This window comes from Pseudoclavibacter sp. RFBB5, from assembly GCF_002931555.1.
Classification (GTDB): domain Bacteria; phylum Actinomycetota; class Actinomycetes; order Actinomycetales; family Microbacteriaceae; genus Pseudoclavibacter.
The window spans coordinates 113113-228455 of the sequence record NZ_PSTZ01000006.1 but is presented as its reverse complement, the minus strand read 5'-3'; the positions used below and the strand labels follow the sequence as shown (position 1 = coordinate 228455).

General features: G+C 69.7%; 91 protein-coding genes, 3 tRNA genes and 1 pseudogene (2 of these 95 only partly in view). 42 read left to right on the top strand and 53 right to left on the bottom strand.

All coding sequences use genetic code 11. From position 1 onward, the window contains the following. Positions 1 to 360 carry the beginning of a rhomboid family intramembrane serine protease gene (locus C5B97_RS07550; protein WP_104311481.1) on the bottom strand. 2409 nt of this gene lie to the left of the window's left edge, so 360 of the gene's 2769 nt are visible here — the first part of the coding sequence; it begins with the start codon at positions 358 to 360; the stop codon falls past the left edge of the window. Between the two features lie 119 nt (positions 361 to 479). Between C5B97_RS07550 and C5B97_RS07545 the strand changes: the two genes are divergently transcribed. From C5B97_RS07545 to C5B97_RS07515, 7 genes are all read left to right on the top strand, one after another. Continuing rightward, complete coding sequence (locus C5B97_RS07545) at positions 480 to 707, top strand: hypothetical protein (protein ID WP_104311480.1); 228 nt, start codon at positions 480 to 482, stop codon at positions 705 to 707. A gap of 104 nt (positions 708 to 811) precedes the next feature. Further along, positions 812 to 11290, top strand: a complete 10479-nt coding sequence (locus tag C5B97_RS07540) for a non-ribosomal peptide synthetase (protein WP_104311479.1) — start codon at positions 812 to 814, stop codon at positions 11288 to 11290. A gap of 80 nt (positions 11291 to 11370) precedes the next feature. Continuing rightward, the gene (locus C5B97_RS07535; protein ID WP_218855261.1) at positions 11371 to 11580 is read left to right on the top strand and encodes an MbtH family protein; all 210 of its coding nucleotides are present in this window, start codon (positions 11371 to 11373) and stop codon (positions 11578 to 11580) included. Further along, positions 11577 to 12560 carry an ATP-binding cassette domain-containing protein gene (locus tag C5B97_RS07530; protein ID WP_104311478.1) on the top strand — a complete coding sequence of 328 codons (984 nt, stop codon included), beginning with the start codon at positions 11577 to 11579 and terminating at the stop codon, positions 12558 to 12560. Before C5B97_RS07535 ends, C5B97_RS07530 begins: the two co-directional genes overlap by 4 nt. After that, entirely contained in the window at positions 12557 to 13357 is an 801-nt protein-coding gene (locus tag C5B97_RS07525) for an ABC transporter permease (RefSeq protein ID WP_104311477.1), read from the top strand. Before C5B97_RS07530 ends, C5B97_RS07525 begins: the two co-directional genes overlap by 4 nt. Beyond that, positions 13354 to 14157 carry a 4'-phosphopantetheinyl transferase superfamily protein gene (locus tag C5B97_RS07520; RefSeq protein ID WP_181026944.1) on the top strand — a complete coding sequence of 268 codons (804 nt, stop codon included), beginning with the start codon at positions 13354 to 13356 and terminating at the stop codon, positions 14155 to 14157. The genes C5B97_RS07525 and C5B97_RS07520 overlap by 4 nt, the downstream gene beginning before the upstream one ends. A gap of 158 nt (positions 14158 to 14315) precedes the next feature. Then, entirely contained in the window at positions 14316 to 14585 is a 270-nt protein-coding gene (locus tag C5B97_RS07515; protein WP_218855260.1) for an acylphosphatase, read from the top strand. A gap of 6 nt (positions 14586 to 14591) precedes the next feature. Here the strand turns inward: C5B97_RS07515 and C5B97_RS07510 are convergent, their stop codons facing one another. Further along, complete coding sequence (locus C5B97_RS07510) at positions 14592 to 15245, bottom strand: TetR/AcrR family transcriptional regulator (RefSeq protein ID WP_104311475.1); 654 nt, start codon at positions 15243 to 15245, stop codon at positions 14592 to 14594. Between the two features lie 71 nt (positions 15246 to 15316). Here C5B97_RS07510 and C5B97_RS07505 point away from each other — a divergent pair, with 71 nt between their 5' ends. Next, on the top strand, positions 15317 to 16270 hold the full coding sequence (locus C5B97_RS07505) for an NAD(P)-dependent alcohol dehydrogenase (RefSeq protein ID WP_104311474.1): 954 nt from the start codon (positions 15317 to 15319) through the stop codon (positions 16268 to 16270). Here C5B97_RS07505 and C5B97_RS07500 read toward each other — a convergent pair. The 16 genes from C5B97_RS07500 to ileS all read right to left on the bottom strand — a co-directional run bounded on the left by C5B97_RS07500 (position 16267) and on the right by ileS (position 32764). Further along, positions 16267 to 17025 (bottom strand): DUF1345 domain-containing protein, encoded by a 759-nt coding sequence (locus C5B97_RS07500; RefSeq protein WP_181026943.1) that lies wholly within the window; start codon positions 17023 to 17025, stop codon positions 16267 to 16269. The genes C5B97_RS07505 and C5B97_RS07500 overlap by 4 nt on opposite strands. A gap of 106 nt (positions 17026 to 17131) precedes the next feature. Then, positions 17132 to 17207: transfer RNA gene (locus tag C5B97_RS07495), tRNA-Ala, on the bottom strand. Positions 17208 to 17283: 76 nt separating this feature from the next. Continuing rightward, positions 17284 to 18069, bottom strand: a complete 786-nt coding sequence (locus tag C5B97_RS07490; RefSeq protein WP_258068066.1) for a sulfite exporter TauE/SafE family protein — start codon at positions 18067 to 18069, stop codon at positions 17284 to 17286. A gap of 5 nt (positions 18070 to 18074) precedes the next feature. Continuing rightward, on the bottom strand, positions 18075 to 18479 hold the full coding sequence (rsfS, locus tag C5B97_RS07485) for a ribosome silencing factor (RefSeq protein WP_104311566.1): 405 nt from the start codon (positions 18477 to 18479) through the stop codon (positions 18075 to 18077). Positions 18480 to 18549: 70 nt separating this feature from the next. After that, positions 18550 to 19326 (bottom strand): hypothetical protein, encoded by a 777-nt coding sequence (locus tag C5B97_RS07480; protein WP_104311472.1) that lies wholly within the window; start codon positions 19324 to 19326, stop codon positions 18550 to 18552. Continuing rightward, complete coding sequence (gene nadD / locus C5B97_RS07475) at positions 19323 to 19952, bottom strand: nicotinate-nucleotide adenylyltransferase (RefSeq protein WP_104311471.1); 630 nt, start codon at positions 19950 to 19952, stop codon at positions 19323 to 19325. Before nadD ends, C5B97_RS07480 begins: the two co-directional genes overlap by 4 nt. A 22-nt stretch (positions 19953 to 19974) precedes the next feature. Continuing rightward, on the bottom strand, positions 19975 to 20229 hold the full coding sequence (locus C5B97_RS07470; protein ID WP_146080758.1) for a hypothetical protein: 255 nt from the start codon (positions 20227 to 20229) through the stop codon (positions 19975 to 19977). Between the two features lie 28 nt (positions 20230 to 20257). Continuing rightward, positions 20258 to 21766 (bottom strand): GTPase ObgE, encoded by a 1509-nt coding sequence (gene obgE / locus C5B97_RS07465; RefSeq protein WP_104253065.1) that lies wholly within the window; start codon positions 21764 to 21766, stop codon positions 20258 to 20260. A 106-nt stretch (positions 21767 to 21872) separates the two neighbouring features. Continuing rightward, positions 21873 to 22127, bottom strand: coding sequence for a 50S ribosomal protein L27 (rpmA, locus tag C5B97_RS07460; protein ID WP_068481308.1), 255 nt, complete (start codon positions 22125 to 22127; stop codon positions 21873 to 21875). A gap of 18 nt (positions 22128 to 22145) precedes the next feature. Continuing rightward, positions 22146 to 22454, bottom strand: a complete 309-nt coding sequence (gene rplU, locus C5B97_RS07455; protein WP_068481311.1) for a 50S ribosomal protein L21 — start codon at positions 22452 to 22454, stop codon at positions 22146 to 22148. Between the two features lie 222 nt (positions 22455 to 22676). After that, a complete protein-coding gene (locus C5B97_RS07450; protein ID WP_258068065.1) occupies positions 22677 to 25340 on the bottom strand; it encodes an Rne/Rng family ribonuclease in 2664 nt (887 codons plus the stop codon). Positions 25341 to 25627: 287 nt separating this feature from the next. Next, positions 25628 to 26893, bottom strand: a complete 1266-nt coding sequence (locus C5B97_RS07445) for a M20 family metallopeptidase (RefSeq protein ID WP_104311469.1) — start codon at positions 26891 to 26893, stop codon at positions 25628 to 25630. Positions 26894 to 26983: 90 nt separating this feature from the next. Beyond that, the gene (gene ndk, locus C5B97_RS07440) at positions 26984 to 27406 is read right to left on the bottom strand and encodes a nucleoside-diphosphate kinase (protein WP_104311468.1); all 423 of its coding nucleotides are present in this window, start codon (positions 27404 to 27406) and stop codon (positions 26984 to 26986) included. A gap of 62 nt (positions 27407 to 27468) precedes the next feature. Further along, entirely contained in the window at positions 27469 to 27918 is a 450-nt protein-coding gene (locus tag C5B97_RS07435) for a DUF4233 domain-containing protein (RefSeq protein ID WP_179557528.1), read from the bottom strand. Beyond that, positions 27915 to 29477: a folylpolyglutamate synthase/dihydrofolate synthase family protein gene (locus tag C5B97_RS07430; protein ID WP_308471450.1), complete on the bottom strand. Its 1563-nt coding sequence runs from the start codon at positions 29475 to 29477 to the stop codon at positions 27915 to 27917. The genes C5B97_RS07435 and C5B97_RS07430 overlap by 4 nt, the downstream gene beginning before the upstream one ends. Beyond that, on the bottom strand, positions 29474 to 32764 hold the full coding sequence (ileS, locus tag C5B97_RS07425) for an isoleucine--tRNA ligase (RefSeq protein ID WP_104311467.1): 3291 nt from the start codon (positions 32762 to 32764) through the stop codon (positions 29474 to 29476). Before ileS ends, C5B97_RS07430 begins: the two co-directional genes overlap by 4 nt. Before the next feature lie 405 nt (positions 32765 to 33169). Between ileS and C5B97_RS07420 the strand changes: the two genes are divergently transcribed. Then, on the top strand, positions 33170 to 33655 hold the full coding sequence (locus tag C5B97_RS07420) for a hypothetical protein (RefSeq protein ID WP_146080757.1): 486 nt from the start codon (positions 33170 to 33172) through the stop codon (positions 33653 to 33655). A 27-nt stretch (positions 33656 to 33682) separates the two neighbouring features. Here the strand turns inward: C5B97_RS07420 and C5B97_RS07415 are convergent, their stop codons facing one another. From C5B97_RS07415 to C5B97_RS17920, 3 genes and pseudogenes are all read right to left on the bottom strand, one after another. After that, positions 33683 to 34330, bottom strand: coding sequence for an HNH endonuclease signature motif containing protein (locus C5B97_RS07415; protein WP_104311465.1), 648 nt, complete (start codon positions 34328 to 34330; stop codon positions 33683 to 33685). Positions 34331 to 34490: 160 nt separating this feature from the next. Continuing rightward, positions 34491 to 34811: pseudogene (locus C5B97_RS18365) on the bottom strand (DUF222 domain-containing protein); the annotation flags it as partial. A gap of 632 nt (positions 34812 to 35443) precedes the next feature. Further along, complete coding sequence (locus C5B97_RS17920) at positions 35444 to 36076, bottom strand: helix-turn-helix domain-containing protein (RefSeq protein ID WP_181026942.1); 633 nt, start codon at positions 36074 to 36076, stop codon at positions 35444 to 35446. A 49-nt stretch (positions 36077 to 36125) separates the two neighbouring features. On the opposite strand from C5B97_RS17920, the gene C5B97_RS07400 reads away from it, so the two are divergent. From C5B97_RS07400 to nikE, 4 genes are read left to right on the top strand one after another with little or no spacing between them, the layout of a single operon-like run. Next, on the top strand, positions 36126 to 37775 hold the full coding sequence (locus tag C5B97_RS07400) for an ABC transporter substrate-binding protein (protein ID WP_258068064.1): 1650 nt from the start codon (positions 36126 to 36128) through the stop codon (positions 37773 to 37775). A gap of 40 nt (positions 37776 to 37815) precedes the next feature. Further along, entirely contained in the window at positions 37816 to 38817 is a 1002-nt protein-coding gene (locus tag C5B97_RS07395; protein WP_181026941.1) for an ABC transporter permease, read from the top strand. Further along, the gene (locus tag C5B97_RS07390; RefSeq protein ID WP_104311462.1) at positions 38814 to 39698 is read left to right on the top strand and encodes an ABC transporter permease; all 885 of its coding nucleotides are present in this window, start codon (positions 38814 to 38816) and stop codon (positions 39696 to 39698) included. The genes C5B97_RS07395 and C5B97_RS07390 overlap by 4 nt, the downstream gene beginning before the upstream one ends. Then, a complete protein-coding gene (nikE, locus tag C5B97_RS07385) occupies positions 39695 to 41344 on the top strand; it encodes an ABC transporter ATP-binding protein (protein ID WP_258068063.1) in 1650 nt (549 codons plus the stop codon). The genes C5B97_RS07390 and nikE overlap by 4 nt, the downstream gene beginning before the upstream one ends. 40 nt (positions 41345 to 41384) lie before the next feature. Here nikE and C5B97_RS07380 read toward each other — a convergent pair whose 3' ends face one another. The 3 genes from C5B97_RS07380 to C5B97_RS07370 are packed head-to-tail and all read right to left on the bottom strand — an operon-like array spanning position 41385 to position 44160. Then, entirely contained in the window at positions 41385 to 42218 is an 834-nt protein-coding gene (locus tag C5B97_RS07380) for a DUF4097 family beta strand repeat-containing protein (protein WP_104311461.1), read from the bottom strand. Next, positions 42215 to 42943 carry a response regulator transcription factor gene (locus C5B97_RS07375; RefSeq protein WP_104311460.1) on the bottom strand — a complete coding sequence of 243 codons (729 nt, stop codon included), beginning with the start codon at positions 42941 to 42943 and terminating at the stop codon, positions 42215 to 42217. The genes C5B97_RS07380 and C5B97_RS07375 overlap by 4 nt, the downstream gene beginning before the upstream one ends. After that, positions 42931 to 44160, bottom strand: a complete 1230-nt coding sequence (locus C5B97_RS07370; protein WP_104311561.1) for a sensor histidine kinase — start codon at positions 44158 to 44160, stop codon at positions 42931 to 42933. The genes C5B97_RS07375 and C5B97_RS07370 overlap by 13 nt, the downstream gene beginning before the upstream one ends. A 112-nt stretch (positions 44161 to 44272) precedes the next feature. Here C5B97_RS07370 and C5B97_RS07365 point away from each other — a divergent pair, with 112 nt between their 5' ends. After that, positions 44273 to 44794: a metallophosphoesterase gene (locus tag C5B97_RS07365; RefSeq protein ID WP_104311459.1), complete on the top strand. Its 522-nt coding sequence runs from the start codon at positions 44273 to 44275 to the stop codon at positions 44792 to 44794. Here the strand turns inward: C5B97_RS07365 and C5B97_RS07360 are convergent. Next, a complete protein-coding gene (locus C5B97_RS07360; RefSeq protein WP_258068062.1) occupies positions 44791 to 46242 on the bottom strand; it encodes a helix-turn-helix transcriptional regulator in 1452 nt (483 codons plus the stop codon). The two genes, C5B97_RS07365 and C5B97_RS07360, sit on opposite strands and share 4 nt — an antisense overlap. Positions 46243 to 46473: 231 nt before the next feature. Between C5B97_RS07360 and C5B97_RS07355 the strand changes: the two genes are divergently transcribed. Next, a complete protein-coding gene (locus tag C5B97_RS07355; RefSeq protein ID WP_258068061.1) occupies positions 46474 to 48354 on the top strand; it encodes a phosphoenolpyruvate carboxykinase (GTP) in 1881 nt (626 codons plus the stop codon). Between the two features lie 94 nt (positions 48355 to 48448). On the opposite strand, the gene C5B97_RS07350 is transcribed toward C5B97_RS07355, so the two are convergent. Continuing rightward, positions 48449 to 49186 carry a hypothetical protein gene (locus C5B97_RS07350; RefSeq protein WP_104311456.1) on the bottom strand — a complete coding sequence of 246 codons (738 nt, stop codon included), beginning with the start codon at positions 49184 to 49186 and terminating at the stop codon, positions 48449 to 48451. A 333-nt stretch (positions 49187 to 49519) separates the two neighbouring features. Here C5B97_RS07350 and C5B97_RS07345 point away from each other — a divergent pair, with 333 nt between their 5' ends. From C5B97_RS07345 to C5B97_RS07320, 6 genes are all read left to right on the top strand, one after another. Continuing rightward, positions 49520 to 50371: an AraC family transcriptional regulator gene (locus C5B97_RS07345; RefSeq protein WP_104311455.1), complete on the top strand. Its 852-nt coding sequence runs from the start codon at positions 49520 to 49522 to the stop codon at positions 50369 to 50371. A 94-nt stretch (positions 50372 to 50465) separates the two neighbouring features. Further along, positions 50466 to 53093: a valine--tRNA ligase gene (valS, locus tag C5B97_RS07340; protein ID WP_104311454.1), complete on the top strand. Its 2628-nt coding sequence runs from the start codon at positions 50466 to 50468 to the stop codon at positions 53091 to 53093. Between the two features lie 66 nt (positions 53094 to 53159). Further along, positions 53160 to 53687 (top strand): hypothetical protein, encoded by a 528-nt coding sequence (locus tag C5B97_RS07335; RefSeq protein WP_104311453.1) that lies wholly within the window; start codon positions 53160 to 53162, stop codon positions 53685 to 53687. Positions 53688 to 53689: 2 nt separating this feature from the next. Further along, positions 53690 to 54031, top strand: a complete 342-nt coding sequence (locus tag C5B97_RS07330; protein WP_104311452.1) for a hypothetical protein — start codon at positions 53690 to 53692, stop codon at positions 54029 to 54031. Positions 54032 to 54098: 67 nt separating this feature from the next. Next, positions 54099 to 56189 (top strand): M3 family metallopeptidase, encoded by a 2091-nt coding sequence (locus C5B97_RS07325; RefSeq protein WP_104311451.1) that lies wholly within the window; start codon positions 54099 to 54101, stop codon positions 56187 to 56189. Between the two features lie 39 nt (positions 56190 to 56228). Continuing rightward, positions 56229 to 57095, top strand: coding sequence for a phosphotransferase family protein (locus tag C5B97_RS07320; protein ID WP_104311450.1), 867 nt, complete (start codon positions 56229 to 56231; stop codon positions 57093 to 57095). A 23-nt stretch (positions 57096 to 57118) separates the two neighbouring features. On the opposite strand, the gene C5B97_RS07315 is transcribed toward C5B97_RS07320, so the two are convergent. Further along, positions 57119 to 57814, bottom strand: a complete 696-nt coding sequence (locus tag C5B97_RS07315; protein WP_104311449.1) for a class I SAM-dependent methyltransferase — start codon at positions 57812 to 57814, stop codon at positions 57119 to 57121. Between the two features lie 200 nt (positions 57815 to 58014). Between C5B97_RS07315 and C5B97_RS07310 the strand changes: the two genes are divergently transcribed. The 4 genes from C5B97_RS07310 to C5B97_RS07300 all read left to right on the top strand — a co-directional run bounded on the left by C5B97_RS07310 (position 58015) and on the right by C5B97_RS07300 (position 59257). Next, positions 58015 to 58353 carry a hypothetical protein gene (locus C5B97_RS07310; protein ID WP_146080756.1) on the top strand — a complete coding sequence of 113 codons (339 nt, stop codon included), beginning with the start codon at positions 58015 to 58017 and terminating at the stop codon, positions 58351 to 58353. A gap of 68 nt (positions 58354 to 58421) precedes the next feature. Further along, entirely contained in the window at positions 58422 to 58577 is a 156-nt protein-coding gene (locus tag C5B97_RS17915) for a hypothetical protein (protein WP_181026940.1), read from the top strand. A 9-nt stretch (positions 58578 to 58586) separates the two neighbouring features. Beyond that, positions 58587 to 58829: a hypothetical protein gene (locus C5B97_RS07305; protein WP_104311447.1), complete on the top strand. Its 243-nt coding sequence runs from the start codon at positions 58587 to 58589 to the stop codon at positions 58827 to 58829. Next, a complete protein-coding gene (locus tag C5B97_RS07300; RefSeq protein WP_146080755.1) occupies positions 58826 to 59257 on the top strand; it encodes a hypothetical protein in 432 nt (143 codons plus the stop codon). Before C5B97_RS07305 ends, C5B97_RS07300 begins: the two co-directional genes overlap by 4 nt. Before the next feature lie 33 nt (positions 59258 to 59290). Here C5B97_RS07300 and C5B97_RS07295 read toward each other — a convergent pair whose 3' ends face one another. Continuing rightward, positions 59291 to 59797 carry a hypothetical protein gene (locus C5B97_RS07295; RefSeq protein ID WP_146080754.1) on the bottom strand — a complete coding sequence of 169 codons (507 nt, stop codon included), beginning with the start codon at positions 59795 to 59797 and terminating at the stop codon, positions 59291 to 59293. Between the two features lie 334 nt (positions 59798 to 60131). Between C5B97_RS07295 and C5B97_RS07290 the strand changes: the two genes are divergently transcribed. Next, the gene (locus tag C5B97_RS07290) at positions 60132 to 60779 is read left to right on the top strand and encodes a heme oxygenase (biliverdin-producing) (RefSeq protein WP_104311444.1); all 648 of its coding nucleotides are present in this window, start codon (positions 60132 to 60134) and stop codon (positions 60777 to 60779) included. A 175-nt stretch (positions 60780 to 60954) separates the two neighbouring features. On the opposite strand, the gene C5B97_RS07285 is transcribed toward C5B97_RS07290, so the two are convergent. From C5B97_RS07285 to C5B97_RS07255, 7 genes are all read right to left on the bottom strand, one after another. Continuing rightward, complete coding sequence (locus tag C5B97_RS07285; RefSeq protein ID WP_104311443.1) at positions 60955 to 63714, bottom strand: fibronectin type III domain-containing protein; 2760 nt, start codon at positions 63712 to 63714, stop codon at positions 60955 to 60957. Beyond that, the gene (locus C5B97_RS07280; RefSeq protein ID WP_104311442.1) at positions 63711 to 64961 is read right to left on the bottom strand and encodes a hypothetical protein; all 1251 of its coding nucleotides are present in this window, start codon (positions 64959 to 64961) and stop codon (positions 63711 to 63713) included. Before C5B97_RS07280 ends, C5B97_RS07285 begins: the two co-directional genes overlap by 4 nt. Next, positions 64958 to 65827, bottom strand: coding sequence for a heme ABC transporter ATP-binding protein (locus C5B97_RS07275; RefSeq protein ID WP_104311559.1), 870 nt, complete (start codon positions 65825 to 65827; stop codon positions 64958 to 64960). Before C5B97_RS07275 ends, C5B97_RS07280 begins: the two co-directional genes overlap by 4 nt. Beyond that, complete coding sequence (locus C5B97_RS07270) at positions 65824 to 66999, bottom strand: iron ABC transporter permease (RefSeq protein WP_258068060.1); 1176 nt, start codon at positions 66997 to 66999, stop codon at positions 65824 to 65826. The genes C5B97_RS07275 and C5B97_RS07270 overlap by 4 nt, the downstream gene beginning before the upstream one ends. A gap of 14 nt (positions 67000 to 67013) precedes the next feature. Further along, positions 67014 to 68258, bottom strand: a complete 1245-nt coding sequence (locus C5B97_RS07265) for a hemin ABC transporter substrate-binding protein (protein ID WP_104311441.1) — start codon at positions 68256 to 68258, stop codon at positions 67014 to 67016. A 60-nt stretch (positions 68259 to 68318) separates the two neighbouring features. Continuing rightward, a complete protein-coding gene (locus C5B97_RS07260; RefSeq protein WP_104311440.1) occupies positions 68319 to 69749 on the bottom strand; it encodes a hypothetical protein in 1431 nt (476 codons plus the stop codon). 140 nt (positions 69750 to 69889) lie between these two features. Beyond that, positions 69890 to 71284 carry an HtaA domain-containing protein gene (locus C5B97_RS07255; protein WP_104311439.1) on the bottom strand — a complete coding sequence of 465 codons (1395 nt, stop codon included), beginning with the start codon at positions 71282 to 71284 and terminating at the stop codon, positions 69890 to 69892. Positions 71285 to 71600: 316 nt separating this feature from the next. Between C5B97_RS07255 and C5B97_RS17910 the strand changes: the two genes are divergently transcribed. From C5B97_RS17910 to C5B97_RS07240, 4 genes are all read left to right on the top strand, one after another. Next, a complete protein-coding gene (locus tag C5B97_RS17910) occupies positions 71601 to 71768 on the top strand; it encodes a hypothetical protein (protein ID WP_181026939.1) in 168 nt (55 codons plus the stop codon). Next, on the top strand, positions 71765 to 72640 hold the full coding sequence (locus C5B97_RS07250) for a type II toxin-antitoxin system death-on-curing family toxin (RefSeq protein ID WP_104311438.1): 876 nt from the start codon (positions 71765 to 71767) through the stop codon (positions 72638 to 72640). The genes C5B97_RS17910 and C5B97_RS07250 overlap by 4 nt, the downstream gene beginning before the upstream one ends. A gap of 71 nt (positions 72641 to 72711) precedes the next feature. Continuing rightward, positions 72712 to 76650 carry a Pls/PosA family non-ribosomal peptide synthetase gene (locus tag C5B97_RS07245; protein WP_104311437.1) on the top strand — a complete coding sequence of 1313 codons (3939 nt, stop codon included), beginning with the start codon at positions 72712 to 72714 and terminating at the stop codon, positions 76648 to 76650. Beyond that, a complete protein-coding gene (locus C5B97_RS07240; protein WP_104311436.1) occupies positions 76647 to 78005 on the top strand; it encodes a M1 family metallopeptidase in 1359 nt (452 codons plus the stop codon). Before C5B97_RS07245 ends, C5B97_RS07240 begins: the two co-directional genes overlap by 4 nt. Here C5B97_RS07240 and C5B97_RS07235 read toward each other — a convergent pair. The 8 genes from C5B97_RS07235 to C5B97_RS07200 form a co-directional block, all read right to left on the bottom strand. Further along, positions 77974 to 78792: a 4'-phosphopantetheinyl transferase superfamily protein gene (locus C5B97_RS07235; protein WP_258068059.1), complete on the bottom strand. Its 819-nt coding sequence runs from the start codon at positions 78790 to 78792 to the stop codon at positions 77974 to 77976. The two genes, C5B97_RS07240 and C5B97_RS07235, sit on opposite strands and share 32 nt — an antisense overlap. Before the next feature lie 223 nt (positions 78793 to 79015). Further along, positions 79016 to 80293: an ATP-dependent Clp protease ATP-binding subunit ClpX gene (gene clpX / locus C5B97_RS07230; RefSeq protein ID WP_104253100.1), complete on the bottom strand. Its 1278-nt coding sequence runs from the start codon at positions 80291 to 80293 to the stop codon at positions 79016 to 79018. A 125-nt stretch (positions 80294 to 80418) separates the two neighbouring features. Then, the gene (locus C5B97_RS07225; RefSeq protein WP_104253101.1) at positions 80419 to 81090 is read right to left on the bottom strand and encodes an ATP-dependent Clp protease proteolytic subunit; all 672 of its coding nucleotides are present in this window, start codon (positions 81088 to 81090) and stop codon (positions 80419 to 80421) included. Between the two features lie 14 nt (positions 81091 to 81104). Next, positions 81105 to 81719, bottom strand: a complete 615-nt coding sequence (locus C5B97_RS07220; RefSeq protein ID WP_104240770.1) for an ATP-dependent Clp protease proteolytic subunit — start codon at positions 81717 to 81719, stop codon at positions 81105 to 81107. A gap of 160 nt (positions 81720 to 81879) precedes the next feature. Beyond that, complete coding sequence (gene tig / locus C5B97_RS07215) at positions 81880 to 83262, bottom strand: trigger factor (RefSeq protein ID WP_104311435.1); 1383 nt, start codon at positions 83260 to 83262, stop codon at positions 81880 to 81882. Between the two features lie 266 nt (positions 83263 to 83528). Beyond that, positions 83529 to 85097, bottom strand: a complete 1569-nt coding sequence (locus C5B97_RS07210; RefSeq protein WP_104253103.1) for a tripartite tricarboxylate transporter permease — start codon at positions 85095 to 85097, stop codon at positions 83529 to 83531. After that, on the bottom strand, positions 85085 to 85765 hold the full coding sequence (locus tag C5B97_RS07205; protein WP_104311434.1) for a tripartite tricarboxylate transporter TctB family protein: 681 nt from the start codon (positions 85763 to 85765) through the stop codon (positions 85085 to 85087). The genes C5B97_RS07210 and C5B97_RS07205 overlap by 13 nt, the downstream gene beginning before the upstream one ends. Then, on the bottom strand, positions 85762 to 86757 hold the full coding sequence (locus C5B97_RS07200) for a tripartite tricarboxylate transporter substrate binding protein (RefSeq protein ID WP_179557492.1): 996 nt from the start codon (positions 86755 to 86757) through the stop codon (positions 85762 to 85764). The genes C5B97_RS07205 and C5B97_RS07200 overlap by 4 nt, the downstream gene beginning before the upstream one ends. Positions 86758 to 86935: 178 nt before the next feature. On the opposite strand from C5B97_RS07200, the gene C5B97_RS07195 reads away from it, so the two are divergent. Both C5B97_RS07195 and C5B97_RS07190 read left to right on the top strand, forming a co-directional pair. Further along, entirely contained in the window at positions 86936 to 88288 is a 1353-nt protein-coding gene (locus tag C5B97_RS07195) for an ATP-binding protein (protein WP_181026938.1), read from the top strand. Next, entirely contained in the window at positions 88285 to 89034 is a 750-nt protein-coding gene (locus C5B97_RS07190) for a response regulator (protein ID WP_104311432.1), read from the top strand. Before C5B97_RS07195 ends, C5B97_RS07190 begins: the two co-directional genes overlap by 4 nt. On the opposite strand, the gene C5B97_RS07185 is transcribed toward C5B97_RS07190, so the two are convergent. After that, entirely contained in the window at positions 89035 to 90459 is a 1425-nt protein-coding gene (locus tag C5B97_RS07185; RefSeq protein WP_104311431.1) for a hypothetical protein, read from the bottom strand. Between the two features lie 118 nt (positions 90460 to 90577). On the opposite strand from C5B97_RS07185, the gene C5B97_RS07180 reads away from it, so the two are divergent. From C5B97_RS07180 to C5B97_RS07170, 3 genes are all read left to right on the top strand, one after another. Continuing rightward, positions 90578 to 91768, top strand: a complete 1191-nt coding sequence (locus C5B97_RS07180) for a M24 family metallopeptidase (RefSeq protein ID WP_104311430.1) — start codon at positions 90578 to 90580, stop codon at positions 91766 to 91768. Then, entirely contained in the window at positions 91765 to 93009 is a 1245-nt protein-coding gene (locus C5B97_RS07175) for a M20 family metallopeptidase (RefSeq protein WP_104311429.1), read from the top strand. The genes C5B97_RS07180 and C5B97_RS07175 overlap by 4 nt, the downstream gene beginning before the upstream one ends. Before the next feature lie 62 nt (positions 93010 to 93071). Next, positions 93072 to 94511: an MFS transporter gene (locus C5B97_RS07170; RefSeq protein ID WP_104311428.1), complete on the top strand. Its 1440-nt coding sequence runs from the start codon at positions 93072 to 93074 to the stop codon at positions 94509 to 94511. A 78-nt stretch (positions 94512 to 94589) separates the two neighbouring features. On the opposite strand, the gene C5B97_RS07165 is transcribed toward C5B97_RS07170, so the two are convergent. After that, complete coding sequence (locus tag C5B97_RS07165; RefSeq protein ID WP_104311427.1) at positions 94590 to 95075, bottom strand: SRPBCC domain-containing protein; 486 nt, start codon at positions 95073 to 95075, stop codon at positions 94590 to 94592. 16 nt (positions 95076 to 95091) lie between these two features. Next, on the bottom strand, positions 95092 to 95469 hold the full coding sequence (locus tag C5B97_RS07160; RefSeq protein WP_104311426.1) for a helix-turn-helix transcriptional regulator: 378 nt from the start codon (positions 95467 to 95469) through the stop codon (positions 95092 to 95094). Between the two features lie 93 nt (positions 95470 to 95562). On the opposite strand from C5B97_RS07160, the gene C5B97_RS07155 reads away from it, so the two are divergent. After that, positions 95563 to 96672 (top strand): winged helix DNA-binding domain-containing protein, encoded by a 1110-nt coding sequence (locus C5B97_RS07155; protein ID WP_104311425.1) that lies wholly within the window; start codon positions 95563 to 95565, stop codon positions 96670 to 96672. A gap of 58 nt (positions 96673 to 96730) precedes the next feature. Then, the gene (locus C5B97_RS07150) at positions 96731 to 99805 is read left to right on the top strand and encodes a DEAD/DEAH box helicase (RefSeq protein WP_146080753.1); all 3075 of its coding nucleotides are present in this window, start codon (positions 96731 to 96733) and stop codon (positions 99803 to 99805) included. Between the two features lie 69 nt (positions 99806 to 99874). Here C5B97_RS07150 and C5B97_RS07145 read toward each other — a convergent pair. Continuing rightward, positions 99875 to 99948, bottom strand: a tRNA-Gly gene (locus C5B97_RS07145). A 142-nt stretch (positions 99949 to 100090) separates the two neighbouring features. Between C5B97_RS07145 and C5B97_RS07140 the strand changes: the two genes are divergently transcribed. Both C5B97_RS07140 and C5B97_RS07135 read left to right on the top strand, forming a co-directional pair. Continuing rightward, positions 100091 to 100167 (top strand) — tRNA-Pro (locus C5B97_RS07140). Between the two features lie 217 nt (positions 100168 to 100384). Further along, the gene (locus C5B97_RS07135; protein WP_104311423.1) at positions 100385 to 102016 is read left to right on the top strand and encodes a Mur ligase family protein; all 1632 of its coding nucleotides are present in this window, start codon (positions 100385 to 100387) and stop codon (positions 102014 to 102016) included. A gap of 112 nt (positions 102017 to 102128) precedes the next feature. On the opposite strand, the gene C5B97_RS07130 is transcribed toward C5B97_RS07135, so the two are convergent. Both C5B97_RS07130 and C5B97_RS07125 read right to left on the bottom strand, forming a co-directional pair. Continuing rightward, entirely contained in the window at positions 102129 to 103553 is a 1425-nt protein-coding gene (locus C5B97_RS07130; RefSeq protein WP_104311422.1) for a DUF2252 domain-containing protein, read from the bottom strand. Between the two features lie 103 nt (positions 103554 to 103656). Further along, the gene (locus tag C5B97_RS07125; RefSeq protein WP_104311421.1) at positions 103657 to 104106 is read right to left on the bottom strand and encodes a GNAT family N-acetyltransferase; all 450 of its coding nucleotides are present in this window, start codon (positions 104104 to 104106) and stop codon (positions 103657 to 103659) included. A gap of 110 nt (positions 104107 to 104216) precedes the next feature. Here C5B97_RS07125 and C5B97_RS07120 point away from each other — a divergent pair, with 110 nt between their 5' ends. Both C5B97_RS07120 and C5B97_RS07115 read left to right on the top strand, forming a co-directional pair. Then, entirely contained in the window at positions 104217 to 104879 is a 663-nt protein-coding gene (locus C5B97_RS07120) for a hypothetical protein (protein ID WP_104311420.1), read from the top strand. Positions 104880 to 105017: 138 nt separating this feature from the next. Beyond that, on the top strand, positions 105018 to 110450 hold the full coding sequence (locus tag C5B97_RS07115; protein ID WP_104311419.1) for an SCO7613 C-terminal domain-containing membrane protein: 5433 nt from the start codon (positions 105018 to 105020) through the stop codon (positions 110448 to 110450). 35 nt (positions 110451 to 110485) lie between these two features. Here C5B97_RS07115 and C5B97_RS07110 read toward each other — a convergent pair whose 3' ends face one another. Genes C5B97_RS07110 through C5B97_RS07100 form a run of 3 tightly spaced genes read right to left on the bottom strand, consistent with a single transcriptional unit; the run spans position 110486 to position 112594 of the window. After that, complete coding sequence (locus C5B97_RS07110) at positions 110486 to 111448, bottom strand: Fpg/Nei family DNA glycosylase (RefSeq protein ID WP_104311418.1); 963 nt, start codon at positions 111446 to 111448, stop codon at positions 110486 to 110488. Next, on the bottom strand, positions 111441 to 111986 hold the full coding sequence (locus C5B97_RS07105; RefSeq protein WP_104311417.1) for a ribose-5-phosphate isomerase: 546 nt from the start codon (positions 111984 to 111986) through the stop codon (positions 111441 to 111443). Before C5B97_RS07105 ends, C5B97_RS07110 begins: the two co-directional genes overlap by 8 nt. Beyond that, positions 111986 to 112594 (bottom strand): DsbA family protein, encoded by a 609-nt coding sequence (locus tag C5B97_RS07100; protein ID WP_167516612.1) that lies wholly within the window; start codon positions 112592 to 112594, stop codon positions 111986 to 111988. The genes C5B97_RS07105 and C5B97_RS07100 overlap by 1 nt, the downstream gene beginning before the upstream one ends. A gap of 81 nt (positions 112595 to 112675) precedes the next feature. On the opposite strand from C5B97_RS07100, the gene pepN reads away from it, so the two are divergent. Further along, positions 112676 to 115231 carry an aminopeptidase N gene (pepN, locus tag C5B97_RS07095; RefSeq protein ID WP_104311415.1) on the top strand — a complete coding sequence of 852 codons (2556 nt, stop codon included), beginning with the start codon at positions 112676 to 112678 and terminating at the stop codon, positions 115229 to 115231. A gap of 68 nt (positions 115232 to 115299) precedes the next feature. Here pepN and C5B97_RS07090 read toward each other — a convergent pair whose 3' ends face one another. Further along, positions 115300 to 115343, bottom strand: the 3' end of a protein-coding gene (locus C5B97_RS07090; protein ID WP_104311414.1) for a glutathione peroxidase. 442 nt of this gene lie beyond the right edge of the window; 44 of the gene's 486 nt are visible here — the last part of the coding sequence; its start codon lies beyond the right edge, outside the window — the gene reads right to left on this strand; its stop codon occupies positions 115300 to 115302.

Sequence of the window (115343 nt, the reverse complement as noted above, 5' to 3'; positions counted from 1 at the left end):
CAGCGCGATGAAGCGACCGAAGAAGACGGCGTACGCGCCCCATTTCTGCATGAGCCCGACGGCGGCGTTGATGCGCGCGACGCTGAAGTGCTTCGGGAACCGCTGCGAGAGGTAGCGCAGCAGTCGCGCGCCCCAGCGCTTGCCGATGTAGTAGCCGATCGAGTCGCCCACGATGGCGCCGACGGCGGCCGCGGCGGCGAGCAGCCACGGGTCGACCCCAGTGCCTGCCACGCTCATGAGCACCGCGGCGATGAGCACGCTCTCGCCGGGGAGGGGCAAGCCGAGACTCTCGAGCGTGACGATGACGGCCACGAGGAGGACAACGAGCAGCGGGGGGATAGCTATCAGCCAGTCGAACACGCGTTCAGGCTAGCTGTGAAACGACCGAGAGGCCTCGCATTGTTGCCAAACCGCCGCCAGATGGGTTCCGAAGGACTCTTGTGACCAACCCGGCACACAGCGAACTGAGGAGCAAGACAATGAAGAAGACGACGACGCGCACCATCGCCAGCCTCTCCACGGCCGCGGCCCTCTCTCTCGGCGCAGTCGCCCTGACGGCCGCCCCCGCGAGCGCAGCCGATCTCGCACCGGCGAGCTCCGTCTCGACGACGGCGAGTGGCGCGCTCATCAACGGCCCCCTCATCGACGGCCCACTCATCGACCTCGGCGGCCTCCTCAACTCCCTGCAGATCGGCCAGTTCCAGTAGCGGCCGCGCCTCCGTCTGAGGGGGGCCAGCCGCGGCGACCAGCCGCAGCACAGCAGGAGACCAGGTGCCGAGGGAGACCTCGGCACCGCTATGAGGAGCGCACAGTGACGAAGGCCAGCCAGCAGACGCAGACCAGCCAGCAGACCCCGAAGGGCCAGCGGGGCCCGAGCAGCCAGCACGATGACGGCGCGGCATCGGATCGCCTGCGCCTCACCCCGGCGCAGCTCGGCATCTGGTACGCCCAGCAGCTGGATCCCGACAACCCGAGCTACCAGATCGGCCAGTACCTGGACCTGCGAGGGCAGCTCGACGAGCGCCTGCTGCGGATCGCGTTCACGAAGACCGTGGCCGACCTCGACGCGATGAGCCTCGTGCTCGCCGAGGACGGCGACGGGCCGTACGCGATCATCGAGCGCCCGTCGCCCACCGCGGACCTCCTCGCGGTGACGGACCTGCGCGAGCTCGGCGAGGAGCAGGCGGTCGAGGTCGCCCTCGAGCGCATGGACCGCGAGCTCGAGACGCCGCGGCCGATGACGGGACGCGAGCTGCTCGGCACGACCCTGTACCGGGTCGCGGACGCTCGCTGGCTGCTCTTCCAGCGTGTGCACCACGTGCTCCTCGACGGCTACTCCGCCGTCGTGGGCCTCCGCTACCTCGCCGGCGCGTACACCCGGCTCGAGAAGAGCGCCCCCCGCGGGGTGCTCGGCGCCCTGCTCGCCGGCCCGATCGCGCACCTGGCCGCGCGCACCGCGTCTCCCCTTCCCGGATTGCCCGAACTGCTGGCCCACCTCGACGAGTACGCGGTCTCCGATCAGCACGCGGCCGACGCCGACTACTGGCGCGAGCAGCTCGCCGACGACAGCGTCGTGACCGGGCTCGAGGGAACCACCGGCCGGGCGGCCAAGCGCGTCGTGCGCGTGTCGACGAGCATCCCCGACGCCGACGCCGAGCGCCTGCGCGCGCTCGGTCGCGACATGCCGAAGACGGCAGTCGGACTGGTCGCCCTCTACCTGTCGAAGATGACCGGCCAGGTCCGAGTCTCGCTCGGCCTCCCCGTCACGGCGAGGCGCGGGAAGCTCGCGAAGACGACCCCGTCCATGCTGTCGAGCATCCTGCCCCTGCGCGTCGACGTCGCCCCGGGGCTGAGCCTCTCCGAGGTCATCGCCAACGCCGGCAACGCCGTGCGCGGCGCCGTCGCGCACCAGCAGTTCCGGGTCGAGGAGGTCGCGCAGACGCACGCCCTCGCCGGCCCCTCCGTCAACCTGCTCCCCGTCATCGACGAGCTCGTGTTCGGCCGCGCGCGCGGCACCGTCAACATCCTCTCGACCGGTCCGGTGCACGACCTGTCGGTCGTCATCTCCGGGCTGACGAGCGAGGCCGCCGAGCCCACGCTCCAGCTCGAAGGCGACGCCGAGCTCTACACGGCCGAGGTCCTCAGCGAGCACGCGGGGCGGATGCTCGAGCTGCTCTCGCAGGTGCTCGACGATCCGAGCACGACCACCGTCACGGACGCCAACGTGGTGCGAGCGGACGAGATCGCCGGTCTCCTCGGGCAGGGCTCCGGCGACGACGTGCCCATCGGCCAGGAATCGGTGCTGCGCGCGTTCTCGAAGGTCGCCGCGGTCCGCGACACGGCTCGTGCGGTCGTCGCAGCTGACGGCACGCTCACCTTCTCGGAGCTCGACGAGCTCTCGACGCGCCTCGCGCACCACCTCGTCGGCGAGGGTGTCGGTCCAGGGCGCACGGTGGCAGTGCGCATCGAGCGCAGCAAGCACCTCCCGATGCTCGTGCTCGCCGTGCTCAAGGCGGGTGGCGTCTACGTCCCCCTCGACCCCGAGTACCCCATCGACCGCGTCGGCAACATGATCGAGGACGCATCGCCCGCGCTCCTGCTGACCAGCAAGGCCCAGGAGCAGCGCGACCTCGCCGATGGCGCGTCCTGGCGCGTCGCGACCCTGCCGATCGACGCCGACACGTCCATCGCCTGGCGCAAGCGACCCGCCGACCCGAGCGGCCTTGCACCCGTCTCCCCCTCAGAGCTCGCCTACGTCGTCTTCACCTCGGGAAGCACCGGGCGCCCCAAGGGCGTCGGCGTGGACCGCCTCGCCCTGCGCAACCTCTTCGAGCACCACCGCGCCGAGATCTTCGACCCAGCGGCAGAGCGCCTCGGCCGGCCCGTGAGGGTCGCCCACACGGCCGGCCTCTCGTTCGACGCCGCGTGGGACCCGCTGCTCTGGCTCTTCGCCGGCCACGAGCTGCACCTCATCGACGACGACGTGCGCCGCGACCCGCAGCGCCTCGCCACCTACCTCGCCGAACACGGCATCGACGCGATCGAGACGACCCCGTCGTTCGCCGAGGCCCTCATCGCGGGCGGACTCTTTCAGCAGGACAGGTACCCGACCGAGATCGCGCTCGGCGGGGAGGCCGTCGGGCCCGCCCTCTGGGACGCGCTCGCGGCCCAGCCGGACGTCTCCGCCCTCAACCTCTACGGCCCCACCGAGACGACCGTCGACAGCCTCATCGCGCCCATCGTGCAGGGCTCGGAGCCGCACATCGGCAGCTCGGTGCGCAACACGCGCCACTACCTCCTCGACGCCTCCCTCACCCCGGTGCCGGACGGCGCCATCGGCGAGCTCTACCTCGCCGGCGCCAACGTCGCGTCCGGCTACGTCGGCCAGCCCGGCCTCAGCGCCGAGCGCTTCCTCGCCGACCCGTTCGCCGGGGACGGCACCAGGATGTACCGCACGGGCGATGTCGTCCGTCGCCGTCGCAGCGGCTCGCTCCGCTTCCTCGGCCGCATCGACGAGCAGGTGAAGATCCGCGGGTACCGGGTCGAGCTCGCGGAGGTCGAGGCCGCGCTGCGCAGGCAGCCCGGGGTCTCAGCCGCCGCCGCGATCGTGGTGGGCGACGGCGCATCCGCCCGCATCGTGGGGTACGTGACCGGCGAGCGCCAGCAGGAGAACCTCGCGGCGCAGACGAAGGCCGCACTGGCCGCCGACCTGCCCGGCTACATGGTCCCGAGCAGCGTGCTCGCGCTGAGCGAGCTGCCCATGACCCCGAACGGCAAGCTCGACCGGCGGGCACTCCCAGCCCCGGAGCAGCGCCCGAACGACCCCGTGCAGCAGCCGCGCACACGCGCCGAGCGCGTCACCGCAGAGGCCTTCGCCGAGGTGCTCGGCATCGAGTCGATCGGCGTCGACGAGGACTTCTTCGGCGCGGGCGGCCACTCGCTCCTCGCCACCAAGCTCGCCTCGCAGCTCACGGAGCGCCTCGACCGGCAGATCACGGTGCGCGACGTCTTCGAGCGCCCGACCGTCGCCGGGCTCGCCGCGCTCGACGACGACAGCGCCGACGCCTCCCGCGCTCTCCCCCTGGCCCCAACGCCCCACGGCGACGAGCTCCAGGTCTCCCTCGCCCAGCGGCGCCTGTGGTTCCTGAACAGCCTCGAGCCAGGCTCCAGCGCCTACAACATCCCCATCGTGCTGCACCTCGATGGCACGCTCGACGAGGCGGCGCTCCGGGCCGCCTTCCGGGACATCGCAGAGCGCCACGAGCCGCTGCGCACGGTCTTCCCCTACGTCGATGGCGAGCCGAGGCAGCGCATCCTCCCGATCGACGCCGGCGCCCCCGCCTTCACCTCCGTCGACGTGCCAGAAGACCGGGTGGACGACATCGTCCGCCAGGAGTCGCTGCGCCCCTTCGACGTGACCCGCGAGGTGCCGCTGCGCGCTGTCCTCCTGCGGACCTCGCCGACGAACCACGTGCTCGTCGCGACGATGCACCACATCGCCTCGGACGGCTGGTCGCTCGCCCCCTTCGCCGCCGACCTCTCCGCGGCCTACTCGAGCCACGTCGCCGCGGCCGCCGGCGAGAGGCGCGCCCCGGCCGACGACGTGCTGCCGGCGCTCCCCGTCTCCTACGCCGACTACACGCTGTGGCAGCGGGAGTCGCTCGGCTCCGAGGACGACCCCTCGAGCGCCATGAGCACGCAGCTCGACTTCTGGCGGCGCACGCTCGCCGACGCACCCGACGAGATCGCCCTCCCGCGAGACCGCGAGCGCGGCGCGCGGCGGAGCGACATCGGCCACCTCGCCTTCGAACTGGATGCGGAGCGCCACCGCGCCCTCCGCGAGGTCGCGGCGCAGCATCGGACGAGTCTCTTCATCGTCCTGCACGCGGCAGTCGCGGCGGCGCTCGGCCAGCACGGCGCCGGCACGGACATCGTCGTCGGCACCCCCGTGGCCGGACGCGTGGACCCGAAGCTCGAGCGACTCGTCGGCTTCTTCGTCAACACGGTCGCGCTGCGCACCTCGCTCGCGGGGAACCCGACGCTCGGCGAGCTCATCGAGCGTGTGCGCGTGGGCAACACCGAGTCGTACGCCCACCAGGACGTGCCGTTCGATGCGGTCGTCGACGCCCTCCGGCCGCCGCGCGTGGCCGACCGCCACCCCGTCTTCCAGGTGCTCCTCACGCTCCAGAACACCGAGCCGGCGAAGCTCGACCTCGGCGAGGTCGTCGTCACCGTCCCGAGCCAGGTCACGACCGCCGGCGTCAAGACCGACCTCATGCTCGACTTCTCGACCCCCGCCGGCGACGAAGGCCCGCTCGAGGCCGCCCTCGCCTACGACCTCGCGCTCTTCGACGAGTCGACGATCGGGCGCATGCGCGACACCGTCGACCGCATGCTCTCCGCCATGATCGACACCGTCGAGCTCGCCCTCTCCGATCTCCCGGCCCTCGACCGGGCGACCCAGCAGCGGATCGACGCGCAGGCCCGCGGCGAGCGCCTGCCGATGGACGGGACGATCCTCGATGAACTCGCCACGAGCGTCCGCCGTCTCCCCGGAGAGCTGGCCCTCGAGGACGACACCGAGCCTCTCACCTTCGCCGAGCTCGGCGAGCGCATCGACGCCGCCACCCGTGGCCTCGTCGCCTCAGGCGTGCGCCCCGGAGACCGGGTGGCCATCGCGCTGCCCCGCTCCGGCGACGCCGTGACGCTCGTGCTCGCCGCGCTCCGCAGCGGTGCCATCGCGGTGCCCGTCGACATCGACTACCCGGATGCCCGCATCACGCAGATCCTTGACGCCAGCACCCCCGTGCTGCTCGTCGCGGTCGACGAGGCGCGCCTCGGCTCCCTCGCCGACGAGTCAGGGACTCGGACCGTGCCCCCCACCTCTCTCGTCGAGCTCGGCGCCAGCGAGTCGGACCTCGACCTCCCCGCCCTGCCGCTCCCCGAGCAGCCCGCCTACCTCGTGTTCACGTCCGGCACCACCGGTGTGCCCAAGGGCGTCCAGGTGCCGCACTCCGCCCTCGCCAATGTCCTCGCGCAGCACCTGCACGCGATGATCTCCCCGCTCCGCGAGCTCCTCGGCGGGCGCCCCCCGCGCGTCCTGCACGTAGCCGGCCTCGGCTTCGACGCCGCCTGGGACCCGATCCTCTGGCTTGCCGCGGGGTCGAGCCTCGTGATGGCGTCCGACGCCACGCGGCGCAACGCCGACGAGCTGGTGCAGCGCGTGTCCGGTTCCTCGATCGACGTGCTCGAGACGACGCCCTCGTACGTGCGCCAGCTCATCGGCACCGGCCTCCTCGAGCAGAGCGCCGAACGCGAGACGCCGCTGCTCGTCGCCCTCGGCGGCGAGGCCGTCTCGCCCGACCTCTGGGACTCCCTGCTCAGCGCTGACGGAATCGAGGCCTGGAACCTCTACGGCCCGAGCGAGTTCGCGGTGGACTCCGTCGTGACGCGCCTGACCGAGCCGGGAGGTGTCCGCATCGGCCGCCCGGTCGCCAACGTGACCGCTCGGGTGCTCGACGGCTACCTCCGCGACGTGCCGGACGGCGTGCCGGGTGAACTCCACCTCGCTGGCGCCTCCGAGGCCCACGGCTACCTGGGACGCACCGCCGAGACGGCGAGCGCCTTCATCGCCGACCCCTCGGGAGACGGCACCCGCCTCTACCGGACCGGCGACATCGTCCGGCGCCACCCCTCCGGCGAACTCGAGTTCCTCCACCGCGACGACGACCAGGTGAAGCTCCGCGGTTACCGCATCGAGCTCGGCGACGTCGAGCGCAGCCTGGAGCGTGCTCCGGGCGTCGAGGCCGCCGTCGCGACCATCCACGCGCCGGCAGGTCCGGACAGCGCGAGGCTCGTCGCCTGGGTCGCCGGGGCAGCCGACGCCGACGCCGTCCTCTCCCTCGCCCGCGCCGAGCTGCCGGAGTACATGGTTCCGGCCACCGTCACGGTGCTGGAGCGGCTCCCGCTGACCCCGAACGGCAAGGTCGACCTCGCCGCGCTCCCCGCCCCGGAGTCGGCCGCGGGCTCCCGCAAGCCCGAGACGGACGACGAGCACAGCATGTGCGAGGCGTTCGCCGCCGTCATCGGCCTCGACGAGGTCGGCCTGGACGACGACTTCTTCCGGCTCGGTGGGCACTCCCTGCTCGCCGTGGCGCTCGCCGGTGAGCTGCGCCAGCGCTTCGGCGCCGCCCCTCCCCTGCGCGCGATCTTCGACGCCCCCACGCCGGCCGCCCTCCTTGCCGTGCTCGGCCGCACGGGCGAGCACCCGGTGGCCGACCCCACCGGTGGGCCGAGCTCGCGCCCGCCGCTCGCCAAGTGGACCGCAGCCAACCCGCGCGTCCACGGCGAAGCCCTGCCGCTCTCGCCCGGCCAGGCGCGCCTCTGGTTCCTGAACCAGCTCGCCCCCGAATCCGGTAACTACAACGTCGTGCTCAGCGCTCGCCTCGACGGCGACCTGGATCTCGAGGCGCTGTCCGGCGCGGTCGACGACCTCGTCGCGAGACACGAGGTGCTGCGCACCACGTACCCCGAAGTCGATGGGGCTCCGGTGCAGCGCATCCACGAACCAGCCGCCGGTGTGCTCCAGCACGAGCCGGTCGACGCATCGGCCGGCTTCGACCTGACGAGCCAGCTTCCCCTGCGCGCAGGCCTGACTCCCGCCGGCGACGACTCGTGGCTGCTCGAGCTCGTCCTCCATCACATCTCCACCGACGGCGCCTCCCTCGCGCCGCTGGCGCACGACCTCGCCACGGCCTACACGGCACGGCGCAGCGGCTCGGTGCCGCTCCGGCGCCCGCTGCCCGCACAGTTCGCCGACTTCGCGCGCCAGATCCGGGCGAGCGAGGCGCCAGCGGATGAAGCAGGGCAGGTCGCGGCGTGGACCACCCACCTCGAAGGCGCTCCGTCGGTGCTGCAGCTCCCCGCCGACGGCGCGCGGGCCGCGCAGAGCGCGCAGCCTGCCGGCCAGCTCGACTTCAGCATCCCCGCGAAGGTCGCGGGCGCGCTCGGCTCCGTCGCGGCCGGCAGGTCGGCGAGCGCCTTCCACGGCTGGCTCGGCGCGATCGCCGGCTTCCTCGCGCGGACCGGTGCCGGCACGGACCTCGTCATCGGGGCCCCCTCGGCCGGCCGCCAGGACGCCGATCTCAGCGACCTCGTCGGATTCTTCGTCAACACGCTGCCGCTCCGCGTGCAGCTCGGCGACGAGGCGACACTGGCCGACGCCGTCGAGGCGGCCCGCACGGCCGCGCTCTTCGGCATCGACCACGAGCAGGTGCCGTTCGAGCGCATCGTCGAGGCGATGGCCCCGGAGCGTGTCCTCGGACGCCACCCCCTCTTCCAGACGATGCTCGCGGTCGAGGAGCGCAGCGAGCTCCCCCTCGCCCTGCCAGGCGTCGCCGTCACCCCGGTCGCTCCGGAGAGCACGGGCGGCGCGAAGTTCGACCTGTCCTTCACGCTGCGCACCGCAGAGGCCGGCGCCGACGTGCCAGGCGTGCTCGAGTACAACTCGGCGCTCTTCAGCGCAGCCGCGGCCGGCGGTCTCGTCGAGCGGCTCCTCGCCTACCTCGCGGCGGCCACCGAGACGCCGGACGCGCCCCTCGAGGCGATCCCGGTGCCAGGCACGCCAGGGCGCCTGCGTGCCTGGCCCCTCAAGGCGGAGAGCGACGCCAGCACGACGTCCGAGCCGAGCACCGTGCTCGCCGCCTTCGCCGCCTCGGCCGCGCGCACGCCCACGGAGCCTGCGGTCGTGGCCCCAGACGGAGCGCTCGACTTCGGCGCGCTCACGGCTCGCATCGACCGGCTCGCCGGCGCGCTCCGCCGACGCGGCGTTGGCCGCGGCGACGTCGTCGCCTACCGTCTGCCGCGCTCGGTCGACACGGCCGCCGCCCTGCTCGCCGTATGGCGGGCCGGCGCAGTCGCCATGCCGATCGACCCCGAGTACCCGAGCGAGCGCGTCGACGCGATGATCGAGGCCGCAGAGCCAGCCGTCGTCCTCGACGGCGGACTCGAGGAGCTCCTCGCCGACGGCTCTGCGGAGCACGAGGCCGCAGGTCTCCCCGAGGTGTCGCTCGACGACCCCGCCTACCTGATCTTCACCTCGGGAACGACGGGTGTGCCGAAGGGCGTCCAGGTGCCCCACCGCGCCCTCGCGAGCCTGCTCCGCAGCCACCGATCGACCCTCCGGCCGGATGCGGCGACGCGTCGCATCCGCGTGGCGCACACCACGGGCGTCGGCTTCGACGCCGCCATGGACCCGATCCTGTGGCTCGCGAGCGGACACGAGCTGCACATCGTCGCCGACGACGTGCGCCGTGACCCCGAGGCGCTTGTGCAGCTGTTCGCGGACCGGCGGATCGGCGCGTGGGAGACCACCCCGAGCTACGTCGAGGCGCTCATGAAGCAGACCCGCCTCGAGAGCTGGCTCGACTCCCTCCCCGACGGCGACGGATTCACGATGCTGCTCGGCGGCGAGGCGATCACCGCTGAGCTGTGGAGCTGGCTGCGTGGACGAGCGACGGTTCGCGCGTGGAACCTCTACGGCCCGACGGAGGTCGGCGTCGACTCGATGCTCGCCGATATCGGCGAGACGGCGGCCCCCTCGCTCGGGGCGACGACGGGTGACGTCGTGGGCTACGTGCTCGACAGCCAGCTGCGTCCCAGCCCCGTCGGCAGCGTCGGCGAGCTCTGGCTCGCCGGCACGCAGCTCGCCCACGGCTACACGGGCCGGTCGGAAGCCACCGCCGACAGGTTCGTCGCCGACCCGTTCGCCCGCGACGGCAGCCGCATGTACCGCACGGGCGACCTCGTCGTCGTGCGGGATGCGCTCGACGGCGAACCGCGCCGAGTCGTGTCGCTCGGCCGCAGCGACGCCCAGCTCAAGATCCGCGGCCACCGCGTGGAGCCGGAGGAGCTGGCTCGCGTGATCGGCGCCCAGCCGGGCGTCGCCAACGCCGTGGTCCTGCCCGTCGACTCGGCCGGGCAACTCGCGCTCGGCGCCTGGATCGTGCCGAGCGACCCCGGCATCGCTGGCGGCGACCCGGACGCAGACGGCGAGGCCCGAGCACAGCTCGCGAGCCGAGTGCTCGATGCCGTGCGCGGCACGGTGCCCGACTACATGCATCCCGTGGGCCTCGAGATCATCCCGCGCATCCCCCTCACCCCGAACGGAAAGCTCGACCGGGATGCGCTCCCCGAGTTCCAGACGACGGGCGGGGCCGGTCGCGAGCCGAGCACGCGGGCCGAGCTGGCGGTCGCGGCGGCCTTCGCCGAGGTGCTCGGCGTCGAGGACGTGCGGGCAGACGACTCGTTCTTCGCGCTCGGCGGCCACTCGTTCGTGGCGCAGCCGACCATCCGCGCCATCAACGAGGCCCTCGGCACCGAGTTGCCCGTGCAGGCCATGTTCCAGGCGCCCACCGTCGAAGGGCTCGCTGCCCTCGCCAGCACCGGAGGCGGCGACATCGCGGAGAGTCTCCGGACGATCCTGCCGCTGCGGCCCGCCCGCGACGACGGCTCCCCTGCCGCCCAGGAACCGCTCTTCGCCGTGCACCCGGCCAGCGGGATCTCCTGGAAGTTCGCCGGGCTGCTCGCACACCTCGAGGGCGACCGCCCGCTCTACGGCCTCCAGCTGCCCGGCATCGCCCCGGACGACGGGGAGCAGACCGACCACGACACGCTCGCCGAGCTGCTCGACGAGTACGTGGACGCGATGAAGACCGTGCAGCCGGCAGGCCCGTACCGGATCGTCGGCTGGTCGTTCGGCGGCCGCCTCGCTCAGCACCTCGCCGCCCACCTGCAGCGCGGCGGCGACGAGGTCGCGCTCCTCGCGATCCTCGACGCCTACCCGACCGAGCACTCCTCGGTCGCGGGCGTCGACGGTGGCGACCGCATGTGGCGTGCCTTCCTCGATGCGAACGAGGTGGAGGCGCCAGCCGACGAGCTGGATGCGGATGCGGTCCGCGCCCTGCTCGCAGAAGCGGGCAACCCGCTCGCGGACATCCCTTCGGCAAGTATCGAGCGGATGGTGCGCGGCTTCCTGCGCGTGGGCGCCCTCCTCGACACGACGCCCGTGCCGACCTTCGACGGCGACCTGCACGTATTCGAGGCGAGCGTCGATGTCCCGGCCGACCGCCCAGGACCCGACGCCTGGGCGCCGCACACCACCGGCACGGTGACCTCGAGCCCAGTCCACGCGCGCCACTCCGCGCTCCTCGACGAATCAGCGCTCGGCGAGGTCGCTCCGGAGCTCGACCGCCTCATGTCGGATTCACACGCGCGATTCCCCAACCGATAGCGAACGGGCTCCGAAGCACTTGGAGAACCATTCGCGCCACCTCCATCAGGAACCCCCGCGTGACGAGAGAAGGGAACATCTTGACCAATCCGTTCGATGACACATCCGCAGAGTTCCGAGTTCTTGTCAACGATCTGCAGCAGCACTCCCTGTGGCCAGACTTCGCCGACGTCCCAGCAGGGTGGGTCGTGGTCTACGGACCGGCCCCGAAGCAGGCCTGCCTCGACTACGTGACCGAGAACTGGCGAGACATCACGCCGGTCCGCGAGCGCGACCTGGCGGTCTCGTGATCTCGATTCGCGGCCTGCGCAAGCGCTTCGGCGACTTCACCGCGCTCGACGGCGTCGACCTCGAGATCCCCGCCGGCTCCGTCCACGCGCTCCTCGGACCGAACGGCGCCGGCAAGACCACCACCGTGCGCGTCGTCACGACGCTGCTCGACCCCGATGAGGGCGACGTCGAGGTGGCCGGCCACTCGGTGCGGCATGAGGCCCAGGACGTCCGCCGCAGCATCGGGGTCTCCGGGCAGTACGCGGCCGTCGACGAGAAGCTCACCGGAGTCGAGAACCTGACGATGGTCGGCCAGCTCTACGGCATGCGCAGGCGAGACGCCCGCGCCAGGGCCCACGAGCTGCTCCGCGACTTCCGGCTCGACGACCTGCCGGCGAAGAAGCGAGCCGGCGAGTACTCCGGCGGCATGCGCCGACGCCTCGACCTGGCGGGTGCGATCGTCGCCCGACCGCCCGTCGTGATCCTCGACGAGCCGACCACCGGCCTCGACCCCCGCGGGCGCCGCGACACCTGGGACGCCATCCAGACCCTCGCCACGGCGGGGACGACCGTGCTCCTCACCACGCAGTACCTGGAAGAGGCCGACCAGCTCGCCGACTCCATCTCCGTCATCGACGCAGGCAGCATCGTCGCGGAGGGCACGGCCGCCCAGCTCAAGGCCCGAGCCGGCGGGGCGTCGATCGACCTCGTCCTCGAATCGTCCGAGGATGGACACCGCGCGCTCGACCTCGTCACGACGATCAGCGGCGGAGCGTCCATCGACGACCGTGGCGTGCGCATCACCGCCAAGGCACCGCGTGGCAGCCACGACCTGTCCACGGTCCTGCGTGCGCTCGAGGACGCCGACATCGCCACGAGCGAGGCCGCTCTCCGGCAGCCCACGCTGGATGAGGTGTTCCTCCAGATCACGGGCCAGCGGCCGGATGAACCGGCCGAGGATGCGACCGCACACGACGAGCGAGAGGCGGTCACCGCATGAGCGCCATCACCGCAGCATTCCGCGACGGCGGCATCGTCGCCCGCCGGAACGTCCTCAACGTCCAGCGCACGCCGGGGGCGCTGGTCACCGGCATCGCGCAGCCCATCATCTTCGTGCTCATCCTCGCGTTCGTCTTCGGCGGGGCGCTCGGCGGAGCCGACTATCGGCAGTTCCTCATCGGCGGCATCCTCGCGCAGACGCTCACCTTCAACTCCTCGTTCACTGCCGTCTACCTCGCGAAGGACCTCCAGTCGGGCCTCATCGACCGGCTCCGCACGCTGCCCATGTCACGCGTTGGCGTCATCCTGGGCCGGACGAGCTCCGACCTCGTCACGAGCATCATCTCGATCGCCGTGATCCTGACCTGCGGACTCGCGATCGGCTGGCGCGTCGAATCCGGCCCACTCGAGGTGCTCCTCGCGTTCGGGCTGCTCCTGCTGTTCGCCTTCGCGACCTCCTGGATCGGCGCGACGATCGCACTGACCGCCAAGAGCGTCGAGGTCGCGCAGAGCCTCGGCCTCCTCTGGCTCTTCCCCGTCTGCTTCATCTCGGGAGCCTTCGTCTCGGCCGACATGCTTCCCGGTCCTCTTCGCGCCTTCGCCGAGTGGAACCCGGTGACCGCGGTGGCAAGCGCCGTGCGAGAGCTCTTCGGGAACGCGGCTCCGAGCGGCTTCACGGCCGCCGGCGGATGGCCGGCCGAGAACGCCGTGCTGTATGCGTTCCTCTGCAGCGTCGCCATCATCGCGATCTTCGCGCCGATCGCCGTGTGGCAGTACCGCCGCATCAGCCGCCGATGATCGCCGTGCTTGCCGCTGGCATCGACGAGGTGCTCGACGCCGCGTCGCAGTGCGCGAGCGAGGACGACCGCGTCACGGCGAGCGCCAGGCGCAGCGAGGAGCTGCGCCGGCGAACGCTCGCAGGACGCGCCGCGCTCCGGCTGCTCGCGGCCTGGGGGCGTGGCCTGCCGCTCGAGCAGGCGAGCGAGCTCGAGATCCTGCGCCTCTGCCCCGACTGCGGTCGAGCGCACGGGCAGCCGCGCAGCGCCGACCTGGCCCTGAGCTCCTCGACGAGCGCTGGACGGGTGCTCGTCGCGATCGCGGACCCAGCGGATGCGATCGGCGTCGACATCGAGACCGTTCCGCGGCAGCTGTGGGCCGGGTTCGATGCGTATGCGCTGCACCCGGACGAACGCGCGCGGGTCGTCAGCGATGCCGGCCAGCCGTCGGGTGTCGCCGCCCGCATCGGCACCTGGACCGCCAAGGAGGCGGCGCTGAAGGTCTCCGGCACCGGCCTGCGGACCGAGCCCGCCTCGCTGCGCGTCGACGCGCATCCGGACCCGGAGCACGCCGGCTGGCACCGCGTGCACGGCGCCCCCTCCCCCAGCTCCGCCGGTTCTCGTGGCCCCGGTGACCCTGCCGCACCGACCCCATCGCCCGTCAGCGTGCGGATGCTCGCGGTACGAGGCAGCGCAAGAGCCGCGGTCGCGACGAACCGCCCGCAGGGGGTGCGCCTCTGGACGATGCCGGAGCTGCTGACGGAACTCGGCTGCCTGCCCGACACCGGCTACGACGAGGGCGAGCTCTCCCACCTCACGTGAGACGCTGCGCCTGCCTCCGCAGACGCTCCGCCTCCGGAAGGCCTCGTCCCCGCTGCCCGCGGCAGCCGGAGGTTCCCCAGGTGAGAGAAACCTGTGTCTCGGTGCGAGCGCGGGCGGGCTTCTTCCCGTACCCGCCGTCGCCGGAGCAGAATGTGCCCATGCGGAGAGTCAACGTGATCGTGTCCGGGAACGTGCAGGGCGTCGGCTACCGCTTCAGCGCCGCGCAGGAGGCTGAGCGCCTCGGTGTGAGCGGCTGGGTGCGCAACCTGCACGACGGCCGGGTCGAAGCCGAGCTCGAGGGTGAGGAGAGCCAGGTCGACGCGCTGCTCGCGTGGATGGCGGAGGGGCCGCAATTTGCAGAGGTCACCTCCTCGCGTGTCTCCGAGCGCACCCCGAAGGGCATCGAGGGCTTTCGCGTCGTCCGCTGACGCCGTTCACGCGCCCCGCTCGAGGGCCAGCCTCGTCTCGAGCTGGTCGAGGATCATCTCGAGGCCGACGTCGAACTCGTCAGCGAAGTCGTACGCACCATCGATGATGCGTTCGCCGACGAGCTCCGCGAGGTGTGGGAACTCGTCGGCGGGGAGCTCCATCGCTGCGACGAACTCCTCCGCGTTCTGGCCCTGCTCGAACGGCAGGTTCTGCTCGGTGAGCACGAACCCGAAGACGTACGCGTCGAGCAGCGAGTAGGCATGTGAGGCCAGCAGCACCGAGAACCCGCCGGCGCGCAGCGAGCCGAGCGTCGCGTCGTGGTGGGCGAGCACCGCCACCGCCGGGTTCGAACGGGACTCGAGGAGGCCAAGCGCCCAGGGATGTGCGCCGAGCACCTCGCGAGCTGCGCGCGCCCTTGCACCCATCTCGGCTCGCCAGTCCCCGCCGCCAGGTGGCAGGGGAATCTGCTCGAATGCCCACCCTGCCAGCGCGTCGAGGACAGCCTGCTTGTTCGCCACGTGGTGGTAGAGCGACATGGCCTCGACTCCAGCCTCACGCGCCACACTGCGCATGCTGACGGCGGCGAGCCCGCCTCCATCAGCGACGCGCACCGCGGCGTCGAGGATGCGCGTCCTGCTCAGCGGTTGACGGTCTGCCATTTCTCCTCCTTGCAGGCTTACATCCGTAAGGCTACTCTGAGATCATCAGACTTACAGGCGTAAGGGATCTCATGAGAGCTGCAGTCGTCACAAGGTACGGACCACCAGAGGCCGTCGTCATCACCGAGGTTCCGAACCCGACACCCCGCACGGGCGAGGTCGTCGTCCGAGTGGAAGCCGCTGCCGTGACCTCCGGAGATGCGCGAATGCGCGCCGGGCGTTTTCCCGCCGGCTTCGGGATGCTGGCGCGCCTTGGGATCGGGGTCAGCGGGCCGCGCAAGAAGGTGCTCGGGATCGCCGTGGCGGGCACCGTCGAATCGACGGGCGCGACGGGCAGCGGCTTCCCGCCGGGCACGAGGGTCGCCGCCATGATCGGCGGCGGACTGGGCGGGCACGCAGAGCTGGCCCGGGTTCCCATCGCGCGCCTCGCCCGCCTCCCCGAGCAGGTGTCGTTCGAGGATGCGGCCGGCCTGCTGTTCGGGGGCGGCACCGCCCTCCAGTTCCTGCGCGAGCGCGCCCACCTCCAACCCGGCGAACGCGTCCTCATCAACGGAGCCTCTGGCGCAGTCGGCTCGAGCGCCGTGCAGCTCGCGAAGCACCTCGGAGCGCACATAACTGCCGTCTCGAGCGCGCGGAACCGGAGCTTCGCGCTGCGCCTCGGCGCCGACGAGCACGTGGACTACGCCGTCACGCCCGTCGAAGACCTCGATGCGCGGTACGACGTCGTCCTCGACGCCGTCGGGAACCTCAGCAGGCGGTCGGGCCGGCAGCTGCTCTCCCCTACGGGACGACTCATCCTCGCCGTCGCGGGCCTCGCAGACACGGTCACCGCACGCGGCAACGTCATCGCCGGGCCCATTCCCGAGCGCACGGCCGACATCATGGAGCTCCTGACGCTCACCGCAACCGGCGCCCTCGACCCCGTGACGAGCGTCGCAGGCGGCCTCGAGAGCATCCAGGACGCCTACGCCGTCGTCGACTCCGGTCGCAAGGTCGGCAACCTCGTCATCCTGCCGAGCAGCTAGCTCGTGAGGCCGCCGAAGAGCACCGACACCATCATCGCGACGATGACCGAGTTGAACGAGAACGCCAGCACGACGTTCGTGCGCGCGATCCGCCAGCCTCGGCGGGACGTGATCTCTGCCGAGGCGGTCGCGGCCATCGTCGACATCAGCACGGCGAGCGTCAGATAGTCGCCGAACCGCGGCTCCTCCTCGAACGGGAACACGATCTCCGGGCGACTCGCCCGCTCCTGCTCGGGGGCGGATGCGCCCTCGAGCCCGACCGCCGGCGCCGTCGCTGCTGTCGCGTCCAGGCGCAGGTACTCGAGCGCGAAGGCGTAGACCATGAGCGCCCACGACGCGGCCACCGTCGCGAGCCCGAGCACCACGAAGACCGTCTGGTCCCGGAAGGCGGGTTCCTGCGCGATCGCGATCGTCAGAGCGACGGCGACCATGGCGCCGGCGGTCGTCCAGTCAGTCGCTCCCCCGTAGCCGACAAGCCGATGCCACCATCGACGCTTGGTGATGCGCTCCTGCCGGGACGCCACCCGCAGCTGCACGGTATCCGCATTGCGGTACGCCAGGTGCGTCCAGATCAGGTAGACCGCACCGAACAGGGGCCAGAAGACGATGAAGATGCTCACCAGGTAGCGCACGGAGTCGCCGATCTCGACCCCGAGCCTGCTCGCCACGAAGATGTAGAAGGCCGCCGCGAAGGGAGTCGCGATCAGCGCGCTCCAGTTCGCGCGCGCGTTGTCGCTCGTTATGCGTCTCGCCATGCGGACATCCTGCCCCATGCGTACGTCGCACGTTCGGGGTGAGGACCGCACACGCCCGCGGCACGATCGAGAAAGCCCCGGTCAGCGTGTGCTGACCGGGGCTTCTTGGTGGATCTGAGGGGATTCGAACCCCTGACCCCCTGCATGCCATGCAGGTGCGCTACCAGCTGCGCCACAGACCCGCACCCGTTTCCGGGAACTCGAAAATAATAGCTCAGAACCTGAGGCGTACCAAATCGAGGCGGCCGGCGCGTGTCGCTACTGCGCGCGACGGCGTGGCCACGCGTCGATCCCCATGCGGATGGCGGTCGCCGCGAGGAACACGGCGAAGAGGATGTTCGCGAGCGATGGCGAGATGGCCGCAGCGCTCAACCCTCCGAGGGTCGTGGTCAGGCAGGCCGACCCACCGACGGCGAGGCCAGCACCCACGTCGACGTTCTTGCGGCGGAGGTTGCTGATCGTGCCGGAGATCGCCGTCGGAATCATCATGAGCAGCGAGCTGCCCTTCGCCAGCAGGTCACTGGACCCGAACAGCACGACCAGCATCGGGACGACGACAACGCCGCCGCCGATGCCGAGCAACCCGGAGAGAACACCCGTGCAGAGACCGAGGACGACGAGCAGCACTCCCCCGAGGACGTCGATATGAACGGCGGCGTCCCTCGAGGGCACGACCAGGAAGAGGGAGATGATGACGACGACGATGAAGGCGATGAACGACCACTGCAGGGTGCGCTTCGAGACCTTCTGCAGGAGCCAGGACCCGATCGGCGCCCCGACGATCGCACCCGCCGCCAGCAGCAGGGCGAGGAGCAGATCGACGTGGCCGCCGATCGCGTACGTCACGACGCCGACGATCGCCGAGGGCAGGATCGCGAGAAGCGAGGTGCCCGCTGCCAGGCGTGGGTCGAGTCGCACCAGGTAGATGAGGGCCGGCACGATGAGGATGCCCCCACCGACGCCGAAGAGGCCGGAGAGGAAGCCCGCCAGCAAGCCGGTGACGACGAGCCATGCCCATCCCCCCGGGGACCTGCGGGTGGTCACGCCGGTCAGCTCTGTGCTTCCGGAGCCGAGTCCGCGGATTCCGCGTCCTCGGCGCCGATGTCGAGCTTCACGACGGGGGCGTCGTTCCACAGGCGCTCGAGCCCGTAGAACATGCGCTCCTCCTCGTGGAAGACGTGCACGACGATGTCGTTGAAGTCGAGGAGCACCCAACGGCCCTCGCGGCGACCCTCACGGCGCAGCGTGCGCTGCCCGATGTCGCGCATCGCGTCTTCGATCTCGTCGGCGATAGACAGCACCATGCGCTCGTTTCGGCCGGAGACGAGCAGGAAGATATCCGTGAGCGGCATGTTGTTCGAGACGTCCAGGGCGACGATGTCGAAGCCGAGTCTCTTGTCGGCAGCCTTCGCTGCGACGTGTGCCAGTTCGATTGCTCGCGTACTCGCGGTCATTCGGTCCCTTTCATTGAGAGCCCTTGAGAGCTCATCGTGGTGTCCGAGAGGCGATGCGCTCGCCAGCTGATCAGAACCAACCCTGAACGATACCCAGGATCACGGCGACAACGCCAGCCACAGCGACGGCGATCCCGCTGACGACGGCCCAGATCGAGAGGCGGATGCCGTGTCCGCGACGAGGCGCGAGCGGCATTCCCGGCTCGCGGACCGCGCGACTGGCAGCGACCGGCGTGTGCTCTTCGACGACTCTGGTCTGCTGCGGCTCGTCGCCGTCGTCGTCCCGGTCGATCTCGGGCGAGTCGAGGCCGCTGGTGAGCGTGCCGAAGTTGGAGAGCTCGCGGGAGACCTGCATCTTGCCCGTCACCATGAGGTCACCGGCGCCGCTGAGGGCACCCGTGATGTCTGGCGAGCTCATCTCAGGCATGACGATCATGCCCGTCGGAGTCTCGTCTGTGGAGTGGCTCGCCATCACGAGGCGACGGAAGTAGTCGCCGCTCGTGCCGTCTTCCTGGGCTTCCTGCTCGACGGCTGCCGGGCTGCGGTTGAACGAGTCGCCGGGCAGCTCCGCGGGCTCCGCCGTATCAGCGGTCTCGGGGGGCCGCTCAGGCGAGAGCCCGTCGATCTGCAGAGGAGCCTCGAGGGCGACACCGGATGCGGGAGCGGGCGCTGAGGGCTGCCCTGGAGCGTCAGCGCTCGTGGCATCAGCGCTCGACACGTCAGCGCTCGGAACTCCCGCGTCGACCGATACGGTCGGCGTGCGGTTCGGCAGCGGCGTCTCCTCGCCCTTCTCGCGGCGCCGTTCGAGCTCTCGCAGCTCGCGGCGGGTCAGTGGGGCGTCACTCATATCGCATCAATCTCTTCAGCCGTGTACAGCCGGTGCTTCGCCATGTACTGCACGACGCCGTCCGGGACCAGGTACCAGACCGGTTTCTCCTCGTAGGCGCGCTCCCTGATATCGGTCGAGGAGATCGCCAGCGCGGGAATCTGGAGGACGGCGACCTTGTCTGCCGGGATCCCGTCGGTTCGCAGCTCGTGACCGGGTCGAGAGACGGCGACGAACTGCGCGAGCTCGAAGAGCTCGAGCGAGTTCTTCCAGCCGAGGATCTGCGTGATGGCATCGGCTCCCGTGATGAAGTAGAGGTCCGCATCAGGACGGAGGCGCTGCACGTCGCGGAGCGTGTCGATCGTGTACGTGGGACCGTCGCGGTCGACGTCCACTCGACTGACCTTGAAGCGCGGGTTCGAGGCCGTCGCGATGACCGTCATGAGGTAGCGGTGCTCGACGGGCGTCACGTGCGACTTGTGCGAGGGCTTTCCCGTCGGCACGAAGAGCACCTCATCCAGCTCGAAGTGCGCCGCCGCCTCGCTCGCCGCCACGAGGTGCCCGTGGTGGATGGGGTCGAAGGTGCCACCCATGATGCCGACACGACGGCGCGCGGCTGCAGGGGAGGTCTCGACGGTATGAGGCATGGGGGCGGCGCGGCTCTTCGCGCTAGTGCTTCGAGTGGACCGAACCGGCTTCGATGACACCAGCGTGGTTGAACGGCTCGTACGGCACGACCTTCGAGTCGACCGGGTGGCTGTGCCACGTGTTCCGGAACGCGTACGTCACGGCGATGAGGACCACGAAGGTGACGAGCGTGACGACGCCGAACATGATCGGGGGCATCGCCAGCTCGTTGACGACGTGGTGCCCCTCTTCAGCTAGCACAGCGTTGGCAAGCACGGCAGGAATCAGCTCGATCATGCCGTCCATCCTACCCATGTTCGAAGGGTCACTCGTCGACCTTCCATACGCCGCCCTCGCGCTCACGCTCGAGCTCGGCGCGGGCCGCGGCCTTGCCGTCCATCCGCTCGTAGTAGCCCTCGCGACGCTCGCGTGTCGTCGTGCGAGCGTTCTCCTCGAGGCGACTGTCCGTGCCACGGGGCGAGACGGTCAGCTCGGCCGCGCTCGTGAGCGTGGGCTCCCAGTCGAAGACGATGCCCTGCGAGCCAGGTCCGATGATCACCGCGGACCCGGCGACGGCCCCCGCCTTGAAGAGGGCATCCTCGACGCCGATCTTGTTGAGACGGTCGGCGAGGTAGCCGATCGCCTCATCGTTGGCGAAGTCGGTCTGCGCGACCCAGCGCTGCGGCTTCTCGCCCAGGATGCGGTAGGTGTTGCCGTGCGTTCCACCCTCGACGCGGATCTCGAAGTCCTTCTCGTCGACGGGGCGCGGGCGGAGCACGATGCGCGGCTTGATGGCCAGCTCGGCCAGCTTCGCCTCGCGGTCGCGTTCGATGAGCTCACCGAGCGCGAAGGAGAGCTCCTTCAGCCCTTCGTGGCTGACCGTGGAGATCTCGAAGACACGGTAGCCGCGCTCCTCGAGCTCGGGACGGACGAAGTCCGCGAGTTCGCGGCCGTCCGGCAGGTCGATCTTGTTCAGCGCGATGAGCTGGGGGCGCTCGAGCAGGGGCGTCTGCCCCTCGGGCACCGGGTAGCTGCGCAGCTCCTCGAGGATGACATCGAGGTCGCTGATCGGGTCGCGACCCGGATCGAGCGTTCCGCAGTCGAGCACGTGCAAGAGCGCAGAGCACCGCTCGACGTGCCTCAGGAAGTCGAGGCCAAGGCCCTTGCCCTCGCTCGCGCCCTCGATGAGCCCGGGGACGTCGGCGACCGTGTAGCGGTACTGGGCCGCCTGCACGACGCCGAGGTTGGGGTGGAGGGTCGTGAAGGGGTAGTCGGCGATCTTCGGCTTGGCGGCCGACATGGCCGCGATAAGGCTCGACTTGCCGGCCGACGGGTAGCCTACGAAGGCCACATCAGCGACGATCTTGAGCTCGAGCTGCACCTGCAGCTCCTCGCCGGGCGTGCCCAGCAACGCGAAGCCGGGAGCCTTGCGCTTGGTGTTCGCGAGCGATGCATTCCCCAGGCCACCCTGGCCGCCCTCGGCCGCGACGTAGCGCATGCCGGGCTCCGAGAGATCGGCGAGCTCGACCCCGTCCGCGTCACGGACAACCGTGCCGACGGGAACGGGGAGGTCGAGCGGCTGACCCGTGTAGCCGTTCCGCCAGTCGCCCATGCCGAAGCCGCCCTTGTCACTCGAGCGGTGGGGCTTGTGGTGGTACGACAGCAGCGTCGTCTCCTGCGGGTCGGCGAAGAACGTGATGCTTCCGCCGTTGCCACCGTCACCGCCATCGGGGCCGGCGAGTGGCTTGAACTTCTCGCGCTTGACGGAGACGCAGCCGTTGCCACCCTCTCCAGCGCGCAGATACAGCGTCACCTGGTCGACGAAGGTGGCCATGAAGAGCTCCTGTAGAACGATTGGTCCTGAAAATACGGATGAGGGGCGGACCGTGGCCCGCCCCTCATCCTGACACCGCCCTGATATTCAGGGACTGTGCTTGCTGCTATTCGCCAGCGACGATGTTGACCACCTTGCGGCGGCCCTTCGCACCGAACTCGACGATGCCTGCCGAGAGGGCGAACAGCGTGTCGTCGCCACCGCGGCCCACGAGGGCGCCGGGGTGGAAGTGCGTGCCGCGCTGACGGACGAGGATCTCGCCCGCGCTGACGGTCTGGCCCGCGAAGCGCTTCACGCCGAGGCGCTGAGCGTTCGAGTCACGGCCGTTGCGAGTCGAGCTCGCTCCCTTTTTGTGTGCCATTGAAGTCTGCTCCTCGACTTACTTGATGTCGGTGATCTTGATGCGCGTGAGCTCCTGACGGTGGCCCTGACGCTTCTTGTAACCGGTCTTGTTCTTGTACTTCTGGATGACGATCTTCGGGCCACGGAGGTCGTTCAGGACCTCGGCAGTCACCGTGACCTTAGCGAGCTTCTCTGCGTCACTCGTGATGGTCTCACCGTCGACGAGCAGCACAGCCGGAAGCGTGACGTTGCCCTTCTTGTCGGCAACAACACGGTTCGTGGTGAGCACAGTGCCCACCTCTACCTTCTCCTGCCGTCCACCGGCGCGCACAACTGCGAATACCACTTCAGTACCTTTTCTCCGAGCCCGACAAGGTCGGACGCTGTGTGTTCAAACTCTGGAAGCCCTGCTCGCTGCGGCGAGCTGACTCTGCCCTGCTACCGGGCGAGGGAATGCCAGCACGAATGCAAACGTGCAACAGCGAACCACTTTACCCGGCAGGGTCGGTACGCGCAAGCGCACCCACCCGGTGGGCGCTCTCGCGCCCGTCCGCCCTGCTCTGGCCGCCTATTCGGCGGAGAGCGGAGGCGTCGTGATGCGGCGGCGGCGCGGACGCCCCGAAGCACCCTTCGGCGGCTCAGCCGTGACCGGCTGGACTGCCTCCGGTGCCGACGTCACCGACGCGTCCTGAGACTCCTCAGGGGCGGCGGGTGTCGTCACCTCGACCGCGGCTGGGGCCCCGGTCGTTTCGCTCGCTGCTGGCTGCTGCTGCTCACCCTCGGGGGCGACCAGTGCATCCAGCAGCGAGTCGAGTTCGCGCAGCGCTGCCGGGTCGGCCTCGCGCGTGGTCTGGGCCGACTCGGCGCTCTTGGCCGAGTCGAAGTCGAAGAGGTTCTCGCTGGCGCGAGCCTTGCGGTCGTCGGTGTCAGACTGCTGTGCCTCGTTGCGGTCGACAGGCGCCGCCGCGTCGCCAGACGCCGCTTCCGGCGACTGCTCCTGCGCCGACGCGGGTGCCTGGGCGTCCGTCTTGGCACGCCTGCGCCCACGACGCGAGCGACGAGACTCACTCGGCTGGGCGGCCTGCTCGTCACCCCGCACGTCGGCGGCCGGCGCCTGGGCACCTGGCTGCGACTGCGCATCCGCGGCCTGCTCCTCGCCGTGCTCGCCCGGCTTCTGACCGTTGATGGTGGATGCGGCGATCTTGGAGAGGGCCCCGCGGAGCTCGTCCGTGATGCCATGCGTGGACGTCGACGGCGCCGCCGGAGCTGCGACCGCCCGAGGGCCCTGCTGCTCGCGCTGCTGTCCGCCTCCGCGGCCCTTGCGGCCGTTCTTGCTGTTGGCGGCGCTGTCGGGCGCTCCACCGCGGTGCTTGAGCACTGGGTCGTGGAACACGATGACACCGCGACCAGCGCAGGACTCGCACGGCTCGCTGAACGTCTCGAGCAGGCCGAGGCCCAGCTTCTTGCGGGTCATCTGCACCAGACCGAGGCTCGTGACCTCGGCGACCTGGTGCTTCGTGCGGTCGCGGCTGAGGCACTCGATGAGGCGACGCATGACGAGGTCGCGGTTCGATTCGAGCACCATGTCGATGAAGTCGACGACGATGATGCCGCCGATGTCACGGAGACGCAGCTGACGCACCACCTCTTCGGCGGCCTCGAGGTTGTTCTTCGTGACTGTCTCCTCGAGGTTGCCGCCGGACCCGACGAACTTCCCCGTGTTGACGTCGACGACCGTCATGGCCTCGGTGCGGTCGATGACCAGCGATCCACCGGAGGGCAGCCAGACCTTGCGGTCGAGGGCCTTCTCGATGTGCTCGGTGGCGCGGTACTCGGCGAAGACGTCGCCGCCCTGGAATGCCTCGACGCGATCGACGAGGTCAGGGGCAACCTGGCGCAGGTAGGTCGTGATGGTCTCGAGCTCATCGCTGCCCTGGATCACGATCTTCTGGAAGTCCTCGTTGAAGACATCGCGGATGATCTTGATGAGCAGGTCGGGCTCGGAGTGCAGGAGCGCAGGAGCTGGGCCTGCCTCGATGCGGGAGGAGATGTCGGCCCACTGTGCCGTGAGTCGGTTGACGTCGCGCTCGAGCTGGTCCTGAGTCGCCCCCTCGGCGGCGGTGCGCACGATGACGCCGACGCCTGCCGGCAGGGTCTCCTTCAGGATCTTCTTGAGGCGAGCGCGCTCCGTGTCCGGCAGCTTGCGTGAGATGCCGTTCATCGAGTTGCCGGGGACGTAGACGAGGTAGCGGCCGGGAAGCGAGACCTGGCTCGTGAGGCGCGCGCCCTTGTGGCCGATCGGGTCCTTGGTGACCTGGACGAGCACGCGGTCGCCTGGCTTGAGGGCGTTCTCGATGCGACGCGACTTGCCGCCGACCTCCGCGGCGGCCCAGTCGACCTCTCCGGAGTAGAGGACGGCGTTGCGCCCGCGACCGATGTCGATGAAGGCGGCTTCCATGCTCGGCAGCACGTTCTGGACGCGGCCGAGGTAGACGTTCCCGATGAGGGACGACTCCTGCGAGCGGGCGACGTAGTGCTCGACGAGGACCTTGTCCTCGAGCACGCCGATCTGCACGCGGTCGTCCTTGGCACGGACGAGCATGACGCGGTCGACGGACTCGCGCCGGGCGAGGAACTCGGACTCGGTGACGACTTGGCGACGGCGACCGCTCTCGCGGCCCTCGCGACGCCGCTGGCGCTTTGCCTCGAGACGCGTCGAGCCCTTGATCTTCTGCGGTTCCGTGATGAGCACCGGCTCTTCGGCCTGCTGCTCCTCGCGCGGCTGACGGCGACGGGTAGTCGACTGCGAGCGCTCGGCGGATGCCTGCCGGCGGTCGTCACGTGAGGACTCGCGTGAGCGGTCTCCCCGGTCCGAGCGGTCTCCACGGTCTCCCCGGTCCGAGCGGTCGCTCGACTCCTGGCGGTCGTAGCGGTCGGCGCGGTCGCTGCGCTCCGGACGCTCGTACGGCTCGTCGTCCTGTCGTCGCGTCCGGCTGCGGTCCTCGCGCGGTGCGCGCTCCAGGACCGGTGGCAGGTCGGGCTGCAGGAAGAACAGCGTCGTCGACGAGATGACGGCGGGGATGGGCGAAGTCGTGTCTTCCCCGGACCCCTGTTCCTCGGTCTGCTCTTCCACCGCCTGGGCGGACTCCTGGCGGAGGTCTGCGTCGAGCTGCTCCTGGCCGCTCGCCGACTCCGTGTTGCTGTTCTGGTCTGATTCGTTTGTGGTCACCATTTCTGGTGTGCTCCTACTCCGGCGTGGCGCAAAGCGTGCGCCCACCCCTCCGGGCGATGAGGATGCCACGCATCCTCACCGAAAATGGTCTCCGCCCGTTCGGCGGAAATGTTGTTCGTGCTGTGCCGCGGTTGCGGCGATACTGCCTCCGGCGCGTGCGACGGAGCGTTGCTCTGCTCGTGGCGCGTGCCTGAAAAACTTCGGGTGCCGTGGGACTCTGCCCGGTCGACGATCCCAGTATCGCACGGCCGACGCTTCCGGGCCCTGATTCGGCTGTGGGCCGATCGTCAGGGAAGCGCACGCCTGTGGTGGGCGATGCCGAGGATGCGCTCGGCGGCCGCGCAGTATCCGGCGAGGAATGCGCTGGCCACGAGCCCCACCGCGTCTTCCGTCGGGAGGAAACGCGGGTGGTGCAGCGTCGGCGCGTACGCACCATCTGGACCGGGAAGCCCAGCCGTCTCGACGCCGGCGAAGCACATGATCGACGGCACCTCGTCGCAGTAGTACGAGAAGTCATCGCCGCCGAGCGAGCGCATGGGCTCGGCGCCGTCGACGCCGAGACGCGCGAGCCAGTCGTCGGCGTCGGAGGCCAGGTGGGAGTCGTTGATGAGCACCGGCATGTTCTGGTGCATGTGGACGACAGCCTCGGTCCCGTAGGCCTCCGCCGTGCGCACCGCGAGATGCTGCACCGCTGCGAAGAGCAGCTCACGGTCTTTCGGGGCGGTGGTGCGCATGGACGCGAGCAGCCGCGCGCTCGAGGGCAGCACGTTCGCGGCGCCCTCCCCCGCACTCAGCGTGCCGACGCTGATCACGGCCGGGTTCATCGGGGAGATGGTGCGACGGACGACCTCCGGGAGGCCGAGGGCGATCTGGGCGATCGCCGCGACGGGATCAGCTGCCTGGTGCGGGTACGCACCGTGGCCGCCGCGCCCCTGGAGTGAGATCTCGATCTCGTCAGCGGCCGCGTTGATGTAGCCGCCGCCGATCGCGATGGCACCTCGCGGGACGCCCGGGTGCACGTGTGCGCCGATGACGTGCTCGACCTGGAACCGCTCGAGCCCACCCTCCTCGACGATCTGATGCGCCCCAGACGGATAGGTCTCCTCCCGCGGTTGGAGGATCGGCACAAGACCGACGGGCAGCTCCAGGTGGTCGGCGGCCCGGATGAACGCGACCAGCGCCGCCTGATGGACGTCGTGGCCGCACGCGTGCATCGCCCCGTTGGCCGAGGCGAAGGGAACGCCGGTGAGCTCTGTCAGGGGCAGCGCATCCAGTTCCGCGCGGACCCCCACCGCACCCCCCGCGCTCGGGCCGAGCCGCCCGATGCGCCCCGAGTCGGCGATGCGATGCATCGCGACCCGGTCGCCGAGCTCGCTCTCGAGACGGGCGGCGGTCTCGTTCTCGTCGCCCGAGAGCCTGGGGTTCGCGTGCAGCTCCTGGCGGAGGCGCACGGCGGCCGGCAGCTCGTCGCGCAGCGCGACGCGCCATGCCGCGGCCAGCTCGTCGAGCCGCTCACTGTGCGCCGTCGCTGACGGCCCTCGCCCAGCCTTCATCCGTGTCTCGCCCCCGAAATCACTCGTCTCGGACCTGCCGGTCCGCGTACTGCGAAGCCTACGACTCCGCCGCCCTGCAGCCCGAGTCGGTCAGGCTGCGAACCAGATGCCGAGCTCGCGCCCTGCCGACTCGACGGAGTCGGACCCGTGGACGATGTTCAGCAGCACGCCGGCATCCCAGTCGCGTCCGAGGTCGCCGCGAATCGTGCCGGGTGCGGCCGTCGTGGGGTCGGTGGTGCCCGCCAGCGAGCGGAAGCCCTCGATGACACGGTGGCCCGCGACGCGGATCGCGACCGTCGGTCCCGACTGCATGAACTCGAGGAGCCCCTCGTAGAACGGCTTGCCCTCGTGCTCGGCGTAGTGCGCGGCCAGGATTGCGCGGTCGGCGTGCACGAGGCGGATGTCGACGAGCGAGTAGCCCTTCGTCTCGATGCGGCGGAGCACTTCGCCCGTGAGGCCGCGCTGGACGCCGTCCGGCTTGACGAGCACAAGCGTCTCTTCGATGGTTGCCATGATTCCTCCATTGGTCGTGGTGGTCTGCCCGTGAGGGCCAGGTCGGTGGATGTGAGCCCGCGTCAGCTGCTCGGTGTGTCGGTCTGGTCGATGGGCTGCCCGTCGATGCCGATCTCTCCCGCCGCGAGGCGACGGTTGTACTCGGCGATGATCGGGGCACGCTGCCGGTCGATCTGGCCGCCCTTCCACATGAAGTACGTCCAGGAGGCGAGGAACAGCGCCCCGACGACGAACATACCGGGGTGGAGGAAGCCGGCGGCGACGAGCAGCACCTGCACCGCCCATCCGAGCCAGATCCCCCACTCGTGGCGGAGGAACCTGATGGTCACGAGGATGAGCGCGCCGAAGGCAGCCCCGAGCACAAACGCGGGGACGGGGTCGAGCACCCGCATCCCGAAGATGAGGAGTGTGCCCAGGAAGACGACGAAGAGCTCGAAGCCCAGGAAGATGGAGCCGATGACCTCGCGGATGCTGCGCTGGCGAGGGAGGCGGGTTCGGTTCCGCGGACTCACGACTCCTGCGCCCAGCCTTCGTCGCGCGACAGGGTCAGCGCCGTGCCGATGAGCGTGACGGAGCCTGTGATCAGGACCGCCGCGTTCTTGCCCTCGTCCGCGCCATCTGCGAGGAGGTCGAGAGCGACCTCGCGGGCGCGCTCGATGGCATCCTCGGCACGCTCGAGAACCTCGGGTTCGCTGCCCGTGACGTCGCGCACGATGTCGCCGAGCGCTTCGGCGTCGATGGCACGCACCGAGTCGGACTGCGTGACCACGAAGCGCTCGGCGATGGGCTGCAGTGCTCGGATGATGCCGGCGGCGTCCTTGTCCTCGAGCACGCCGAGGACCACGACGACCCGCGAGAAGTCGAACGACTCCGTCACGGCGCGCGCAAGCGCCTCCGCGCCGTGGGGATTGTGGGCGGCGTCGATGAGCATGGGGGGCGTCACACCGATGCGCTCGAGTCGGCCTGGGGACGTCACCTCGCCGAACGCAGCTTCCACGAGCTCGTCGTTCAGGCTCCGGTTCGCGCCGAAGAAGGCTTCGACGGCTGCGAGAGCGACCGCCGCGTTGTGGGCCTGGTACTCCCCATCGAGCGGCAGGAGGAGGTCTTCGTACTTGCCCGCGATGCCGCGCACGGTGATGAGCCGACCGCCGACCGCGAGCTGGTTGTCCGTGACCGCGAAGTCGGTGGGCTCGGCGAAGACCTGGGCCTCGGAGATGCCCGCGGCCCGCTCGATCTCGGCGAGCACCTCCGGCTGCTGCTCGGCCGTGACGACGCGAGCGGCGGGCTTGATGATGCCGGCCTTCGTGCGCGCGATCTCGTCGAGGGTTCGGCCGAGCCGCTGCGTGTGGTCCAGCGCGATGGGCGTGAACACGGCCACCTCGCCGTCGGCGACGTTCGTGGAGTCCCACTCGCCACCCATCCCGACCTCGACGACCGCCACGTCGACGGGCGCGTCCGCGAAGCACGCGTAGGCCAGCACGGTGAGTGCCTCGAAGAACGTGAGGCGCGGCTCGCCGGCGGCCTCGAGCTCCGCATCCACGATCGAGAGGAACGGCGTGATGTCCTCCCAGTTCGCGACGAGTCGCTCGTCGCTGATGGGGCTCCCGTCGACGGCGATGCGCTCGTTGAGGCGCTCGAGGTGTGGGCTCGTCAGGAGGCCGGTGCGCAGGCCGTGGGCGCGCAGCACCGTCTCGATGATGCGGGCCGTCGAGCTCTTGCCGTTGGTGCCCGTGAGGTGGATGACGGGGTAGGCCGTGTGCACGTCGCCGAGCAGCTCGACCGCACGCCGCGTGGCGTGGAGGCGCGGCTCCGGAGCCGCCTCCCCCACGCGCTCCATGAGCTCGTCGAAGACCCGCTCGCCCTCGCTGGCCCAGTCGGTTCCCTCGAGAAGGAGGCGCTCGTCTTCCTCGCGCTCGGTCAGGACCTCGTCCTCGTCGTCGGAGACCGCTGGCATGAACGTCTCGGCGATGTCCTCGGGCCGGAGCTCCAGGTCGCCGGAGTTCACGGCTTCCTCGTTCCCCTCGGCGTGCTCGTCCCAGTCGCCGGAATCCTGCTGGTCGCGTTCGCTCACGCCACTACCTCCACGTCGATCTCCAGTGCACCATACGTGTCGGCGCTCGCCTCGGCGTCTGCGGGGACAGCGAGTCCGCCGGTCACCTGGAACTCGACGGCGAGCGTCTCGCCGGCGATGAGCTCCCGGTGCGTCTCAATGGCTGCGACCGACGCGTCGTCGGCACGCAGGATGAGGCGGATGCGGTCGGAGACCTCGAGTCCGGCCTCCTTGCGCGCGTCCTGAACGGCACGCACGACGTCGCGGGCGAGGCCCTCGGCGGCGAGCTCGGGGCTCACGTTCGTGTCGAGCACGAGGATGCCACCGCTCGGCAGCAGGGTGATGGCGCGGTCCTCGCTCTCGCCGGCGGTGACGAGCTTGACCTCGTACTCACCGGCCTCGAGCTGCAGGCCGCCTGCCGTGACGACGCCGTCGACCTCGCTCCAGTCGCCGGACTTCGACGCCTTGATCGCGAGCTGCACCTGCTTGCCCAGGCGCGGACCAGCGGCCCGCGCGTTGACCTGCAGGACGCGGTCGATGCCGTACTTGGCCTCCGACTCGTCGACGAGCTGCTCGAACTCGACGGACTTCACGTTGAGCTCGTCGCGCAGGATGCCCGCGAACGGCTCGAGCGCGTCCGTGTTCGGGGCGACGACGGTGAGGCTCGCGAGCGGCAGGCGCACGCGGCGCCCGGCCTGCTTGCGCAGCGACAGGGCGGAGCTGGTGACGCGGCGCACCGCGTCCATCGAGTCGACGAGCGTCTGGTCGCTGGGGAAGACGGAGGCGTCCGGCCAGTCGGTGAGGTGCACGCTGCGGCCGCCCGTGAGCCCGCGCCAGACCGTCTCGGAGATGAGCGGCGTCAGCGGGGCGGCGACGCGGGTGAGCGTCTCGAGCACCGTGTAGAGCGTGTCGAACGCCTCGGTGCTCGAGACGTCGTCGGTCACGCCGCGCCAGAAGCGGTCGCGGGAGCGGCGCACGTACCAGTTGGTGAGCACGTCGCCGAAGTCGCGCAGGCGCGAGGCGGCGGTCGTCGAGTCGAGCGCCTCGAGGTCGGCCTGCACCTCGGAGACGAGCACGCCGAGCTTCGCGAGGATGTACTGGTCGAGCACGTCGCTCGAGTCGGTGCGGAACCTCGCCTCGTAGGCCGAGGTCGAGCCGACCGCAGTGTTGGCGTAGGTCGTGAAGAAGTAGTACGTCGACCACAGGGGCAGCAGGAACTGGCGGACGCCCTCGCGGATTGTCTCCTCGGTCACGATGAGGTTGCCGCCGCGCAGCACGGGGCTGGCCATGAGGAACCACCGCATGGCGTCGGAGCCGTCGCGGTCGAACACCTCCTGCACGTCCGGGTAGTTGCGGAGGCTCTTCGACATCTTGCGGCCGTCGTTGCCGAGGACGATGCCGTGGCTCACGACGCGCTTGAAGGCGGGGCGGTGGAAGAGCGCCGTCGACAGCACGTGCATGACGTAGAACCAGCCGCGCGTCTGCCCGATGTACTCGACGATGAAGTCGGCGGGCGAGTGCGAGTCGAACCAGTCGCGGTTCTCGAACGGGTAGTGCACCTGCGCGTAGGGCATGGAGCCGGAGTCGAACCACACGTCGAGCACGTCAGGGATGCGCCGCATGGTGGATGCGCCCGTCGGGTCGTCCGGGTTGGGCCTCGTGAGCTCGTCGATGAATGGGCGGTGCAGGTCGGTGGGGCGCACGCCGAAGTCGCGCTCGATGTCGTCGAGCGAGCCGTAGACATCCACTCGCGGATAGTTTGGGTCGTCGCTCTTCCACACGGGGATGGGGCTGCCCCAGTAGCGGTTGCGGCTGATCGACCAGTCGCGGGCTCCCTCGAGCCACTTGCCGAACTGGCCGTCCTTGACGTTGTCCGGCACCCAGTCGATCTGCTGGTTCAACTCGACGAGCTCGTCGCGGAACTGCGTGACGCGCACGAACCAGCTCGAGACGGCCTTGTAGATGAGGGGTTTGCGACAGCGCCAGCAGTGCGGGTAGGAGTGCTCGTAGCTGGCCTGCTTGAAGAGCCGGCCGTCTGCCTTGAGGAGCTGCGTGAGCGGCTTGTTGGCGTCGAAGACCTGCAGGCCAGCGACGGGCTCGACGGCGGAGAGGAACTTGCCGCCCTCGTCGACGGAGAGGATCGTCGGGATGCCGGCGGCGTCGCTGAGCACCTTGTCGTCTTCACCGTAGGCGGGCGCCTGGTGCACGATGCCGGTGCCGTCGCTGGTCGTGACGTAGTCGCCGAGCAGGAACTGCCAGGCGTTCTGGGTGCCGTACGTCTCGGTGTCGGCGTAGAAGTCCCAGAGGCGCTGGTAGCGGACGCCGGCGAGCTCGGCGCCCTTGAGGGTGCGAGCGGTCGCGGCTGTCGCGTCTTCTGCGGCCTCGTAGCCGAGCTCCTTGGCGTGCGCTGCGACGCGTGCGGTGGCGAGCAGGAACGAGCCCTCGCCCGCCGCGGTGCCGTCGGCCGCGCCGAGCGGTCCTGCGGGCACGACGGCGTAGTCGATCTCGGGGCCGACGGCCAGGGCCAGGTTGGTGGGGAGCGTCCACGGGGTCGTCGTCCACGCGAGTGCCTTGACGCCGGCGAGGCCAAGCGCATCCGCCTGCTCGCCTTCGAGGGGGAAGGTGACCGTGACCGTCTGGTCCTGACGCATCTGGTAGACGTCGTCGTCCATGCGCAGCTCGTGGTTGGAGAGGGGCGTCTCGTCGTTCCAGCAGTACGGGAGCACGCGGAAGCCCTCGTAGGCGAGGCCGTCGTCGTAGAGCTTCTTGAACGCCCACAGCACCGACTCCATGTAGGAGATGTCGAGCGTCTTGTAGTCGTTCTCGAAGTCGACCCAGCGGGCCTGGCGGGTCACGTACTCCTGCCACTCGCGCGTGTACTTGAGCACCGATTCGCGGGCGGCGTCGTTGAAGGTGTCGATGCCCATGGCCTCGATCTCGGCCTTCGACTGGATGCCGAGCTGGCGCATGGCCTCGAGCTCGGCGGGCAGTCCGTGCGTGTCCCAGCCGAAGCGGCGGTGCACCTGGCGGCCGCGCATCGTGAAGTAGCGGGGGAAGACGTCCTTGGCGTAGCCGGTGAGGAGGTGCCCGTAGTGCGGGAGGCCGTTGGCGAAGGGTGGGCCGTCGTAGAAGACCCATTCTTCAGCGCCTTCGCGCTGGTCGATGGACGCCTGGAAGGTGCCGTCTTCGCGCCAGAAGTCGAGGACGCGCTCCTCGAGGCGCGGGAACGACGGGGAGGCGGCGACGCTGTCCCGGGTCGCGCCGGCGGGGTCGGCGGCTGGTCCGAACGAGGCCTTCGGGTAGCTCATGCGGTGGAACTCCTGGCAGTAAGTGGATGTGCTTGGTCTGCTTCAGGGACGCCGTGCGGCGCGGTACCACCCCGATTGCGGGCTCCCCCGGGCTGCTTCCCGTGCAGGGAGGGCATCCGCTGGAACTCGCCACTCGTTCCGAGCTGTGACGGGCTCACCCGCCCGGTTCTACTTGGCGTTCGCTCCTCGAGGGGTGCGCTCGCTGTTCTTCCGGGGACTCCCCGCTGATGGGCGGATCAAAGTCGTACTGGCAACATCGTACGCGCCCTGCTGTCGCGAGTGAAACGGCTGGCGTTGTGCTCGGGGCGGTCGGTCGTGCGCCAGCCCGTTCATGGACAGGCTGTGTACTCTCGCTTCGCCGATGCTCGCCTCGCAGCGGGCACCTCGAAACGAACGGAACGACGCATGCTCACGACCCGCCTTCCCAAGCTCGCAGCGATCTGCGCCTTCGCCGCGATCGCGTTCACCGGATGCTCGGCGGCCGGCAGCGGAGGGGCCGCGACTCCGTCCCCGACGGCGGCCGCGTCCGCGGAGAGCACAACCGCGGAGGGTGGCGGCACGTGCGCGGACGTGCAGGCGGAGATCGACTCGATCCGGACGAGCGTCGAGAGCATCTCAACGCAGGTGCCGGGCGACATCCCGGGTGCCGTCGCGACGCTCTCGACGATCGGCACGAGCCTCACGACGCTGCAGGAGAGTGTCACCGACCCTGATCTCAAGACGCATGTGGACACGCTGGTCACCGAGGTGACGGAGCTGCAGGCGACGGCCGGGGAGCTGGCGAACGGCGAGGGCGGGTTCGCGGCCGCCGCGAGCATCCTGACGCAGCTTGGCGAGGTGGAGTCGGCGCTGTCGTCGCTGACCGCGTACTGCGAGCTGCAGACAAGCTAGGCGCTCCGAGCAGCCGTTCGGCCAGATTCAACACCTCGACTTGACTTCTCGGTACCGCTTGCGGGTGAGGAGTCGGTACTGCCAGCCGGGGCGGAGGACTCGCCATCGGTTGCCGCGGTCCCTCACGAGTTCGAGTTCTTCGCTGTGGGCCATGTGGTGGTGCAGGCTGCAAAGGAGGACGCCGTCGTCGGTGTTGGTGAGGCCGCCGTCGACCCACCTGCTGGTGTGGTGCGCTTCGCACATGCCGACGGGTTTCCAGCAGCCAGGCGTGATGCACCCCTGGTCTCGGACGGCGAGAGCGCGGCGTTGCCCGCGGCTGTACAGCCGCTGTCGGCGTCCCAGTTTCAGGATCTCCCCGTTGCTGCCGACGATCGCTGTCTGCACGAACCCATCGCAGATGGTCTTCGCGACGAGGCTTGGAGGCACTGCAGTGCCGGTGCGCTCAAGGTGCGGCACATCGGCAGGCCGGGTCGGTTCGCCGCTCGCGCCGGCCCGGGTGGTGACGATCACAACAGTGGGTGCTTCCCCGCCCGCGCGAGGCGCGTGAGCGGACTCCGCGTAGCGAGCGAAGACCTCCCCGAGAGCGTCGACGCGCTGCTGCGGCAGAGTCCGCGATTCGCTCGTCCGGATGTGCGAGGTCAACCTCGGCCGCGTCCAGGCCGCCAGCTTGCCCATCGTCAGCGGCCAGACCACCCGCGCTCAGCCCTTCAAGCTCGCCGCGATCATCGCCCGCGGTCGTCTCTCCGAACCCTGGGGTGCGGGTCGGCTCGCATTCAACCGCGCGGCGGGGCGAAGTGAGGGTCTCGAGCGTCTTCACGAGCAGCTCGCCCTGCTCGGGAGTTGCGACGAAGCGACCCCGCACCGTCCCGTCCGCGGCATGCCGAACCCACAGACCGCGATTGCGCGCGATCGCCTCCGCGCGCGGTTCCGCCCCGTCCGGATCGAGGAACGCAACCCACGCGGACGCCTGCACGCGCAGTTCCTCCGGCGCTGCCGGCACCGCGGCTTCCAGGTCGGCGCCCTCAGCATCGATGCCATCCGAGTCGGCGCTGACCGGCGTCACGCCTTGCGCCGACGCAACAAGCTCCGTCTCCGCAACGTCGACGTGCGCTGGTTCAGCGCGAACTGCGGCGGCCTTCAACCCCTTCACGATCATGAACGCCTGTGCAACGGAAACGCGCGCCGCGGCCAGCGCTCCGGCAACCGCTGGACGTGCAGGCAGCAGCGGTTCTCCAGTGAGCGACCGGCCCGAGCGGGTCGCTTCGGCGAGCTCTACGAGCATTCGCGCGTCTCGCCTCTCCACGCCAAGCAGATGCTGCAGCAGCTCTGCGAGCGACGAGAACCCGGCCGCTCGCGCGAGCGCGTCCGGCACCGACGACTCCTCGTCACGTCGCAGCGCTTCCCCGGCGACCTCCACGAGCGCCGCATCCAAAGCGCGCCGACGCCCTGCGAGCTCGCTGATCACAACCGGGATCTCCGCCGCGAGCAAGCCCGCGACTTGGCCGGGTGACGCGACCAGCGCATCCACCACCGCCGACTCGGCCATACCCCGCGATCGCGACTCGGCCGTCTCCGTCAACGGCTCCGCACTCGCACGGCGCGACGCAGAAGTGCACTCTGCACCGAGACTCTGGACTTTAAAGACCATGATGACCTCCCCCCCGGGATCACCACCAGCCTACCTCTTCGCACGAAGCAGATCAATGCTGAGATCAGGCATTTTCTACATTCTTAGAACATAGAGACTACAGACGAGGCGTGTACGACATGCGAAGCCGGCCCACACCCTTAGCCACCGTAGGCGCGCAGAATCGGCGCCGTCGCCTCGTCGACGAGCTCGGCCAGGCTGCCGCGAGCTGGGCCAGCCTCGACCCAGCGGTCGCCCGCGGCGACCACCGCTGCGACGATCGCGCCCGCGCAGACGGCCCGCTGCAGCTCGTCGAGGGCGGGTTCGGTGCGCGACAGGTACCGCCGGAGTGCCGCCTGCTGGACGAGCGCGCGCTTGGAGCCGGTGGCCGCGAGGTCCTCACCCGTTCCGGTCATCTCACGGAGAGACGCCGCCCACGGGATGTGCTCAGGGCTGACCGTCGCGGCGATGGCGAGGAGCACCCGGCGCAACTCGGCCAGCCCGCCACCCGATCCGCTGACGCCGTCGTCGGCAAGGTCGGCGGCAGCCGCATCGAGGAGCGAGGGGATGCCGGCCAGCAGCGGGTCGAGGCCGACCCACAGCACGTCGGCCTTGGCGGTGAAGTAGTTGAAGAAGGAGCTTCGCGCGACCCCCGCTCGGCGGGCGATGTCGCTCGCGCTCGTCTGCTCGTACCCCTGCTCGAGGAACAGCTCGAGGGCGGCCTCTTCCAGGGTCTCGCGACTCGACGCCGAGGGCCGACCTCGACGCGCGGCCCGCTCCTCGTGATCCGTCATGTCCGACTCATTTCTGCATGGTGTCCATAAACACGGTTACACTCTGCGAGTGTCAGAATCAGTCACCCGCCGTTCCGCGAAGCCCGCCGCGCTCCTCGCCTTGTCCGCAGCCCTCATCGTGCCACTTGCCGCCTGTTCGAGCGACACCGGCGCCGCAGGGGAGGCTGAAATCCTTCGATATGCCTCGGGCGACGCCGAACCGACCTGCCTCGACCCGCACGTCGGCGGGAACTGGCCCCAGGCGATCCTCGCGAACCAGTTCCTCGAGTCGCTCTTCTCGAAAGATGAGGCCGGTGAGATCGTGCCGTGGCTCGCGACCGGCGCCGAGCCCTCCGACGACCAGCTGAGCTGGACGGTCTCCCTCAAGGAAGGCGTGACCTTCACCGACGGCACACCGTTCGATGCGGACGCGGTCGTCGCCAACGTCGAGCACATCAAGAACCCGGACACCGCATCGTCGACGGCGATCCTCGCCCTCGGCAAGGTCTCCGAGGCGGTCGCCGTCGACGAGCACACGGTGCGCTTCGACCTCAGCGAACCGGACAGCGCCCTCGTCGAATCGCTCGCGCAGACCTGGCTCGCCATCGAGTCCCCGGCCGGCCTCGAGCGCGGCACCGACGCGAACTGCCTCGCCCCCATCGGCACGGGAGCGTTCAAGGTCGAGTCGTGGGAGAAGCAGTCGCAGGTCGTGCTGACCCGCAATCAGAACCACACAACGGCGCCGGAGGACGGCGTCGCGACCGAAGACCAGCCAGGAGCGGCCGTCGACACGATCGAGTGGAAGTTCATCCCCGATGCGGCCACCCGCCTCGCCGCCCTGCAGTCCGGCCAGGCAGACATCATCGACTCCGTGCAGCCGGATGCGCTCTCGCAGTTCCAGGCGAACGGCACCGAGGAGACGCTCATCGGAGCGCGCCCGGGCGTGACCGCTCGCATCGAGCTGAACACGACCCGCGCGCCGTTCGACGACCCCAAGGTGCGTGAGGCGTTCGCAGCCTCAGCCGACATCGACGCCGCCGTCGAGTCGCTCTACTTCGGCACCCTCGAACGCTCGACGTCGGTGCTCTCGAGCGCCACACCGTTCGCCACCTCCCATCCCGACGCGTTCGGGTTCGACGCCGCTCGCGCATCCACCCTCCTCGACGAGGCAGGCTGGACGGCACGCGACGCCGACGGCGTGCGCACCAAGGACGGCAAGCGCCTCGAGGTGGCGTTCCCCGTCTCCACGAACCAGTCGATCCCCGCCGAGATCTCGGTGCTCGAGCAGATCAAGGCGACAAGCGCCGAGGTGGGCTTCGACGTCCAGCTCGAGCTGCTCGACCTGTCGACCTGGTACGAGCGCAGCGGCACGTGGGAGTTCGACGCCATCGTCGCGCCGTACTCGAAGAACTCGGCCGACGTGCTCCGCATCGTCTACTCGACCGACAGCATCAGCCCCGCCCCGAGCGGGTATCACGCCAACAACACTGGGCTCTCGCTGCCCGAACTCGACGAAGCCCTCGAGGCCGCCGTCAAGACGACCGACGACGCCGAGCGCGAGCGCCTGTACGGCGAGGCCCAGCAGCTCATCATCGACAGCGGCACCGTCATCCCGCTCTACGACCAGACCGTGCAGTTCGCCTACGGCGACAACGTGCACGGCTTCCGGCTCCAGCCGAACGTCAACGTGCCCTCGCTCGTGAACGTCACCATCGAGTAGCGGGACGACAGACGAGCGCGGCACACGAGACAATCGACGAGTGACGACGGATGCGCGGTCTCGCGCGGCACGACTGGTGCCGCTGATTCCGCGCATCCTCCTCCGTCTCGGCGGCGTCCTCTTCGTGCTGTGGGCGGTCATCACCGTCACGTTCTTCGCCGTGCGGGCCGTGCCGGGCGACCCGGTGCTCGCGATCCTCGGCGGGCCCGGCTCGAACGCCAGCGCCGAGGCGGTCGCGCAGGCGCGCGCAGACAACGGGCTCGACCAGCCGCTCTTCCTCCAGTACCTCTCGCAGCTCTGGCGCACCGCGACGGGCGACCTCGGTTTCAGCTACGCGCAGCGCGAGCGCGTCGCGGACCTCATCGGCGAGCAGCTGCCCGGCACCCTCGCCCTGGCCGGCCTCTCGCTGCTCCTCGCCTGGGTCATCGCGCTCGCGGTCGCCTGGTGGTCGACGGGCGGCGGTCGCCTCGCGTGGGGCATCGCCTCGACGCTCGAGGTCATCGCCGCCGCCGTTCCGCACTTCTGGCTGGCGGCCGTGCTCGTGCTGATCTTCGCAGGGATGCTCGGCCTTCCGGTTGCGGTCTCCGGCCCCGGGTTCTCCGGCCTCATCCTTCCGAGCATCACCCTGGCCCTTCCCCTCGCCGGCTATCTCGGGCAGGTCATGCGCGAGCAGATGCTCGATGCCCTCGAGTCGCCGTTCGTGCTCGCGGCGCGTGCGCGGGGGGAAGGGCGAAGCGGCGTCTTCTGGCGGCACGTCCTGCGCCACGCTGCGATCCCCGCCGTCGGTCTCAGCGGCTGGGCGCTCGGCTCGCTGGTCTCCGGCGCGGTGGTTGTCGAGACGATCTTCGCGCGGCCAGGACTCGGCCGCTCGCTGCTGGATGCCGTCGGCGCGCGCGACGTGCCGTACGTCATCGGCGTGCTCATCGTCGTCGCGGCCGCCTACATGCTCGTCACGGTGCTGACCGACCTGGTCGAGCCCCTCATCGATCCGCGGGCGCGTGACCGGGCCGGGTCGCGCGAGCGGGTCGGGGTGCGCGCATGAGTCTCGAGGCCGCGGCGGTCCGGGATGCGCGTGCCGGTTCAGGTGGGCGTCGCTCCGGGCGCGCCCGCTCGGGCTCTCGGCGCGGCGTGTGGCTCGCGGTCTGGCTCGGGGTCGCCGCCCTCTACGTGCTCGCCTCCGTCTTCCCCCAGCTCCTCGCGCCGGGCAACCCGCTTGCCGTGAACCCGGCCGACGCGTTCTCGCCCCCGAGCCCCGAGCATCCGTTCGGCACCGACGAGTCGGGGCGCGGCGTCTACACGCGGGTGGTGCACGGCGCGGCATCGTCGCTCACGATCGGCGCGCTCGCGACCGCGATCGGGCTCGCCCTCGGCGCCGTGTTCGGGCTCGCGGCCGGCCTCGGGCCACGGTGGCTCGACTTCGGCACGACCCGTATCGTCGAGGTGTTCTTCGCCTTCCCCGGTATCCTCCTCGCCCTCCTGCTCATCGTGCTCGCAGGCCCTGGAGTGGTGACGACGACGATCGCCGTCGGCCTCTCGACGGCGCCCGGGTACGCGAGGCTCATCCGCTCCCAGGTGCTGCGGGTGCGCGCGAGCGCCTACGTCGAGGCCGACCTCGTGCTCGGCCGCTCGCGCTGGCACACGTTCGCGCGCACGCTCCTTCCGAACGTCGCGTGGCCGCTCTTCTCACTCGCGACCCTCGGGCTCGGGCAGGCGATCGTCTGGGCGGCGGCCCTCAGCTACCTGGGCCTCGGCGAACCCCCGCCCAGCCCGGAATGGGGTTCGATGCTCTCCGCTGGGCGCCTCTACCTGCCGACCGGCAGCTGGTGGCTCACGATCTTCCCCGGCACCGCGATCGTCGGCGCCGCGGTCACGGCGACGATGCTCGGCCGCATCATGCAGCAGCGCACAAGGCAGGCGTCGTGAGCGAGCGCGACCCCAGTGAGGGCGACGTGAACGCCGCGGGTGCGCGGGATGCGGAGCTCGTCGTCGAGGTGAGCAAGCTGCGCGTCTCGTTCGGCGACTTCGAGGCCGTCCGCGGGGTCTCGTTCGAGGTGCGGCGCGGCGAGTGCCTCGCGCTTGTCGGCGAGTCCGGCTCTGGCAAGTCGGTCACGGCGCGTTCCCTCCTGGGGCTGAGCGGTGACGGAGCGCGAGTCGACGCCGGAGTGCTGCGCCTCGACGGAGACGAGCTGCCGACGAAGACCTCCGACGGGGCGTGGCGCTCCATCCGCGGCGGCCGCATCGGGCTTGTCCACCAGGATGCGCTGGTCGCTCTCGACCCGCTCCGCCCGGTCTGGCGCGAGGTCGACGACGCGCTCCGGCTGCACACCGACCTCGGGCGCGCGGCGCGGCGCCAGCGCGTGCTCGAGCTTCTCGACCGCGTCGGCATCGAGGATCCCGCGTCGATCGCGAGACGCCGCAGCGGGCAGCTCTCCGGGGGCCAGCGTCAGCGCGTGCTCATCGCCGCCGCCCTCGCCGGAGACCCGGCGCTGCTCATCGCCGATGAGCCGACGAGCTCGGTCGACCAGGCGGTGCAGGCGCAGCTCATCGGGCTCTTCAACGCGCTCAAGGCAGACGGCATGACGATGCTCTTCATCACGCACGACCTCGGCGTCGTGCAGCGCCTCGCCGACCGCGTCGCGGTCATGAGCGAAGGCCTCGTCGTCGAGACGGCACCGACCGAGCAGCTCTTCCGCGCACCCCAGCACGACATCACCAGAACGCTCCTGGCAGCGCAGCCGAAGCCAACCGGCGACTCGTCCGGCAGCGCGTCCGCGGCCTCCGCCGCCGCGACCGCTCCTCGGCTGCTCGACGTGCGCGCCGTGTCTCGGACCTTCCGCACCCTCGGGGCCGCGCCGGTGCATGCCGTGCGCGGCGCCTCGTTCTTCCTCGGCCACGGGGAGACGCTCGGCATCGTCGGCAGCTCTGGCTCAGGCAAGTCGACGCTCGCCCGCATCGCGCTCGGCCTCGAGCAGCCGGACGCGGGGTCGGTCACCTTCCTCGGCGAGGCCTGGAACCCGGCACCCGAGCGCAGCCGCAGGTCGCGTCGGCCGAGACTCGGCTACGTGCCCCAGGATGCACTGTCGAGCTTCGACCCGCGGCGCACCGTGGGCGAGATCCTCGCGGATGCGATCACCGCTGGCAGGTCGAGCTCGGTGCGCACGAACCGGGCGGCCATCGAGGCGGCGCTAGAGCAGGTCGGGCTCGACGCCTCGGTCGCGGGGCTCCGCCCGCTCCACCTCAGCGGCGGGCAGCGGCAGCGAGTGGCCATCGCGCGGGCCCTCGCCCCCGAGCCGGACGTGCTGCTGTGCGACGAACCGGTGTCGTCACTCGATGTGACGGTGCAGGCGCAGGTGCTCGCGCTCATCCAGCGGCTCGTCAACGACCTCGGCCTCGCCTGCCTCTTCATCTCGCACGACCTCGCGGTCGTGGCCCAGCTCTCCGATCGCGTCGCCGTCATGAGCCGGGGCGAAGTGGTCGAGACCGCGCCCGTCGCCGAGCTCTTCGCCGCGCCGAAGCACCCGGCCAGCCGCGCCCTCCTCGAGGCCCACAAGAGCCTCGAGGTGCGCTGAGCTCGCCGGGTGCCGGGGAGTGGTGAGGTGCTGCGTCGACCTACTCGACCGTCAGGAAGCCGGAACCGACCGAGACGGAGAGCGTGCTCTCTGCGTCGTCTGACTGCCGGACGTTGACGTTCGCCATTCCGGACTCGCTGAGGTTCGACTCGACCTTGTACGCGCCGTCAGGGAGCGCGACGCTGCCGAAGCCCGATTCGAGCGAGATGTCAGTGCCCTTGGGCGCGGATCCGGTGAAGACGGCATTGACAGCACCCGAGTTGGCCGCCAGCACCACATCCCCCGACACCTCCGCCTCGATGTTCGTGGCGCCGGACCCGGTGCTCACCGTGAGGTTCGCGGCGGAGCCCTCGAAGTTGCTCGCGCCCGAGTTCGTCTCGATGACGAGGTCGCCGAAGTCACCCTCGAGGCTCGCGGCCCCGGAGCTGACGGTGATGTGAGCATCCAGGTCCTCCCCCGACAACGTCCTCGGCAGCGTCAAGGAGAGCTCTTCGTCGCCGAAGGGGCCGCCGCTGCGGCCACCCGCCCGCTCGACGGCGAGCTCGCCTCCCTCGGTCGTGAGCTGCCAGTCGCCGGCCTGCTTGAAGCCCTTCGTCTCCACCGCGAGCTGCGCTTCGGAGACGTCGCCGAACTCGATCTCGATGCCTACAGAGTCGACGTCGACGCGCAGCGAGGACACTCCCGCAACCGACTCCGTGATGGTCGTCTCGTCGCGCATGACGTCGCGGAGGCTGTTGAAGACGGCGCTCGTCAGCGTGCCGGCGACCACCATCCCGCCCACGATGGCGACGGTGATCGTGATCCAGCCGAAGCGCTTCGTGCTGTCACCCTGGGCCTCAGGGCGCGTGTCCGGTTCGAGCGTTGGCGTGGTCATCGGAGTTCTCCGTTCGGGAATCGGGCCGCGTGGCCCTGTCCATCGAGGGGTGTCTGTGGGTTCGAGCGGGGCGAGTGCCCCTGCCCGTCAAGGTGCGCGAGGACGGCCAGCACGCGCCGGTTGCCGCCGTCGCCCTGGTCGAGCTCGAGCTTCTGGAAGACCGCCGAGATGTGCTTCTCGACGCTCCCGGCGCTCACGTGGAGCGCCTCGGCGATCGCGTGATTGGAACGTCCCTCTGCCATGAGCCCGAGCACTTCGGACTCGCGCGGCGTGAGCCGCTCGAAGCGCGCATCCCTCGTCTTCCTGGCGAGCAGCTGCGCGACGACCTCCGAGTCGAGCACCGTGCCGCCAGCCGCGACGTTGTCGACGCCGGCGAGGAACTGCTCGACGTCGGCGACCCGGTCCTTCAGGAGGTAGCCGAGGCCGCCGCGCGAGCTCGAGATGAGCTCGGAGGCGTAGCGCTCCTCGACGTACTGCGAGAGCACCAGCACTGCCAAGCCGGGGTCAGTGGCGCGGAGCCGAAGCGCCGCACGAATGCCCTCGTCGGTGAAGCCGGGCGGGAGGCGGACATCGAGGATCACAAGGTCGGGGTCCGTTTCGGCGACGAGCCGATCAAGGCGACCGTCGTCGGCGAGGATGCCGACCATCGTGTGTCCGGCGTCCTCGAGCAGGCGGGCGATGCCCTCCCGCAGGAGCGCGGAATCTTCGCAGATCAGGATGCGCATGGCACGCTCACCTCGATCGTCGTCGGTCCTTCCGGTGGGCTGGAAATCGTGATCCCGCCGCCCGCCGCCTCGATGCGGTCGGTGACGCCGTCGAGCCCGCCGCCGGGGATGAGGCGCGCCCCGCCCCGTCCGTCGTCCTGGATGCGAGCCCACAGCATCGAGCCGCGCATGCGAACCTGCACCGAGATCTCCGAAGCGCCGGAGTGCTTCGCCGCGTTGCCCAGCGATTCGGCGACCGCGAAGTACACGGCGGCCTCCGCGTCCTGCGAGCAGCGGCCCGGCAGCTGCGCGTCCAGCACAACCGGGATGTGGGAGCGCGCCGCGAGGCCGGAGAGCGCGGCATCGAGGCCACGGTCGGTGAGCACGGCCGGCTGGAAGCCGCGGGCCAGCTGGCGCAGCTCCGTCACGGCCTCCTTCGTGGAGGCGTGCGCCTCGTCGATGAGCTCCGCCGCACGGGACGGGTCGGAGTCGAGCTTCGTCTTGGCCATGCCGAGGGTCATACCGATCGAGACGAGGCGAGGCTGCACGCTGTCGTGCAGGTCGCGCTCGATGCGGTCGCGCTCCGTGGCGGCACCGCGAACGGCCACGGTGCGGCGACGACCCGCGTCGCGCACCTCCTCCTCCAGCTGCTGCTCCCGGTCGCGGGAGAGGAGGCTGATGGATGCGGCGCGCTGCACGTAGGCGAACGCGACGATGAGCGCGACGGCGACGAGCAGCATCCCGATGCCGATGAGGACCCCGACGAACGGGGTGACGGCGAAGTCCATGCCCCACACGCTCAGCGTCTCTCGATTCTGCAGCGGAGAGAAGAGCGCGAAGACGCCCGAGACGCCGAGCTGCAGCGAACCGAGGGTCAGCGTGCCGAGGACGGCGACGATCACGAGGTGCAGCATGGCCTTCCAGTTGGCCCCGTCCGCGAACTGGACGAGCGGGGTGAGCACGAACCGCCAGCCGTCGCGGCGACGCGAGCGGCGCATCCCGGAGTCGTCGAGCGGACGGTCGTAGAGGGCGGCGACGCGGCGACGCTCGAAGGCCGAGACGCCACGGAACGCGAAGGCGAGGCCCGCGAGAACGATGACGCCGACGCCCAGCACGAAGAGGAGTCCGACGCCGAGGCCGAGGAGGCCGAACAGGAGTGACAGCAGGAGCGGCGCGATGACGCCGCCGGCGGCGAGGTGCAGCGAGGTGAGACTCAGCTGCTTGACGTTGTTCTTCATGTCCACAACGCTATGGTCGCGCGTCACGCGGCAACACGGAGCATCCCTCACACCTCAGCGGGGGTTTTCCCCCAGAACGCGCGCGTCTTGCTTCACCTGGGAGCATGAGTGCATGCCCCTCGACCTCGTGCTCATCGCCGACACTCACCTGCCGAAGCGCGCCAAGGCCCTCCCCGACGCGCTGTGGACGGCGATCGAGGGGGCGGATGTCGTGTTCCACGCGGGCGACTGGGTCGACCTCGCGACGCTCGACGAGCTCGAGGCCCGGGCACGCCGCGTCATCGGCGTCTGGGGCAACAACGACGGGCCGGAGCTGCGGGACCGCCTCCCTGACGTCGCGCGGGTCGAGCTCGATGGCGTCCGTTTCGCGATGACCCACGAGACCGGGCAGAAGACGGGCCGGGAGCGCCGCATGGACGCCGCATTCCCCGACGCCGACGTGCTGGTCTTCGGGCACAGCCACATCCCGTGGGACACGGTCACCCCGAACGGCCTTCGCCTGCTCAACCCCGGCTCCCCCACGGACCGGCGACGCCAGCCGCGGGTGACCTACCTGACCGCGAGGGTGGAGAGGGGCAGGCTCACGCAGGTGATGCTGCGGGATGCGCGCACCGGCGAGGCTGTTCCCGTCTAGGCGTCGGCGGTCGCGCGGTCCGCGTCGATGTCGTGGCGCTCGAGAAACTCGAACACCTCGCGCTGGTCGACACCCGGGAAGTCACCCGTCGGGAGCGGCGAGAAGACGTGCGCGTGCACGCGCGCGCTCGGCCAGGCCTTGGCCGCCCACCGCTCGCTCAGGTCGCTGCTCGGCGTACGGCAGCACGCGCCGTCCGGGCAGGTCGAGGATGCGCGCTGCTTGGTGTCGCGTCCGCGGAACCACCGCGCCTCATCGAAGGGCACCCCGATTGTGATCGAGAACTCCCCAGCGTCGGCGTGCCCGGTCTGCGTCGAGCACCAGAACGTGCCAGCCGGGGTGTCCGTGTACTGGTAGGTCTCCGTGGTGCGGTTCGTCCGCGCGAGCGAGCTGACCGCCGAGAACTTGCGGCACACGAACTGGCCCTCGACGGAGCCCGTCACGTCCTGCGGCAGCGGCAGCCCGTCGTTCTCGTACGCCTTCGAGATGGACCCCTTGTCGTCGACGCGCAGGAAGTGCAGCTTCACGTCGAGGTGCGAGGTGAGCAGGTTCGTCATGCGCAGCGCTGCGGCCTCGTGGGTCACGCCGAACGCATCCCGGAAGTCCTCGACGGCCATGTCGCGGCGCTCCTTCGCGTCGCGGAGGAACGCGACTGAGCGCGCCTCCGGCATCAGGCAGGCCGCCGCGAAGTAGTTGATCTCCAGGCGCTGGCGCAGGAAGTCGGCGTAGTCCTCGGGACGCCGGTGCCCGAGCACGCGGTGCGCCATGGCCTGCAGCGCCATGGCACGCAGCCCGTGGCCACCGGGGATGGAGGCGGGCGGCAGGTAGATGCGCCCGTTCTCGAGGTCGGTGATGGAGCGCGTCGACCGGGGCAGGTCGTTGACGTAGATGAGCTGGAAGCCCAGATGGTCGGCCATCTTGCCGACCGAATGGTGCATGAGGGCCCCGCGGGTGTGGTCGACCCGACTCAGCAGCTCGTCGGCGAGCTTGTCGAGGTCGGGCATGTAGTTGTCGTGGGCGCGCATCGCGAGGCGCAGCTCAGTGTTGGCCCGGCGCGCTTCCTCCGGGGTCGCGCTCGCCTCGGTCTGACGGCGAACGATCTCGCTGTGCATGCCCGCGAGCGCACGGAGCACCTCGTCGGAGAGCGCCTTCGTGGAGGGGATGCGCGGCAGCCCGAGCTCCCGGTAGACGGACGAGCTCTGAGCCCGCTCGACCTCGATCTCGAGGCGCGAGCGATCGTCGGGTGGCGTGTTCGCGAGCATCTCGCTGAGCTCGACGTCGAAGGCGTCGGCGAGCTGCTGCAGCACGGAGAGCTTCGGCTCGCGCTTGCCGTTCTCGATGAGCGACAGCTGGCTCGCGAGCAGGCCGGTCTTCTCGCCGAGGGCCTCGAGCGTCAGCGAGCGCTCCTTGCGGTAGTAGCGGATGCGCCGCCCGAGCAGGAGGGAGTCCACGGCGCCACCTTTCCCTTTGGTTGCTGACGATTTTTGCGCAGCGGGGAAAGGACCGAGTCCGCTCATGGGTGCCTCCGGGCATCTGAATTGCTGATGTGTGAAATTTTGCCATTTTTCCCGGCCAATCTCCATCCCCGGGCGTACCCAGCAGGTCAACACTGGGGGTACGACGCCATGTACGCATGCTGACCGGAGAACGCCAGCATGCAGAACAGTGAAAGCAGCTTCGAAATGACTGAACACGCACACGACCACCTCGACGTCCCGCAGCGGGCCGCGAACCCGGAAGTCAACGACTGGGTGCGCGAGATCGCGGCACTGACGAAGCCCAGCCGCATCGTCTGGTGCGATGGATCGCAGGCCGAGATCGACGCCCTCACCGCTGAGATGGTCGAAGCAGGCACGCTCATCAAGCTCAACGAAGAGCTCCGCCCCGGCTCGTACCTCGCCCGCTCGGACGCCGGCGATGTCGCCCGCGTCGAGAGCCGCACCTACATCTGCTCGGAGAAGGAAGAAGACGCCGGGCCCACGAACAACTGGCGCGCGCCTGGCGAGATGAAGGCCGAGCTCAGCGGTCTCTTCGACGGCTCCATGCGCGGCCGCCCCATGTACGTCGTGCCGTTCGCGATGGGCCCCCTCGGCGGCGCCATCACGCAGTACGGCGTCGAGATCACCGACTCCCCGTACGTCGTGCTGTCGATGGCGCTCATGACGCGCTCCGGCGACGGCGCCCTCGAGCACCTCACCCCCGGCCGCGACTGGGTCAAGGCCCTGCACTCGGTGGGCTTCCCGCTGGAGTTCGAGGACGGCACGAGCCGCCCGGACGTGGCCTGGCCGCACAACGAGTCGAAGTACATCACCCACTTCCCCGAGACGCGCGAGATCATCTCGTACGGCTCCGGATACGGCGGCAACGCGCTGCTCGGCAAGAAGTGCTTCGCGCTGCGCATCGCCTCGGCCATGGGCCACGACGAAGGCTGGATGGCCGAGCACATGCTCCTCATCCAGGTCACGAGCCCCGAAGGAAAGACGTACACGCTCACGGGCGCCTTCCCGTCGGCGACCGGCAAGACGAACTTCGCGATGATGAAGCCCAAGCTCGACGGCTGGAAGGTCGAGACGCTCGGTGACGACATCGTGTGGATGCGCAAGGCGGCCGACGGTCGCCTCAACGCCATCAACCCGGAGTTCGGCTTCTTCGGCGTCGCACCCGGCACCGGCTACGACACCAACCCCGTCGCGATGGAGACCATCACGACGAACACCATCTTCACGAACGTCGCGCTCACCGACGACGGTGACGTGTGGTGGGAGGGCATGACCGAGGAGGCTCCCGCGCACCTCATCGACTGGCAGGGCAACGACTGGACCCCGGAGTCCGGGACCAAGGCCGCGCATCCGAACGCCCGCTTCACGGTGCGCGCCTCGCAGTGCCCGACCCTCTCCCCCGCCTGGGAGGCCCCGGACGGCGTGCCCGTCGACGCGATCCTCTTCGGCGGCCGCCGCGCGAGCAACGTGCCGCTCGTCTTCGAGTCGAAGGACTGGAAGCACGGCTGCTTCCTCGGCGCGACGCTCGCGAGCGAGCAGACCGCTGCCGCGGAAGGGCCTGTCGGCATCCTGCGCCGCGACCCGTTCGCCATGCAGCCCTTCGCGGGCTACCACATGGCCGATTACTGGGGCCACTGGCTCGACACCGGGGCTGACCTCGGCGACAAGGCCCCGCGCATCTTCCAGGTCAACTGGTTCCGCAAGGACCAGGACGGCAAGTTCCTGTGGCCAGGATTCGGCGAGAACGTGCGCGCCGTCAAGTGGATCATCGACCGGCTCGAGAACCGTGCCGACTCGATCGAGAGCCCCATCGGCCAGCTGCCGGTGACGGGCGACATCGACATCTCGGGCCTCGAGAGCTTCGACCCGGCCGCCCTCGAGGAGATCTTCACGGTCGATCCCGCGTCGTGGCTCGTCGAGGTCGGCGTGACGCGCGAGTACTTCGACAGCATCGGCGAGAAGGTTCCCGACGAGCTGTACACGGAGCTCGACGCCGTGCACGCCGCACTGGACGCGGCCGCCACCTCCACCACCACCCAGACCAAGGCCCCCATCGGGGCCTGACCGACGGCGGCGAGCGGGACTCCGACCACTCGCCGCAAGATGTGCCCCTCCGCGCGCGCGTGGCGCGGAGGGGCGCACAACTCCCAGAGAACCGCTACGGCGCAGTCGGCATGGGACACGGCGACGTGGCCGTCGCCATGCGCAGGCCGGGCCACCAGAGCGTCAGCTCGTAGGGGTTGCTCGTGGGCGTGTAGTTCCAGATGCTGATGCTCCTCGACGCCTGGCCCGCCGCGGAGACCGTCAGCGTGGTCCGGGTGCTGTCGTCCTGTCCCTTTCGCAGGTACCCCCAGAACCCGTTGTAGCCGATGAGCTGCGAGTTCGATCCGCTCGTCGCGCATCGGTACGCCGTTCCCGTGCCACCGTCGAGGGCGATGAAGCCCTTCGAGTCCGTCTTGAGCGTGATGGAGCGGAGGTTGTTCGGACTTCCGTCGTTCCAGGCGGTCGATTCCGAGACGCACGGGTTCTTCACGAACCAGAACTGCTTCTCCTTGCCGCTGATCGTGAACGTCACGCTGGTGTTGGCGAGCGCCTTGCCATTGGCGTCGCCGAGTGTCATGGAGATGCCGTCTGCGATCCACCCGTTGTACTGCTTCTGATCGCCGCTGTATGAGCACGTCGGCGCTGCCACCGAGCTTCCCGAGCTCGACCCGCGGAAGGTATTGTCCGGGGTCCGGTAGTGGTTCCATTCGCTGTTCCACTCGGTGTGCGTCGCCGTGACCGTGATGCCGGGCGGAACCTTCGTCGAAGCGGCGACCAGCGGCGCCCCGACGGCCGTCGCCAGCACGGGGATCGTCCATGCCGCCCCCTGGAGGACGACGCGCCGGGGAGTCACCCCCGGGTTCTCCCCTGTCCGTGCATTCTGCGTGTTCTCTGCTGCCAAGTTCCTGCCCCTGCTCTCGTCCTGCCGCATCCCCCTGGATGAGCCACGCGGAAGCCTCTCCCCGACGAATGCCCGCACTCGCGGATTCCGGGGTAGAGTTCGGCTTTCGACATGCCATTCCGCGCATTCCGGCAATCACATAACGCGTGAGAACACGCCGTAGTCCACCGCAGTAGTCCATTCCGAGGTAGCCCTTTGTTCGCGCTCTGCACCCCCAGCGCCGTCGACGCTCTCCGCCCGGACGGCTCCCGCCGGGAGCTTCGAGGCACCCCGACAAGCCTGGAAATGCGAGGCCAGACCGCCCTCTCGGCCCTCGCCGCGGCGGGGTGGTCCTGCCGAACCCGAGGTGAGATCGCCATCGCAGGCGACACCTTCCAGGGCGGGTCGCTGCACCTCGCGCGACACTGGCACACACCGGGCGAATTCGGCGAAACTTCACCAGCCACCACCCGCAGCTCGCTCACCCTGTTCGTCGAGGGAGCAGGCCGGATCCGGATGGCCGACGTAGAGCACCGGTACGCCCCCGGGAGCCTCGTCATCCGGCGCGCGCAGGACCCGCTCGTCTACCTCGCCGACTCGCCGAGCGCTTTCGTGACCGTCCGCTCGGCATCCATCGACCACGCGATGGCAGGCCAGGCCCGGACCGAGGGCATCGTGCGCGACGACGACAGCGATGCGCGCTCCGTCACGACTCGGCTCGTGCTGGACCTCGTGAACTCGCTCCTGAACTCGTCGATCTCCGCGGGACAGCCAGGGTTCGCCGGCGCCTCCCGCGCCGTCGACGCCCTCACGGAAGCGCTCATCGCCGTCAGCATCCCCGCTCCGGCACCCACCTCCGACCTCGTCGAGCGAGCTCGTCTCCACATCGCACAGCACGCGCGCGAGCAGTCACTCACCGTCGCCAAGCTCGCATCCGCGGTCAACGTGTCCGCGCGCTGGCTGCAGGAGGAGTTCAACCGGGCAGGGCTCAACCCGAGCCAGGAGATCCGGCGAGAACGGCTTCTCCTCGTCGAACGGACCCTCGAGTCGGCTCACCTCGACGAGATGAGCCAGCTGACGGCGATCGTGCTGGCGTGCGGGTTCTCCTCGGTCCGCGCCTTCAGACGAGCCAAGGAATCGCTCGGCCGCTCCGAGTGACGCGCCCGGCGCAGGCCGCCGAGAGCCGCTACCCTAGATGGGTTCACAACAGGCACCCCAGACTCGGTGCCGCCCACATCGACACGGAGTGTGCATGTCCAGCTCGCCCTCAGTTCCTCCTTCTTCCTCGACTCAGGGCATTCCAGACAAGCCCGTCCTCGAGGGCCTCGAAGTCAAGTGGGGTGAGCGCTGGGAGAACTCCGGCACCTACCGCTTCGACCGCGACGGCGCGACGCGCGACGACATCTACTCGATCGACACGCCTCCGCCGACCGCATCGGGCTCGCTCCACGTCGGACACGTCTTCTCCTACACGCACACCGACGTCGTCGCGCGCTTCCAGCGCATGAGCGGCAAGCGCGTCTTCTACCCGATGGGCTGGGACGACAACGGCCTCCCCACCGAGCGCCGCGTGCAGAACTACTACGGCGTTCGGTGCGACCCGTCGTTGCCGTACGTCGCCGACTTCACGCCCCCGCACGAGGGTGGCGACGGCAAGAGCATCAAGGCCGCCGACCAGCAGCCGATCTCGCGCCGCAACTTCATCCAGCTCTGCGAGCAGCTCACCATCGAAGACGAGAAGGCCTTCGAAGAGCTGTGGCGCCAGCTCGGCCTCTCCGTCGACTGGACCCAGAGCTACCGCACGATCGACGACTCCTCGCGCCGCAAGAGCCAGCTCGGCTTCCTCCGCAACCTCGAACGCGGCGAGGCCTACCAGGACCAGGCACCCACGCTGTGGGACATCACGTTCCGCACCGCCGTCGCACAGGCCGAACTCGAGGACCGCGACCAGCCGGGCGCCTACCACCGCATCGGCTTCGCGCGCGAGGGCGGCGAGCCCATCTTCATCGAGACCACCCGCCCAGAGCTCCTCCCCGCCTGCGTGGCCCTCGTCGCGCATCCCGACGACGAGCGCTACCAGCCGCTCTTCGGCACGACCGTCACGACGCCCCTCTTCGGCGTCGAGGTGCCCGTGCTCGCGCATCCCCTCGCGCAGAAGGACAAGGGAAGCGGCATCGCGATGATCTGCACCTTCGGCGACGTCACCGACGTGATCTGGTGGCGCGAGCTGAAGCTCCCCAACCGCACCGTGCTCGGCAAGGACGGCCGCCTCATCGCCGACGCCCCCGAGGCCATCACGAGCGAAGCTGGCAAGGCCGCCTACGCCGAGCTCGCCGGCAAGACCGTGTTCAGCGCCAAGAAGGCGGTCGTCGAGCTGCTGCAGGCCTCCGGTGACCTGGTCGGCGACCCGAAGCCCATCCAGCACCCCGTCAAGTTCTTCGAGAAGGGCGACCGCCCCCTCGAGATCGTCTCGACGCGCCAGTGGTACGTGAAGAACGGCGCGACCGACCCAGCCCTCAAGGCCCGCCTCATCGAGCTCGGCCGCGAGATCGCGTTCTGGCCCGACTTCATGCGCGTGCGCTACGAGAACTGGGTCGAGGGCCTCTCTGGCGACTGGCTCATCTCGCGCCAGCGCTTCTTCGGCGTGCCGATCCCCGTCTGGTACCCCATCGATGCGGACGGCGAAGTGCAGTTCGAGTCGCCCATCACTCCGGATGCGGCGCAGCTGCCCGTCGACCCGTCGTCCGACGTGCCGAACGGCTACACCGAGGAGCAGCGCGGAGTGGCCGGCGGGTTCCTCGGCGAGGTCGACGTCATGGACACGTGGATGACCTCCTCCCTCACACCGCAGCTCGCCGGTGGCTGGGAGTCGGACGAGGAGCTCTTCGGGCTCGTCTTCCCCTACGACCTGCGCCCGCAGGGCCAGGACATCATCCGCACGTGGCTCTTCTCGACGGTGCTCCGCGCGCAGCTCGAGCACGGCGTCGCGCCCTGGTCGAATGCCACGATCTCCGGCTTCATCGTCGACCCCGACCGCAAGAAGATGTCGAAGTCGAAGGGCAACGTCGTCACGCCCGCCGACATGCTCGAGGCCCACGGCTCCGACGCGGTCCGCTACTGGGCGGCCTCCAGCCGCCTCGGCACCGACGCGGCGTTCGACCCGAAGAACCCGACGCAGATCAAGATCGGCCGCCGACTTGCGATCAAGGTGCTCAACGCGTCAAAGCTCGTGCTCGGTTATGGCGATCACGTGGGCGAGGTCACCGAGCCGCTCGACCGCTCGATGCTCGCCGAGCTGAACCGTGTCGTCACCGAGGCGACCAAGGCGTTCTCCGAGTACAACCACGCCCGCGCGCTCGAGGTCACGGAGACGTTCTTCTGGACGTTCTGCGACGACTACCTCGAGCTCGTCAAGGAGCGCGCGTACGGTGCAGGCGACGACGCGGCGGCCCAGGCCTCCGCCGTCACCGCCATGCGCTCCGCGATCGACGTGCTGCTGCGACTCTTCGCCCCGTTCATCCCGTTCGCGACCGCCGAGTCGTGGTCGTGGTGGCACGACTCCGAGCTGCACACCGCAGCCTGGCCCACCGCCGCCGACCTCACGGCGGCCGGTGACCAGGACGGTTCGCTGCTCGCGCTGACGAGTACCGCCCTCACGAGCATCCGCGGCGCGAAGACCGCTGCGAAGGCCTCTCAGAAGACGCCGGTCGCCAGCGCGGTCATCGCGGCTCCCGAGGAGTCGGTGGCCCTGCTTCGCCTCGCTTCCGCGGATCTCCGCCACGTCGGCCGCATCGAGCAGCTCGATTTCGCGGTTGCCGAGACACTCGAGGTGCGGGATATCGAACTGCTCGTCGCCCCGCAGACCGAGGCGTCGTCGTAGGCTGGGGGTTCCCCCAAGTCTGAGTGCAGCAGCGACATCAGTGACAGAAGAGGAGTCAGGGCCGGCATGACAGTTCCTGAAAAGGCCAAGCCCCGCAAGCGCACGCGGGACCGTGCCGCGGCGCGCCCCAGCATCGAGGTGCGGGCCATGGGCCCAACCGACTACTTCGTCTGGCAGCCGCTGTTCGCACAGCACGTGGATGCGCTCGGCGAGAGCTCGAACGACGGCCGCGCGCTCGGCGTCTGGCGTCACGTCGCGAGCAAGACGGGCAACCTCGAGGGCATGATCGCGTTCGTCGAGGGCGATCCGCGCGGGTACGTGCTGTTCCGCGAACGACTCGACATCCGCGGCGCTCGCACGGTGCTGAACATCGAGGCCAAGTACTCGGGTGCCGACTCGAACCGCGCGGCGGTCAACGAGGAGCTGCTCGGTGCGGTGTTCGCGGCGGCCGCGAAGCGTGGCTTCGACGCGATCTCGTGGCTCGTCGATGCTGAAGACGAGGTCGGCCTGCAGCAGTCCGCCCGCATGGGCAGCCGCAGCGACGAGGTCCGCTTCGAGATCTCCGTCGACTCGCGTCAGCAGAACGAGGGCTAGGCATGCTCATCGGTGAGCGGTGGCGGGCGGGCTCCGTCCCGCCGCGCTCGCTGGAGAAGTACCCGGAGTTCCTGGAGGCATGCTCAGCTCAGGAGCAGGTGCTCGCGTCGAGCGTCGACGACGTGTCGAAGCTCTGGTGGACCCTGACCTGGCTCGAGGGCCGGCCCGTCGCCGAGCTCGACCACGGCCCGCGGGTCGCGCTCCGCGCGGACGGCTCAGTGCAGGTAAGCGGCGCCGAAGAGCCGGCCGGCGCTGGCATGGGCATCGCCGATGGAGACTCGCACGAGCACGACGTCTTCGACGAAGACGACGACCTCTTCCCGGAGCCAGCGCCCCGCGCGTAGCGGCGTCCGCTGAGCGCGGACAGCCGATGCGCGTGCCGTGTCGGTGGTCCCGCCTAGGGTTGAGAGCATGACCCAGACCGTGCAGCTCGACGCCGAGAACCCGTTCGCCACCCCCAGCGCGCTCCCCTTCCAGTTGCCGCCGTTCGGAGACGTGCGCGAGGAGCACTTCCTGCCCGCGTTCGAAGCTGGCATGGCTGAGCAGCTCGCGGAGGTCCAGGCGATCACGGCGAACACCGAGGCGCCGACCTTCGCGAACACGGTCGAAGCGCTCGAGCGCTCCGGCCAGCTCCTCGAGCGCACCGCCGCCGTCTTCTTCACGCTCAGCTCTGGCGACGCGACCCCCGGCATCGACGCGATCGAGGCGGAGATCGGGCCACGCCTGACGGCCCACGAGGACTCGATCACGCTCAACCGCGCGCTGTTCGCGCGCATCCAGTCGGTGCACGACAGCCGTCAGGAAGCCGGGCTCACCGATGAGCAGCGATTCCTCGTCGAGAAGCTGCACCGCAACGCGAGTCTCGCGGGTGCCGGCCTCGACGACCCGTCTTCGGCTCGCCTGCGTGAGCTCAACGGTCGCCTGGCGGAACTCGAGGTGCAGTTCGACCAGAAGCTGCAGGCCGACAGCAACGCACTGGCCCTGGTCGTCGACTCCCCCGAGGAGCTCGCCGGACTCGACGAGAGCGCCATCTCGGCCGCATCCGCCGCGGCCGAGGCCCGCGGACTGTCCGGCAAGTACCTGATCTCGCTCGTGCTCTTCACAGGGCACCCTTTGCTTTCGACGCTCACGAACCGCGAGACCCGTCGCAAGCTCTTCGAGGCTTCGTCCGCGCGGGGCAGCCGCGGAGGCGACCACGACACCCGGGCGACGGCGCTCGAGATGGTGCGCGTGCGCGCCGAACGAGCCCGACTCCTCGGCTTCGAGAACCATGCTGAGGCCGCGGCCGCGAAGTCGACCGCGGGCAGCGCATCCGCGATTCGCGCGCGCCTCGAACAGCTCTCCACTCCGGCCGCCGCGAACGCGCGCCGCGAGCAGGAGGTGCTGCAGGCCACGATCGACGCCGAGCAGGCGGCAATCGGCGAGCCGAGCTTCGCGCTCGAGCCGTGGGACTGGGCGTTCTACACCGAGAAGGTGCGCGCCCGCGACTACGCGGTCGACACCTCGCAGATGCGGCCCTTCTTCGAGGCCACGGCAGTGCTCGAGAACGGCGTCTTCTTCGCCGCCAATCGCCTCTTCGGTATCACCTTCACGCAGCGGCCCGAGCTTCGCGGCCACCACGCCGACGCCGTGGTGTATGAGGTGAGCAACGAGGACGGAACCGAGGTCGGGCTGTTCTCGCTCGACCTGTACACGCGCGACTCCAAGCGCGGCGGCGCGTGGATGAACTCGGTGATCCAGCAGAACCGTCTGCTCGGCGAGCCGACGGTTGTGCTCAACACGCTCAACGTGCCGAAGCCCGCCGAGGGTTCGCCGACGCTGCTCACGTTCGACGAGGTCGAGACGCTGTTCCACGAGTTCGGGCACGCGCTGCACGGCCTGTTCGCGCTGGTCGGCTACCCGAGCCTCGGCGGCACGAACGTGCCGCGCGACTTCGTCGAGTACCCCAGCCAGGTCAACGAGATGTGGATGCTGTGGCCGGAGGTGCTGCGCAACTACGCGAAGCACCACGTGACGGGTGAGCCGTTGTCGGAGGAGCTCGTCGAGCGTCTGCTCGACTCGGCGTCGTTCAACGAGGGCTTCGGCACGAGCGAGTACCTCGCAGCATCGGTCATCGACCTCGAGTGGCACTCGCTATCGCCGGAGGAGGCCGCCGAGATCAGCGACGTTGAGGCGTTCGAGCAGCAGGTGCTTCAGCGCTACGGCCTCGACCTGCCCGCAGTGCCGCCGCGCTACACGCTCCCCTACTTCCAGCACATCTTTGCGGGCGGGTACAGCGCCGGCTACTACGGCTACATCTGGAGCGAGGTGCTCGATGCGGCGACGGTCGACTGGTTCGCGGAGCAGGCGGAGGTCGACGGCGGCCTCCGCGCTGCCGGCGAGCGGTTCCGCCGCAGCATCCTCGAGCCGGGCGGCTCCCGGGATGCGATGTCGCTGGTCGACGATCTGCTCGGCGGCCCCGCCCCCATCGAGCCGCTGCTCAAGCGGCGCGGGCTGCAGTAGCTGGCGGTGCTCAGAACAGCAGAGTGAGGGCATGAGGGCATGTTCGACACCGCCTACTCCGCTCAGACGCCGGATGCCATCCGGGCTGCCGCGCGTGCAGCTCTCGATGCAGCGGGTCGAGGGTCCGATCCGTCATCCTGGACCCTGGTCGAACACGGCTCCTCGAACGTCGTCGTCCTCACGGGTGACTCGGCCGTTCGCGTCGCACGTTCCAGTCGGGCGGCAACCGAGAGTCGACGCGCTCAGCGCCTCATCGACGCACTGCCCGACCTCCCTTTCGCTGTCCCTCGATCCCTGAGCCCTGCGGTTGAGGTGAACGGTGTGACGGCGATCGTGCAGGCACGCATCCATGGCTCCCCGCACGAACCGGGGAGCGGCGACCCGGCTGCAGTCGCAGGGCTTCTCGAGGCGATCAGGACCGTGCCGATAGCAGGCATCGCACCGTATCTCGCCGCTCCCCGAGCGTTCATGGGTGGCGAGTCGTGGCACGAGCGAATGCACCGAGACGTCATCCCGCTCCTGCTCCGCAGCGTCCGAGACGAGGCTCGCCGTCGCGTCGACGCGCTCGCGCAACTCGAAGTTGTACCGCCCGCACTGACCCACGGTGATCTCGCTGGGGCCAACGTGCTCTGGCATGACGGCCGCGTTGCCGGCGTCCTCGACTGGGACCTCGCCACCGCCCACGACACGGCGGACGACATCGCCTCGCTCGCGAGCTGGCACGGCTGGGAGAGCGTCGCCGCGTCCGCAAACGCCGACGATCTGCGTCGCGCCCGAGTCATCGCCGTGACTCACATCCTGCAACCCATCGCATTCTCGCTCATCGAAGGACGCCCGGCGGAGGAAGTCAGCCGAGGGGTCCAACGCGCGAATGCTCGGTTGAGTACACGAGCGATCACACGCTGACCGAACGCTGAATCGCGGTTGGCCTACCGCTCCAAGGCGAAGAATATGAAGCTCAGGAACGCTGTCCGGTCGCCAAGATGCGATGGGATGAGCTCCGCCGGCGTATCCGCAGCGAACGGCGGCTCGGCGACCGTCACGATGCTGAAGCCGGCCTCGACGAAGGCATCTGTCATCGCGTGGAGGGGCCGGTGCCAGTACGTCAGCTCGACCTCGGTGCCGTTGAAGGTCGAGGTCGACGTCCAGGCTTCGGTCCGGAAGTAGTCCCGCTCCGGGAACATCAGGCGGTAGACGAACGGATGATGCACGGAGATGGTCAACCGACCGCCGGGCTCCAGGACGCGGTGGAGCTCGGTCAGAGCCGGACCCCAGTCTTCGAGGTAATGGAGCACCAGGGACGCGGCGACGAGGTCGAAGCACCCGTCCGAATACGGAAGCGGTCTCCCAAGGTCAGCCACCTGCAGGTCGACGGTGTCGCCGAGCCGCCGCTGAGCGATCGTGATCATCTCCGAGCTCGCGTCGAAGCCCGCGAGGGTCGCGCCGCGGGCCGCCAGCTCGGCCGCAAGCGGGCCCGCTCCGCATCCGGCATCGAGCACGCGTGCGCCGCGTACGTCGCCGAGGAGTGTGAGCATCGCCGGCCGCTCGTAGTAGCTGTTCACGAGGTTGCGCTCGTTGTCGGTCGCATAGTCGGAAGCGAACGTGTCGTAGTGGCCGGGTTCCATATGTCCCATCCTGCACGAGCACGGGACACGAGCTCCCGGCCCGTCCGCAGGGACCGCTCACAGGATTCAGCGGCTACGAAGCGCAAGGACGCGAGGCAGATCAAGGCGTGCCCTGTCCGCGACGCGCGGCGATAGGACTCGGCAGACAGGAAGTGGAGTCTCTGAGGCGGCGCCCAGAGCGACATGTTCGTGTGGGGCCCATGGAACTCTTCTGGGCACTCGTTCTGCTGGCGATCGCCGGAGCGGCATCTCTCGTTGACGTCGTCCGCCACTCGAGAGCCAACCCCGAGGAGAAGATCCCGTGGCTCGGTAACCCGCCCCGCTTGCCGAAGTGGTGGATCCTCCCTCGCCTCGTCATGATTTTCACCGTCATGGCGGGCATTCACCTGCTGTGGCGGGGCACCGATATCAGTCCGTGGTTAGCCGGGGTCATCGCAGCGGTTGTCATCTGCGTACCTACGCTGTGGGTGCTGATAGCACACAATCGACGCGTGAAAGCTGTCGCGACTTCACCCGCCCTGGGCAGACAGATCCCGTGATCGAATGGCGTCGAGTAACGGTTTCGCGCATCCAGACCTGACCCGCCGGCCGCACCTAGGCTCGTGCCATGTCAGTGGTGAACGAGGTCCGTGCAAGCGCAGATGCGGGGGCGCAACCGGCAAGCGGTGAGGGCAAAGTCGGTCTGCTCGCGATTCTGGGAGTGTTCGTCCTCGGGTTCCTCGCGCTCGGTCTCGGCCAAGGGATCGACGAGATGCTGAGGTAGGGGGCCGGCATGGAAGCCGACAGTGACCCGCATTCGACCACCGCCCTGCACTACGGCGAAGCGAAGTCAGTCGCTGACCTCACGATCCTCGCCCTCGGCGCGACCTGGCTCGCGTACATCGGAACCGCCATCAGCGTCGCCAGCAGCGACCCACGTCCGTTCGGCCGCACGTTCGGGATGCTCTGCCTCCTCTCGGTGGTTGTCATCGCCGTTCCGGTCGCCTGGCCCTTCCTCGAGCATTCGTGGCGATGAGCTCTCTTGCATCCGCCCCGCAACGGGCCACCTCCGGCCCACCTCGCGGCACAGTCTGGCGCCCCGTCCTCGGCTGGAGCATTGCAACCGGAATAGCCTTCGTCACCGCGGCCGTGACGCTCGTGATCGGCGTCTTCCTCGGGCTGAGCGTCGGCGAGATGCTCCACTACGGCTACGCCAACTCGAGCGACACCTGGACCGTCCCCAAGGGGCACTACGAGGAGGCCGTCACCACGACCGGCATCGCGGCCGTCGCGCACTTCCTGGTCTGGATCGTGAGCCTTGCTGCCGCAGCAATCACAGCGGCCTGCACACACAGGTCCGTGTGGTGGTCACTCGCCATCATCACGGGCATCGTCGCGCTCGAGATCGGCGCCATCATCGTCATCCAACACACTCGGTTCGAGGCCGGCGCCTACATGGGGTGACCCTGTCGACCATCACCCAGGGCGCCGATGCGTCTAGATCCGCGCCGCCGCTTCGAGGTCGACGACTCGCATGACCTCGCGCTTGGGTGAGAGCTGGACCAGCTTGATCGCGACACGGAACGCGTCGCTGTTCCGCTCACGGGCGACCTGGATGCGCCGGCGGAACGTGCCCAGCTGAACGTCGAGCTTCTCGGCGGCCTCGGCAACCGAGATGCCAGGCAGGTCATCGCGCGGCGTCGCACCGATAGCCTCCGAAGCCGCGCGGTTGCGCTGCGCGGCTCGGTCCCGGGACTGCTGCGCACGGGCCTCGCGTTCCTCAGGCGTGCCCCCGAACCGGGTGGTCGCCGTAGTTCCCGTAACCCCCAGCGCCGCACCGATCTGCACCCACGTCGAACCACCGGCGCGTGCCCGCTCGACCGCCTCCACAAGTCCAACCTCCTCCAGCCATCTGGCTGCGTCGCGCGTCGCCGTGACGCGCGCGAGCGCATCGCCGTCACTGGGGGCGAGCTCGTCGAGGGCAGCTTCAAGAGGTTCACGCATGGCGTCCATCTGACCGAGAGTACGTCGCTCCTCGGCGGCGCGTCCGCAGACCCGCAAGAACAGTGAACGGGAGGCGGTCCGGACTCGCCACGCCCAGTATCGTCGGCCGCATGCTCAGCGACGAGGACCAGGTGCACGCAGAGTCGAGCCCAGACCGGGATTTCCGATTCGGCACGGGTGAACCAGCGCCGGCCGCACCGACCCAGGTTCTGGATGTAACGAAGGAGCGAACTCTGCACAGCGGGGATTCCCAACGGAAGTAAGGGTGACCTAAGCTGAAGTCATCCAGTCTTCGGTGTGCCCCCTCGCACCGATCCCGCCCGAAGGGATCCCCATGACCATCGTCACCGACACCGCGACGACCATCAGCGCCCGCCTCCGCGAGCGCACGTCGCAGGCCCACCAGAGCGCAGAGCGTTCGCGCTTCCTCGAGCGGCTCCTCGGCGGTGAGCTCGGCATCGACGCCTGGGCTGCGCTGCTGCAGCAGTACGGCTTCATGTACGAGGCGCTCGAGAGCGCGGCAGTGCCCGTGCGCGAGCAGGGCCAGCTCGGCGCGATCCCTGCGGCCGAGCTCGACCGTGCGTCGTCGATCGTGGCGGACCTCGCGGTGCTCGCGCCCCGCCTCACGCAGCCGCTCCCCGGCGAGCTCCCGGCGACGCGCGAGTACGCGGACCGCATCACCGCATCCGCCGCCGACCCGGCGCGCTACCTCGCGCACCACTACACGCGCTACCTCGGCGACCTCTCGGGTGGCCAGGCCATGCGCGTGATGCTCGACCGCACGTACACCCTCCCCGCGGAGGAGGCGACGTTCTTCGACTTCACCGAGATCCCGGCGATCGTGCCGTTCAAGCGGGCCTACCGTACCCAGCTCGACGAGCTCGCCTTCGACGAGGACGCCATCGCGCGTCTCCTCGATGAGGCGAACGCGAGCTTCACCTGCAATGAGCGCATCTTCGAAGAGCTGGACGCACGCTTCTAGGATCCGCCCCGCACCGCGCGACGCGAACGGCCCGCATCCACTCGGATGCGGGCCGTTCGCGTTCTGCACCCACCCCGCCGCCTGAGCCGAGAGCGGTGTTGTGGTCGCTTCAACAGCGTCTTGACGACCACAACACCGCTCCGGGCGCGCAGACCGCTCCGGGCGCGCCTCGCGGCTAGCCGAAGAGGTGCGGGTCGAGGCCAAGCCTTCGGCGCACGAGCAGGGAGATCGACCAGTTGAGGCCGGCAACCGCGAGCATGCCGGCTCCCCCGCCGAGCACCATCGGCGCGCTGATCTCGCCGATCTGCAGCCCAGAGGCTTCGTTCGAGACGGCGACGGACCCGGCCCCCGACGGCGCCGCTTCCCCGCTGCTCGTCGTGCTGCCCGCGGCCGGTGCCGTGGTGGCTGGCGCTGGTGCTGGCGCGGGCGCCACCGCGTTCGGGGCACGCGTGCCGCGCGCCGGGTTGCTCTGCGTGAGCGTCGGCGCGGCCGGAGCGTTGTACGCGCCCGCCGTCGGCGTGTAGTCACCCGCCAGGCTCACGGTGAGCGGGATCGTCGGCTTAAAGGTGTCACGGGCGCCGTTGGACGTGAACCAGTACGAGAACTGGCCGGTCTCCTTCTGGAAGTCCACGAAGTCCGACGGGAACGAGCCCCAGTAGCTCGAGTTCAGCGCGGTCTGAGGCGCCTGCCCGCTCGCCGTGCCCTCGTCGCCGCCGACCACTCCCTGCGACTGGCCGCTGCCGCTGTAGGAGACCCCCAGGTAATCGGGGGTCGTCGTGATGACGTCGGCGCCGGTATCGACACCCGTGAGGTTCGCGAGCGTGATGGTGCGATCGCTGAGCTCCACCCATTTGGACGCGTCGGTCATGGATGCGCCGTAGCCGGAGGCCGTCGCGGTGATGGTGCCCCTGCCGTCCCCGCCCACCTTGAGGATCGGGTCGGTCGCCGTCCAGTACGTGAGCCCGCCGTAGAAGGCGACCGTGAAGCTGCCGCGCCACTGCACGGTGAGCTCCGAACCGGAGCGCGTCGCCTCACCACCGGTCATGCGCACCTGCGACTCCGTATGGGAGCCGAGGCGGCTCGTCGAGACGTTGGCGCCCGTGCGGTCGACGCACTTCGTGCCCCAGCTCGCCTGCTGGAAGTCGCTGCCGTTGGGCTTGATGATCGTGACGTTGCCGTCGGCAGAACGATATTCGTCGGCCTTCCAGACCCGTGACGAGCCGGTGTCCCCCGCTTTGCCGGCCGCGAGGAAGTTGCATCCCCCGAAGAAGGCACCGCTGGTCGCTTCCGTGTTCAGTCCCCAGTAGAAGGTTGCTCCTGCGGCGGATGCACCCCCGTCAGTGGGCGTGGTCGGCTCGGCGGTCGGGGGCGTCGTCGGCGCTGGCGGTTCTGGGTCCGGCGTCGTGGTCGGCTGCGGCGGGGCACCGGTGCTGACCTGCTGCGTCGCTGGCGTGCCCGCTTGGGTTGCGAGGTACGGGGTAACTGTGATGGCGTACTCGGTGCTGGCGGCGAGTCCGGACACGATGGTCGAGCCCTGCCCCGTCGCATCCGCCGGCACCTGGAGGGCGGCACCGACGGCGACGCCCCCTTGAGTGAGCTGCACCTGGTAGCCGGTCGGCGGGCCGCCACCCGTGGCGGGCCACGTCAGGGTGGTCGTGAAGGAGCTGGCCCCGACGTCGCTCACCGTGATCCCGGGTGAGGCGGTCGCGCCGAGCGGCTCGACGATGGTGAGGCGAATCGCGTCGCCTGGTGAGAGGTTGATGGGCGTCTCGGCGGTGCCGTTGCGGACGGCGAGCGTGAACTCGTGCGCTCCAACGGCGAGGCCGCTGACGTCCCATGTGCCCACGCCAGCGCCCGCCGTCATCTGAGCGGTAGTCCCCGCCAGTACCGGCAGCTCACGCCCATCGGCTGCCCGCAGCACGGGCTCCCCGGAGACCTCGGCTCCGAGGTTGACGAACCGCACCTCGACCCCCTCCGGGTAGTCGCGCGGCAACCGCTCGTAGACCGGGGTCGCGCTCGCGGACGTGTCGAAGCTCAGGGTGAGCGGTGCCGCGACCTTCTTCGGGTCAGCCAGTCCACCGGATGAGTACCAGTAGCTCGACTGGCCGGTCGCCTCGTGGAATGCCACGAAGTCCTGGGGCCACGAGCCCCACCCGTCGCCTTCGCGCGTCTGCGGGGTGCCGACGGCACCTGCATCCACGCCCCGGTACTCGGGAGTGAGGGTCGCGCCGGATGCGGTGAGCTCGGCCGGAGTCGCGTCGATCGTCGCGAGCGTGACGGTGCGTTCGCTCAGGGGCTGCCACTTCGAGGGGTCGTCCATGTCGGCGCCGAATCCGCCGGCCGTGCCCGTGAGCGTTCCCCTGCCGTTGCTGAGCTCGAGCGTGAGGTCATCAACCGACCAGTACGTCATGCCGCCGTAGAAGACGACGGTGAAGGCACCGTCCCAGGAGATGCTGGCTGTGCCGGTCTCGAGGTCGACGGAGCCGCTGCCGTCTGCCAGGTTCACCCGGTTGGCGCTTGTCGACCCGACACCGGTCCCGACCTGGCTCCCGCCCGCGTCGAGGCACCTGGAATCCCACGTGGCGGGTACCTGGTTGCCGGCAGCGTCGGGCTTCGTGATGGAGACGTTGCCCTCGCTCGCCGAGTACAGGCCGTCGTCGGTCCAGACCGCCGACCTGCCGTTGTCACCGGATGCGCCAGCCGAGAGGAAGTTGCAGCCGCCGAAGTAGGCGCCCCCGCCGACCTCGTCGTTCAGTGCCCAGGACAGGTCGACGCCCGAGATGGGCGTCGAGGCGGCCTCCGCCGGGTCGGCGGCCAAGAGGCCGAAACCCGCAAGCAGGCCAGCGATGCCGATTGCGGCGAGGATGCGCGTGCCGATGCCCGGGGCTGGCAGGCGCCGTGACCGCGCGCCCGTCTCGTGCGCGTCGAGGGTCACCGTGCGTCCTCCCGGCGACCGGTCGCGCTCGAGAGGATGAGCGTCGGCGCGTCTCGATCACCCGGCGCCGTATCCGTATCGCGGAGCGGGCTCGTATCCCGGAGCGGGCTCGGGTGGCGAGGGGTCGGAGCATCCATGGCGAAGAAGTCGACGAGTCTGTCGTTCTCGAGGGGCGCGGGAGACGCGGGGAGGTTCACGAGGCTCTGCTGCGCGGCGGCCGCGCCGAGCCTGCGCCGGGCACGAGCTTCGCGCTGCTCCTGCGCGAGCCTGACCGCCGCCGTCTTCCTGCGCTGCTTCTCGCGCTCCTGCAGCGCCTTGCGTTCGCGTTGCCCGCGCACCTTCTCGAGGGCCGCCGGGTTGACGCCGAGCAGGAGGCTCTTGGCGGCAAGGTAGGCGCCGATGCCGACGGCGAGGCCGACGACGGTGAGTCCGACGAGCAGCAGGACCGGCGCGAGCACGACGAGCCAGGCGAGCGCGTCGCTGACCGAGCCGAGGCCCTGTGAGGACGCCGTGCTCTGGGTCGTGGTCCCGACAGGAGCCGAGGTCGCGACCGGGGCGGCCTCGCCACCTGCCGTTTGCTCGTCGGTCGCCACCGGGGCGGCCGCCTCGGGCTGCGCAGGGCTCGCGCCCGCCTGCGGGGCGACGGCACCGGCCGCAGCCCCTCCCGCGAAGGTGAGCGGCGTGAACGATTCGTTGTTCGTGTTCTTCACGCCGTGCGCGCCGATGGTGATGATCCCGCACTGCACGGCGTTGCAGTCGACGGAGGTCGCGTTCTGATCGCGGTCGTAGGTCTGGAACACCGCGCCGGGGATGCGCAGCGTGCCCGACCAGGTGCCGTCGGCCGCGACCTCGCCGCCGTTCGCGGCGTAGGAGGTGGATCCGCCCGGGAAGGCCGCGAACAGCTGGTAGCCGACGGGGTTCGTCTCGTCGTCGTACACGTAGCGGTAGTCCTCCCCCGTCACGCCTCCCGCGCTCGGCTTCCACGAGCCGCCGCTCGGGTCGTCGACCCAGCCGAACAGCACGTAGATGCCCCCGAATCCGCCCTGCACCGACTGGAATCCGGAGCCGGACACCTGGATCTCGCTCTGCCCGTCCGCCGTCGGCTGTCCGGAGATGGTCACCTGTCCGGCCGCGTGCGCGGGTGCAGCGGAGACGCCGATCGCGGTGACGCCGATCGCGAGCCCGAGCGCCGTCAGGATGGCGGCGACCCAGCGAGCTGCGGTGAGCGGAGGCGTGGTGGCGGTCATGCGTGGTGCCCTTCTTCGGCGGGGGTCGAGGAACCGGTGGATGCGCGCTTGGGCACGACGATCGGGGCTCCCGTGAACGGGTCCTCGAGAATGTGCACGGGATGCTCGTAGACCTGCGTGATGAGCTCGGCCGTGAGCACCTGTGCTGGCGGCCCGTCGGCGACGATGCGGCCCCGGCTCAGGAGCGCGATGCGGTCGGCGTAGGCGGCCGCGAGGTCGAGGTTGTGCACGATGATGACGACGGCGCATCCGGTGCTCGCGTAGCTGCGCACGAGGTCGAGCACCATCTCCTGGTGCTTGATGTCCATGGCCGCGGTCGGCTCATCGAGGAGCATGACCGAGGCGGTCTGCGCGAGCACGCGGGCGAGCGCGGCCCGAGCGCGCTCGCCTCCGGACAGCGACGGGTAGTGGCGGTCGGCGAAGCGGTCGATGTCGGTGCGCCGCATCGCGCCCGCGGTGATGAGGTCGTCGCGCTCGCGCTCACTCACCTGCTGCCAGGGCGCGCGGCCCATGTCGACGACCTCCTCGACCGAGAACGGGAACGCGATATCGACCTGCTGCAGGAGCACGGCTCGGCGCATCGCGAGCTCGGTGTTCGTCCAGGCGTAGCTCTGGAGGCCGTCGATCTCGACGGTGCCGCTGCGCGCGTCCACGTCGGCGGTGATGACGTTGATGAGTGTGGACTTGCCCGCGCCGTTGGGACCGACCAGGGCGAGCACCTCGCCGGCCCGGATGTCGAGGTCGAGGCCCTCGAGCACGGTCCGCTCGCCGAAGTCGACGCTCACGTCGCGCACGGACAGGACCACCTCGCCCGGCGTGGTCGCGCGCGGTTTGCGGATGGGGTTCCTGAGGATGGAGCCGATCATGACCACGCGCCGCCCTTCGCCCGGCTGCGCCGGATCAGGTAGAAGAAGAACGGCCCGCCGATGAGGGAGGTCAGCATGCCGATGGGCAGGTCTGCGTACTCGACGAGGGTGCGGGCGCCGAGGTCGGCGATCGTGAGCAGCAGGGCCCCGCCGAGCACCGAGCAGAGCAGGAGCGGACGGTGCGTCGGGCCGATGATCATGCGGATGATGTGCGGCACGACCAACCCGACGAACGCGATGATGCCGGCGAAGGCGACCGCCGCGGAGACGAGGAGGGCCACATAGATCATGACGATCAGGCGCACGCGCTCCACGTTCACACCGACGTGGCGGGCCGCCTTCTCGCCGAGCGACAGCAGGTCGAGCTGCCTTCCGATCCCGATGGCGAGGATGCACCCCACGATGATGAGCGGGGCGACGAGCCAGACCTGCTCCCAGCGGGATCCGTTCATGCTGCCCATCTGCCAGAACACGATCTGCTCGCGCGCCTGCGTCGGTGCGCTGAAGGTGATGAAGGCGATGAGCGCACCGCAGACGGCGTTGACGGCGACACCGGTCAGGATGAGTGTGATGACGTCGGTGCGCCGGCCGGAACGGGACAGCGAGTAGACGACGAACGTCGTGATGAGGCCGGCGACGAATGCGAACGTGGGGGTCGTGAACGGGCCGAGGAACGTGAGGCTGAAGAGGATCGAGAAGCTCGCGCCGACTGCCGCGCCTGCGGAGACGCCGACGGAGCCGGGTTCGGCGAGCGGGTTGCCGAAGATGCCCTGCATGAGCGCGCCAGCGACGGCCAGCGCCGCGCCGACGAGGACCGTGAGCACCAGACGCGGGAAGCGGACCTCCGCGAGCGCGGCCGCCCCGAACTCGTGGCTGGGGCCGGGAAGCCAGTTGATGCCCACCTGGTTCAGCAGGAAGCCGAGCACCTCAAGCGGCGGGATGTACAGCTGGCCGATCATCGCGGAGACGAGGCAGCCCGCGATGAGGAGGATCGTGAGGATCGCCGCGAGCAGCGAGGCGCGCGCCTTCTTGGAGCGGGGTGGCGCATCCGTCGGCTGGGCGACCGGCTCTGGGCGGCGGCTGGTGCGCTCCTCGACGCGGTCGACGAGGCTCCGTCGCTTCGGCTGCCCTGTTTCTGGCCGCGGGTGGGTGCTTGGCGGAGTCGTGGTCACGTTCGCATCTCTCATCATTCGCCGCTCTGTTCGGCGCCATCGGCGGGGTCCGCCGCGGGGTCGGCCGCCGGCACGTAGGCCAGCTCCGGCGCGTAGATCGCGGTGCCGAGGGCCGCGAGCACCGACGCCGACCGGGGGCCGAAACTCATGACCTCGTAGTCGCTCATGTCGACGATGCGCTTGTTCGCGCCCGCCGGGGTCTGCCCGATGCCGGGCAGCTGCACGGCTTCGTCGATGCCGCCGACCGAGGCGAGGCCCATCGTCATGACGATGATCACGTCCGGGGCGGCGCGGACGAGGGCCTCTGCGTTGGTCGGCGACATGCCCGCGAACCCGACCTCGGTGGCGACGTCGCGAGCGCCGATGCTCTGGATGATGGAGTCGGCGCCTGAGCCGGCGCCGAACCAGTAGTAGACGCTGCCGCGCAGGTACAGGAACACGACGCGCGGCTTCTTCTCCGGGTCGGTGGGTGCCATCGTGCCGAGCTGCTGGATGGTCGTGCCGATCTCGGCCTGTGTTCGCTGCGCGAGGCTCTCCCCCAGGGACGGCACGCCGAGCGCATCCGCCACGAACTGGATCTGCGGGGAGACGCCCTCGACGCCGTCCTCGTACGCGATGGGCACCATGACCACGGGGATGCCGGCCTGGCGCAGCTGCAGCTGCACGTCGTAGGGGCCGATGGAGGCGTCGGTCACGACGACCGTCGGCGCGAGCTGGAGGATCGACTCGGCGTTGAGCTCGTGCCCGTTCTGCGTGACCAGCGGCAGCTGCTCGTTGCCCGGCATGACCTTCGTGATATCGGTCGCGGTGTCGCGCCCGATGAGGTTGCACCCGAAGCCCAGCCCGATAACGGCGGCGGCGAGCCCGCCGTTCTGGTTGATGGCAAGGATGCGCGTCGTGTCGGTCACGGTTGTCTCCGCGCCGTCGGAGCTCGTGAACGTCGTCGGGAGCTGCTGCACGGCGGTCGCCGCGTCGGTGATGGGGTTGATCGCCGCCGTCTGCGTGTAGGCGGTGGTCGGCCCCGTGATGCTGCGCGGGTCGGGGAGCTCAGCCGCCGTGACCGACGGCAGAACCGGGGCGACCGGGTCGGCCTGCACGGGCTGCGAGACGCACTGCTCGTTGCCCGCGCCGTTGGCCGTGCCGATGTTGTGGAACCCGTTGGCCCACAGCACCGACACGACCACCACCGCGAGCGCCGCACAGCCGGCACGACGGATCGTCGAGCGACGGAAGCGGCGGAGCGTGCGTGGCAGGGGCATGGGTTCCTCGTTTGTGTCTGGTCTGCTCGCGGATGCGGGGGGGGGTCGCGGGGGGTCGGATCAGCCGGTGCGTCCCCGGCGGCGAAGCAGCAGCACGATGCCGCCGATGAGTGCCAGCGCGCCGACCCCGAGCGCGAGGGCGAGCGGCTCGTTGCCGGTGGAGATGAGCCCGGTTCCGCCGCCAGCGGTGCCGGAGCCGTTGCCCGCGTTGGAGCCGCCGCCGGATCCGGTGCTCGGAGCCGGGGCCGCGGTCTGCGACGTGCCCGGGGCAGCCGTGGACGTCGCCACGGCAGTCGGCGCTGGAATGGTCACCTCGACGACTCCGGACGGCGAGGTCGGAGCGGGCTCGGCAACCGCGGGCGTCGGCCCCGAGAGGCCGACGCCGAGCGCAAGCACGACGCCGGCGAGCAGCGCGAGTGCAGCGCCTGCGGCGCCTGCCACGCGCGGGGGCGCGAGCTTCTCGGCCCCGAGTCCTGCGTCGTCGCCGTAGCCCACCATCAGGAGGTCGAGGCGTCGGCGCCGCCAGATCCAGAACATGACGGCCGCGACGGCGAGGAGCAGGATGACGACGAGCACGACGAGCGACCAGGGCAGCGCGAAGGCCGACAGCTCGGCGGTGACGGCCACCGGCACGTCGGTGAACGCATCCATCGGCTGCAGGTAGAGCGTGAGCGTTCCACTGAGCGGGCCCACGGCCCCGGTGCTCAGTGCGCGCGTGACGGTGACCGACGATCCCGGCAGCAGTTCTGGCACGTCCGCACCGGTGAGCACAACCGGCGATGAGCCGCCGATGCCGCTGAGGCGCAGGTCTTCCATCGAAGCGAGCCGCACGTTGCCGGTGTTCACGAGCTCATAGCTGACGGTGGTGGTGCCTCCGCCGAAGGGGTTGATGCCCGCCGCCGACCAGTCCGTGTCGAGGCTCCGAATCTCGGCGGTGGGCGCGAGCGCACCGCTGACCCGCATGTCGATGCGGAGTCCGAGTCGACGCTCGACCTTCACCTGGTCGTCCGAGTCGGCGGGGAGCAGCGACGCGACGATCGCCGCGGAGTGATCACCGGGGGTCGCGTCGGCCGGCACGGTGAGCGTGAAGGGGACATCAGTGCTCGCGCCCGGCTCGAGCGAGATCGAGCCGGCGCCCGGCGCGACCCAGAGTCCCGCATCCACCGAGGCTTCGCCGCTCTCGAGGATGTCCACCGCACCGGTCGCCGTCGTGAACGCGTCCGCGGCGTAGATCGTCAGGTTCAGCGCACCCGGACCGGTGTTGGTGACGCTGATGGAGTCGGTGATGACGTCGCCGGGGTCGACCTCGTAGGAGAAGTTCGCGCGGCCCGATCCGCGATCGCCGTCGACCGTGTCGATGCTCCAGGCGGGCGGCTGCGTCGTGTCGGCGTGCGCGGCCGTCGGGGCGAGCGACGACAGCAGCGCCAGCAGCGAGGCCGCGAGCACGACGGAGGCTGTGGCGCGGATGCGGAGACGGATGGGGAGAGCCATGTGGTCCCTAACGTGGGGCCCTCGCGGTGGGGCCGCGTCGGAGCGAGAGGTGGAGGGGCGAGGTGCTGCCCGAGCGGATGCGCGGGCAGCGAGGTGCGAGTGCGCGGAAGCCCGGTGGGCTCCCGCGCACTCCTCAGCGCCTAGGAGATCGCCGAGATGGTGAGGGTCGCGGAGTACGCGCCCTGCTTCGTGGTGGTGGGAACCGACAGGGTGAGGTCAGCACCCAGCGTTGCGCTTGCGGCAGCGTTCGACTGGGCGAGCTTCTGCGCCGAGCCGAGACCCGTCGCGGCCGTGCCGGCGGTGACGTTGTCCGGGTTGCCCGTGAGGACCTTCGGCGACCAGCCGAGGGCCTCGGCGCCGAACGAGTCCGTGCCGTTGCTGAAGTCGGTGGACTGTCCGGAGACCGTCCAGCCGTACGCGGCGGTGCCGCCCGCGCGGGTGTCGGTGACGGCGACGTTGCTGATCGAACCCGTGGCGACGAAGTTGTCACCCGTCTGGACGGCGGTGCCGAGGTCGGCGCCGTTGGCGTCGGCCCACGCCCACGAGAAGGACCCGGTCTCTGGGTCGACAGGGGGCACGATCTCCGCTTCGGGGATGACGACGTCGACGTTGCCCTCTGGCGGGCCGGGAACCTCGACCTCGGGCAGCGTGTAGGCCACCGAGAAGGGCTTCGCCGTCTTGCGCGCGTCAGCCGCGCCGCCGGACGAGTACCAGTAGGAGGACTGGCCGGTCAGCTCGTTGTACTCGACGAACGACTGCGGGAACGAACCCCAGTTGGCTCCGGTACGCGACTGGGGCGTCCCGGTCGTGTCGACCTCGACGCCGGCGTAGTCGACGTCGACGACGGCACCGGTGGCCGTCAGGTCGACGCCGCTGAACGTCGCGAGGTCGATGGTGCGCGAGGGCAGCGGCTCCCAGATCGTGGCGTCATCCATGGACGCGCCGTAGCCGGAAGCTGTGCCGGTCAGCGTGCCCTCGCCGTTGACGACCTCGAGCTGGATGTCGGAGACGGACCAGTACGTCATGCCGCCGTAGAAGACGAACGTGAACGACCCGTCCCAGCCGATGGTGCCGGTCTCCGTGTCCGGGTCGACCGTGCCCGTTCCGCCGGCGAAGTTGACCTGGTTCGCGGAGGACGTGCCCGCCGGAGCCGACACGTTGCCGCCTGCCGGGGTCTGGCACTTCGTGGCCCAGGTCGGCTGAGTCTGCTCGCCAGCCGCGTTGGGCCTGGTGACGGTGACGTTGCCATCGGCGGTCTTGTAGAACCCTTCCGACTCCGCCCAGACGTGAGAGGAACCGGCGTTGCCGACCTGCCCCGCGACGAGGTAGTTGCAGCCTCCGAAGTACGCGCCTGCGCCGGACTCCGTGTTGACCTGCCATGAGAACGAGACGTTCTCGACGGTTGATTCGGCTGCCGAGGCCGGTGCCGCGCCGAGGCCGAGGCCCGCCGCGATGAGGCCGGCGGCGGCGAGTGTTGCGCCGCTGCGGGCCAGCACAGACGACCGACGAGCCGTCCGATCTTGCACTGCTGTCATGAGTTCTCCTGAGTAGAAGCCACGGCTCCCCGACACGCGCGCAGATGCGCGGCGAGTGCCGTGTCCGAAAGCCTCACGGTGGGGACGCCACCCGGTGGAGCAGGTTAGGTGACGCTAAGTAAGACAAGGGTTACCTTACGGGAGATTTTCAGGTTCGACAACGGCGCGGCCGGATCCGATGAGCTCAGTAGTCCGCGCTGGCGCGCAACCCGGGGCCAACCTTGTCTCACCAATCTCGCGCGACGACCGTTGATCCCACTGCCCGGGTCTTCCACAGCCCCATGAGTCGATGAGAGCCGTCGAGTAGAGTGACGCCATGTCAAGCCCGATCGACTCAAGAGCTCGCGAGCCCATGACGTTCGCGACGGCGCCGCGATACGAGCACGATGGCACGATCTTTCTCGACGAAACTGCTATCGAGGATCTCGTTCGCGGTGTGATGGATGACCACTGCGAACTGCTCCGTCGCCTCGCCGAGCGATGACGATCACTTACCTCTCCGTTGATGCGCTGATCAGAATCAACGAGATTGTGGCCGCGGAGCAATCTGGTGTTCGTAACCGCGACGACATCGCCAGCGCCGCTGGCAGACCCCGCGCTTCATTTGAGGGCAAGGATCTTTATCCTACGATCTGGGCCAAGGCGGGGGCACTATTGCACGCGTTGGCTACCACACAGGGCTTCTCAAACGGGAACAAGCGCACCGCGTGGATCGCGACCGACACATTTCTCCGCGCAAACGGACAACATCTACGTTCCATACCAGCCATCGCAGGTGAGGCCATCGTCAACGCCGTTGTCGAGTCCCTCGATTTCAGGGAAGACAAGGCAACAGAGTGGCTCTACGAGCATCGCCTTCGAGCGAGCGATCGTCACGACTACTCGCTGGTAGCAGAGTCAGTGCTTGTGAACGAGACCGGGACCTACACGGCCACGAAGGTCATGGGATCGAGCATGGAGATGGAGACTCGCCCTCATTTCTTTGCGCCCACGATCCTGACTCGATTGTTCGGGCTCGGAGCCGATGGCGGTCGACAGGCCGTGATCACGATGGACATCGAACATGCATCGCGAGCTCGGGTCGCGCTCATCGCAGACTCTGAGAGCGAAACCCTCGCACGGACGGCCTATAAAGAGGGAAAGCTCGAAGCTCTAGCTTCTCCAGAATTCAGCGCCGAGCTCATGTTCGCAAAAACCATGCCATCTGCCTACATCCCCAGCGGAGTTAGGCCCGCCGCGATGATCTGGCCGGTGCCGCTCCTCGTCTTCGAACCGGGGCCGGTAGGAATCGAGCTGAGACTCGACGGGGAACTCATGCACCGCATTGAGCTGTCCTTCGTTGAGTACCCGACTTAGGCCATCCGCTCCGAAGTCAGCCGCAGAGGCTCGGCAACCGCTGCGTTACCTTTCACCGGTAGCGTGGCTCCGTGCACTCCCCTCTGGACCGATCCTCGGCCGCCCCCGCGCCCCGCACCCTCATCGACGTGCTCTCGGCGACAGCGACCGCGCATCCCGACGCCATCGCGATCGATGACGGCGTCGCTCCCCTGAGCTACTCGGATCTGTCGGCCTACGTCGCCCAGACGGCCAAGGTGCTGCAGGATGCGGGAGTCCGTCGCGGCGACAAGGTTGGCGTGCGACTCGTGTCCGGCACCCGTGAGCTGTACGTGGCGATCCTCTCCATCATCGCCGCCGGGGCCGCCTACGTGCCCGTCGACGTCGACGACCCGGACGAGCGAGCGCTGCTCGTGTTCGGCGAGGCCAAGGTGCGAGGCACCATCGAGGGCGACGGCGAGTTCGTGCTCGCGGCCGACGGCGAGCAGCCAGCAGGGGAACCGGTCGATCTCTTCGAAGCCGAAGCACCGCACCCCGAGAGCAGCAGCCTCGACGAGCTCGACGGCCCGCACCTGGACGACGACACCTGGGTCATCTTCACCTCCGGCTCGACGGGGGTGCCGAAGGGCGTCGCCGTCTCCCACCGCTCCGCGGCCGCCTTCGTCGACGCCGAGGCGAAGCTCTTCCTGCAGGCCGAGCCAATCGGCCCAGGCGACCGCGTCCTCGCCGGCCTGTCGGTCGCCTTCGACGCCTCCTGCGAGGAGATGTGGCTCGCCTGGCGCTACGGCGCGTGCCTCGTGCCAGCCCCTCGGTCGCTGGTTCGCTCCGGCGAAGACCTCGGGCCATGGCTCCTGCGGCACCAGATCTCAGTCGTCTCGACCGTCCCGACACTGGCCGCACTCTGGCCGAGCGAGACCATCGAGCAGGTCAGGCTCCTCATCTTCGGCGGCGAGGCCTGCCCGCTCGAGCTCACGCAGCGCCTCTTCGGCGACGGCCGCGAGGTCTGGAACACGTACGGCCCGACCGAGGCCACCGTCGTCGCATGCGCAGCGCTCCTCGACGGCAACGCGCCCATCCGCATCGGCCTCCCGCTCGACGGGTGGGAGCTCGCCGTCGTCGACGCCGAGGGCAAGCGCGTCGCAGAAGGCGAATCCGGCGAGCTCATCATCGGCGGCGTCGGCCTCGCCCGCTACCTCGACCCGGCCAAGGACGCCGAGAAGTACGCGCCCATGGATAGCCTCGGCTGGGAGCGCGCCTACCGCTCAGGCGACCTCGTCAAGTACGAAGCAGAAGGTCTCGTGTTCCTCGGGCGGGCCGACGACCAGGTCAAGATCGGCGGCCGTCGGATCGAGCTCGGCGAAGTCGAGGCGGCGCTGCAGGCCGTCACCGGCGTCACCGGGTCGGCCGTCGCCGTCCGAAAGACCTCGGCAGGCGCCTCCATCCTCGTCGGCTACGTCGTGACGGGACCCGGCTACGAGCGGCAGCTCGCGCGCGCCGAACTCGGCGAGCAGCTGCCGAAGGCCCTCGTGCCGCTGATCGCCGAGGTCGACTCCCTGCCGACCCGCACGTCCGGCAAGGTCGACAAGAACGCACTGCCCTGGCCGCTCCCCGGTGCAGACGAGGTCTCCGGCGACCTCGACGCCCACACCGCCTGGCTCGCCGAGCAGTGGCAGGCCGTGCTCGGACTGCCCGTCGGCAGCGAGGACGCCGACTTCTTCGACCTCGGCGGCGGCTCGCTCTCTGCCGCCCAGCTCGTGACGCGCGTGCGCGCCCGCGTCCCCGAGTTCACGGTCGCCGATGTGTACGACCATCCCCGCCTCGGGGCCATGACCGAGTCGATCCGCGAAGCGCTCGACGATGAGGACGAGCTGCCCACGACCTTCAGCACACCAGGGCCGACTCCGCTGTCGGCGCGCATCCTGCAGATCGTCGCAGGTCTCCCCCTGCACATCCTCGCCGGGGCCCGCTGGATCACCTACCTGCTCACCGCGAGCGCCCTGCTGCAGCTCCTGCCCGGGTTCGAGGTGCTGCCGGATGCGCCGCTCTGGCTCATCCTCGTCATGCTCGTGGTGTTCGTGACCCCGTTCGGGAAGATGGCGATCTCGGTTGCAGCCGCGCGCATCCTGCTGTTCCGCCTGAAGCCGGGCGACTACCGACGCGGCGGGGCGACCCACATGCGCCTCTGGCTCGCCGAGCAGGTCGCCACGCAGATCGACGCCGTCGGGCTCGCCGGTGCGCCCTGGGTCGTCTACTACGCACGGGCACTCGGCGCGAAGGTCGGCAACAACGTCGACCTGCACTCGCTGCCGCCGGTCACGGGCATGCTGCAGCTGGGCGACGGCGCGGCCATCGAGCCGGAGGTCGACCTGACCGGCTACTGGATCGACGGCGAGCTCGTGCGCATCGGCGGCATCCGCATCGGCGCCGGCGCGACGGTCGGCGCCCGAAGCACCCTCGCCCCCGGCACCAAGATCGGCCAGGGGGCCGAGGTCGCGCCCGGTTCCGCGGTCTTCGGCCGGGTTCGCTCCGGCAAGAGCTGGGCCGGATCCCCCGCCGTCCGGGTCGGCAAGGTGCGCGCGAACGACTGGCCCGCCGAACGCCCACCGCAGCCGTTCGGGTGGGCCTTCGTCTACGCCGTCGCGTCAGCGGCACTCGCGCTGCTGCCGCTGTTCTCGTTCGCGGTCGGCGGGGTTGTCGTCGCGGTCGGGATGCGCGGTGCAGCGTCACTGGGCGACGCCACCCTCGCCGCGTTCGCGTGGCTCGCACCCGCAGTCATCGCTGCGGGGGTCACCTTCGCGGGGCTCGTCGTGACCCTCGTGCGTCTCCTCTCGATCGGCCTCGCACAGGGCACGCACCCCGTGCGCTCACGCGTCGCCTGGCAGGCCTGGTGCATCGAGCGCCTACTCGACGCCGCCCGCACCATGCTCTTCCCGTTCTACGCGAGCCTCTTCACCCCGCTCTGGCTGCGGATGCTCGGCGCCAAGGTCGGCCGCGACGTCGAGGCCTCGACCGTGCTGCTCCTCCCCTCGATGACGCAGATCGATGACGGCGCGTTCCTCGCCGACGACACCATGGTCGCCTCCTACGAGCTGCACAACGGGTGGATGCGCATCGAGCGAGCCCGCATCGGCGCACGAGCCTTCCTTGGCAACTCCGGCATGGCAGCGGCAGGGCACTCCGTGCCCCGCGACGGCCTCGTCGCCGTGCTCTCCGCCGCGCCCGCGAAGGCGAAGCCCGGCTCATCCTGGCTCGGCTCGCCCCCCGTACGCCTCCGCCGAGTGACGGTCGACGGCGACGAGTCCCGCACCTACAACCCGCCGCGGGCGCTGCGCATCGCCCGCGCGCTCTGGGAGCTGTGCCGCATCGTTCCCGTCATCGTCACCTGCGGACTCGGCCTCGGCGTGCTCCTCGCCCTCGCCGCCATCGAGACCGCGGTCGGCGTCGCCTGGACCATCGTCCTGTCCGGCTTCGTCCTGCTCGCCGCGGCAGCCGCATCCGCCCTCATCTCGACGGTCGCCAAGTGGGTCATCGTCGGGCGCATCCGCGTCTCCGAGCAGCCCCTCTGGTCGAGCTTCGTGTGGCGCACCGAGGTCGCAGACACCTTCGTCGAGATGGTCGCAGCCCCCTGGTTCGCGCGCGGGGCCGCCGGAACGCCCGCCCTCGCGCTCTGGCTGCGCTCGCTGGGCGCGAAGATCGGCAAGGGCGTCTGGTGCGACTCCTACTGGCTCCCGGAGGCAGATCTGGTCACTCTCGGCGACGGAGCCACCGTCAACCGGGGATGCGTCGTCCAGACTCACCTGTTCCATGATCGAATAATGAGCATGGACACCGTCACCCTCGAAGCAGGCGCAACACTCGGACCGCACAGCGTGATCCTGCCCGCCGCCACGATCGGCGCCCACGCCACCGTGGGACCAGCCTCCCTTGTCATGCGAGGCGAGTCGGTGCCCGTCGGCAGCCGCTGGAGCGGCAACCCCATCGGCCCCTGGCGCGCGCTCAAGCTCCGCGCCTACCAGTCGAAGGTGTCATGAACCGCGCCGCCGCGCTTGAGCCCCTGCCCGGCAACCCCTACACGCCGCAGAGCGGCGACGTGAGCATCCGTGTCGAGCACTACGACCTCACCCTCAAGTACCGGATGCAGAACAACCGACTCTCCGGCACGGCGACGCTGAGCATCCGCGCCACCGTTCCCCTCACCGCGTTCTCCCTCGACCTCGTCGGCCTTCGCGTCAGCAAGGTCGCCGCTCGCGGTGACAAGCAGGCGCGCTTCAAGCAGAGCGACCGCAAGCTGAAGGTCACGCTGTCGAAGCCAGTCGAGGCCGGAGCCGCCATCACGCTCGAGGTCGTCTACGAGGGCGCCCCTCGTCCCCGCCGCTCCCGATGGGGAACCATCGGCTGGGAAGAGCTCGAGGACGGCATCATCGTCGCCTCGCAGCCCACGGGCGCCCCGACCTGGTTCCCCTGCAACGACCACCCCGCCGACAAGGCCAGCTACCGCATCCAGGTCTCCGTCGACAGCAGCTACGACGTGGTCGCGACCGGAGCGCTGCACTCGAGGCGCTCATCCGGAGGCCTGACGACGTGGGTGTACGAGGAGGGCGCACCGACCGCCAGCTACCTCGTCACCCTGCAGATCGGCCGCTACCGGCGCGAAGACGTGCAGCTCGCGGGAGTCGCCGGACGCCTGCACTACCCGCCCGCCCTCGCCCGTCGCGTGGGCACAGACCTCGCCGACCTCTCCCGCATGATGGAGACCTTCGAGCTGACCTTCGGCCCGTACCCCTTCGACTCCTACGCCGTCATCGTGACGGCCGACGACCTCGAGATCCCCCTTGAGGCCCAGGGCATGGCGATCTTCGGCGCGAACCAGATCGACGGTGCCAGAGGCCAGGAGCGCCTCGTCGCCCACGAGCTCGCGCATCAGTGGTTCGGCAACAGCATCGGAGTGGGTGGCTGGCAGCACATCTGGCTGAACGAGGGATTCGCCTGCTACGCCGAGTGGATCTGGGCAGAGGCGAGCGGCGCCGAGAGCGCCGACCAGCTCGCCAGGTACTACTGGCGCACGCTCTCCGAGCTGCCGCAGGACCTGCTGCTCGGCGACCCGGGTGCCGCCGACATGTTCGACGACCGCGTCTACAAGCGCGGCGCGCTCACCCTCCACGCCCTGCGCCTGACCGTCGGCGACTCGGCGTTCTTCGAGATCCTCACGAGCTGGACCTCGGTGAAGCGCTTCTCCGTGGCCTCGACCGCCGAGTTCATCGAGCACACCGCGAAAGTCGTGCCGGACGCCCCGCTCCAGGAGCTCTTCGACGCCTGGCTCTACCAGCTCGCCCTTCCCGAGCTGCCCAGCGCGCTCAGGGCGAAGGTGACCCGGCTCCTTCGTTAGCGGGTGCACTGGCCAGGCTCGTTCCCCGGTCCGGCTTCCGTGTGGCCACGGCCACGAGGAAGCGACGGTCGACGACGGACCGGTGGATGCGGTAGCTCGCCTCGTCCCCCGAGATGCGAGCATGCTCCTCCCCGTCGGCACGCCCCTCGCCGGACGCGAGGCGCACGAAGCTCGGGTCGACGCGCAGCCCGCGGCCGTCAGCTTTGAGGACCGCCTCGACGGCGGTCCACCGCTCGAGGTCGAGAGCCGGGTCGAACGCATCCCTCGAAGGCGCAGGGGGCGACGGGTCCTGGTCTGGCTCTGAGAGTTCACGGTCGGGCATCGCAGGGGCGGGCAGCGCAGGGGCGGAGTCTCCGTGGGACCGCAGCGCCTCGGCGTCGATCCCGAGTGCGCCGACATCGTCGGCGCTGGCCAGCGCGACGAAGACCGCGGACCCCGCGTAGGCGATGCTCACGAGCACCGGCAGGCCCGGGATGCTCGGCTTCCCGTGACTCGTCGAACCGCAGTGTGAGCACACTGCCTCGAGCGCCGCGACCGGCGCGAGCCCGTGCTCCCCGCCTTCGAGATGGTCTCCCGCGAGGTGGTCGAGGCCGAGCTGCACAAGCAGGCGACCGGTGAGGAACGCGTCCGCGCGGCCGTCTGCCCGCGCGTCGGACATGGTGCCCAGCCGCTCGCGGTCACCCGCGGACAGCACCTCGAGAGACCGCCGGCGGTCTCGTCCGCCGAGTGCACGGGCGTCGGCGCTAACGATGAGGACCCTGCCGAGCAGCAGTTCGATCACCTTCACGCGGTCTGCCCCACGTCTTTGGAAGAGACTCGCCTCGGTGCGGCGGCAGAGCGCGTCGGTGAGGCCCCCGAACGAGTCGAGCGCATCGAACCCACCGGCTGCGCCTCGCGACCGGCCGCTCCCCCGCGGCGACCGGCCGCTGGCTGACGCAGTGCAGAAGCCCCGCGTGCGGTGAGGCAGGCGGGGCTTCTGGACGTCATCGAGGCGCTCACGCGACGGTGAGCTAGGCCGACTTCTCGGCGCGCAGCTCCGGTCGCGGGATGATCGTCGGTGCGGCATTCTTGAGCACCACGTCGCGAGTGATCTCGACTCGGCTCGCGTCGTCGAGAGAGGGCACATCGAACATGACCGGCCCGAGCGTCTCCTCGAGGATGGCTCGGAGCCCGCGGGCACCGGTCTGGCGCAGCACCGCGAGGTCGGCGATCTCCTCCAGCGCGCCTTCGTCGAAGACGAGCTCGACACCGTCGAGTTCGAACATCTTCTGGTATTGCTTCACGAGCGCGTTGCGCGGCTGCGTGAGGATGTCGATGAGTGCGCCCCGATCGAGCGGCGAGACCGTCGTGATGACGGGAAGGCGGCCGATGAACTCCGGGATGAGCCCGAACTTGTGCAGGTCTTCCGGGAGCACCTCGCTGTAGAGGTCGCGATCATCGTTCTTCGAGTGCAGGGGGGCGCCGAAGCCGATGCCCTTCTTGCCGGCACGCTGCGAGACGATCTCCTCCAGGCCCGCGAAGGCACCCGCCACGATGAAGAGCACGTTCGTCGTGTCGATCTGGATGAACTCCTGCTGCGGGTGCTTGCGGCCACCCTGCGGCGGAACCGACGCGACAGTGCCTTCGAGGATCTTCAGCAGCGCCTGCTGGACACCCTCGCCGGAGACGTCGCGCGTGATGGACGGGTTCTCCGCCTTGCGCGCGATCTTGTCGATCTCATCGATGTAGATGATGCCCGTCTCGGCACGCTTCACGTCGAAGTCAGCGGCCTGCAGCAGCTTCAGCAGGATGTTCTCGACGTCTTCGCCGACGTACCCCGCCTCGGTCAGCGCCGTCGCGTCAGCGACAGCGAACGGCACGTTGAGCCGCTTCGCGAGCGACTGCGCGAGGTAGGTCTTGCCGCATCCGGTTGGCCCGATGAGCATGATGTTGCTCTTCGAGATCTCGACCTCGTCGACCCGCTCTTCTGCAGAGGTGATCTGGCCGAGCGCGCGGACACGCTTGTAGTGGTTGTAGACCGCGACGGCGAGTGCCTTCTTCGCGGGCTCCTGCCCGATGACGTACTCCTCGAGGAAGGCGAAGATCTCGCGCGGCTTCGGGAGCTCGAAGTCCTTGACTTCGCTGGTCTCGGAGTCGGCCATGCGCTCTTCGATGATCTCGTTGCACAGCTCGACGCACTCGTCGCAGATGTAGACACCAGGACCAGCGATGAGCTGCTTGACCTGCTTCTGGCTCTTGGCGCAGAACGAGCATTTCAGCAACTCGCTGCTTTCACCGATACGTGCCATGAGGACCTCCTTCGCGGTCTGCCAAGACTAACCCGAACCACCGACATTGCCCGGATGGCCGCGCCAGGGGGACTCCCCCGACACGGCCATCCGGGCACTGCATGTCGCTGTTCGGTCTACTCGAACTAGTCGATGATGACCGGCTCGGCGCCCTTGCGGCTCGTGAGCACCTGGTCGATGAGGCCGTACTCGAGGGCCTCGGCGGCCGACAGGATCTTGTCGCGCTCGATGTCGCGGTTCACCTTGTCGACGGGCTTGCCCGAGTGACGCGAGAGCGCCTCCTCGAGCCAGGTGCGCATCCGCAGCACTTCCTGCGCCTGGATCTCGATGTCCGACGCCTGCCCCTGGCCGGCGCCGCCGGTCGAGGGCTGGTGGATGAGGACACGAGCGTTCGGGAGAGCGAGGCGCTTGCCGGGCTGTCCCGCGGCGAGCAGCACGGCGGCCGCGGAGGCTGCCTGCCCGAGGCACACGGTGGAGACCTCTGGACGGATGTACTGCATCGTGTCGTAGATCGCCGTCATGGCCGTGAACGATCCACCGGGCGAGTTGATGTACAGCGTGATGTCGCGGTCAGGGTCCTGGCTCTCGAGCACGAGGAGCTGGGCCATGATGTCGTCAGCCGAGGCGTCGTCGACCTGCACTCCGAGGAAGATGATGCGGTCCTCGAAGAGCTTCGCGTACGGGTCCTGGCGCTTGTAGCCGTACGCCGTGCGCTCCTCGAACGACGGCAGGATGTACCGCGAGGAGGGGCTCTGGACGCCTGCCGGCGAGCCGCCGGTCAGAAATGGGGTGTTCATATGCTCTGGCTTCCTTACTCTGCCGACTCGGACGTGGACTCGGCGTCGCGCTTGGTGCCGCCGCCGCCCGTGACCTCGGTCGCCGACGAACGGATGTGGTCGACGAAGCCGTACGCGAGCGCCTCATCGGCGTTGAACCAGCGGTCGCGGTCGCCGTCCTCGTTGATCTGCTCGAGGCTCTTGCCCGTGCGCTGTGCCGTGATCGACGCGAGGCGCGCCTTCATGTCGAGGATCAGCTGCGCCTGGGTCTGGATGTCGCTCGCCGTGCCGCCGAAGCCGCCGTGCGGCTGGTGCAGCAGGACGCGCGCGTTCGGCGTGATGTAGCGCTTGCCCGGCGCACCTGCGGTCAGCAGGAGCTGGCCCATGGAGGCCGCCATGCCGATGCCCACGGTGACGATGTCGTTCGGCACGAACTCCATCGTGTCGAAGATCGCCATACCTGCGGTGATCGATCCACCCGGCGAGTTGATGTAGAGGTAGATGTCTCGCTCAGGGTCCTCTGCAGCAAGCAGCAGGATCTTCGCGCAGATCTCGTTCGCGTTCTCATCGCGCACCTCGGACCCGAGCCAGATGATGCGGTCTTTCAAGAGCCTGTCGAAGACGCTGTTCGGCAGTTGAATATCAGCCACGGTCGCTCCATTTCCCTAACGGTCGTCACCGAATCTAGTAGAGCCGCGAGGCCAGCGCTGGCCTGTTCGCCCACGGCACACGGTGCCTGGCAAAGGGCCAGGCATGCACGAAGCGCCGCCGGCGTGATGCCGGCGGCGCTTCGCGAACTGGAACTGGAGACTACTTGGCCTCGTCGTCCTTGACCTCGTCGGAGGCGACCTCTGCTGACTCGACGGCGTCGGCGGACGCCTCGGCCTCAGCTGCGGCTGCCTTGTCCTTGGCGCGCTGGACAGCGACCGTGAACTCGGAGATGTCGACGGCGTCGCCGTTGGTGTCGACGACCTCGGCCTTGTCCAGAACGAACAGGATGGCCTTGGAGCGTGCGACCTCGCCGATCATGCCGGGGAGCTGGTTGTTCTCCTGCAGGACGCCGATGAACTCCTGCGGAGCCATGCCGTACTGGGCTGCCGACTGGATGAGGAACTGCGTGAGCTCGTCCTGCTCGACCTCGACGCCCTCGGCCTTGATGACCTCGTCGAGGAGCACCTGCTGGCGGAAGGACTTCTCGGCGTTCGCGCGAACCTCGACACCGTGCTCGTCGTCGGGCTGGAGGCCCTCCTGCTCGAGGTGGCGCGTGACCTCGTCGTTGATGAGCGTCTCCGGCAGCGGGATCTCGACGAGCTCGAGGAGCTGCTCGACGATCTTCTCGCGTGCGGCGTCGACCTGCTCGAACGTCTTCTTGCTCTTGGCCTGCGTCTCGAGGTCGGCGCGGAGCTCCTCGATCGTGTCGAACTCGCTCGCGATCTGCGCGAACTCGTCGTCGACCTCGGGCAGCTCGCGGTCCTTGACCGACTGCACGGTGACCGTGATCTCTGCTTCCTTGCCTTCGTGCTCGCCGCCGAGCAGCGTGGAGCGGAAGGTGGTCTCCTCGCCTGCGGTGAGCGTGAGGAGCGCCTCGTCGGTGCCCTCGAGGAGCTGGCCGGAGCCGAGCTCGTACGAGATGCCCTCGGCCTCGTCGACCTTCTCGCCGTCGACCGTCGCGATGAGGTCGAGCGTCACGAAGTCGCCGTCCTCGATCGGGCGGTCTGCGGTGACGAGCGTGCCGAAGCGCTTGCGGAGCTCTTCGAGCTCGGCGTCGACGTCAGCCGCGTCGACGGCCGCAGCCTCGACCTCGACCTTGATGCCGTCGTAGGAGGGGAGCTCGATCGAGGGACGCGAGTCGACCTCGACCTCGACGACGAGGTCGCCTGCGAAGTCGGCGACGTTCGGCGTCTCGATGATGTCGGCCTTCGGGCGACCGAGCGGCTGCACGTCGGACTCTGCGACGGCCTGGTTGAAGAACACGTCGAGGCCATCGGAGATCGCCTGGTCGAGGACGGCGGCGCGACCGACGCGCTGGTCGATGATCGGCGTCGGAACCTTGCCGCGGCGGAAGCCGGGCACCTGGATCTGCTCTGCGATGGTGCGGTAGGCCGAGTCGACGTATGGCTTGAGTTCAGCCGGTTCTACGTTGATCGTCAGCTTGACGCGGGTCGGGTTGATCTGTTCGACCGAGGTCTTCACGTGGGGCATCTCCTGAGATACGTGGGGTGACTGCGCGGATTCGCGCGTGGAGCGGGGTGCGACTGCACGCCGCGCACCACCCAGATGGGCGTATCGCCGCACTGATGCGGCTGCGAACAGCCTACGGCACCCACAAACGACAGCACTCTACCGGCAATCAGGATTCGTGTGGGCGCGGAGGCGCGAGGGCGGATCCGGGGAACGCGCGAGGGCAGGCGGGCGCGCTGTGCGCATCCACCTGCCCTCGCGGCATCCGCTGGTCGGCGCTACCTGGCGTCCTCTCGCTCGGCGGCCTGGACGGCGACGGCCTCCGTCTTGGCCTTCTGGATCTGCTTCTCGCGGGTGCGGGTCCGCAGGTGCTGGATGGCGCTGATGACGATGGCGCCGGCCATGAGCACGTACAGCGCGATGGTGATGGGCGAGTCGACGAGGATGCCCAGGTCACCTTCGCTGACCGCCAGCGCGCGGCGCAGCTCGGTCTCGGCGAGTGGTCCGAGGATCGCGGCGATGAGCACGGGAGCGAGCGGGATGGCGTAGCGCCGCATCACGAAGCCGAACGCGCCGATCGCGAGCGCCAGCCAGAGGTCGACGGGCGACGACGCGATGGCGTAGACCCCGAGCATCGCGAAGCCCGTGATGCCCGCGTACAGGTAGTGGCGCGGGATCAGCAGCAGCTTCGCCCAGACGGCGGCGAACGGCAGGTTGATGATGAGGAGGATGAGGAGCCCGACGAAGAGGCTCGCGAGGAGCGGCCAGACGAGGTCTGCGCTGCGCTCGAAGAGGAGCGGCCCCGGCTGCATCCCGTACTGCTGGAACGCGGCGAGCATCATCGCGGCCGTCGCCGACGTGGGGAGGCCGAGCGCGAGCAGCGCGCCCATCGCCGTTCCGGCGGTGGCGTTGCCGGCAGCCTCGGGCGCGGCGACACCCTGGATGGCGCCGCGCGTGCCGAAGTCGCGGTCGCCGCGGCGCTTCGCGAGGCGCTTCTCCGTGCCGTACGCGAGGAAGGTGGGCACTTCGGAGCCGCCGACGGGGATCGCGCCGAAGGGCACGCCGTAGGCGGTGCCGCGAAGCCACGCCGGGAGGGCCTGTCGGAGCTCGCGAAGGTTCAGGTACGGCGATCCGGACGCGGGGATCTTCGTGAGCCCGCCCTCGCGGTGGATGCGGCTGGCGACGTGCAGGACCTCGCCGATCGCGAGGAGGCCGACCGTCACCACGATGATCGAGATGCCGTCGAAGAACTGCGGCAGGTCCATCGTGAAGCGCGAGGCGCCGGAGGGGCCGTCGACGCCCACAAGGGCGATCGCGAGGCCGATGCCGAGCGCGATGAGGCCGCGGATGACGGAGTCGGCGACCACCGAGGAGATCGCGACGAACGCGAACGCGGCCAGCGCGAAGTACTCGGCAGGCCCGAACTGCGTCGCCAGCTGCACGAGGAACGGCGAGAAGAACACGACGAGCGCCGTCGCGATCGTGCCGCCGATGAACGCGCCGATGGCGGAGGTTCCGAGCGCCTTCGCGGCTCGGCCGTCCTTCGCCATCCGGTGACCTTCGAACGTCGTCGCGATCGCCGAGGAGTTTCCCGGAGTGTTGAGCAGGATGCCAGAGGTCGAGTCGCCGAAGAGTCCGCCGAAGTAGATGCTCGCGAACATGATGAACGCGCCGGTCGGGTCGAGGCTGAAGGTGACGGGGAGCAGCAGCGCGACGGCCATGGCGGAGCCGAGGCCGGGCAGCACGCCCACCGCGGTCCCGAGGACGGCGCCGATGAGCAGCCAGAGGAGGTTGATCGGGGTGAGGGCGACGGTGAAGCCCTCGAGGAGGTGGGTCAGCTGATCCATGGGAGGACTCCGCTCAGGATTCCGGACGGCAGCGTCAGGCCGAGGCCCGCCGAGAACGACAGCTGCACGAGTGACGAGAAGAGGAACGCGACCCCGATGTCGAAGAGGTGGCGCTTGCTGCCGAGGGCGTAGGCGACGACCCAGAACAGCGCGGCGGCCGTGATGATCCAACCGAGCGGCTCGAGCAGCAGCGCAGTGCCCGCGAGCGCGGCGAAGACGATGCCGAGGGTCTTCCAGTCGGTGCCGTCGCGCTTCTTGCGCTCCTCCCCCGCGGCGGCCGTGACGACGCGGATCTCGGAGGTCGTGTCGATCTGGCCGATGTCCTCGAGCAGCTCCGGTGAGATCTCGAGCATCTGGTCCGCTTCGTCTTCGTCATCGCGTGCTGGCCTGCGGATGACGGTGATCGCGAGAGCGATGGAGACGATGAAGAGGAGGATGACGACGATGGTCGGGAAGAATTGCGGCCCGGGGACTCCCGCGGTTGCCGGGACGTCCATGGTGGCTGTGCCGATCGCGAAGACCGCGGCGAGGAGGAAGACGAACGCGGCGACCCCGAGTTCGCTCCTTCCGTGCCACCAGGAGCGTGGCCCCGTCTGGATGCTGCTGGTCGCTGGCCCTCTCGAATCTCGAGAGCGCTGCGCCTCACGCTGGTTCTGCACCTGACTCATAGTCCGAGCTCCTTCACGAGTGCGGTGACCTGGTCGGTCTCGCCGACGAGGAAATCTTCGAAATCGGTACCGGGCTGGAAGCTGTCCGTCCAGTTGTTCCGGTCGAGCGCGTCAGCCCATTCGGGGCTGTTCTCGAGCTCGGTGACGATGGCGACGAGCTCGTCGCGCGTCGCATCGTCGATGCCGGGTGGGGCGACCACGCCCCGCCAGTTGACCATCGCGACGTCGACGCCCTCCTGCTTGAAGGTCGGGATGTCGATGCCATCGACAGGGTCGGGGGCGGAGATCGCGAGCGCCTTGAGGGTGCCGGCCTCGATCTGGTCCCTGAACTCGTTGTAGCCGGAGAGCCCTGCCGCGGTGGTGCTCGAGAGCAGCGACGAGAGCACCTCACCGCCACCCGAGTAGGCGACGTAGTTCACGTCCTTCGGGTCGACGCCGACGGCCTTTCCGAGCATGCCGCTGAGGAGGTGGTCGATGCCGCCGAGCGAGCCGCCCGCGATCGAGTGGCCGCCCGGGTCCTTCTTCATGCCCTCGACGAACTCGTCGAGGGTGTTGTACGGCGATGAGGCCGGCACGACAAGCGCGTTGTAGTCGTCGGCAAGGCGGGCGATGGGCACCGTGTCGGCGAGCGACTCGCCCGTGTTGGAGAGCACGGTCGCCCCGACCATGACACCGCCGGTGACCATGAGCATGTCGTCGCGCCCCTGCATCTGCAGCAGCTGGCTGAGCCCGATCGTCCCACCCGCGCCGGGCACGTTCACGACCTGGGCGTTGTTGACGATGCCGTTGGCTCGCAGCGCCTGCTGCGCTTCGCGGGCGAAGGCATCCCATCCACCGCCGGGCGCCGCCGGCGCCATGATCGTGAGCTTGCTCCTCGCCGATGCTCCGGCACCCGCACTGCTCGCGTCCACGACCGCGAAGCCGAGGACAGCGACCGTGACGATGGCGAAGAGCGAGGTGAGCAGCTTGTTCGGGAGTCTTGTTCTACTCAATGGAGTATTCCTTCCGTTGGCAACGACTCTGTCGCCGCGCTGGTCTGCGCGCTCTCTACGATTGCACCGGGATTGAGCGTCGATGCCTTCTGGCCTTTATGGTCTTTGTGGACACGGAGGTCCGCCGGAGCAGCCGGTGCTCCTCGACGATCGGTGCACGGGGAGGTGTTGGAACGGCATGGCCAATGAACCGCGCGCGCAGCTCCGCGCCCTGCGCGGCCCACGCGTGCTCACGCTCGTCGCCGTGCAGTTCTCGATCGTCGTGATCTGCATGCTCGCGACGCTGCTTGTGGCACTCCAGGTGCAGCACACCTCCATCCGCGAGGAGACCGGCGAGCGCACGCTCGCCGTGGCTATGAGCCTCGCCGAGCTGCCTGCTGTGGTCGACGCCGTCGGCGAACCGGATGCCGGTGACACGCTGCAGCCGATCGCCGATCTCGTCGCGGAGTCCGCGGGCGTCGACTACGTCGTCATCACCGACGACGAGGGCATCCGCATCACCCACCCGGTGCCCGAGCGGCGAGGCGAGATGGTCTCGACCGACCCGAGCGTCGCGCTCGGAGGCGAGACGTTCGTCGGCTCCGAGGTCGGCACGGTGGGTCCGACGCTCCGCGCGAAGGTGCCGGTCTGGCGTGACGGGGTCGTGGTCGGCACCGCATCGGTCGGCATCCTCGAGTCCTCGATCTCCGCGCAGCTGGAGGATCGCATCTGGCAGGTGGTCCCGTGGGTCATCGGCGCGGGGCTCTTCGGGCTCGCGTGCGCCGCCGGGGTCTCCCTGGTCCTCGGCCGACGCTTCGACCATCTCGCGGTTGCAGCCCAGGAGCTCGAGACGCAGCGCCGCTTATCGGCGGCACTGCGCGAGCAGACCCACGAGTTCTCGAACCGCCTGCACGTCCTCTTCGGGCTCATCGAGGTCGACGAGCGGGGTGAGGCCCTCGAGTACATCCGCACGCTGACGCCGGTGGATTCGCTCGCCGCAGATCCAGAGCTCGAACAGGCCCTCTCGGATGCGCCCGTCCGCATCCGAGCGATCCTGGCAGCTGCGAGCGCGCGCCTCTGCGAGCACGGCGGGCAGCTCCACGCCGATGTCGAGAGCGACGACCGGGCTGTCCTCGAGCTCATCTTCGACGACGATGCGGCCACCGTGCTCAGCAACCTCGTCGGCAATGCGACCGAGGCCGTCGAAGCCCAGGGTGCCCGCGGAATCGTGCGCGTCGCCGTCGAGGCGGCACCCTCCGGCTTGCGGATGCAGGTCGACGACAGCGGTCCGGGGGTTCCGGAGGAGCTCAGGAGCCAGATCACCGAGGTCGGCTTCTCGACCAAGGAGACGCAGACGATGGGCGGTCTTGCGATTCCGCGCGGCGTCGGCCTCGGCCTCGTGCGCCGCCTCGCACGGGAACACGGCGGAGACCTCGTCATCTCGGACAGCGAGCTGGGCGGCGCGCGCTTCGTGGCGACCCTGTCCTCCGCTGGTGCCAGCGGCGCGGGCGGGTCCTCTGAAGCTCCGACTGCTGGGAGGATCGCACCGTGACCGCCATCCGCACGCTCATCGTCGATGACGAGACCGCCGTCAGACGCCTGCACGAGCGAATGCTCGCGGGCGTCGACGGCTTCGAGGTCGTCGCCACCGCAGGCAGCGGCCAGGAGGCCCTGGAGGTGGCCGCCAGCACGGAGATCGACCTCGTGCTGCTCGACGTGCACCTCCCGGACTTCAGCGGCGTCGAGGTGCTGCGCCGCCTGCGTCAGCTGCTCGGCGACTCCTTCGATGCCGTCATCATCTCGTCGGCCAACGACCGCCTGTCCGTCGCGCAGCTCGCGACGGCAAGCATCGCGGACTACCTCGTGAAGCCGTTCTCGAAGGCCAACTTCGAGGCCAGGCTCGTCAACTACCGGGACACTCGCGTGGCCGCGCCGAAGCCGGATGCCGCCGCGCCGCAGACGGCCCCACTCCGACAGCAGGACATCGACGGGCTGCTCGCGCGGCGCGGCGGCGGTCCTGCCCTTTCGGCCGACCGGGCAGGCGCTCTGGGGCCTCCGTCGCCGACGACGCGGGGCAGGCCCCTGCCGAAGGGACTCTCGGAGCCGACGATCAAGCTCGTCCTCGCCCACCTCGGATCGGAGTGGCAGTCCGCGCTCGACGTCGCGGAGGGGTGCGGCCTCTCCCGCGTCACCGCGCGTCGGTACCTCGACCACCTCTGCGCGCGCGGTCTGGCGGTCCTCGAACCCGTCTACGGCAAGCGCGGCCGCCCCGAGCTCCGCTACCGCCGCGCGTCCTGACTAGCTCGTCGGGGTGGGTGCCGCGCCCTCGAAGCTGATGCTCCAGGCCGTGTCCTCGTACGGCTCGACGCGGATGATCGTGGGGCCGGCCGGGAAGGGCCTGGTGAGCGACGTGACCTCGCTGATGCTCTCGTACCAGCTGTCAGCGCCGAACGTGTCGATCGAGATGCTCTGCTCCGGTTCGAAGGTGAAGGTCGCGTCCCCACCGGCGCCCGTGTAGAGCACGACCTCCGGCCCGGACCCCGAGTACTGGTCGTCGAAGGAGGGCAGCGTGTCCGTGGAGACGAGCGTCACCGTCCAGTCCCCCTCGGCCTCGATGTCGATGGCACGGAACTCGTCGTCCGTCCACTCGTTGATGACGGCGAGGCCCGAGTACTCGTCGTAGGCGGAGAGAGAGGAGCCGCCCATCTGCTCGCCGTCGGCGTCGACGTCGTAGATGCGCAGCCGTTCGCCCTCGAACTCGACCTGCAGCAGGCCGATGTCCGCAGATCCGCCCGGCAGGGTGACGTCGAACCGCGCGTTGCCGGTTCCCGAGACAGTGGTCGTCCCGTTGAGATCGAGCGTGCCGGTGCCGCCGGAGAGCTCCGTGACCGCTCCCCGGATCGAGCCACCCGTCGAGCCGATCAGCTGGATCACGAGCGCCACGACCGTCAGGACGAGCGTGATGACGCCGACGACGCGGCGCCCGCCACCGGCACGCAGCAGGCCGATGCTCGCGATGAGCGAGACGACGACGAGCACCCAGCCGATGAACGAGATCCCCGAGATCGCGAAGGTGAGGGCGAGGATGGCGGCGATGACGCCGAACCAGCCGCCACCGCCCTTCTTCGCCGTCGCAGCGGCTCCCTTCGACGCAGGCGAGGGTGCTGCCGGCGGTACGGGACGCTGCTTCGACGGAGTCCAGGAGGCCTCTCCCCGCTGCCCCGCGCCGGTCCCCGGCCGGCCGCCGACCAGGGCGCTCTGGACCTCCCTGGCACGTTTCCCGAGGAGGGCGCTGCTGTCGGTCGCGACCCGCGTGAGCAGTTCCTCGCGGTCGAGTGTGACGTCAGCCGGCTGCGTGAGCTGTTCGCCGTCCCCCGCGCCGGGAAGCACGTGCCCCGCCGACTGCGTTTCCTGCTCGCGGCGGATGATCGCGTCGAGCTCCTCCAGCGTGCGCGGCGGGTCAGGCAGGCCAGCCGGGGTGTCATCCCCTGTTGTCGTCGACGGCGGAGTGCCGTACGGATCCCGGTCGGCGTCCTGCGCATCCCGAACAGCTTCGCGCTGCTCGTCCTCGAGCCGCTGCGCGTCGCCCCTGCTGTCCTGCGCCGCCCATTTCGACACGAAGTCCGGGGCACGGTACCCCGTCGGCGCCTGGTAGTCGCGTTGCGAATAGTCGACGGCGCCGTCGTCCTTCTCGGAGTCGTCTGGCGTCGAGTTGTCTGGCACGTGAGCTCCTCGGGGCGATGAACGGGGCAGTGATCGCGCATCCATTGAACTACATGCACTCAGCCGGGCCTGCGAGCGAGTAGATTCTCGAGACCGCCGTCAGAGAAGGAGGGCCCGAATGTCGCAGCTCGCAGACTTCAGCCGTGAGGAGTTCGAGGTCAGGCTCGCGAACACGCGAGTCCGGATGCAGGACGCCGGCCTCGACGCCCTGCTCGTGACCGACCCGGCCAACCTCCACTACCTGACGGGGTACAACGCCTGGTCGTTCTACATGCCGCAGTTCCTCTTCGTGCCGGCCGACGGTGATCTGCTGCTCGTCATGCGGGCCATGGATGCGCACGGCGCGCACCACACGACGTGGCTGCCGCGCGAGCAGGTCGCCGGCTACCCGGAGAGCCTCGTGCATCGCGCCGAGGTGCACCCCATGGACTGGGCGGCCACCGAGCTCCGCGAGCGCGGGCACGCGGCCAGGAGGATGCGCGTCGGCTACGAGTCGGAGGCGCACTTCTTCTCGGTTCGATCCTTCCTGACCCTGCAGCGCAGGCTCCCCGAGTGGGAGCTCGTCGACAGTCGGGAGCTCGTCAACTGGGTGCGCCTCGTGAAGTCGAATGCGGAGCTCGCGCTCATGCGGAGCGCAGCCGCCGTGAGCTCGAACGCGATGGCGGCCGGTATCGAGGCGCTGCGCGGCGGCAGGAGGCAGAGCGACATCGTCGCGGAGATCCAGGCCGCGCAGGCCGCGGGGATCGGCGACGCCGAGGGCGACTACCCGTCGATCGTTCCCATGATGCTGGCGGGCGAGGGCGCAGACACGCCTCACCTGACGTGGTCGGGCGCCGAGATCGTGGCCGGGGAGGCCGTCTCCCTCGAGCTCGCGGGCGCCCACCGCCGCTACCACGCCCCGCTCGCTCGCACCGTGAGCCTCGGGCAGCCGAGCGCCGAGCTGCAGCGGGTCGCCGCGACGACCCTCGACGGCTTCGAGGCCGCGCTCGAGCTGCTGCGTCCAGGCCAGACCCCTGAGGCGGCAGTCGCGGCCTGGGATGCGGTGCTCGCGAAGCAGGGGCTCACGAAGGCGTCGCGCCTCGGCTACTCGATCGGCATCGGCTACCCGCCCGACTGGGGCGAGCACACCGTGAGCATCCGCTCGGGCGAAGAGACGGTGCTGGCCCCCAACATGACCTTCCACCTCATCGCGGGCATGTGGATGACGGGCTTCGGCTTCGAGGTGTCCGAGTCGATCCGCATCACCGAGACGGGCGTCGAGGTGCTGACCAGCGCGCCGCGCGAGCTCATCGTGAAGGGTGACGCGTGACCGGGCCGAGCGCAGCCGAGAACGCGGTGCTCGCACGGCTCGACCTCGAGAGCATCGTCGCTGACGCTGCCGAGCTCATCCGCGCGAGGGGCGAGAACCCCGGTGAGACGGAAGCCGCGACCGTCGAGGTCCTCGCATCGCTCTGCGAGCGGGCTGGGGCCCAGGTCACGCTCACCGAGGTCGCGCCCGGTCGGCACAACCTGCTCGCCGAGATCGGCGACGGCAATGGCCCCGCCCTGCTCTTCCTCGGACACAGCGATGTCGTGCCCGCGGGGGCCGGCTGGCTCGGCGACCCGTTCGAGCCGCGCCTCATCGACGGCCAGCTCATCGGCCGAGGCGCCGTCGACATGAAGGGCGGACTCGCCGCCGTGATCGCGGCGATGTCTGCCGTGCGCTCGGAGCACCCGGATGTTCGCCTCTCACTGCTCTGCACCGTCGACGAGGAGGACACCGCGACGGGTGCGCTCCGCTACATCGCGGACGCGCCCACAGCGCGTGAGGTGCGGAGTGCGGGCGAGCCGCTGCCGTACACGGCGTGCGTCGTCGCCGAGCCGACCGGCCTCGACACCGTGGTCGCGTGCCGAGGCGCCACGAACTTCATCATCACGCTGCGCGGGGCCGCAGCCCACGCCGGCAATCCGGCTGACGGAGCGAGCGCCATCGCAGCGGCGGCCATCGCCGTGCAGACCATCGAGGACGACGCGAGACACATCGCGCAGCAGGCGCCAGCAGTACCCGGCCTGATCAGCACCGGGAGCTGGAACGTCGGCATGATCGCCGGCGGTCACGGCACCTCGATCGTCGCGGAAGAGTGCACGCTCTACGTCGACCGACGGGTGCTCCCGCACGAGGAGCCGGAGGAGATCCTCGAGGACGTGCTCGCGCGCATCCGGTCGGCGATCGAGACGAGCGGGATGCTGAACGCCGAACGCATCACGGTCACCGGCCAGCTCGACATGGCGATGCCCGGGTTCCTCACCCCGCCCGACTCACCCGTGCCCGGCACGGCGGTGCGGGCCGTCGCCGATGCAGGCGGCACCTCGAGCATCGGCGGATGGAGCGCGGCCTGCGAGGGTGGGTTCATCGCCCGGCATCACGAGATCCCCGTCGTCATCCTCGGACCCGGCGACGTCAAGACGCAGGCGCACCAGCCGGAGGAGCGCGTGCAGGTCAGCGACCTCCTCGTCGCCGCGCGCGCCTACGCGCTTATAGCGCTCCGTCTCGGCGAGTCGTCCCGGTAACACCCAGGTGGGCGCGCTGGACTTGGGCATTACCCGTGTGGAACTTTCAGCAAGGAGCCCCCATGTCCTCTGATCAGTCCAACCAAGGGGGCCACAGCGCCACCCTTGCGCCCCTGACGCGCGAGATCGACCTCACCCCCATCCAGCGCAAGACCGCACGAAAGTCAGTCGCCGGTTCCGCGATCGGCAACGCCATCGAGTGGTTCGACTACGGCATCTACGGCTACCTCGCCATCTACGTCTCGCAGCTGTTCTTCACGTTCAGCGACGATCAGGGCGGCGCGCTCGCCCTCATCCTGACGTTCGCGACCTTCGCCGTGTCGTTCCTCGTGCGTCCGCTCGGCGGTATCGTCCTCGGGCCGCTCGGCGACCGCATCGGGCGCCAGAAGGTGCTCGTCTTCACGATCATCATGATCAGCCTCTCGACGGCTGCGATCGGGCTCCTGCCGTCCTTCGACTCGATCGGCTTCGCGGCGCCGATCCTCCTCATCCTGCTCCGCATGCTGCAGGGCTTCTCCGCCGGCGGCGAGTACGCGGGAGCGGCCATCTTCATGTCGGAGCACGCTCCTGACGACAAGCGCGGCTTCTTCGGCTCGTTCCTCGAGTTCGGCACGCTCGCGGGCGCCAGCGCCGCCGCCATCCTGTGCACGACGCTCGCCTTCATCGTCGGCGACGACGGGATGCTCGAAGGCTGGTGGCGACTGCCGTTCCTGCTGACGCTCCCCCTCGGCCTCGTCGCCCTGTGGATGCGCCGCCACCTGAGCGAGTCCGAGACGTTCGTCGACGACGCGCAGCAGCCGGGCGAGAAGCAGTCCGCGATCGGTGCACTCGTGTCGCTCCTCAAGAACTACCCGATGCAGGTGCTCAAGCTGTTCGGCTTCGTGATCCTCATCAACGTCGCCTTCTACCTCGTGCTGACGTACATGCCGACGTACCTGTCGACGACGCTCGACCAGAGCACCGCCGAGTCGACCTTCTCCCTGGTGGTCATCCAGCTGCTCATGATGGCCGTCATCGTGCCGTTCGGCGCGCTCTCCGACCGCATCGGACGGAAACCGCAGCTCATCGCCGCGAGCATCGGCTTCACGGTGTTCTCGGTGCCAGCGGTGATGCTCATCCAGACCGGATCGCTCATCGCGCAGATCGCGGGACTCGGCATCCTGGGCCTGTTCCTGGTGATGATCATCTCGACGATCTCCTCCACGCTGCCAGCGCTGTTCCCGACCGCGGTGCGGTACTCGGGGTTCGCGATCGGATACAACATCTCGACGGCGATCTTCGGCGGCACGGCGGCCTCGGCCAACACGTGGCTCATCGACCAGACCGGCAACGTGCTCATCCCCGGCTTCTACCTCGCCGGCGCGGGTCTCATCGGCCTCATCTCGGTGCTGACCTTCAAGGAGACCGCCGGGCGCTCACTGCGCGGCAACGTCATCCCCGGCAGCGACGACTCCGAACGCGTCGCCGCGGGCGAGCACCTCGTCGGCAAGATCAACAAGTAGGCGAGAGCAGCACGTCCGAGCGGCGCGCGTGGAGGCTCGATGCCCCTACGCGCGCCGCTTTGTCGCACGGCGGATGCGTCAGCTCGCGAGGACCCCGTCGATCTGGCCCATCGCCTCCGTCATGCCCTCGGCCATCCCCATCTCGAGGATGCTGTCGAAGTCAGCGGGCGATGAGAACACGGAGACGGTGGTCATGCGGGTGACGTTCCCGTGACCTTCGATCGTGACGGTGCAGCGCATGACCGGCAGCTCGAGGTTCCGGGAGCCGTCATCGTGCGCGAACCCGTTGTCGAACGACAGCGTGCGGTGAGGCTGGATGCTGACGAACTCCCACCATTCGCCAGCAGTGCTGCCGTCGGGGCCGGTCATATGCGAGGACACCCGGCCGCCCGGCTCGAACTCGAACTCGTCCACCGTCGAAGGCCAGGTCGGTGGGCCCCACCAGCGCTCGAGCTGGCGCGGGTCCTCCCAGAGCTGCCAGACCCGCTCCGGCGTCGCGGCGTGCTCGGTGACCACGGTCAGCGTGAGCTGATCCGCGTCCTTCTGCGTGGAGATGACGGGCATGGTCTCTTCCTCTCGATCACTGCTCGCCGGCATCGGCGCGCGCGGTGGGTGTTCCGGTCTGGTCGTCGTCGGCGAGCAGGTCGTCGATGCGGGAGCTGCGGTCGCGCCAGAGCTGCTCGTAGGACTCGAGGAGCCGCGTCGCCCTGGCGATCGTGGCGCTGTCGGCCTGCACGAGCTGCTCCCTCCCCTGCTTGCGCTTCTGTGTGAGGCCCGCCCTCGTGAGCACGGCGACGTGCTTCTGCACGGCCGCGAAGCTCATGGCGTAGGCCTCCGCGAGGCTCGTCACCGACTGCTCTTCGCGGAGCACGCGCGTGAGGATGTCGCGCCTCGTCGCATCGGCCAGGGCCTGGAAGATGCGGCTGACGTCGTCCTCGCTGAGCTGTCGTGTAACCATTTGGTTGCACGTTACGCCTGACTCGCAACTCTTGCAAGGCAAACCGGCTGTGCAGCTCCCTCGTCCGCCGGGCGCATCCGCCAGACTGACGTCATGACCAAGGAACTCACGCGCGCGCAGCTGCTCGGCCTGCGCCAGCGCGCGCAGGCACTCACGGGCGATCGCCTCACGGTCGCGGGTACTGCGGAGCGCTTGCTCGCCATGCAGGGACAGGACCTGCCAGGCGCGCTCTGGTCGCTCGGACTCCGCTCCGGATCGACGATCGGCGAGGTCCGGGCGAGCTTCGACCGCGGAGAGCTCGTGCGCTGCTGGCCGTTGCGGGGGACGCTGCACGTCGTGCCCGCACGCGACCTGCCCTGGTTGCAGCCGCTGACGGCCGACCGCGCACGCGCATCCATGCGCAAGCGCCACCAGGACCTGGGAATCGACGCGGCATCCGAGAACGCCGCCCGGAACTCGCTGCACACCGAGATGGATGCACGCGGCGAGACCCGACGCCTCACGCGCGCCGAGCTCTTCGCCGCCTGGGAACGTGACGGCATCTCGACCGGCGGCCAGCGCGGCGCGCACCTCCTGTGGCTGCTTTCGCTCGACACGACCCTCGTCTACGGTCCGTTCACGGGCACCGAGCAGCAGCTGGTCCTCGGCGCCGAATGGATCGCGAACCCAGTGACCCTGGACCACGACGCCGCGGTGCGCGAACTCGTCCAGCGCTACCTGCGCGGTCACGGCCCAGCGACGCTCGCCGACCTGCAGTACTGGTGCAAGCTGCCGCTCACCACGCTCAGGTCGGCGATCGATGAGCTGGGTGACTCGCTGGCCGGGGTGCAGTTCGACGGAACGCACCACCTCGCCGACGCGGCGGTGCTGGATGCGCGGGAGCGACCGAAAAGCGCCCCGACACTGCTGCTTCCGGGCTTCGACGAATGGATCCTCGGCTACCAGGACCGCTCGGCGAGCGTGCATCCCGATCACGCCGACCTCATCGTGCCGGGCGGCAACGGGATGTTCCGATCGACAGTCGTGCGCTCCGGCACGTGCGTCGGTCTGTGGTCCAGGAAGACCACGGCAACGAAGACGAACGTGGTCGCGACGCCGCTCGCGGACGGCTTCTCGGCGACCGCGGTGCGTGAGATCACAGCGCAGGTGGACCGCTACGCAGCCTTCCTCGGCGTGGAGGGCACCTTCGAGGCGACCCCGTAAGAGCCCCAGGACGTCCCCCGACGACACCGATGGGGGTGGTGGTTCGTAGACTGCACCGGTGACCCATCCGAGTGAGCCCAAAGCGCCAGCGTCGTGGCGGACCGCGCTCGGGCGGCTCCTCGAGCAGCCGGGTGCCGCGGAAGCGGCCGCACAGGCGGCGCCGCACGAGCGGGTGGTGCCCCTTGCGCTGCAGTTCGAGGTGCGGGAGCTCATCCCCCGCACCATGTACCGCTGGAACGGGCCGACGTCGCGCCGAGCATTCACGGGCGAACGTGGCGCCGGCGTCGGGCTCGACGAGCTGCGCCTCGGCGTTCGGCCCGTCATGCAGGGCGTTCGCGGCAAGTGGGTCAAGGGCGACCTCACGTGGGCGAGGCTGCAGCACCTCCGCGGTCGCCGCGACCTCGACCCGCGGCACCAGGCCTGGTTCGCGCAGTTCTTCGCCCTGCACCGCGCGGCGCGACCCGCGGAGCCAGGCCAGGACAGCGAGTGGGTGTTCCTCGACGAGGCGACGAGTCCCGTCATGTGGACCATGCTGGGGGAAGCCGTCGGCCTCGACGTCGCCTTCGTGGGCACCGGCAAGCGCGGCAGCATCACCCTCGAGCGCTCATCCAACCTCACGCTGGACGCCCGCAGGACCGAGGACGGCCTCGACGTCGCCCCGCTCCTCCTCATCGGGGATGCGCCCGCCGACTTCGACACGGCACGACCGGTCGGCGACCACGGCGTCTACGCCTTCGATGCTGACAACCCCGACCGCATCCGCCTCGCGCCGAGCGACACGCGTCTCACACAAGCGCAACTCGCTCTGCTGGAGCCGGGCAGGGCGCACCGAGCGCGGTTCACGGTGCCGAGCGCCGATGCCGCAGAGTTCGAAGCGGCCCACCTGCCTGAGCTCGCGGCGCACGTGCGGCTGGGGAGCACCGACGCGTCGGTCCGCATCCCCGAACCGGCGCCACCCGAGCTCGTCCTCACGACCACGTTCGGCCCGAGGCACAGCCTGGAGCTGCGCTGGAAGTGGACGAACCCCCGATCGCGAGCAACGCCGCCAGCACTCTCTTCCGTGATCGACGAGGGCCTGCTGCCGCGCGACTGGATGCCGGAAGACGTCGACGAGCCGGGCTCCCTGCCCGCGCGGGTGACGCTCACGCAGATCGACGCGGCTCGCTTCGCCGCCGAAACACTGCCTCGCCTCGAGGCTCTGCCCGGCATCCGCGTCGAGACCGTCGGCACTCCGCCCCAGTACCGCGAGCTCCACGGTGCACCCAACCTGACCGTCACGACCGTGCCCACCGAACGGCACGACTGGTTCGACCTCGGCGTGACCGTCACGGTCGACGGCAAGGTGATCCCGTTCACGAAGCTCTTCAAGGCGCTCGCCCTCGGCAGGCCCAGGCTGCTGCTCATCGACGGCAGCTACCTCTCCCTCAAGCATCCGGCGTTCGAACCCTTGCGCGAGCTCATCAGCGAGGCGCAGGGGCTCAACGAGTGGGAGCCGAACCGACTGCAGATCAGCCGGCGGCACGCGAGCCTCTGGTCGGACTTCGAAGACCTTGCCGACGAGTCCAAGCCGGCGGTGGAGTGGCGGGAGCTGCTCCGCGAGCTGCAGGAGGACGCCCCGTCACGCATCGTCCCTCCCCGCGGACTCCAGGCAGAGCTGCGCCCCTACCAGCAGGAGGGCCTCGACTGGCTCGCGTTCCTCTGGCGGAACAGGCTCGGCGGCATCCTCGCCGACGACATGGGGCTCGGCAAGACGCTGCAGACGCTCGCACTTGCACAGCACGCACGCGAAGAGGCGCCGGAGGGCCACGAGCCCGCGCCGCTCCTGGTCGTCGCACCCACGTCCGTCGTCGCGAACTGGGCCTCGGAGGCGGCGAGGTTCACCCCAGAGCTGGTGACGCGCATCGTCGATGCGACGCAGGCCTCCTCGGGCCGACGGATCGCCGATGTCGCAGCCGGGGCGAGCATCGTCGTCACGAGCTACGCGCTCTTCCGCCTCGACTTCGAGGCCTACCGCGCCGTCGCCGAGGAGACGGGATGGTCAGGCCTGGTGCTCGACGAAGCACAGTTCGTCAAGAACGCGAACTCCCTCGTCAGCGAGTGCGCGCGCGAGCTGGAGGTGCCGTTCAAGCTCGCGATCACGGGCACCCCGCTCGAGAACTCCCTCACCGAGCTCCACGCGCTGCTCGCCATCACCGCCCCCGGCCTGTTCCCCTCAGCGCGACGATTCGGCGAGGAGTACGTGCGCACGATCGAGGGCAAGCGGCAGGGGGTGAGCGAGGGCGTCGGCGCGGGCCTCAGCGAGCCGGCGAGCGCCGAGGTGCGGGCCAAGCGGCTCGCACGACTCCGCGCGCGCATCCGCCCCTTCCTGCTCCGCCGCACCAAGGAACGCGTCGCGCCCGAACTGCCGGAGAAGCAGGAGCAGACGCTGTTCATCGAGCTGAGCGACGAGCATCGCGAGCTCTACGACCTCTACCTGCAGCGGGAGCGCCAGAAGCTCTTCGGCCTGCTCGAGGACCTCGACAAGAACCGCTTCACGGTGTTCCGCTCGCTCACGCTCCTCAGACTGCTCGCCCTCGACCCCGCGCTCATCCACGCCGGGCTCGACGGCATGGCACCGGGAGACGTCCCGTCGAGCAAGCTCGATGCCCTCCTCGAGCACCTCACCGATGTCGCCGCCGAGGGGCACCGTGCGCTGGTGTTCAGCCAGTTCACCTCCTACTTGAAGCTCGTCGCCGCACGCCTCGAGACGCAGGGCATCCCGTACGTCTACCTCGACGGCACGACCACGAAGCGGGCCGACGTGATCGCCTCGTTCAAGGAGGGCACGGCCCCCGTGTTCCTCATCAGCCTGAAGGCGGGCGGCTTCGGGCTGAACCTGACGGAGGCCGACTACGTCTTCCTGCTCGACCCCTGGTGGAACCCCGCGAGCGAGGAGCAGGCCATCGACCGCACGCACCGCATCGGGCAGCAGCGACGCGTCATGGTCTACCGGATGATCGCCGAGGGCACGATCGAGGAGAAGGTCATGGCGCTCAAGGAGCGCAAGGCGAGGCTCTTCGATGCGGTGATCGACGACGACGAGCTCTTCAGCACCGAGCTCTCCGCCGATGACATCCGAGACCTGCTGGTGTAGGCCACCGGAAAGAAGCGAGCACCGACGAGAAAATCCCGGCAGCCCTGCGTGGGCTGACCGGGATTTCGCTGGAGGGGCTGACGAGAATCGAACTCGCATCATCTGTTTGGAAGACAGAGGCTTTACCACTAAGCTACAGCCCCGAATCGGGACGAAGAGAATGCTACCGCATGTTGGAGTTGTCCGTGAACTCGCACCCCGCCCCGCGCGTCGCAGCGGGCTGTGTGGTCTGCGACACCCCGCGCGTCCGGTAGCATTACCTGCGGTTCGCCGAGCGATCGGCACCGGGGTGTAGCTCAGCTTGGTAGAGCGCCCGCTTTGGGAGCGGGAAGTCGCAGGTTCGAATCCTGTCACCCCGACCAGACCCGCCAAGGCCCCCTCTCGAGGGGGCCTTTCGCGTTCCCCTCATGTGCCGTTCATAGACGCCTCACATGCATGCCGGGTGGTCCACATATGGATCGTCGTTATCTTCCTGTTATCTGCACGTCGGCGTGATGAGGCTTCGTCGCACCGTCGGCGGCCGAGGCGTTGCAGTGAAGGCCATCCGCGGCGCCCCAGCGCACTCCGAGAGGAACACCATTGCAGTCAGACCTGGCCCGCCCCAACAGCCCGCACTCCGTTCCGCTCACGGCGGTCGCTGACGCGACCGGTGGGTCGGTCTCCGCGGCGAGCGCGCACGTCGAGGTCACCGGTGTGTCCAGCGACTCCCGTCGCATCCGACCCGGCGATCTCTACGTCGCCATTCCCGGCGCACAGCGGCACGGCGCCGAGTTTCTGCCCGCCGTCGTGCGCGCCGGAGCCGTCGCCGTCCTGTCCGACTCGGCAGGGGCCGCCCTGGCGGCCGAGCACGGGCTTCCTGCCATCGTCGTCGAGAACCCGCGCGCGGTGATGAGCATCGCCGCCGGGACGGTCTTCGGAACCGATACCACAGCTCCCCCGCTCTTCGCCGTGACCGGCACCAACGGCAAGACGACGACCAGCTACCTGCTGCACGCGCTCTTCCTCTCGCTCGGCCTCAAGGCGGGCCTCTCCGGAACCGTCGAACGCATCGTCGGCGACGCGCGACTCGAGACCCGCCTCTCCGGCCGCCTCACGACCCCAGAGTCGGACTACCTGCACGGGCTCGTCGCCCGCATGACCGAGGACGACGTGCAGGCGGCGGCAATCGAGGTCTCCTCGCACGGGCTCGACGGTGCCCGCGTCGACGGTCTGCCCTTCGAGAGCGCGATCTTCACGAACCTCTCGCAGGACCACCTCGACGTCTATGGCACGCTCGAGAACTACTTCGCCTCGAAGCTCACGCTCTTCACCCCCAGGCACGCCAAGCGCGGCGTCATCGCGGTCGAGGACGAGTGGGGTCGTCGCGCGGCCCGCGAGGCGCAGATCCCCGTCGTCACGGTCGCTCGGGACACGGCAGAGGGCGCGGACATCGCTGACTGGCTGCTCCACATCGACGCCGAGGGCCTCGAGCGCACCGACTTCACCCTTCGCGGACCGAACGGTGAGGAGCTCACCTCCAGCATCGGCCTGCCGGGGGCCTTCACGGCCCTCGATCTGTCGCTGGCGATCGTGGCCGCCATCGGCGCCGGACTCGCCTCCCTCGACGAGATCCGCGAAGCGCTTGCCGCCACCGACGGCCTCCACCCGGTTGTCCCCGGCCGCCTCGACCTCGTGTCGGGCGACTCCGAGCTGCGCGTCTACGTCGACTACGGCCACACGGCGGCCTCGTTCCGCGCCGTGCTGCACGCGCTCCGCCCCTTCACGCCAGGCCGGCTCTTCATGATCTTCGGCGCAGACGGGGACCGCGACAAGGGCAAGCGGCCCGAGATGGCTCGCGCCGCAAGCGAGGAGTCGGACGTCGTCATCGTCACCGACTACAACCCGCGCACGGAAGACCCGGACGACATCCGCCGCACGCTCGTCGAGACGATCCGCGCGGAGTTCCCCGAGCGGGAACTGTACGAGATCGCCGACTCGGCAACCGGCATCAACCACGCCATCGCGATGGCGGAGGTCGGCGACCTGATCTTCATCGGCGGCCACGGCCATCGGGCTGATGTCGAGGTCGACGGCCGCATCGTCCCCTACTCCGCCAGGGAGGCGGCGGCGAGCGCACTGCGCGAGCACGGCTGGCTGCAGCAGCAGGGCGCACCCGCCGCCTTCACGGCTGTGGATGCGGACAGCGCCTCACGCACGCAGCGCGCTTCCTAGCCTCGTTCCGTCGCAGACCTGGGCCTCCTGCATCCGAATCGCAGCTCGTGGATGCGGGAAGCCCAGGTCTGCACCCCCGCGAGGCCAGCCCGCCCGGGGCACCCGGGGCACCCTAGCGGTCGGAGACAGCCTCGAAGTCGCCACGGTCTCGGGCCGCGAGGAGCTCCGCGTAGTCGAGGGCGGACTGCTCGGCGTAGCCGATGGCCCACTCCGCCATCGCCCCGTCGAACGACCCGCTCTTGCCGAGGTAGCCGGCGATCATGGGGGCGATCGGGCTCTGCGCGTGCGCACGGGCCAAGATCGTCCCGCATGCCTCGCCGTACTTCGAGAACTCCGAAGGAGTCAGCTGCTCGAGCTCGACCGAGCCCTTCATGTCCCTGAACTGCCGCACGTAGAAGTCGCGCTCGATCCCATCTTCGCCCGCGAAGCGAAGGTAGCCGAGGAAGGGGTCGGAGACGGCCTGCAGGATGCGCTGGCAGCTCACGACCCGGTACCCCTCGCCGAGCTCGTCGTACTCGGCGCGCGTCCGCGCCTGCAGGAGCCGCCGCGGGTCGACGTCGCCGTAGGTCTCGAGCACCGACGCCGGCGCCTCCTTCACCTGCAGCACCAGCGCCTCACCCGCGGGCCCCGTCAGGATCAGGATGAAGCACCGCGTGCCGACGCTGCCGACGCCGACGGCCCTCCGCGCGACGTCCGTGAGCGTGAAGTTGCCGAGCAGGAACGCCACGTCGGTGCCCACCGTGGCGCGGTACTGCTCGAAGAGCTCCTCGACGCGCGCCTCCGACTCCGGGGGGACGTGCGTCATCACGGGCGGGTTCTCCACGATGAGCCGCGTCCCGTCGGCCGCCCGCTCGGTGAGCTTGTCCACGAACTTCTGGGACGTGCGCTTCCTCGCGCTCTTCGTCGCCTTCGCGAGAACATCCTGCGCCTCCGTGCGGAACGACGGGTGCGCCACGTCCGTGTCGAGCCGAAGGTAGTACCGGTCGAGCGCCGAGTGGCCGACCATCTCACGCATCCCCTCCCGGTAGGCGGCCGCCGTCTTCCTCGCCGCCTTCCTCGTCTTCTCCTCGGTCAGCCCGAGGTCGCGGGCACCCACGACGACGCTCGCGACGAGCCGCTTGAGATCCCACTCCCACGGTGCTGACGCTGCTTCGTCGAAGTCGTTGAGGTCGAACACGAGCGTGCGCTGGGGCGAGGCGAAGAGTCCGAAGTTGCTGAGGTGGGCATCGCCGCACGCCACGACCTGGATGCCCGTGCTCACGCCCTGCGCGAGGTCGTGCGCCATGATCGCAGCAGTGCCCCGGTAGAACGTGAAGGGGCGCTCGAGCATCCGACCCATGCGCAGCGGCACGAGATCGGGCAGTCTCGCCGCGTTCTGCTCGGCGAGGATTGCCTTCGGGTCGCGCTCTCCTGCGACGAAGATGGCATGCTCGACGTGCGGTTGCGTCTTGCGGAGCGCCTTGCCCGCCGCGTAGAGCTCGTCACGGCTCGGGCGCGGCGCGCGGTCACGCTGCAGGCGGCTGAGGTGTGTCGGCATCGGGGTGGCCTTCCTCGTCGAAGCGTCGAGCTGGAGCCCGGTCTGGCACAGTGTCTCGCGATTCAGTGAACGCCGAAAGACGCAGGCTCCACCCCGAGAGCCATCACGACACGATGTCGTAGGTGACCCACGACGTCTCTGCAGCAACCGCGTCGTACAGGCGGCGCGCCGTCGTGTTGTCCTCCGCGGTGATCCAGCGCACGACGCTCAAGCCGGATTCCCGCGCATAGTCGCCGAGGTGCAGCAGCAGCGCCCTCCCGGCGCCGCCTCCGCGAACCGCCGTCGAGGTGAAGAGGTCATCAAGGTACAGCCCCGTCGTCGCAGACAACGGGCGAGCGAAGCGGCGCACGTGTGCAAGCCCGCCCAGGCGTCCCTGCTCGTCGACCGCGACGAAACCGTGCGTCTCGTGCGCCTCGTCACCGAGCCAGGACCAGACCACATCCAACTTCGACTCGTCGGCCGGCACCCCGTAGAACTCACGGTAGCCCCGATAGAGCTCGCGCCACTGGGGCTCGTCAGCGGACGTCACAGGGCGCACATTCCAGTCAGTCATGCCGCAAGTCTCCGCCTCCACGGCCGCATGCGAAAGTCGAAGAGGCGTGAAGGGGACCCTGAACAGCTCACGGTTGGACGTACCCGCCCCGGAGACGTAGAGTCTCCGCCGTGGATCTGTTCAAGTACCTCCGCCCAGCCTCGACCACACCCCAGGCCGAGCACCAGCCGCACGGCGTTCACAACCCGCGGGAAACCCTCCGCGCCAAGACCGTCGAGCTCATCCGTCCTGGCTTCGTGTCTCTCGACGAGGCCCTCGAGACGGCAGGCTCATTCGCTGAGGATGAAGCGCTGCCCGTCCGCGCCGACGAGATCGAGCGAATCGTCACCGCGACCTGGGATGACCTCGCCGACTGCCAGCGCGACTGGTCCAGCGAGGGCGACTACGAGAAGCTCCGTGCCGCATTCGCCGACCTGGAGCGAGCCGGTGTCGTCGCCCGCATGAACTTCGCCTGCTGCCAGAACTGCGGACACGCCGAGATCGAGGGCGAGAAGCTCACGAAAGCCCAGAGCGGGTACGTCTTCTTCCACCAGCAGGACGCTGAACGCCTCGCCGGCGACGACGCGCAGCTCTTCCTCGCATTCGGGCTCTTCGCGTCGCACGACGCAGGGACGGCCGACGAGCGTGCTGACGCTGAGCGCCAGCTCGGGCGCCTGATCGTCGCGACGATGCGCAGCAACAGCCTTGCTGTGGACTGGGATGAAGAGCCCTCGAGCCGCATCTCGGTGTCGATCAGCAACTGGCGAAAGCGCCTCCCGCTCGTCAGCGCCTGACCGGCGCACCACCTTCGGCCCCGGCAACCACGGGCTGCATCCCTGCGGGAACCTCCTCCCCAACCCCTGTCTGAAAACCGGCATTCCGGCGGCGCGCTCGCTAGGCTGACGGCCAGACGACCCAGGGGGATACGCAGAGTGACTGACGCAGGAGCGGGCAGACCAGCCCAGAGGCCACGGTTCCCGAAGACGCTCGGCGATCTGACCGACCCGAGCAAGTGCCCGTCGTGTTTCGAGACCTACGGGGCTCCAGGCGCCTCCTGCCCGAGCTGCGGATTCACCCGCGATCCTGCCGTCATCGGCCACCTGCTCGACCTCGGCGCGCAGGCGCGCGAACCGCTGCTCGCCCGCGGCGAGTTCATCGTCGCTGCCGGCGAGCAAGCCCGGGCCAAGGCGGCCGCGGCGCTCCGCGCTGAGCAGGCACGAGCAGAGCAGAGCCGTCTCGAGAGCGAGCGGCAGGGGCGAGCTCAGGCCAGTGAAGCGGTCCTCGCGGCCGACCACGCGCGGCTCCTCGGGGGCGCCGCAGGGCACCTCGGGGCGGAGGCGACCGCAGTACCGCAGCAGGCTCCGGCCGATCGCTGGGCCCAAGCCCACGTTCCTGCAGCCGGCCAGGCACCGCCCGCGCAGCGCATGCCCCCAACGCATCCAGACCAACCGCAGCGGCCCCGACGTTCCAGCGTGCAGCTCCTGCTGCTGGTGCTCGGCATCGGACTCCTCAGCATCGCCGCAGTCGTCTTCCTCACCTTCGCCTGGGTCGTCTTCGGCGTCGAGGTCAAGGCCGCCATCACGGCAGGAGTGACCTTGGCGGTCGTCGCCACGGCGAGCATCCTCAAGCGGCGCAAGCTCTCGGCGACCGCCGAGGGCATCGCCGCGCTCGGCATCGTCCTCGTGGTCCTCGACGTCTGGGCTGTGCAGGCGACGGGGCTCTTCGGCGCCGGCCGCGTGCCCGGGACGCTGTACTGGGGCGTCGGGCTCCTCGTCGCGACAGCCGCGTTCGAGACGTGGCATCGCTTCGCACACCTGCGAGCCCCCGGGATCGCGGCGAGCCTCACCGTTCTGCCGGCGATCGCGCTCACCGTGGCCGGCGCCACCTCCGCGGCGCTCTCCCCCGTCCAGCGACTCGTGCTCGCGCTCGTCCTCGCGGGCGCCGCCTCCGCCCTCCACGTGCTCCTGCGGGTCAAGCAGTCGCCTCCGACCACCGCAGGGCCGCATCCGCCCACCGCCGACGCGTTCAGCGCAGCCACACCGCGCTCGCTCGAACGCTGGATCCTGTCCGTCATGGGCGTCGTCGCACTGGCCGCGGGCGTGCTCTCCGGCGCGGCCGCGGCAACGGGCAAGGACCCATGGCTCGGCTACGCAGTCCTGTTCGTCATGGCGGCCGCTTCCGCCGCCCTCCTCGCCTGGCTCGTCAGCCGCGAGCGCGGTGCGCTCGGCGGCCGCACCCTCCTCGTCGCGTTCGGCGTCCTCTCCGCGCTCGCCCTCGGCGCGGTGCCGCTGAGCTTCACCGGCCCCGTGAGGCTGGCGCTCTCGCTGGCACTCATCCCGGTGGCGCTCGCCGCCGGGCAGGTCCTCAGAGCTCGGCTCGCCAACTCCGCCGAGTCGACGGCTTCGTCCGTGCAGATCGCGGTCACCGCCTGGAGCTGGACCACCGTCGGCGCAGCCGTCGTCCCGGTCCTCTCACTCGCACTCGACGTACTCCCCCTCCGCGCCCTCCTGGCATTCGTCAGCGCCGACCAGGCAGGCATGGCAGAGGCATTCGCGGGGGCGCAAGGCGGAACCTGGTGGGCCATAGCGAGCGGCGCGGTCGGGCTCGCTCTCGCGGCGGGCCTGCTGCTGCTCGCCCCCGGGCGACTCCAGCGCCTCACGCCCGCGCTCACTGCAGCCGGGTCCTTCCTCGCACTGTGCGCCGCCGCCAGCACCCCTGGACCCTTCGGCGTCACCATCGCGAACCTGGCGATCGCCGCCGCGGCAGTCGTCGGTGCCGCGCTGCTTGCGCGGAACCTGTCAGCCGCTCCGCAGGACGACCCGCACCGGGTCGGGCTGCTGGTCACCCTGCGGTACGTCGCCGGAGCTGGCATCCTCGCCTCGTTCCTGCCGGCCCTCGCGGCAGCCCCGTTCGAGACCGCCGCCCTCGTCGCTGCCGCCGCGCTCACGTTCTGCCTGCGCTTCTCCGTGCCGACGAGCCTCTCGGCACTCCGCCCGGTGCTCACCGCGCTCACAGCCCTGCAACTGCTCGCCGTTCCGCTGCTCGTGGCCTTCGCACACGATGCCTGGAACTCGTCCGGCGTGCTCGGCACGAGCCTCGCCGTCACGTGCGCGTATCTCGGCATCGCGCTCCTGCTCACCGCCGCGATCCTCCTCCCCAGGCCGTGGCTCGTCGCGGCCGAGCGCACGTTGCTCGCCTACTCGGCGGCGATCCCGACCCTCGCGGCATCGTTCGTCCTGCTCGCGATCGTCCGAGCGGCGGCGAATCGCGCTGACGGCGACGCCCTGCTGACCGCTTCCGCCTCGCCTCTCGGCTCGCTCTGGTACGTGGGAGCCGCACTCGGCGCCCTGCTCGTCGCCACGATCAGCGTCGTGGCGCTGCGCCGAAGGCAGGACGACGACGTGCCAGCGGTGGCGCCGCTCCTCCCAGCCATGGTGCCAGCCCTCTGGGCGACGTTGGGAGCGCTCGCCGCCGCATTCGTGGTGGCCTCGCCCCTTCCGGCCGTCGCCGCGTCGCTCGGCGTCGTCGCCAGCCTCTTGGTCGCCGGAGGCACCCTCGTCGCGAGGCTCCGCTGCGCACTCGCGTCCCGTGTCCTTCCCGCCGAGCTGGCCGTCGCTGCGGTCGCCGTCGTAGCGCTCGCGAGTACGCCAGCCTTCACGGGCGCGCTCGGACAGCCAGCAGGGGCTCAGTACGTTGCCGCGACGATCGTGATCGCGGCGGCCGTTCCCATCCTGCTGGCGATCTCCCCCTCGGGGCTGTTCCAAGCCAGAGGACGCGCGTTCCTGGCCTGGATCGGCGTCGGACTCCTCACCGCCGCGTGGTACGTGTTCGCCATCGGCACCCCAAGCATCGATACCGCCGAGCGCTTCCACCTGCCAGCCGGAATCCCGCTCGCCGCCGCCGCCCTGCTGCTCTGGTGGTTCGGCCGCGCCCGCAGTGCACGCGAACCCGCGCGTGCCGCCGCGTACATCCTGGCCGGCGGTCTCGCGGTTTCGACCGTCGCCCCTGCCGTGGCCTCGGGTGACACGACCACGAACGCACTCGCCTACTTCCTCGCCGGAGCCGCCGTCGCCCTGGCGGTCGCCGCGTCCGCCAGCACGCTCGGCATCCCGGCCCCCGCGCGCCCGCTGCTCATCTCGCTGAGCGCCGTCTCCGTCGGCGTCGCCGTGCTGTCAGCTCTGTCGCACCTCGGGGCCAAGCTTCGAGGTGAGGCGAACCGGGACGGCCTGCTCACGGGCCTGCTCCCCGGTGCCGAGGCGCTGATCTGGCTCACGGCCTGCGTCCTGCTCGTCAGCGGCGTGACCTGGCTGCTGCTTCGCCCCGTCTGGTCTGCCGACACGACACGGTCCAGGCGCAAGCTGCTCCTCGCCATGGTCGCATCGCTCAGCGGGGCCCTCACCGTCGCGCTCCTGCTCACCACGCGGTTCGACGGCCGGCTCCTCCTGCTCGGGCTCGCGCTGCTCGCGGGGCTCCTCGCCGCAGGCCTCCCGACCCGGATCCTCACCGGCGTCGGCCGCGCGAGCATCGCGCTCGTCGGCCTCCTCGCGCTTGCCTCGCAGGGGTTCGCCATCGCGATCTGGGAGCCAACAGCGGCGGCCATTCTCTGGGTCCAGCAACAAGCCGGAATCACGTCGCTGCTCGTCGGCGTCATCGCAACAGCGGCGGTCGTCCTCGTCCGGACGTTCTCGGAGACGCGCCTCCTCACGAGACTCGCCAGCTACGCGACGGGCGTGCTCGGGTCCTGGATGCTCATCCACCACGTCCAGCTGGTCGGCTTCGAGAGCGCCACGCCGGTGCAGCTCGCTGCCACCGCAGGCGCCCTCGGGGCGCTCACCGCGCTGCTGGGCGTGCTGCTGGCGCCGCAGCAGACGCGTCGAGGTGACGGAATCGCGCTGCGCGCGTTCGGCCTCGTGACCGCGCTGCTCGGCACCGTGCTCGCCCCCAGCGCAGCCGCCGCGAGCCGCACCGATGGCTTCGACGGCTGGACACCGCTGCCACTCGCGGCAGCGCTCGTCGCGGTGACGGCGGTCGTCGCGAGCACGCAGCTCGGTGCCAGGTCGCCCTATGCGCTGCTCCGCTACCTCGGCGTGCCGGTGCTCGCGCTCGCGTGGGTCTGGGAGGTGCTGGCGAACTGGGACGGCGCATCCATCTTCGTGGCCTTCGGTGGCGCCTTCCTCGTGCTCCTCGCCGCAGGCATCGCAACAGCGAAGGTCGGCAGGCGCGCCGACGAGGCGCGAGCTTCGAGCGTCGAGAGCCTCCTCTGGCTCGCCGCGGCTCCCGGGGTCTGGCTCAGCGCGGGCGCGCTCGCCGCCGTCTCGCAGCCGCGCGACGGCGACACCTCGCGCATCCTCTCCCTGACTGTCCCCGAGCTGGCCCTCTCGGTGCTGACGCTGACACTCGTCGTCGTGTGCGCGATCGTTCCGGTCGCCGGTTGGATGCGCGCCTCGGCGAACGCCCTCGGCGTGGGCTCGGCCATCTCGGCCGCCGTGCTCGGCCCCGCCCTCGTGCTCGCCGCCGAGGGCCCGCTGACCCCGATCACGCTGCCGATCTGGGGAGTCCTTCCCGCCGGGCTGGTGCTGATCTTCGCGAGCGCACTCTGGCGGCGGCAGCAGCAGCTCGAGAATCCGCGCCTCGCCGCGCTCGCCGCGACGGTGCTCGTGCCCGTCGCCATCGCGTCGCTCGTGCTCTCCGCGTTCCCGAGCATCCTGCGCGGTGTCGTCGAGAACAACCAGCAGCTCGCGCTGACGTGGGTCGTCGCGCTGTGCGGCCTCACGCTGGTCGCGCTGCTCCGCCCGGAGCTCCTGCCCTCGCTTGCGCCCGCGCACGCCGTTCCTGGCGCCCAGCCGCCGCTGCGCCTGCCTGTCCTCGCATTCTCAGCTGCCACCCTCGTCGCGACCGCAGGCGCGCTCGGCACGCAGTTCCCGATCCCCTGGCTGGAGCTCGCGACCGCCCCGCTCGGTGCCACGTTGCTGGCGGGCGGTCTGTTCTTCCTCGCGAAGCGCCCCACCCTGCGCAGCTGGCCAGCCCTCACGCCCGGCCTGGTGCTGCTGCTCGTGCCGAGTTACCTGGCCCAGTTCGCAGACCCCGCGCCGTGGCGCCTCATCGCGCTCGGGCTCCTCGCGGTCGGCATCACCGTCTGGGGCGCCACCAGGCGCCTGCAGGCGCCACTCGTCTTCGGCGCCATCGTCACCGTGCTGCACGCAGTCACCGCGTTCCGACAGCAGCTCGCCGTCGTCGCCGACGTCATCCCCTGGTGGGTGTGGCTCGCGCTGGCAGGAACGGTGCTCGTCGTCATCGCCACGACGTACGAGGCACGACTGCGCGACGCCAAGCGCGCGGCGGCGTCGATCAGCGCCCTCAGGTGACGGCAGTCGCCGTCGCCTGAGGGCTCAGCGGGCCCTCAGAGCTGGCAGCTGGGGCACCAGTAGAGCTTGCGGGCCTGCATCTCGCCGAGCGCGATGGGTGTTCCGCACACCCGGCACGGCTCCCCCGCGCGTCCGTACACCCAGTGCCGATCCTCACGGTTCTCGAGAGCCGCGGCCTTCGCCTTGCCTCGGAGCCCGTCGATGGTCATCATCTGACCGACTTCCACGCCGATCTTGAGGAGCTTCGTCCAGTCGCGCCACAGCTCCCTGAGCTGCTCGTCGGTCAGCTGCGACGTCGGCGTGTGCGGGTTGATGCCCGCCCGGTAGAGCATCTCGGCCCGGTAGACGTTGCCGATGCCGCTCACGATCTGCTGATCCATGAGCACGATGCCGATCGGCGTCCGCTTGCCCCTCGCTCGTTCGAGAAACCGTGCCTCCGCTTTCGCGCCGCGGTCGACGAGCGGATCGGGGCCGAGCTTCTCGATGCGGGCCGCCACCTCATCGCCCGTCATGAGCTCGCAGGCGGTCGGGCCGCGCAGGTCCGCGCAGGTCTCGGACGTGAGGAGACGAAGCCGCACCGCGCCGACCGGCTCTGGCGGCCACTGGGAGAGCTCCTGCTCACGCTCGGCCTCCGCCATCTTGAGGCGTGTCCGCCGAGGGGCTCCGATGCTCGACAGCGATGTCTCGCCACGCGAGTCCTCAATCGTCACGCCTGGCCGCTTGCGCGAGTACTCGCCCGTCTGGCCCAGTGTCGTCGACACCTGGCCGGAGAAGTCCCAGGCGCCGTAGATGCCGAGGTGCACGCGCAACCAGATCCCGCCGTCGAAGCGCGAGAACATGTGCTTGCCGACGGCGAACGTCTCGACCATCTCGCGGCCATCGATCTCCGCAGCGCCCTCGGCGAAGCGGCCCTGCGGGGACGACGCCGCCACCACGCGACCGGCGTAGTTCGCGGTGAACTGCCGGGCGATGCGATGGACGGAGTGGCCCTCAGGCATTCCCCGCCGGCGTCTCCGACTCCACCATCGGCGGCACGACCGTGCCAACGGAACCGAGCACGGACTTGCCGGCGATCTTGCCGGTCTGCTCGTACTCGGCGAGCTGCGAGATGCGACGCAGGTGACGCTCTTCCCCTGGGAAGGGCTCCGCGATGAAGATGTCGATGAACCTGAGCACGTCGGCGATCTCGTGCTGCCGCGCGCCGATCGAGATGACGTTGGCGTTGTTGTGCTCTCGGGCGAGCTGCGCCGTGGCGTCGCTCCATGCCAGCGCGGCGCGCACGCCGGTCACCTTGTTGGCGGCGATCTGCTCACCGTTGCCCGAGCCCCCGAAGACCACGCCGAGCGACTTCGAGCCGTTCGCCCAGTCGTTGGCGACGGCCTGTGCCGCGTTGATGCAGAACGACGGGTAGTCGTCGAGCGCGTCGTACTCGGCAGGTCCGTGGTCGACGACCTCGTGCCCCTGCTCGCGCAGGTGCTCCTGCAGCTGCTGCGAGAACTCGAGTCCCGCGTGGTCCGTGGCGACGTGGATCCGCATCAGTCGAACACCGGTCCGCGGGTGCGGCTGCGCTTCAGCTCGAAGAAGCCGTCGACCGACGCGGCCATGACGACGCCGTCGAAGAGGCGCAGCGCCTCCTCGCCCTTCGGCGCGGGCGAGATGACCGGGCCGAAGAAGGCGACGCCGTCGATGGCGATGATCGGCGTGCCGACCTCGTCGCCGACGCGCTCCATGCCGGAGAGGTGGCTCGCGCGGTAGCGCTCGTCGAACTCACCGGCGTCTGCGCGCTCGACGATCGACTCGGGGATCTCGAGCTCGGCGATGGCCTCGGCCAGCACCGCGTCGCGGTCCTTGCGACCGCCTGGGTGGATGCGCGTGCCGAGGGCGTCGTAGAGCGCCTTCACCTTCTCGTTGCCGAGGTCCTGCTCGACGCCGGCGACGACCCGGCCGAGGCGCGACGTGCCCTGCAGCATGTCGCGGTACGACTGCGGGATGTCCTTCTCCTCGTTGAGGAGCTCGAGGCTCATGATGTGCCAGGTGATGGTGAGGTCACGGTGGCGGGCGACCTCGTCGATCCATCGCGAGGTCATCCAGGCGAATGGGCAGATCGGGTCGAACCAGAAATCTACTTTGATCGGTGCGGGCATACGCATAAGCCTACTCGGCAGGACTAGGCTGGCCGCCGCAAGCCCGGAATACCCGGGCCCCCTGACCCCGAAGGAGCTGGAATGCCCGGAGAGAACCTGACTCGCGCTGAGTCGGTCGAGCGTCGAGGAGTTGTGCTCGGTGTCGAGCACTACGACGTCGCACTCGACCTCACGACGGGTCCTGAGACGTTCCGTTCGATCACGACGGTGACGTTCTCCGCGGTTCCCGGCGCGTCCACGTTCATCGATGCCATCACCCGCCAGGTGCACAGCGTCGTGCTCAACGGCGAGGCGCTCGACGTGGCGGCCGTGAACGACGGGGTGCGCATCCAGCTCCCGAATCTGGCCGAGCGCAACACGCTGACCATCGACGCCGACGCGATCTACATGCACACGGGCGAGGGGCTGCACCGCTTCGTCGACCCTGCCGACGGCGAGGTGTACCTGTACTCGCAGTTCGAGGTACCAGACTCCCGCCGCATGTTCGCGGTGTTCGAGCAGCCCGACCTGAAGGCGAACTTCACCTTCCATGTGACCGCGCCCGCCGCGTGGCAGGTCATCTCCAACGAGCCATCGCAGGCGCCCCAGCCCATCGATGATGGGCGCGCCGTCTGGCACTTCGGCACCACGCCCCGCATCTCCAGCTACATCACCGCGCTCGTCGCGGGCCCGTACACGGTGGTGCGCGACGAGCTCACGTCCATCGACGGCCGCACGATCCCCCTCGCCGTCTACTGCCGCACGTCGCTTGCGCCGAACCTCGACGCCGACAACATCTTCCGCACCACGAAGCAGGGCTTCGAGTACTACGAGAAGGCCTTCGGGGTCCCGTACCCGTTCACGAAGTACGACCAGCTCTTCGTGCCCGAGTTCAACGCTGGCGCCATGGAGAACGCGGGCTGCGTCACGTTCACTGAGACCTACGTGTTCCGCTCGAAGGTGGCGGATGCGGTGCGCGAGCGCCGTGTCGTCACGATCCTCCACGAGCTGGCCCACATGTGGTTCGGCGACCTCGTCACCATGAAGTGGTGGAACGACCTGTGGCTCAACGAGTCGTTCGCGGAGTTCATCTCGACCCTCGCGACCGCTGAGGCGACGGAGTGGACCGAGAACTGGGTCACCTTCAACGCCAGCGAGAAGTCGTGGGCGTACCGCCAGGACCAGCTGCCCTCCACGCACCCGATCGTCGCCGAGATCCGCGACCTCGACGACGTGCAGGTCAACTTCGACGGCATCACGTACGCCAAGGGCGGCTCGGTCCTCAAGCAGCTCTTCGCCTGGGTCGGCCGGGACGCCTTCTTCGCCGGCATCAACGCGTACTTCTCGAAGCACGCGTGGGGCAACACCGAGCTGCGCGACCTCCTCGCCGAGCTCGAGGTCACGAGCGGCCGCGACCTCACCGAGTGGAGCGCCAAGTGGCTCGAGACGGCGGGCGTCAACACGTTGCGCCCCGTCTACGAGCTCGATGAGAACGGCAACTTCACGTCGTTCGCGATCGAGCAGACCGCGACCGCCGAGCACCCCACGATCCGCCCGCACCGCCTCGCCATCGGGCTCTACAACGTGCAGGGTGACGAGCTCGTCCGCATCCACCGCTTCGAGCTGGACGTGGACGGCGAGCGCACCGAGGTCCCGAGCTTCGTCGGCGGAGCCCTCCCCGACCTGATCATCGTGAACGACGACGACCTCGCGTACGCCAAGATCCGTCTCGACGCGCACTCGGTCACGACCGTGCAGCAGGACCTGCCCAAGCTGCGCGCGCCGCTCTCACGTTCGCTGGTCGTCAGCTCGCTGTGGGACGCGACGAGGGATGCGGAGCTGCGGGCACGCGACTTCATCCGCGCCGTCCTCGGCGTCATCGGCACCGAGACCGAGTCGACGACGCGTCGCACGGTGCTCGGCCAGCTCATCTCGGCCGCGAAGTTCTACACGGCTCCGGAAGACCGCGCTGAAATCGTGGAGGTCGTCACCGATGAGCTCTTCGAGCTCGCGAAGCAGGCGGAGGCGGGCTCGGATGCGCAGTTCAGCTTCGTGAAGGCGTTCGCCTCGCTCGCCGCGACCGGCCCGCAGCTCGACGCCGTCGCCGCACTCTTCGACGGCACGTTCGCGCTCGAGGGACTCGAGATCGACACCGATCTCGGCTGGGAGCTCCTCTACGCGCTCGTCGCCGGCGGTCGCGCCGGCGAGGCCGAGATCGCGGCTCGTCTCGAGACCGACCGCACAGCCGACGGGGAGCGCAGCGCTGCACACGCACGCGCGGCACTCCCGACCCCCGAGGGCAAGGAAGCAGCCTGGGCATCCGTCATGGACCGCTCGGACGCGACCAACGCCATCGTGCGGGCCACCGTCGCGGGCTTCGACCGGGTCAACGACGAGGCGCTCCTCGAGCCCTTCGTCGACCGGTACTTCGGTCACATCTCGACGATCTGGGCCGACCGCAGCTTCCAGATCGCCGAGACGCTCATCGAGGGCTTCTTCCCCGCGGGTCTCGCGACGGCGCGCATCCGTGACGCCGCCGACGAGTGGCTGGCGAACAACGAGGCCGCGGCCCCCGCGTTCCGCCGCATGATCATCGAAGGGCGCGCCGGCGTCGTCCGGGCCCTCGCCGCCCAGGAGCGCGACGCGCAGCCCGAATAGTCACGTGCACGAAGAAGAGGTCGCTTCCCAGCTGGGAAGCGACCTCTTCTGCGTTCGGTGTCGGCTGCCTACTCGGCGAGCGCAGCCTCGATCGCCGCCACGACCTCAGGCG

Coding starts and splice junctions, on each gene's coding strand:
- C5B97_RS07345 (WP_104311455.1), top strand. CDS start 49,520: ATGCGAGGCCAGACCGCCCTCTCGGCCCTCGCCGCGGCGGGGTGGTCC.
- C5B97_RS07445 (WP_104311469.1), bottom strand. CDS start 26,893: ATGAAGGCTGGGCGAGGGCCGTCAGCGACGGCGCACAGTGAGCGGCTC.
- C5B97_RS07100 (WP_167516612.1), bottom strand. CDS start 112,594: ATGCCCGCACCGATCAAAGTAGATTTCTGGTTCGACCCGATCTGCCCA.
- C5B97_RS07335 (WP_104311453.1), top strand. CDS start 53,160: ATGACAGTTCCTGAAAAGGCCAAGCCCCGCAAGCGCACGCGGGACCGT.
- C5B97_RS07165 (WP_104311427.1), bottom strand. CDS start 95,075: ATGCCCGTCATCTCCACGCAGAAGGACGCGGATCAGCTCACGCTGACC.
- C5B97_RS07280 (WP_104311442.1), bottom strand. CDS start 64,961: ATGACCGCCACCACGCCTCCGCTCACCGCAGCTCGCTGGGTCGCCGCC.
- C5B97_RS07290 (WP_104311444.1), top strand. CDS start 60,132: ATGACCATCGTCACCGACACCGCGACGACCATCAGCGCCCGCCTCCGC.
- C5B97_RS07515 (WP_218855260.1), top strand. CDS start 14,316: ATGCGGAGAGTCAACGTGATCGTGTCCGGGAACGTGCAGGGCGTCGGC.
- C5B97_RS07510 (WP_104311475.1), bottom strand. CDS start 15,245: ATGGCAGACCGTCAACCGCTGAGCAGGACGCGCATCCTCGACGCCGCG.
- C5B97_RS07520 (WP_181026944.1), top strand. CDS start 13,354: ATGATCGCCGTGCTTGCCGCTGGCATCGACGAGGTGCTCGACGCCGCG.
- C5B97_RS17915 (WP_181026940.1), top strand. CDS start 58,422: ATGTCAGTGGTGAACGAGGTCCGTGCAAGCGCAGATGCGGGGGCGCAA.
- C5B97_RS07295 (WP_146080754.1), bottom strand. CDS start 59,797: ATGCGTGAACCTCTTGAAGCTGCCCTCGACGAGCTCGCCCCCAGTGAC.
- ndk (WP_104311468.1), bottom strand. CDS start 27,406: ATGGCAACCATCGAAGAGACGCTTGTGCTCGTCAAGCCGGACGGCGTC.
- C5B97_RS07105 (WP_104311417.1), bottom strand. CDS start 111,986: ATGCGGATCCACGTCGCCACGGACCACGCGGGACTCGAGTTCTCGCAG.
- rsfS (WP_104311566.1), bottom strand. CDS start 18,479: ATGACCGCGAGTACGCGAGCAATCGAACTGGCACACGTCGCAGCGAAG.
- C5B97_RS07260 (WP_104311440.1), bottom strand. CDS start 69,749: ATGGCTCTCCCCATCCGTCTCCGCATCCGCGCCACAGCCTCCGTCGTG.
- ileS (WP_104311467.1), bottom strand. CDS start 32,764: ATGAGCTACCCGAAGGCCTCGTTCGGACCAGCCGCCGACCCCGCCGGC.
- C5B97_RS07225 (WP_104253101.1), bottom strand. CDS start 81,090: ATGAACACCCCATTTCTGACCGGCGGCTCGCCGGCAGGCGTCCAGAGC.
- C5B97_RS07125 (WP_104311421.1), bottom strand. CDS start 104,106: ATGACTGACTGGAATGTGCGCCCTGTGACGTCCGCTGACGAGCCCCAG.
- C5B97_RS07500 (WP_181026943.1), bottom strand. CDS start 17,025: ATGGCGAGACGCATAACGAGCGACAACGCGCGCGCGAACTGGAGCGCG.
- rpmA (WP_068481308.1), bottom strand. CDS start 22,127: ATGGCACACAAAAAGGGAGCGAGCTCGACTCGCAACGGCCGTGACTCG.
- C5B97_RS07375 (WP_104311460.1), bottom strand. CDS start 42,943: ATGCGCATCCTGATCTGCGAAGATTCCGCGCTCCTGCGGGAGGGCATC.
- C5B97_RS07415 (WP_104311465.1), bottom strand. CDS start 34,330: ATGGGCAAGCTGGCGGCCTGGACGCGGCCGAGGTTGACCTCGCACATC.
- C5B97_RS07380 (WP_104311461.1), bottom strand. CDS start 42,218: ATGACCACGCCAACGCTCGAACCGGACACGCGCCCTGAGGCCCAGGGT.
- C5B97_RS07320 (WP_104311450.1), top strand. CDS start 56,229: ATGTTCGACACCGCCTACTCCGCTCAGACGCCGGATGCCATCCGGGCT.
- C5B97_RS07390 (WP_104311462.1), top strand. CDS start 38,814: ATGAGTCTCGAGGCCGCGGCGGTCCGGGATGCGCGTGCCGGTTCAGGT.
- C5B97_RS07275 (WP_104311559.1), bottom strand. CDS start 65,827: ATGATCGGCTCCATCCTCAGGAACCCCATCCGCAAACCGCGCGCGACC.
- C5B97_RS07420 (WP_146080757.1), top strand. CDS start 33,170: ATGCTCACGACCCGCCTTCCCAAGCTCGCAGCGATCTGCGCCTTCGCC.
- valS (WP_104311454.1), top strand. CDS start 50,466: ATGTCCAGCTCGCCCTCAGTTCCTCCTTCTTCCTCGACTCAGGGCATT.
- C5B97_RS07330 (WP_104311452.1), top strand. CDS start 53,690: ATGCTCATCGGTGAGCGGTGGCGGGCGGGCTCCGTCCCGCCGCGCTCG.
- C5B97_RS07370 (WP_104311561.1), bottom strand. CDS start 44,160: ATGAAGAACAACGTCAAGCAGCTGAGTCTCACCTCGCTGCACCTCGCC.
- C5B97_RS07155 (WP_104311425.1), top strand. CDS start 95,563: ATGACCAAGGAACTCACGCGCGCGCAGCTGCTCGGCCTGCGCCAGCGC.
- C5B97_RS07525 (WP_104311477.1), top strand. CDS start 12,557: ATGAGCGCCATCACCGCAGCATTCCGCGACGGCGGCATCGTCGCCCGC.
- C5B97_RS07480 (WP_104311472.1), bottom strand. CDS start 19,326: ATGAGTGACGCCCCACTGACCCGCCGCGAGCTGCGAGAGCTCGAACGG.
- C5B97_RS07315 (WP_104311449.1), bottom strand. CDS start 57,814: ATGGAACCCGGCCACTACGACACGTTCGCTTCCGACTATGCGACCGAC.
- C5B97_RS07355 (WP_258068061.1), top strand. CDS start 46,474: ATGACTGAACACGCACACGACCACCTCGACGTCCCGCAGCGGGCCGCG.
- obgE (WP_104253065.1), bottom strand. CDS start 21,766: ATGGCCACCTTCGTCGACCAGGTGACGCTGTATCTGCGCGCTGGAGAG.
- C5B97_RS07255 (WP_104311439.1), bottom strand. CDS start 71,284: ATGACAGCAGTGCAAGATCGGACGGCTCGTCGGTCGTCTGTGCTGGCC.
- C5B97_RS07470 (WP_146080758.1), bottom strand. CDS start 20,229: ATGATCGAGCTGATTCCTGCCGTGCTTGCCAACGCTGTGCTAGCTGAA.
- C5B97_RS07300 (WP_146080755.1), top strand. CDS start 58,826: ATGAGCTCTCTTGCATCCGCCCCGCAACGGGCCACCTCCGGCCCACCT.
- C5B97_RS07130 (WP_104311422.1), bottom strand. CDS start 103,553: ATGCCGACACACCTCAGCCGCCTGCAGCGTGACCGCGCGCCGCGCCCG.
- C5B97_RS07250 (WP_104311438.1), top strand. CDS start 71,765: ATGACGATCACTTACCTCTCCGTTGATGCGCTGATCAGAATCAACGAG.
- C5B97_RS07310 (WP_146080756.1), top strand. CDS start 58,015: ATGGAACTCTTCTGGGCACTCGTTCTGCTGGCGATCGCCGGAGCGGCA.
- C5B97_RS07205 (WP_104311434.1), bottom strand. CDS start 85,765: ATGAGTCAGGTGCAGAACCAGCGTGAGGCGCAGCGCTCTCGAGATTCG.
- C5B97_RS07210 (WP_104253103.1), bottom strand. CDS start 85,097: ATGGATCAGCTGACCCACCTCCTCGAGGGCTTCACCGTCGCCCTCACC.
- pepN (WP_104311415.1), top strand. CDS start 112,676: ATGCCCGGAGAGAACCTGACTCGCGCTGAGTCGGTCGAGCGTCGAGGA.
- C5B97_RS07505 (WP_104311474.1), top strand. CDS start 15,317: ATGAGAGCTGCAGTCGTCACAAGGTACGGACCACCAGAGGCCGTCGTC.
- C5B97_RS07160 (WP_104311426.1), bottom strand. CDS start 95,469: ATGGTTACACGACAGCTCAGCGAGGACGACGTCAGCCGCATCTTCCAG.
- C5B97_RS17910 (WP_181026939.1), top strand. CDS start 71,601: ATGTCAAGCCCGATCGACTCAAGAGCTCGCGAGCCCATGACGTTCGCG.
- C5B97_RS07195 (WP_181026938.1), top strand. CDS start 86,936: ATGGCCAATGAACCGCGCGCGCAGCTCCGCGCCCTGCGCGGCCCACGC.
- C5B97_RS17920 (WP_181026942.1), bottom strand. CDS start 36,076: ATGACGGATCACGAGGAGCGGGCCGCGCGTCGAGGTCGGCCCTCGGCG.
- C5B97_RS07240 (WP_104311436.1), top strand. CDS start 76,647: ATGAACCGCGCCGCCGCGCTTGAGCCCCTGCCCGGCAACCCCTACACG.
- C5B97_RS07365 (WP_104311459.1), top strand. CDS start 44,273: ATGCCCCTCGACCTCGTGCTCATCGCCGACACTCACCTGCCGAAGCGC.
- clpX (WP_104253100.1), bottom strand. CDS start 80,293: ATGGCACGTATCGGTGAAAGCAGCGAGTTGCTGAAATGCTCGTTCTGC.
- C5B97_RS07180 (WP_104311430.1), top strand. CDS start 90,578: ATGTCGCAGCTCGCAGACTTCAGCCGTGAGGAGTTCGAGGTCAGGCTC.
- C5B97_RS07110 (WP_104311418.1), bottom strand. CDS start 111,448: ATGCCTGAGGGCCACTCCGTCCATCGCATCGCCCGGCAGTTCACCGCG.
- C5B97_RS07305 (WP_104311447.1), top strand. CDS start 58,587: ATGGAAGCCGACAGTGACCCGCATTCGACCACCGCCCTGCACTACGGC.
- C5B97_RS07170 (WP_104311428.1), top strand. CDS start 93,072: ATGTCCTCTGATCAGTCCAACCAAGGGGGCCACAGCGCCACCCTTGCG.
- C5B97_RS07545 (WP_104311480.1), top strand. CDS start 480: ATGAAGAAGACGACGACGCGCACCATCGCCAGCCTCTCCACGGCCGCG.
- nadD (WP_104311471.1), bottom strand. CDS start 19,952: ATGCCTCATACCGTCGAGACCTCCCCTGCAGCCGCGCGCCGTCGTGTC.
- C5B97_RS07265 (WP_104311441.1), bottom strand. CDS start 68,258: ATGCCCCTGCCACGCACGCTCCGCCGCTTCCGTCGCTCGACGATCCGT.
- C5B97_RS07450 (WP_258068065.1), bottom strand. CDS start 25,340: ATGGTGACCACAAACGAATCAGACCAGAACAGCAACACGGAGTCGGCG.
- C5B97_RS07325 (WP_104311451.1), top strand. CDS start 54,099: ATGACCCAGACCGTGCAGCTCGACGCCGAGAACCCGTTCGCCACCCCC.